Here is a 115,343-nt window from a genome sequence, read left to right on the forward strand (position 1 = left end):
TGATGAAGTGGAAAATATTGATTATGGTCCTTCTGAAGCGTTGCTCGCTTCTGGGGCGACTCGCATGCAGCAGCTGTGGTTTGCTGTACTGCCACAGGTTTTGCCTGGATTCCTTAACTACACGTTGTATCGGTTCGAGATTAATGTGCGTTCCGCAACCATTCTGGGGGTTATCGGGGCAGGAGGGATCGGTACACCGCTAATCTTTGCACTCAGTACTCGGAACTGGCCGCGAGTAGGGATTATCTTGCTGGGTATTATCGTAATGATCACGATCATTGATCTGATCTCTGGCTACATTCGCAAGAAGCTGGTATAGAGAAGTAAAGGTAAAGTTTGCTAAAGACGAATAAAATAAAGAACATGATGGATAAGTTTCAATCCATTATTGATCTATCGGAAGAGCAGCCCATGCAATAGCAGGTGCTGCTTTTTGTATTTTATAGGAAGTTAATATCAGCAAAATGTTGAGCCCTATATGAAATTACTGTTTTAGAAGTAGACTCATACTATGATACTGTATAGTTATAAATTTAGTAATGGAGGTAAATTGTGAGAAAAAACAATAATGTATTATGGGTGTCTATTTCTATACTTATTTTAATAGTCGCCATGTCTCTCACTGGTTGTTCCAAAATGCAAACAAGAATTAATCTCATGGGAGAGAGTGAACATTGGAGAGGCGAGCTAGATACGACAGTAACAAATGAAAGAGCGGAAAATGGAGAATATACTATATTTTATAAAAAAGATAATTTGGAAGATATTAAAGAATATAAAATTAACATTAATGAAGGAAGAATAATTAGAAAGGAGAGCGATTTAACTTCGAAATCTATAGAGTTCCCTATAACGAGTACAAAAGGTTCAATGGTTAGTAGGAATGAAGACCAAACTATTGTCATTGAGTGGACAGATATGAATGGTAACAATTTTGAAGAGAAACTGATCTTATCAGAAAAATAACCGAAAAAAAACCGAAGCGAGTGCCTGGAGTTGGTCATAGCCCCGTCAAGTAGACAATAAAAAAAGAGAAATTCCATTAAGCGGCGACTTTTTCCCTGAATTCAATCGGGGAGAGGTCGCCGAGTTTGTTTTGGAAACGTTCCTTGTTGTAAAACAAAATATACTCTGTAATTCGGTTCCTTGCTTGCTCCAGATTCTGAGGCTTCTCCAAATACAACTTCTCTGTCTTTAAGTGGGAGAAGAACGACTCAATACATGCATTGTCATAGCAGTTCCCACGCCGAGAATGGCTTCCTGTTAGCTTCTTCTCTTCAAGCAACTTGGCATAGCTCTGTGTTGTATACTGGAACCCCTGGTCGGAATGGAGCAAGGTAGGTCCACATTTTAGTTTCTTCACCGTGTCCATAACGAGTTTTAAGTCATTTCGCTCGGATAGTTCCCAAGCTACAATCTCGTTGTTGTATAGATCCATCACAACCGAGAAATAAGCAAAATCATGCCCAATCCGGACATACGTAATATCCGTCACGAGCTTCTGCAGAGGAGCTGCCGCCGAGAATTCTCTATTTAAGACATTACGGAAAAGAACGGACGGTTTCCGGCCAGCAAATGGACGTTTCTTGCGAATCACGGAACGAATCTGAAGTTCTCTCATTAAGCGGCGTACCTTTTTGTGATTCACCACGAGGCCTTCCTTTCCTAACGCGGTTCGCATACGTTTGTAGCCAAAATAAGGACGAAGCCGGTGAATGCCTAAAATATGTGCTTTTAGATCCGCATCCCGATCTGCTCGTTTCTCTCTGAGGACGATATTCTTCTTCCATTTGTAGTAACCTGCGCGAGAAATTTCAGCAATTTTACACAACCAAACCACAGGTGCCCACTTGCTTATTTCTCGAACGGACTGGCACCGGGTTTCGAAATCCAGCTTCCCTCTCCGTGCAAATTCGGATTGAGCTTTTTTAGATATTCTACCTGCGCTTTCAGATAAGCATTTTCTTCTTCTGCAGTGCTAAAATGTTTCTTCGTCCAACGTCCTCGATAATCCTCAAAACTCTCTCCATTATGGCTTTTCCGTACCCAAGTAATAATCTGGCTCTCACTCTTAATACCAAACTTCTCCATGATCCGACTGTATGTCCAACCTTCTTCCAATCGCAGACGAACAGCCTCTTTCTTCGTTTCTTCACTATATTGATTAAAGGTTTGGCCTTTTTTAGCTGGCATAGCAAAAATCCCCTCCGGTTTTCAGTGTTGAGTTCATTTTAACATGACCTCTTTTTTCACTGTCTACCTTGAGGGGATAATACCAGAGTTCCGGCAAACTTGCTTCGGTTTTTCAATGCTTGGTTAAACGTTAGGCATTCCTTAGTGAGGCCTAGCTTGCTGCTGGCAGAGATACAGCGGATTTCGTTACTTGTACCGTAATCGTTTCAGTGCTTGTCACACCCGCTGCATTGATCAGCTCGGCGCGATACGTGTACGTTCCATTCGCGTGACCGGATACATCTGTCACAGCGCTTTGTGCATTAGGTGTTACTGCGTTCAGTGCTTTGGTATCGATCAGTTGACCATTCTCATAGAGACGGTATTCTGATGCGTTTGTTCCCCACCACAGATTCATCGTCACTTTGTAGTTGCCATCCCCATCCCAATTGTCTTGGGAGAGAACTGCTTTGCCAGGGGCAGCATTCGCAACTTGCACCGTGAGTACTTCACTGCGAGTTGTACCCTTGGAATTCGTCAGCTCAGCTACGTAGGTATAAGTACCGTTAGCTTTACCATTGATCGTTGTTTGGGCCGATTGCGCCGCTGGTGTAGCGTCTGTCAGCTTTTGTGTGTCAATCAGCACGCCATCTTCATACAGCTTATAGCTCGTGCCATTGTCACCCCACCAGAGGTTCATAGTAACGGTATAAGACCCTTCAGAGAGACCGTTGCTGTAACCATTGTTGGATGTAAGCGCCGGCTTACCTGGTGCGCCAACAGCTGGCGTCGAAGGTCCTTCTTCGCCGCCTTCTTCAACGGCTACGAAATCGTTCAAGCTTCTAGGCTTCAGTTGAAATACATCTTTGAAAATAGCGGCAACACCTGTCACGCTGATTTTATCGCCTGCTGCATAAGGGAAGGTCGTTTGCGTTACACCTGTGCGTGTATCCACACGTACATGCGTGCTTGTTCCGTCCGCTGCAACCGCATCGAATTCAAACGAACCTACCGGTGTTGCACTGATGATGTTCTGAACAGTTACTTCTTTCAATTGAACGAGTTGACCCTGGTTTGCAGCCGTAACTGCTGGCACATCAATGGCAGCAGGGATGGAGGCTGTACCCGTTTTCTCGATCGCTACGATATCCGTAAGCTCAAATTCACTATTGTACAGCGCCGTTGCTGCGGTTACTTTAACCACATCTCCAGCGTGGAAGCCGGCAGTACTTTGGAAAACATAAAGGCCACCGGTGGTGTCTTGAAGATAGAAGGATTGTCCACCAAAAGCACCTGGCTCTGTAGTAACTACACCCTCAACTGTAACCGTTGAACCAGCTGCTTTGGTGCGTGCATCAGCAATGCTGATCGTTGCCGGGATTGGTCCTTCTTCTTCCGGAAGCTGCTCAGCCGGAACATTGCCGACGGTAACTGCAGTCGTGATCAGGTTGCTGCCGTTCAGACGCAGACGCAGGCTGGCAGCGCCCGTTGTACCTGATTTAATGCGGACATTCAGGTCTTTGATTGCGCGACCTTTGCTGTCGGAAGTTACGCTAAAGTTGGAGCTATAACCGTACGAAGTCGGCCATGTACCACCTTCATTCTGAATCATGGCGACCTGTGTTCCGCCAGTCAGGTAAATTCCTGCACTGTAACCGGAAACGGTTGTGTTAGCAGGCATGTTCTCTACAACCACACGGATCTGGAAATCCTCCGCATTAGGCAGGGTTTCCTGCTTCACGATGCTGTAGGAAGCGTTCGCGCTTGAAGCTGGTCCACCATAAGAACCTGCTTTGAACGTGGAACGATCATACCACTTGTATCCTGCAGCTGGTGCAGCCCAAGGTTCAGCCTGTGGTTCTGTGGAAGCAGCAGGTTGTTCGAACGGAAGCAATGCTGTTGCATTATCCAGTTGAAGTCCGTTCACTTGAGTCAAGCTAGTGTAATTTTCTTGATTAGCAAGCCAGTTAACGGTATTGACCAGCAATTTGCCGTCATCAACTTCTTTGAAGCCGTCATACGTTGTTTTGCGAGCGCCAGTCTCTTCGCGAAGATACTTCGGTGAAGCATCTTCAACCAGAGAGGAATCTCCGATAAACGCTGCTTTACCTGCACCCAGCTTGGACACGGCTACGTAAGGACCTTCCTCAACTCCACCGCCATTGTATACGCCCTGGTCAACAGCGTTCGGCCAAGCGTCATTCGTTTTCGGCAGGTACACAATACCTTTAGCCTTTGTTGGATCGGTGATCGCAAGAGTGGACCCTGCGTGCATGGCTACCGCAGATACACCTTCTGTAATGCCAAATGCCTGTCCAGCAGGCACAATGTTAGTAGCATTAATATCGCCTAATGCGTTGTAACGGAAGCGTACTCCGAAATTATCGGACAGCCAGTCCGTGCTGGTTACATTTTGCATAGCCTCAGAGTTACGCTCCTCTGTGCTCATGCCTTTGGCTGGATCTTCGAATGCGCCACGACGATAGCCGTTAATCGCTTCAGAACCGTCCCAGCGGTTTTTGTTACGGTCAGCATTGTAGTGATCTCCAATGAAGAATATGCTGCCGCCTTTTTCTACATACTCTTTCAAGGCTGCCTGTTCTGTCGTTTTGAAGGGAACATTGGGTTCAGCAATGACAAACACGTTATATTCTTTCAGATCGTCATAGGTAAAAGGAGACGTCTTGCGCAGTTCCTTTACATAATATCCATCATTCGCGAGTGCATTGCCGAAGTCTGAGAAGCCTCCGTCAATGACCCAGTCAGCTGCTCCAGCTGTCTGTGCATGAGTATTGTCGAACAATACTTTCTTGCCTGCATTTCCGTTAACAACCTTTGCCTGAATGAACGGTGCAGGGTCTGTTGCCCATTCGGCCTGAACCGATGCATCTCCATTCCACAATCCAATCTGAAGCGGCAATGCCATGGACAATGCCAGGAGTGATTTTACCCATACTCCTCGCATACGTGTCAATTTACCCAACCAAATCCCTCCCAAATATTAGTTGAAACATGAGTTCGTCCATATTCTAACACACCAAAATCTCACATAGTCATAACAATTTGTAAAAACGAACTCGACTTTTGTAAAAATGAGTCCTTTGTCATGCTCCATCTAACAAATTTTGATACTTTCTAACATCAGATGTTGATTTCACGTCATTTCTGCTCATGAAAAAAAGCCATCTCTTATGAGATGACTTTGGCCCGAATGCGATTGACGGCATGGAATACCGAGGATTTGATCATGCCTTCACTACGGTTAACGAGCTGGGCGGTTTCTTTGATGCTGTACCCGTGAATCACGCGTAATTCAAGAATTTTGCGATGCTCTGTATTGTTAATGATCGACACAAGGTCGTTAACACCTTCAGAGATCTCCAATTCGGATGTATCACAGTGATACGTTTGCATCTCCAACTTACTGTCCCGCTTCAGTGTACGGGTCCGCTTGCGGAATGTATCCATGGCGAGGTTACGGGCAATTCTTTTGAGGTAGTAGAGAAGTCGTTCTTCCGGAATGTCTGCCGATACATTCATCATTCGAATGAAACACTCCTGCGTGAGATCCTCTGCATCCTGTTGATTTTTGACGATCTGAGATAGATACCGTGTCACTTCTGATTTATAGTTTACATAAGCATCATGAATGGTTGTTTTGTTCACGTGATGTTTTCCCCTTTGGATACCGATCTGGCTTTGTCCGGTCTGGTTTGTTCTCTGTGTTCCAAGTATATCGGGATGATGTTTCCAAAGACGCCAGACTTGTATCCGAGTTGTAACATTTCCGGTGAACCTCTGTTCAATCCTAGAGCAGAGATACAGAATATAAGGCAGATGAAATTCATAGAGCAGGGAGATTAAGATTCATCATGAGACCGAAACAGATTTTGATTATTGAAGACGAAGAGTCCATTCGCGACATCCTATCCTATTCTTTGCGTAAGGAAGGATTTGAGATGACCGAAGCAGCAACAGGCAGAGAGGGCTTGGATCTGCTCAGGGAGTCCAGACCAGACTTGATCCTGCTCGACCTGATGCTGCCGGACATGAGCGGGTTCGATGTATGCAGACAACTTTCCGTGAATTCGAAGATTCCTGTAATTATGATTACGGCGAAGTCCGATATGCTGGACAAGGTGCTCGGCATGGAGCTGGGGGCGGACGATTATATTACCAAGCCATTCGACATTCGTGAGGTAGTTGTGCGCATTCGGGCCATTTTCCGCCGGATTGATCTAATCAGCGAGACGCTGGAGAATCAGTCTTATGAAGTGGTACGGCTTGGCAGACATATTGAGATCCGCAAGGATGAGCGTGAAGTCTGGAAAGATGGGGAACGCGCCGGACTGACCAATAAGGAGTATGATCTGCTCTTATATTTGGTCAACCATCACCGCAAAGTACATACAAGGTCCGAGTTGCTGGATAAAGTGTGGGGATTTGATTTTCCCGGAGATACCCGGACGGTAGACATTCATATTCAGCGTATCCGCAAGAAGCTGGATAGCGGGGAGCAGGGGATTTCACTTATTGAGACGGTCTTCGGCGTGGGTTACAAACTGAATATTCAGGTGCATACATGAAGTGGACGATCCAGTTCAAAATGGTCGTTCTTTTCTCGGTCATCGTATTTATTGGTTTTTCGGCCTTGCTCATTATTTCGAATAAAGTGGGTGAGGAGAACATGTACAGGGAAGTGCAGGAGGACATGGTGCAATCCAAAAAAAATCTGGATATCGCGCTCAATCAATACTTCCTGATTCATAATAAACGGATTAGTGAGGACTCCCTGGGAACAGGGAATCGGGACCTCGCAGAACAGATCGGCTCCGCAGTAGGCGGCAAGGTCATAGTCTATCGGTCTGATGGCACTCCGTTTAGCAACGTGGGTGCGGAGGCGAAGCTGGCTGCTGCTCAAACCTCTGATCTACAGGCTGCCATGAAATCAAAGATCGCCTATACAACCGTGGTGGACAAAGGCAGAGTAACAGGGAATCTGTCCTTTCCTGTGCTGTTGGAGGGGAGCATCCTTGGCATTATCCAGCTGGAAAGGGATTATACGGATCTGTTCAAACGGCATCTGCGATTTCAGAACACCATCAAGGGCTTTGCAGCCGTCATTTTTGTGTTTGTTTTCATTGGATCTGTCTTTATTTCACGCCAGATTACGAAGCCGATTCGTGTGCTGACAAAACGTTCAGCCGAAGTTGCACAAGGCAGCCTGAATGCAGACATCCAGATCTCCACGAAGGATGAGATTGGAGAGCTGGCTTCCAGCTTTACGGTCATGATTGCTCGGGTAAAGGAGCAGATTGACGTGATTGAGAGAGAACGGGATGAGGTCAAGCATTTACAGGCACGCAACAAGGTTTTTTTTGACAATGTGACGCATGAATTAAAGACACCACTGACCACGATACTGGGGTATGCCCAGATTTTGCGGGATAATGGATTTACGGATCAAGTGTTCTTCGACAAAGGGTTGAAATATATTATCAACGAGAGCCAACGCCTCAACGTCATGGTTGCGGATATCCTGGAAGTGACCGTATCGTCCACACCGATTCAGACCTTCCGTTTTGAGCGGGTGAATGTATCGAATATTATTCGGGAAGCCTGCGAAGACATGTCCATCAAGGCGGGCAAGTACAATATTGGCATTCGCTATGAGCTGGAAGAATTGCTGTATGTCCAGGGGGACTGGAATAAGCTCAAGGAAGTTTTTTTGAATGTGCTGGATAACTCGGTCAAATACGGGAATGTGAATTCCATCATTCAGGTCCAATCGTTTCGGCTGGGGGATTCGGTAGCCATACTGATTCGTGATGAAGGAGAAGGCATTCCGGAGGAAGCGCTTAAGCATGTATTTGAACCCTTTTACCGGGATAACGGGATGAACAGGACAGAGAAGGGAAGCGCCGGGCTGGGCTTGTCAATTGTGAAAAACACGGTGGAGCAGCATGGGGGAACGGTGGAAATGAAGAGTATATTGAACAAGGGAACACAGGTGAATATCAGTCTGCCTGGAGAATCGGACGTATGAAGAAACGAGGATTTTGGAGCAGATATCGTGATATGCTTATGTTATCCGGTTTGCTGATTGTATTTGTCGGAGGTATCTTTGGCATTGGTAGTCTGTTCAGCATTGGACATGGGAAGCCCAGAACCGTCATTCTGCCGGATAAACAGTTCAACAGCCGCCTCGCCCCGCCGCCAAGCAGCACCATTCAGATTGAGTCGGCTACCAAGCTGCCCAATGACTTTGCCATTTATGATTTTGAGGTAGCTGATCCCAACACGGTCATATTGAATCGGCCGGACCGTTCCTATACCGGGATCAAGCTGTCACAGCTGCATATGGATGATAATCTCTTGAAGGACATCGCCACGAATACAGAGTATGGGATTACTTTGAGTCCGGATCAGAGCAAGCTGATTTATTCCCAATACCGATCGACTCAGGCGCAGAAGACAACCTATGAATATGATTTGAAAACAGGAGAACATCTCAAGCTGAAGAATGACAACTCCTATTCACGCGTCTTTGTAGGTAATGAATCCTACATCGGATATGATGACCTGGTGTTCAACATGGTGGAGCTAAAGTCAGGAAAGAAACATGAATTGTACAGTTATGATGAGTTAGTTGCCAAGGTCGCACAGACGAGCAACATTTCCAGTCCGGATGATACCCTGATTATGCTGGATTCATATGAGATTAGCCGGGATTTATCACGGGTGTATGTGCTGGTTAAACTGAAAGAAAATTACGCGGTCTATAGCTTCTCTCTGAACGACAAAAATGATATCACTGCATACACCCCTGCCCAGGATATACAGCAGTTTAAGGTTTTGAAGAATGGGGACATGCTGATTCAGGGCATGATCAACAACGAACAGGGATTGTACAGATATCGAGCGGATACCAAGAAGTTTGAGCTGCTGGTCAAAGGGCCCATCTGGAGCTTCGATCTGGATGAGGAGGAGTCCCGCATTGCCTATTTTTTGACACTCGAAGGACAGAAGAATGAGGTGCACATTGCCTATCTGAATGACCGGAAGCTGGGGTCCGATACGGTTATCTACCGGAATATTGATTACTTTATCAAGTTGAAATGGAATGACAGCAATCTCTTTGTTGTCGGGAGCTCTATGGAAAAAAGCGAGTTATATCGGTTTAGCTTCCGAGCTTGGTAAAGATGTGAATATGGAATGCTCAGAAATTAGGCCCTATGGAATGAAGTCGCTATGTTAAGGACTGAACCCATAGGGTCTTTTTGTGATTTGAACATGTTGCATAAATCCAAAGAAGGCCTTTCAATCCAATGCAGCTAAAGGCTGATTTTACAAATTGGATACAAGTCCAGATTGGACCGATACATCTGATGGCTATAATTACCTCTATTACATCGATGAGAGGAAGCCGGATTCATGCTGCGAGTTGAACAGGTATCACACACGTTCCGCAATGCACAAGGGATTGTTCCCGTATTGCAGGACATTAACATATCCGTGGGTAAGGGTGAGATGGTTGCACTGCTGGGAAGCTCCGGTTCAGGCAAATCGACGTTATTGCATCTGATGGCAGGTCTGATGAAGCCGGACACAGGCAAGATCCTTATTGCAGATCAGGATATTGTGCGTATGAGTGAGAACCGACTGGCGGAATTCCGCCGGACACATATTGGCTTTATTTTTCAGGCGTATGAGCTGCTGGCGAACCTGACAATTCGGGAAAATGTGGAGCTGCCGCTCGTATTTCAGGGCATTCGCCCATCACGGCGTAAGCAAAAGGCGATGCACCTGCTGGAACAGGTTGGCCTTGTCGGCAAGTCCGAATTATTCCCTTCCCAGCTATCAGGAGGGCAGCAGCAGCGCGTCAGCATTGCGCGTTCACTGATTACGGAGCCGTCCGTCATATTCGCGGACGAGCCTACCGGGAACCTGGATACCCGAACGGAGGAAGAGATTATTTCCATTTTGCAACAGCTGAATCGGGAGATGCATACAACATTCGTTATTGTCACGCATGAGGCTGAAGTGGCGGAGCAGATGCAGGTTGTCATTACATTGCAGGACGGATGCTTGGTGGAGAGCGGCCAGTCCAAGGCAGTAGAGCAAGGAGAGCGGTTGTGAGAGTTCTGGATGTGTTGCGAATGTCATGGGGACAGATTGTGCGCAGAAAGGTGGTTACTCTTCTGTGCATGATTGGCCTGTCCATCGGCTGTGCGGCCATGATTATCGCGTTAAGCGTGGGGCAGTCGGTACAGGTCTATGGTGAGAAAACGTTAAACGAGAATTACAAAATGGATGAGATTACAGTATCCCCCAATGAGGGAATCGGTTCGGGCGGAAGCAATGGGCAGACGTCCACCTTCGAACGAGGAGCGCTGACGGCTCGGAAAATCGATATTATTTCCAGCCTTCCGCATGTCGTCGCCGTTGCTCCGATGCTGAAGCTGGATATGCTGGAGATGGCTACATTGGATGGCAAAAGCTCCAATGTGGAAGTTATCGGTACAGAGCTTGGATCATTGAGCCGTTTCGGCTACCGTTTTGACAAAGGCGGGGCATCGGGGATCAGCGGAGCCGCTATTGTGAATTACGGTGCAACCTTCGGACTTGTGGACGCCGAGGTGATCCGCGAACTGAACAACAAGCTCATGGAGGATTCGTTTAATGACGAGTTTCTACAGCAATACATGGCGTTGATGTCTACCCAAACCGAGCTGTTTCAGGCACAGTTTAACCTGAAATATCAGGACATGAATGATTTGTCCAAAGCCAAAACAAGCTCCCCTTTGCGAGTGACGGGTGTACTGAAGGTGCCTGGCGGCATGAGTGAGAACAATGCCATGTATGACAAAAAGGTCTATGTTTCCCTCGAAACCGCCCGAATGCTCGCTGAACAGTTCCAGAGCAGTCAAGCACAGGCCGCGGCAGCAGGACGGTTGAACTCGGCGCTCGTGAAGGTAGAGGACAAGAAGTATGTGGCACAGGTGCAGGAGCAGATTCAGAAGCTGACGCTGATGACAGACAGCAATCTGTATCAGGAGCAGGCGATGAAGGAACAGCTTGGCATGTACCAGAAGGCCGCTATGGGCATAGGGATATTCGTTATGCTGCTAGCTTCTCTATCCATTATCGTTGCGATGATCATGTCCACACATCAGCGCCGCAAACAGATTGGCGTCATGAAGGTGCTGGGAGCCAATCTGTGGCAGATCAGGCAGATGTTCATTACTGAAGCTGCTGTACTTGGAGTGTTGGGCGGCATTGTTGGTGTCTTCATCGCTTACGGAGCCATTCAGGGGGTAAATGGACTACTCCAAGGACAAATCTCGATGGAGGCAAGCACACCTCTCCAAGTAGTTATTGAGACGTCGGCCCTGCCTGCTGGTATAGCGTTTGCGGTGTTGACCGGAGTACTCTCGGGAATCTATCCGGCGATTAGCGCCTCGCGTACAAATGCGTTGCAGGTAATTAAATCGGCATAAATATAAAGCAGAGATACAGGAAAGCACAGTTTAGGGATTTAAGGATTTAACAGACGGAAATCACCAGACAGATTCAATGAAGGGACATACGGCAATGAAGAATTCGGCAATAGGCAAATGGATAAAGAGAATCATCATGATCGGACTGCTCGCAGGCGCTGGATATTTTCTGTACCAGCAATATAAACCGGTACCCGAAGCGCCCATCGAGGCTCCGCAGCCCATTACATTTGGAGTCACACAGGAGACGATCACGCAGGAAATTCAGGTCAAAGGCAAGTCGGCTTATGCCAAACAGACGGATGTGTACGCTCCTTTTGCCTCGAAGATAAAGCAGTGGAATGTGGAGAATGGGGAGCCCATTCACAAGGGAGCCGTCATGTTCTCGCTTGATTCGAAAGCATTGCAGACGGAAGTGCAGCAGTTGGAGACCGATATTGAGAAATCGAGGCTGGAAGCTCAATTGAATGAGATTGGTCTTACTCAGGGAGAGGGTCCCGAGCAATTGGGGGTTACTGAAGAAGAACGGAAGAAAGCCTTCGCCGAGCGGGAAACAAAACGACTGACCAACGAAATGAACAAGGAATCCATCGCTGTGAAGGAGCAGGAGGTTCAGGCCAAGAAAGCGGTCATGGGTTTATCCACCGTGTACGCGCCGGTATCCGGTGTGTTTCTGATGAACGATACGGAGACCAAGACACGTATGGTGAGCGAAGGTCAGTATGTGGGTACCATTGTGGACACAGGCAAATTACAATTTGTGGCGGCCATTAGCGAGCAGGAGCTATTCAAAATCCAAACAGGCATGCCTGTAAGTGTACATATGACGGGAAATAAGGAGGTTCCGTTAACCGGAAAGGTCAGCAAAATCTCCAAGTTTGCCAAAAAGGGAACGGAAACAGATCTGAAGCAGCCTTCCCAATTCGATATTGTCATTGATCTGAAGCCAAACGCCAAGCTGATCGGTGGATTAAGTCTAGAGGGCAAGATTGAAACGCTGCGCAAGGAGAAAGCGACGGTCGTTCCCACGCTGGCGGTCATGCGAGATCAGGATACGGCATATGTGATGCTGGATCAGGGCAACGGGCAATATGTACAGCAGACGATTCAAACAGGCATCGAGACAGATGACAAGACTGAAGTATTGAACGGCTTGAAACCAGGAGATATTGTTGTGCTTCCATAAAAAAATAGCATGAGAATATGCTATGTCAATTAGCTCATTACGGGGGGGTTAAGCCCGTGATGAGCCTTGTTTATGGCTTGGGGAGGCACATCTCAGAATTCCTGCCCGCTTTATGGAATTAAATATAATAAAATTTAATAAATTCAATTTACAGTAATATTTACATGGAGTATAATCGATTCATAAGGAGGTGGACACGCGATGTGAGGTTTGTATCGAGGGTAAGCCTTTTTTTAAAACCTCTAAAAGTAAGCGCTTACTTTAATTAAGTCAGAGCAATGCCTTGAAATCCGTTCACCAAAGATTACCCGCACACACCTACAGATGTTATCCCCCTTGCTTTGTCCCTTAACCTCAGTGTAAGACACCATTTCTGTTTCTTGTTTCACACCTTATTGTTGTTGACCTGGCTTGTCCCAATTGAACTACATTCATGGAGGTGAAGTCCCTACAGCTCATCCATACGTTCTCTACCGTGCATAGCATCTTGCCGACACAGAGGATCAGACATGAGTATATACCCAATCCAAGTACAGGAAAGGTGGAACCCTAATGACTAAATCGAAAACCTTATCGAAAGGCGGAAAGGTGCTTCGCAGAAGTGTAAAACAAATGCTGGCAGCAACGCTGCTCGCGGCGGGCATTTTCCCGGGCATGGCTCCAGGAGTGAGTCAGGCGGCTGAAGCGCATGTGGATAATCCGTTTGTCGGAGCTACGTCGTATTTAAACCAGGATTATTCCGCTCTCGTGGATACGTCCATTGCTCTCACCAGTGATGCAGCGTTAAAAGCCAAGATGGAAACGGTGAAATCCTATCCAACGGCAGTCTGGATCGACCGTATTGCTGCCATTAATGGTGGAACAGACAATGCCGGACGCAAAAGTGTGGAGCAGCATCTGGATGCCGCCTTGGCACAAAAGAAGTCAGGTACTCCAATTACCGCTTCATTCGTTATTTACAACTTACCTGGGCGGGATTGTCATGCCCTTGCATCCAATGGTGAACTTCCACTAACACAGGCGGCACTGCAGACTTATAAAAATGATTATATCAATGTAATTGCCGATATTTTTGCAAAGCCCAAGTATCAGGACATTCGCATCATCGCTATCATCGAGCCGGACAGTCTGCCCAATCTGGTAACCAATCTCAGTACACCAGCTTGTGCCCAGGCGAGTTCAACAGGCATCTATGAAGCTGGCGTGAAATACGCATTGGAAAAGCTGCATGCCATTCCGAATGTGTATAACTACCTGGATATTGGTCACTCCGGCTGGCTTGGTTGGGATAACAACCGTACAGGCGCAATCTCGCTGTATACCAGCGTTGTCCAAGGAACAGCAGCAGGTCTGAATAGCGCCGATGGCTTCATTACGAACACAGCGAACAGCACACCGCTGAATGAACCGAATCTGCCTATTCCGGATCTGAATATTGGCGGACAACCGATCAAGTCTTCCAAGTTTTATGAGTGGAACCCTTACTTTGACGAAACCGATTTCACTGCGGCACTGTATAGCGGATTTGTACAAGCTGGCTGGCCGGCCAGCACGGGCTTCCTCATTGATACCAGCCGTAATGGATGGGGCGGGGTGAATCGTCCAACGTCTGCCACAGGCAGTGATATTAACACGTACGTGAACTCCGGGCGTGTGGATAAGCGCGATCACCGGGGGAACTGGTGTAATAACAGTGGAGCAGGCATAGGTGAAGCACCTAAAGCTGCACCAGGACCAGCCCATCTGGATGCCTATGTATGGGTCAAACCTCCAGGGGAGTCTGATGGCTCCAGCTCGGAAATTCCGAACAACGAAGGAAAAGGCTTCGACCGGATGTGTGATCCAACCTTTACAACTCGTGATGGTGTATTGACGGGTGCACTGCCTAACGCACCAGTGTCGGGTCACTGGTTCCATGACCAATTCGTCATGCTGGTGCAAAACTCATTCCCTGTTCTTCCAGCCAGCACTGGTGGAGGGGGTGGAACGACAGCTCCAGCAGCTCCGGCAACACTGTCTGCGACAGCAGGCAACGCACAGGTTTCCCTGAGCTGGACAGCCTCCACAGGTGCGACCAGTTATAACGTGAAACGGGCGTTGAGTGCGTCGGGTCCATTCACTACGGTTGCTGCGGGCGTGACAGGCACATCGTATGCCAACACAGGTCTGATCAATGGTACAACCTACTATTATGTGGTTAGTGCCGTGAATGCTGCGGGTGAGAGTGTGAATTCGGCTGTAAAAAGTGCGGTACCAGTAGCAGGTGTGACTGCCCCTGCTGCACCAACAGCGCTGACAGCTACGGCAGGCAATGCTCAAATCAGCTTGACCTGGGCGGCTTCGGCAGGAGCGACAGGTTATAACGTGAAACGGGCGTTGAGTGCATCGGGTCCATTCACTACGGTTGCTGCCAATGTGAGCGGCACATCCTACACCAATACGGGTCTGACCAATGGAACGACCTATCATTATGTGGTTAGTGCCGTGAACGCTGCCGGGGAAAGTGTCAATTCTGCCGCAGCTTCTGCAACACCGCAAAGTGTAGTTGTTCCAACCAGTGATCTGGTTCTGCAATATCGTGCGGGAGATACGAACGCGGCAGATAACCAAATCAAACCGTACTTCAACATCAAAAACGTAGGTAACACGGCTGTAAATCTGAGTGATCTGAAAATCCGTTATTACTTCTCCAAAGAAGGTACCGCAGCCATGGACTCTGCTGTCGATTACGCTCAAGTTGGCGGAGCCAACATCCAGCGCACGTTCACCGATTCCTATGTGGAGCTGAGCTTCACTTCTGGAGCAGGTGCGATCCAGGCAGGTGGACAGTCGGGGGATATCCAGCTCCGCATGTACAAAACGGACTGGAGCAACTTAGATGAAACCAATGATTATTCCTACGATCCAACCAAAACATCCTATCAGGACTGGAACAAGGTGACCCTCTACAAAGGCGGTACCCTGGTCTGGGGCATTGAGCCTTAAAAGGAGCGAATACAAAACAGGGGCGTTTCCCAGTCATGAACATGACTGGGGAACGTCCCTTTTTTCAATTTTAACGAATGGAGTGCGTCTTATTTCGTGTAATGGAGCTGGTGCAGTGTTTTAACGAATCGTATACACGTTATTACCAGGTTTTCACCCTGTGTTCACTCTGTTTCGATGGTTTTTACCAGATAACGTTACTGGAGTTCGTTAGACTTTCTATAGCCCGTTAATCTTCTGAATAAGGTGTGCTCGTATCGTTAGAGACCTGAACAACACTGAATATTGATCGTTTTGGACGGATATTTGCCTATGTCACAGCAGGTGGGATGTCTATAATAATACCCGATGGGCAGGATGAAGCTGCTCTAATGGAGAGGGAATGGAAGGGGGACGGAGTCAAAGAAGTCTGTTCAGGAGAGCTATTCATTTATATTTTTGTAAGCGCATTCAGTAAAATTTGAAGGATATGAACGTCTGTATGGATTGACGGATGTCGCAACGATCCAAGCACAGCCATAAGCATCACCCATTCTGTCTCAAGGAGAGTGAAGGTCGATGAAATCCAAAATAACAGCGCCGATACATAAGGGATCGGTTTCAGGTATGCACTCCAATCGCAGGAAGGTGCGTATGCCATTTGCAGCCAAAATGCTGTCTTCGGCACTAAGCGTTGCTTTGCTCGTTGCGGGAACAGCGGGTGCGAGCGGAGCAGCAGCTTCCAGTGAGAACAGCGCGGCAGAGGCCAGCGTGCAGTCACACAAGGGAGGGAGTTCTTTGAAAGAAATTCAGCTTGAGTATCTTGATCGCGGTCTGGTTGCGGCGTCTACTTCCGAGGGTGTTTTTCTCAGTTGGAGGTTGCTTGGTGACGAGGCCACAGGTTATAGCGATAAAGGTCTGACAGGCACGGATTTCAATGTATATCGGGATGGCAAGAAGATTGCTACGGTCACCGACAGCACCAACTATCTTGATGCCGCAGGCAAATCGTCGTCCCGTTATGAAGTGGCAGCGGTAAGCAAGAAGGGCAAGGAGAGTAAACACAGTGCATCCGTCAAACCTTGGGCGAACGGCTACGTCGATATTCCTTTGCAAAAACCGGCCGATGGTGTGACGCCAGTGGGAGAAGCCTACTCGTATTCTGCGAATGACATGAGTGTGGGCGATGTGGACGGGGACGGTCAGTATGAGTTTTTTGTAAAATGGGACCCTTCTAACTCCAAGGATGTCTCGCAAAAAGGCTACACCGGTAAAACGTACGTGGATTGTTACACGCTGGACGGACAATTGTTGTACCGGATCGATCTCGGGGTTAACATCCGTTCGGGTGCTCATTATACACAGATGCTCGTTTATGATTTTGACGGGGATGGCAAGGCCGAGATGATGTTCAAGACTGCACCAGGAACCAAGATCATCCAATATAACAAAAAAGGAAAGGTCACTTCCGAAAAATACATCACCCTTCCGAAGCAGGATCGTAAGGCAGGATACTCCAACGAAGATGATTACCGTTTAAGTGCAGATGGCTACTATGATCATGTCGTGGATATGTTCAAAAACTGGCATAAACATGAAGAGGTTGTGAAGGGCAACTGGCCTGCTACGTTGGAGGAAGCTTTTGGGATTGAGAAAAAGTATAGTTATCCATTGTCTCAGAAGGATGCTGAGAGCTTGGCCGATTACTTCATTGATGTGTATGCACCAAGCCGCAGTGACAAGAATGAGCTGCGCAAGTTCGAAGGTTTTATCGTCGATGGACCTGAGTATGTAACGGTGTTCGAAGGAGAGTCGGGCAAAGAGCTGGAGACCATTCCTTATGAGCCTGGACGGCAGGACGATGGGTTGATGTGGGGCGATTACGCAATGGCGCGTATTGAACCGGCGAACCGGGTAGATCGTTTCTTGGCAGGCGTGGCATATCTTGATGGGAAGAAACCGTCTGCGGTCTTTGCACGCGGGTACTACACACGTTCGACCATGGTCGCCTACAACTGGGATGGTAAAAAGCTCAAGCGTGAATGGAAAGTGGACAGTGGCTGGACGCCAATGAAGAACCCGTTCAATGACGGTCCGCATGGAGTGGACGGTACAGATCCGGTGTATGGCTCAATTACAACACAAGGCGCGCACTATTTCAGTGTCGCTGATGTGGATGGAGACGGTAAACAGGAGATTGTGTACGGCTCAGCCACGATTGATCATGATGGCAGTGTGTTGTACAGCTCCAAGGACCTGATGCCAGCGGAGAGTGCTGCTCCGGGAACGATTGCACGTCTGGGGCATGGGGATGCGCTTCATGTAGCGGATATTGATCCGGATCGTCCGGGGCTGGAGATCTTCATGGTGCATGAGGGTGGCCCTTGGGCACCATACGGATATTCCCTGCGGGATGCGAAGACTGGGGAAGTGATCTATGGCGGGTACACGGGCAAAGATACCGGACGTGGCATGATCGGTGATGTGGACCCGACCCGCCGCGGATTGGAGACATGGGCTGTGGGACTGTGGACGGCCAGCGGTGAGAAAATAAGCGATAAGGCTCCCGGCACGAATATGAATATTCGCTGGGCCGCTGATATGACAACTCAAATCGTGGATGGTGCCATTAATGTCACGCCTACGATTAAGGATTGGAATCGGGGCACGCTGCTGACCGCGAACGGCACGTTGACCAACAATTATACCAAGGGTACGCCATCTCTCGTAGCCGATATCTTCGGTGACTGGCGGGAAGAGATGCTGGTGAGAACCGAGGACAGCTCGGCGATCCGCATCTACCTGAGCACCGAGAAGACCGATCGCAGACTATACACGCTGATGCATGACGCCATGTATCGTGTCGGCATTGCTGGACAGAACAGTGGATACAATCAGCCGTCCTACCCATCCTTCTACATGGCATCGGATATCGATTGGTCGAAAGTTACGCTGCCCAAGTTCCACACGCCCAAGTCGGGTAAGGGTGAAAAGTGAGAAGTAATAGGCGATAGGTTTTCAAAAGTATTATTTCTTTATAGGAAGTGTTTACTATTGTATTAAAGTGAAGCTCTGGAGTAGCCTCAGTGCGTTTAGGCGTACGGGAGGTTACCCGGAGTTTTTTGATATGGCTAAACGAAGCAACAGACGGCATCATCATTTCAAATGTGCTACGGATGCAAAATCTTGAATGGTGTACTTTCCGTTTTCATGAATCAATGTGGTGATGGAGCATTCGGGAATCAGTTGACTTTGCATGGCGATAAAATTAGGATGCCAGACGTTAAGTTCAAGCTCTGGGAATGTGTTTACTAGAAAATCCGTAATTAACCCGCCATGAGTAACGATAACGATATGGCTATCTGGTGGCTCTACAGTCGTCAATTCCGCTAGGAAAGAGGCCAGACGTTCGCCAGCCTGCTTAGAGGAATCACCCACGGGTGGGAGGTAGTCTGGTTCAATTGTACATCTGTCCCACATCGCGATGAATTCTTCAAAGGTTTGTTCAGGCAGGTCACCCCAGTTGGCGCGTTCCCGCAGACGCGGGTCTTCCATCACTGTAACGTTTGTTTGGTGAGCAATATGCGCCGCAGTGTCGATCGCTCTTTGAAGTGGGCTTGCAATGATCTTGGTGACAGATACGTTAGCTAAACGAAGTGCTGTCGACTTAGCTTGTACAACTCCCTCGGATGTGATGGGAACATCACCGATGCGCTTTTCTTTTAATGCATGCCTCACCAGAAAAAATGTAGTTTTCATAGTCTCACTACCTCCTCGTTATAGATTAGATTAGATAAAATAAAATTGATTAGATTTATAACTAATTATATGTTTATCTAATTTATAATCGCAATGATTTTTCAATTACATGGTGAAATACATCGCCGAGACTTGCTACAATGGAGAAAAGTGAGGATCGTTGCAGCAACGGAGGTGCAGGCATTGGAAGCAAAACATTGGACAGGCAGTCTGTTTCAGGAGAAACTGCGCATGGAGGATTATGGACCACGTTTCTACGCGTATTATTACAAGCAATGGGACAACTACCAGATGTCCTATCACGATCATGATTCCACGGAGATCATGTATATTATTTCGGGAATGTGCCGGGTCGATGTACAGATGGCGGATGGCAGCTCGGAACAGGCAGTATTAAAAAAAGGGCAGTTCATTCTGCTGGACGCGGGGGTTCCACACCGTTTGCTGGTGGAGGATGGCGTCCCGTGCCGCATGCTCAATGTGGAATTTGGAGTTTCCAGATCGCAGCCAGGCCAGCCTTCCATTCGCCAGCTCGCACTGGAAGAGGAGGAAGTCCATGCTTTTCTAGCACAAGCCACGCCTTATCTGGTTTTGCCTGACCCGGAAGAGGTGTACCACATTATGAAAAGCCTGGTGCTGGAGCTGGATCAGCGTGGACTGATGGAGCAGGGACGGTCTTCTGCACCTATGCCGATCATCCCGTCGGAAGAACGCTCGCATCATCGCGAAGCCCGTGATCTGAAGTCGCCTGAGCAAGGTACGCTGGTACGCACGTTGTTTATCCAACTGCTGGTGCGGGTCGCACGACTTCGCGGGGAAATCAACCGAAGTACGCTGGATCAGACGGAGCTGTACGTGAAACGTACGATTGAATTCATGCATCACAATATGGATCGCAATATTCAAATGAAGGATATCGCGGCAGCGGTGAATCTACATCCAGGCTATTTGCACCGTATTTTTCGCCAGCACACGGATCGCACGCCTACCGATTATCTCACGATGGTGCGAATGGAAAAGGCGAAGATGCTGCTGCAACAGACCGATATTCCAATCTCCGAAATTTCCGATTACGTGGGCGTGGGGAGCAGACAATATTTTCATATGTTATTCAAGAAATATACAGGTCGAACTCCGGTTGAATTCCGTTCCTCGATGGAGCGACATGTCAGTCATTATCCACTGGAATAATAGGGGGGATAGATACTCTGTTTTTATCTGAGCAGGATAGGGTTGATGATCTTCGGACACAAAAGTGAGGATTTTTGACAGCTACTTCGTGAACTGGTCATGATTTTGATAACGCTTCCTTATGTACCGTTGTTACAATGATTTCATCAGGCAACTTCAATTCAATTGCAAGTGTTACTGAATGAAGTCATTAACCGAAGCCAATCGTTTCGGATTACGGGAGGAACTGTGCATGTCGTTTAAAGTGGCATTTATCGGGGCGGGCAGTATCGGATTTACGCGGGGGTTGCTGCGGGATTTGCTCGCGGTACCGGAATTCAACAATATAGAGATTGCGTTCTGTGATATCAATCAGCACAATCTGGACATGGTTACCGAGCTGTGTCAGCGCGATATTCGCGAGAATGGACTGAATATTCAGATTCAGCCGACAACAGACCGGAGAGAAGCGCTCAAGGATGCGAAGTATGTGCTGTGTACAATCCGTGTGGGAGGGTTGGAAGCTTTTGCAACCGATGTAGATATTCCGCTCAAATATGGGGTAGATCAATGTGTCGGCGATACATTGTGTGCAGGTGGGATTATGTACGGACAGCGTGGAATTGCCGAAATGCTCGACATCTGTAAAGATATTCGTGAACAAAGCACACCGGATGTGCTGCTCCTCAATTATTCCAACCCGATGGCTATGCTGACATGGGCCTGCAACAAGTATGGCGGTGTTCGCACGATTGGACTATGTCACGGGGTACAGCATGGGCATCACCAGATTGCAGAAGCATTTGGATTGAAAATGAATGAAGTGGATATCGTATGCGCCGGAATTAATCATCAGACCTGGTACATCAAGGCATCCCATGAAGGTAAAGACCTTACGGGTGATTTGCTCGAAGCCTTCGAGAAACATCCAGAGTATAGCCGTACCGAGAAAGTGCGGATTGATATGTTGCGCCGATTTGGTTATTACAGCACGGAATCGAATGGTCACCTTAGCGAATATGTGCCTTGGTACCGCAAACGTCCGGAAGAGATCAAGGAATGGATTGATCTGGGCAACTGGATTAACGGCGAGACAGGTGGGTATTTGCGTGTGTGTACAGAGGGCAGAAATTGGTTTGAGACTGATTTCCCGAACTGGATGAAGGATGAGCCGATGCAATTTGCCCCGGAAAAACGAGGCGGAGAACATGGTTCCTACATTATAGAAGGATTGGAGACGGGACGCGTATACCGCGGACACTTCAATACCGTCAATAACGGTGTGATCTCCAATCTACCTGATGATGCGATCATTGAAGCACCGGGATATGTGGATCGCAACGGCATTTCGATGCCGTATGTAGGCGACCTGCCACTCGGCCCGGCTGCCGTGTGTAACGTAAGCATTTCCGTACAACGGCTTGCGGTTGAAGCTGCGGTACATGGTGACGACAAACTATTGCGTCAAGCGTTCATGATGGACCCACTCGTAGGTGCGGTATGTAATCCAAAAGAAATCTGGCAAATGGTTGACGAGATGCTGGTCGCTCAAGCCGAATGGTTGCCTCAATATGGTGACGCCATTGCTGCGGCAGAAGCAAGACTTGCTGCAGGCAACCTGATTCCTACGAAGGAATATGAAGGTGCTGCACGTCTCAAAGTGAAAACCGTTGAGGAGATGCAGCAGGATCGCGACGCCGCCAACAAAAATGCGGGTGAATCGGATAAAGGGAAAGATCGGGAGAAAGTGCAGCAATAGATAAAAATGAGTAGGGCCTCTCCAAAATTGGAGGGGCCTTGTTTGGTTCTATTTTTTTTCGACACCACGGATTACAAAGGCAAAAGAGGTATCACCCAAGGAAACCTGCGAATTTTTTGGGGAAGACCAGCCGATAAAGGCTCCATAATAATGAGTACCTTTTTCCTGTGCAAACTGGAATGATCCTTCTCGGAAAGAGATGGGACGTGCCTCCCCGTTCACATATTCAACCAGAGTGAACTCGTTAGGTGGTACATCCGTACTCAAGTTAATAGATATGTTCTCGCCTACCAAAACCGAGACAGGTGCTTTACCTTCCAGCAATTCCACATCACCTGCATAGTCAGCACACATACCCCCCCAGCAATAACTGCCCTGTACAGCTGGAATAGAGATGCCGCTTTCGCTCTGGATAGTTGGCGTAGGCAGTTCCTGGGGTAAGTTGGGTCCAGATTCCTTAGCGTTCTCCTCTAGTGAACCCAATTCAGCTTCCTTTGTATCTGGCGATGGGAGAGAGGGAGGTTCGTTTGTGCCGTTACTTGGAGTAGGATTACAGCCGGATAATATCAGCAAAGTTGTAAGGAACACGAGTGAAGCCAATGTTCTTATAGTAATGAAAAAATTTATTTTAGCCACCTCCCTAATATCTTCCAGACGAAGAAAAAGAGAAGAATGTTGCTCATTGCGACGCATATGTACCATGCGATACATATTACCTTTACAGACATAGTAATATGTCTTATAGTATACCCAGGATTGAAGAAAGTCGGTGAATCTGGCAGATGGATGAACAAGCGATTAACAGTGACCTCATTCGAGGCAACATTGACCCCATTATTCTGAGTGTACTTATACCGAAGGATAACTACGGCTATAGCATTATTAAGGAAATTTATCGCAAGAGTGGAGACCGGTTTGAATTAAAGGAACCGACACTCTATTCCAGTCTGAAAAGGCTGGAGAAGAGCGGATATGTGGAATCCTACTGGGGGGAAGAGAGCCAGGGAGGACGACGCAAATATTACCGAATTACAACGCAGGGGCAGGAAGCTTATACCCAGCAAGTTCACGCTTGGCACGCAGCCAAAACATTGATTGACTGCATGATTATTTCCGGGGAAAAGGGAGATGAAGGGATATGACATTGGAAGCTCGCATTACCCGCTATGTGAATCGTCTGTTCAATGATGCGCAGGATACATTGGCCAATCAGGAGTTAAAAGAAGAGATTCACAGTAATCTCGCTGCACGAATTGAAGATTATATGGAGCAGGGTATGGACGAGGAGCAGGCTTTTCAGACTGCCATACAACATGTGGCTGGCATGGAGCAGATCATGAGTGATCATCGCAGGGTGCATCGCGTTCCTTATTGGACTGCGGTGTTGCAGTCTGCCTTGATCTATAGTCTTATCGCCTGGATCATTACCATTCCAATGAGAGTCATGGTCCAGGGCGCAACCATTAACAATTTGCTTATGATCATGAGTGTGATCGTTGGTGGAGCGTATGTATTTTACATGATGAAAAATAAAAATACTTCGACTGATCCAGAGGACACTGCCGTTATTCGTACACCTGTGTTCTTACAATGGACGCGCAGAGTGTGGTGGTTATGGGCAGGGCTCATCGTTGTGTTATGGGGTACACAGGCGGCGCTGCGATTTGGAAGCAACATCTGGTATAGTCGACCGATTCAGGTAGAGGGACCCTATCAATTTACGGTAATCGCAATTGCTTTTGCCATACCTTTATTAAGTATTATTATTCCTTTGATCGTGCAGAGGGCGTATCGGATCGTGAGCAAGTATGAGGCAGGCGATGTCATATGACGGGAAAGAATAAATGGATTATTGCATTGGTCATGCTCGGTATCTTTGGTGTTATTGTGGTTGAGGGCGTCGTTAATCCGAGAATAGAGGCGAAGCAGTCGCAGTATGAAGCAGAGCAGCAAGATCCATTGACCCATGATTTTGCGGCATTGGCGAAATATCGCAGTCCTTATATGGGCGACTTCTCTAATCTCAGCCATTTGAATCAAGCCTTGCCTCTAAACGGCCAATTGAATGGGTATCAGTTGGTTCCAGAGACATTTACGGCTCAGATCAATTACAGGATAAATACCAGCGAGATGAAGTCCGAAGAGTTGGAACGAATACTTGTATATAACGCTGCTGCCAATTTTGTATGGATTGAGAATTTGGAGCATGTGCTTTATTCATTTGAGGATGTTCAATATACTTTGAGCCGTGAGGCTGCTCAGCAATGGGCTGGAACGGAATTGAAGACCCTTCATGAACCGAAGGAGTGGGATGCAGCGGTGCGTAAGAAGCTGGTGGAACCCGCGAAAGTGAAAGAAGCTTTTTCACAAATTGTTGACAATTAAGTTGGTTCAAAGATAAGGAAAAGGTAAGAGGCTCGACTCTTCTCCTATGCTATGTTATTATAAGACTCTGATAACGTGGTAACGAACTAAAGCGTTTGGGTTTGGTTATAGACATGGAGGGGTTAGAGAGATGAGAAAACAAGCGATATTTCTATTATTGATCAGCATATGCATGATTGTTGTTGCGGGGTGTTCCAGCTCGGGAAGCAAAGATGAACATGCCATTATTGTGGGGATAGATGATAAATTTGCTCCAATGGGCTTCCGGGATGACAAGAATGAAATTGTTGGTTTTGATATTGATTATGCCAGAGCGGCAGGGGAGAAAATGGGGAAAGGAATTACGTTCCAACCCATTGATTGGTCTTCCAAAGAATCGGAGCTGAACAGCGGCCGAATCGACCTGATCTGGAACGGGTACACGATTACGGATGAACGGAAAGATAAAGTGCTGTTCACGAAGCCGTATCTAGAGAACAGCCAGGTTGCAGTTACACTCGCGGACTCACCGATTACGAAGTTGGATGAACTGGATGGCAAAAATGTAGGATTGCAGGCGCTGTCCTCTGCGGCAGATGCACTCGCGGCAAGTCCTCTCAAGGATAAAGTGAATGCTTCCGAATTCCCGGACAACGTACTGGCGCTAACCGATCTCAAGACGAAACGTTTGGATGCTGTCATCATCGACGAAGTGGTCGCGAGATATTACATGTCCAAGGAAGAGGGAACGTTCAAACTGCTGGATGAATCCCTTGCTCCGGAACAATACGGCATTGGTGTGAAAAAAGGCAATGAAGAACTACTGAATCAGCTGCAAAAAGCATTGGATGAGCTGAATGCCGATGGCACAGCAGCCGAGATTTCCACCAAATGGTTTGGTGAAGATGAAGTTTTGAAATAGGATCAGGCCACTTGCCTGACATATGTAGTAAACAACATGACCCCGGATTCCAAAAAGGAGCAAGTCTCCTGCGGAATGCGGGGTTAACAGATTAGAGGAGCCGATTGCGATGAGCTGGGAGTATTTATTGGGCGTCATGAAGCCCATGCTTGAAGGTGCACAGACCACGATCTTTTTATTTTTGCTGGCCATTATAGTGTCTGTACCACTTGGATTTGGAGTAACCTTATTGATGAAAAGCCGATTCAAGCCGTTGGCATGGATCGCTCATACGTACGTATATGTGATGCGGGGAACGCCGCTGATGCTTCAGCTGTTGTTCTTTTGCTTCGGTCTGCCGTTGCTTCCAGGCGTAGGAGAGTATCTTGTATTTGACCGCTTTACGGCGGCAACGTTGGCTTTTATTTTGAATTATGGTGCGTACTTTGCCGAGATTTTCAGAGGTGGATTGCTCTCGATTGATAAAGGACAACATGAAGCTGCACAGGTACTGGGCCTAAGCAAATGGCAAACGATGACGAAAGTCATCATCCCGCAGATGTTTCGGGTAGCATTACCTGCCACTGCAAATGAATCCATAAGCCTTATTAAAGATACGGCATTGTTGTACGCTGTTGCTGTACCTGAGCTGCTTCATTACGCACAGGCCGCAGTAAACCGGGATTTCCGTCTGACACCATTCCTGATTGCAGCTATTATGTATTTGCTGATGACCATGGTACTTACCTTGTTCTTCAAGGCACTGGAGAAACGTTATACATTTGAGTAAACGCGCACGGAACAGAAGTATATAAAGTTATCTAATCTCATCAATTAAAGGACTGTCTGCATATGACACATATTATAGAAGTAAATCAATTAAGAAAATCATTCGGTACACTTGATGTGCTGAAGCAGGTATCGTTCAACGTGGAGCCAGGTGAGGTTATTGCCGTAATCGGGCCTTCGGGTTCGGGTAAAAGTACGATGCTGCGCAGCCTGATTCATCTTGAGGATATTTCGGGTGGCACCATTCGTATCCAAGGCCAGGCGCTGGCTGAGAACGGATCGTATGCAGGTGCCGCGGATATTCGGAAGATTACGGATCGCATGGGCATGGTCTTTCAGCATTTCAACCTGTTTCCGCATTTGACGGTACAGGCGAATCTGGAACTGGCACCGAAGACGTTGAAAAAAGAAAGCTCAGCGATCATCCGGCAGCGCAGTTTGGAATTGCTCGGTAAAGTAGGGCTGTCTGACAAGGCGGATGCTTATCCCGCTAACCTGTCCGGTGGACAGAAACAGCGCGTAGCGATTGCACGCGCACTGATGATGCAACCCGACATTCTGCTGTTCGACGAGCCGACCTCGGCACTCGATCCCGAGCTGACCGGAGAAGTGCTGCGTGTCATCAAGCAGCTGGCACAGGAGAATATGACGATGATGATCGTCACCCATGAGATGAGCTTTGCCCGCGATGTCGCTGACCGCGTCTTCTTCATGGATAACGGCGAAATCGCCGAAGCGGGACCGCCGGAGCAGATCTTCGGTAATGCCAAGCTGGAGCGCACACGCACGTTTTTGCAGCGCGTGGAAGTGGAAGGGTAGAGGTTCAGACGAGTTAAGATATGAATGTAAACGGGATCCGAATTCATTGGTTCGACGAAAGTCGACGATGGATCCGGATTTTTTTAATAAAATCGGAATATTTACAAATAATGGAGCATATTTTTCCAGTTAATCAAGTATAATAAGACTACTTATTAAACAGGGAGGATTTACCTTTGGATCAACGTCACAATGATGTGGACCGTTATTATAGCGATCCGCTTCCGCCACCACCTTATGTAGTACCAAAAACCAATAGCAAGTCTATTGCAGCTCTTGTTTTGGGGATTTTGTCGCTCACCATACCATACTTGGGATTTTTTATTGGTATCGTAGCTATCATATTTTCGTCGCTGGCACTGAAAGAACTCAGAATTCGTATGGAACAAGGGAAAGGGTTGGCCATTGCGGGTCTCGTCTGTGGGATAATTGGGACGGCCCTCTATGCTATTCTCATTATACTTGTCCTGCTATTTACTGTTGTGGTAAGTACCAATGTTACTTCTACATACTAAGTGTTTGAGCAGTTTCCTACCTCTTTTTCTTCATGATCAAAAAAAGCAAGGCCGTGTATAAGCAAACACCCGCCGTTATTGAGGTGAGGCCGTTGCTTATAACACGCCTTGCTTTTTATTTTCCATCCTACACGTGAAGCACTGCCTCACTATTTACTTCTTCAACCTCATTCGTGCGATGCATCATGAAATAGGCAAAGGTAGCTGCCAGACCAATCACCGCAAAGATGCACAGAATTCCGATCTGATCCCATGCCACACCGAACTGTCCACTCGAAATAACAGCTTTATACCCGGTTACCGAATAAGTCATCGGCAGCCATGGGTTGAAACCTTTCAGCCAATTCGGAATGAGCTCCAACGGGAACGTACCTGCACTAGTAGTCAGTTGGAAGATTAACATGAGAATCGCCAGGAAGCGGCCGGGATTCTCTAACCAAGTAACCAGAGCCTGAATGATGTACATGAAGGTCAGGCTGGTAACGAAACTGAATAAAAGGAACAAAGGCACGCTTTGAACTTCCAGGCCCAAGCCGGACAAGACAAGCCAGGAAGCGAGCAGGGATTGCACGGCACTCATGATCGTGAAAGCCAGCGTTCTGCTCACAAAACGATTCCAGCCACTCGCATCGGTAACCGAGCTGCTACGTGTTGGTACAACCAGCGTTGCAATCAACGCTCCGACAAATAGTCCCAATGACAGGAAGTATGGTGAGAATCCTGTACCATAGTTGGGCACTTCATTATGTTTATGTTCATCCACCTGAACGGGCTCTGCGTACATCGATACGAGTTCATCCGTCTTTTTCACACTACCCGTTTGATCGGCGGCATCATTCAGTTTGGTGGCAAGCTCACCAGAGCCGTCGGTCAATTTGGAGGTACCTTCTTTTAAATCTCCAGCGCCATCATCCAGCTTGCGGGAACCATCGGCAATGGTGGTGATTCCGTCTGAAAGTTGGTCCAATCCATCAACCAGTTTTCCTGCACCTGCGTTTAATTGACTCGAACCCTCTGAAAGTTTGGCTCCGCCAGCGGTAGCCTCAGACAACTTGGCGTTGAACTGCTGGAGGCCAGTCGCAAGCTGTACCTGTCCAGCGGACAATTGCGTTGCTCCTTCTAGAAGCTGCTGCTCACCCTGCACTAACTGGCTGCTGCCTTGGTGCAGTTGCTGTTGAGCAGCTTGCAGGTTTTGGCTGCCTTCGAGCAATTGCTGTCCACCTTGATATACCTGTTCGCTACCAGCGGCAACAGCCTGGCTTGCTGCCAGGAGTTGCTGTACAGCCGGGTTAGCAGCTAACTCTGGACTAGCTTCAGCTAATTGGGCAAGACCTTGCGCAACGGCCTTGGCACCTTCACTTACTTTGCCACTGCCTCCGACTGAAGTCTGCAATCCAGCGGTCAGCTTGGCACTGCCATCCTCGGTTGCTACCAGTCCAGCATCCAATTTTGCGACTCCTTCCTGAGCAGATTGAATCCCAGCCTGTAACTTTTTGCCGCCAGCTTCAGCCTGTGCTGCTCCGTCACCAAGCTTCGTACCTGCTTCCGCCAATTGTGACAAACCATTGGAAAGGGAGCTGGCTCCTGTATGAAGCTCATCAATACCCTGAGCTAAGGTGTTCGTGCCTTCTTTTAACGGGGTAATGCCTGTTTCGAGTTTGTTGGTTCCATCGGCCAGTTTGGATAGGTTCTCTTTCAGCTTGGAGGCACCTTCATCCAGCTTAACCGCACCCTCGTTGATCTGACCTGCGCCGTTTCCGGCATCTGCCAAACCGCTAGAGATTTTCTCTACCTGATCCAGCAAGGTTTCCGTATATGATTCCGTCACTTTCGCAGAGACTTTGGATTTGATCTGTTTGACCGCTGTCCCGCCAATCTGACCCGCAAGGAAGTTGTATCCTTCATTGGGTTCATAGATCAGCTCTGCCGGTTGTGGATGGTCATCCATCAGAGTGGTTGCTTTCTTGGAAAAATCCTCTGGAATAACAATCGTCATGTAAAATGTGTTGTCTTCCATGCCTTGCTCGGCTGCTTCTCGGGTCACAAATTGCCAGTTGAAGTCGTCACTTTTTTTCAATTCATCGACCAGATTCTGTCCGACTTCCAGCGATTTGTCATTGTAGGTTGCCCCCTGATCCGTGTTGACCACGGCAACAGGCAGTTCATTCATTTTGCCGTAAGGGTCCCAGAACGCATTGAGGAACAGACCGCTATACAGTACCGGAATGAACAGCACCACGAGAATCGGAATAAATACTTTTGGTTTCTTGAAGGCAGATTTCAAATCCTGCCCAAATACAGTGAATGATTTCATCATGTTCTCTCCCCATCATTACGCTACTCTGTTGCTATATCTATCTCTAATTGATAAAGGATTCATATTCACATCTTTCTTTATGTAGGGGATAATCCACTTTTGAGAAAGAGGCCCACGAAATCCTTGATCTGATCCTTGTGCAGCGAAGGATGCGCTTTGTTCCAATCGGAAGTTAAGGTGACATACAGCTTCAGCAGGACAAAAGAGACCAGTCTGGGATCGTCTTCACGAATCTGCTCTAGTTCCATGGCTCGCAGAACTTGGCGTTCCAAATATTCGAGAATCGCGGTCTCTACTTTCTGCAAACCTTCCTTCGCCTGAGGCGTGCCGAATTTGTTTACTTCCTGAAACAGCTTGATCAACAGCTCATGTTCCTCTCTATACTCCAGCAAAGCGTCCATGCTCTGGTGTACGTTCTCAAGAAATGGTTTGTCGTCCTGCACAGTTTGTTCCGTAATCCGCTTCATATCAGCAATGATCGAGTGGAGGATCTCTCCGAACAGTTCTTCCTTATTCTCGAAAAAAGTATAGATCGTACCTTTGCCCACATTGGCCAGTCTCGCAACTTGCTCCATTGTGGTGGCTTTGTATCCAAACAGCGCGAACGATTTCTCAGCAGAGTCAATGACCTGCTGCCTTCGATCGATGGTTTTCATGGCATATCCACCTCCTTGTTTTCTGAATGAGTAAAAGGTGTGTCTATGGTTGACCGGATTACAAATTCGGTCAACTGGTCGTTTATAACTGTAGCATTCGGGCAGGGTTGATGGATGTGATCTTTTTCATAATGTACATGGGGGAGTGAGAAGGTTATTCAGGGAATCAGTATGTGACTCAGGCAGGTGCGAATGTGATGCTCACATGAAAACCCTGAGGGATTCGACCTCAGATTTTGTCGAAAAGGGGTATTGATTGCCTTTTGGCACAGTAATGTGATGGCACCTCCATCGGCAAATAAGCAGGTCTTTTTCGCATTAAAGGCCCTCCAATCGCATTACTGCCATTGGAAGGCCCTTAAAAGCGCGCATTTAGTTACCTACCAATCTTTGAAACTTGGCAGTAAACTTTTATAATTTTTCTATCGGCCGATAGCATCGTTAAAAAAAATTATGCTAACAGTTACAACTCAATCAACAATATTAACTCTCAATCATAAAGGGTCGGTATAAGCGACATTTTCTATGAAAGGGTGCGTTGTCATGGAAGCCACAGCGGAAAGGTTAAAGAAGCTAGAGAAACGGAGGTTTACGATTAAGAGAACGACTTCTTATCGCCGCGCCACCCTGTGGAACGCAGGAACTGCTCCCAACTGAGCGTATCGGGATTCAGGCGACGGCTCCATTCGACATCATGCTCCTTGCCGAAATAGCCGTATTCGACTGCATACTCAACCATCCCCAAAATTTCTTGGACAAGAAGATCGTTGGCGGCGAAGTCTGGAAAATATCGCAGCAGGCCATCCTTGGTGTAAGCATTGCGATATTCGGCCTTGATGCCGGTCACGCGCTGAAAGGTTTCGACCATCTCACGCGGTGAGAGGATGTCGCCGACGATTGGAACCGTTCTTCCATTATAAAGCTCGGGGTTCGAGAAGATTTCGAGGACAACCGGTCCGGTCGCCGTCAGCGGATCAACAAAAGGTGCGTGGAAATCTTCGGGCAGATAGATTGGTAGCAAGAGAGTGTCACCCTCCATACGCGGCACATAATACTCAAGTATGTTTGTGTAGAAGAACGACAGCATTACGAAGGAATGGGAGATCGGCAGGCTGCGGATGTAGTCGGCGACGCGGGCTTTGTCGGTGAAGTGCGGGGCATACTTCCTTCGTCCTGAAATCTTGTCGACATTCTCAAGGGTGCTGAAAACAACATACCCGACGCCGGCCTCAACGGCGGCATCCGCCAGTTCGCAACCTAGAGAGAATTCAATTGTCTCCGGCGGAGCGATGGGCGGTGTCATCAGAAATGCACCATCCGCACCCTTGAATGCGGCAACGAGGTCCATTTGGTGGCCGAGTCCGGGTGGGACCGTTACGAGTTCAGCGCCAAGCTTCTCTAGGCTTCGAGCCTCCGGCGAGTGCTGATTTCGGGTCAGCGCGCGCACGCGGAAACGCTGGCTCTGGAGAAGCGTCGTGGCAACGCTCCGACCTTGTTTGCTGGTTGCACCGACAATTGCGATAAGCGGTTTATCGATTGTAGACATGGTTAACTCTCTCCTTTTCTATCCTTTACTTTTTATACATTTATTTCACACCTTTATTGTTGTACACACCTTAATATTTGTAAATACACACAATAAAGTAACTTAAATACTTACTTCTAGGTATGTATTAGACTTAGCAGAAAATAAATGTGATAATAAAATCATCCGACGAAAACCGTAGGTTTTTAACATATGTGAGGTAGGATTATGAAACAATATAATTTAGGTATCGAGGCAACACTTGAAATACTCGGCGGGAAGTGGAAAGCCTTAATCGTATGTTTACTTATGTCTGGAACTAAGAGGACAGGAGAATTGCAGCGTCTTATTCCAGATGTTTCTCAAAAGGTTCTCATACAGCAGCTTCGTGAGCTTGAAAGAGATGGTATTGTAGGAAGGCATGTATATAATGAAATGCCTCCGAAAGTTGAATATTATGTAACGGAATATGGAATCACGGCTAACAAAATTATTGATGTAATGTGTTCCTGGGGCAGCGATAATATTAAAATGCGACAACAGCAAGGAGAAGATGTGGGCTTGCTGGAAAACGAATTATAATAGCCAACCGAAACGGCACCTGCACTAAACTGTTATCACGAAAGAGGCTTGGGGGGCGTGAAACAGCGTGAGCCGAGAAGTGAAAATTCGTGATAACCGTTTTTATCACCCGTTGCCGGTGCGCATGCCCTGCTGTTTGATGGCTTCCAACTGCATTTGCAAGGCTTTGGCCCGTTCACTGGGCAGGATATTTTCACGCTGGTTGGTGTTGTCCTCTACCATCTGCGTGATGGCCTGCTGGTCCGTCATGTTGCGGATAATACAGTGCATCTCCGCAAATTCGGCTAATTCGCTGGCTTTCTGGCGGCGGTGGCCGGATTCGATTTCATACCCGCCATCTTCGCGGGGGCGCACAATGGCAGGCTTGGTTACACCCTTGTCCTTGACGCTTTCGTAGATCCCGGTTGCACTCCGTATGGAGTGCGTGGATTGAAATAATGATTTTTTATGAACGATCAAATGTTTCAGTTTACATATTGAAGTGTACACTAGATGTTTATGTAAACGTGTACTTTTCACATAGAGATACTAAACCTGGTTCAAGAAAAAGCCAACTTGTCATTAGTAAGATGTTTGCGTAAATCAATTAATGTAGAAGCTCTTGCAGATCTGCTGCAACAACTTTTCTAGTGAAATCCATTTCTACGACAACAGGAGTTATTGTTCAACTATCTCCACATTAAAGGAAGGTGGAACGTAACTCATCATCCAAAGTAACCTGATACAAATAAGCCGGAGGCGCATGTTGGGCCGCACTCCGGCTTGTTTGTATTTGTAGAGATTCATCCTGCTCTAAAGTAAGCTAAATTAGCTCTTGCAATCATCCATAATTAAAGATATATTATTAATTAATTAATTGATCATTTAATTAATTAAAGTTTAGTTTGAAGAGAGGGGAATACATTTGGCAAGACCTATCAATGAAGAAAAAAGGTTGGAGCGTCGTAAACGGATCCTAAAAGAAGCAGTTGTTCTGTTCGCAGAAAGCGGATATTCAAATACCACAACGGCTATCATTGCGAAGAATGTGGGAGTGACTCCTGGAACCATTTTTCAATATTTTCCTAGCAAAGAAGCTTTATTCTACGCAGCTGTCCTTGAACCGCTTGCTGAAATTCAGGTCAAATCGCTTGCTTGTCTACAACAAGAGGGGACGCCGGGCGGATTGATTAAGAACATGGTGGAAGAACAATTCAACCATATCTATTTCTATACCAATGAGTTACGGCTAGCTCAATCTGTCTTAGGACAACGAATAAGGTTCCCTGAACTTACACAGAAGGTCCTTGAAAGTATAAAGGTAATGACGGATGCAATCGAAGATGTCTATGCCAAAGGACAGTTAAGGGGAGAATTCAACAAAAGCTTTTCGCCAGCCATGATCTCTCGTGCCTATATCTCTTTCTTAAATGGAGTGGCCTTAACGCTTGGAGAAAGTATTACTCATCATCCCGAGTGGGAGAATCTGAAGCGGCATGCCTTTTATTTGTTCGCCCCCGTACCACCTATAGAAAAACTGGAGGAGCCTGAATGAATCAACCATCCTTACAACCCAATCCTAACGTTCGTATGAAAAAACGGAACAAAATTTTATGGAGCGTAGGAATTGTGCTTTTGCTTGTGATAGTTCTTGTGTTTTTTATATCGTATAAAGTAGTAGACACCTTGTTGCACCATCCGAGAGACACGAATGTCAGCTACGAATTGAATATCGATAAAACGCCCTACGAAGAGGTCGAGTTCAAGAGTTTGAAAAATGATAATACGATTAGAGGTACCTTCTTTTCTGCAAATGTTAGTGGTAACTCAAGCGATAAGACAATTATTGTCGTCCATGGGTATACGAGCAATCGTTTAGTCAAAGGGCGGACCCAAAAGATAGCAGAGCATTTCGTTCCAAAAGGTTACAATGTATTGGCATTTGACCTCAGCTCGCAAGGGAAATCCGATGGTGATTTGATTACACTGGGCCTCAATGAAAAATACGATTTGCTGGCAGCAGTAGACTATTTAAAATCCAGAAACCATACGGGTGATAATATTGGAGTGATCGGCTTTTCAATGGGTGCCGCTACTTCTTTGCTAGCTACAAGTGAAAGTGACGACATCAAAGCTGTAATTGCGGATAGTCCATTTCGTAATGCGGGTCTATTTCTGAGAGAGGGTTTACCTTTCTTTTCAGGTTTACCTGCATTTCCATTCAGTTATACATCCACTTGGATGGCCAATTGGGTCTATAAAGTTGATCTTGATTCCATATCTCCTATGGACGCGGTGAAAAAAATGCAAGACAAGCCCGTTATGCTGATTCATGGTACTGGAGATCAGCAAATTAGTTATAAAAACACAGAAATCATTTACGAGTCCTTGAAGGATAACCCAAACGCAGAAGTATGGTATCCGAAAAATACGGAGCATATCGATGCAATCAACCACTACCCTACTGAATATTTCGAGAGAGTAGATGGCTTTATGGATGAGTATGTAGGAAAATAAATTCAATCCAAGAGAACTTATCAGTAGAACGGGATTCAGGTGGAGTAAAAAAACATAATATCAATAATTTTCAGCCTGTAGTGTAGAAAAACACTATAGGCTGAATTTACATAGAAAAACAGATGTTTTTTAAGCGAGAAAAACGATGGAAGCAAGGGCTCCCACCTAAAGAAAACACAAGTGAACGAAAAGACAGTCCATTGTTGCTCTCTCACAGGAACGCTAAGATGAAGTTGTTGAAGCGTTTACATTATATGGTGAAGGGAGCTTAACTCGGATGCCAGAAATTACGATCAGGCTGTATGAAGGCAGGACGGATGAGCAAAAGCAGGAGATCGTGGAGGTGTTCACACGCGAGCTATCTCGTATTATCGACCGTGAGCCGGATTATATTTCCGTTGAATTCAATGAAATCCCATGGGACGAGAACGTTCCTGATAATTTGAAAGCCATGCAATCACAGAAGCAAGGAGGGGAGAAGACGTGAAGCCGGCGGACATTGCGCCGCCAAGCCGAGGAACAGCCAGACTTAACTCGTCTGGTCTGGGCACTCGGCTCGGAGATGCGGGACGTTATCTGTGGCGATACCGGATACTATATCTGCTCTCCGTACCGGGCATTCTGTATTTTTTCCTTTTCAAATATGTACCTCTGTTCGGCTCGATCATTGCTTTTCAGAACTACAACATTTTCAAAGGCATCACCGGAAGTGATTGGGTAGGCCTGGAGCATTTCCAGAAGATGTTCAGCCATTATGACTTTTTGCGAATTCTCAATAACACACTTCTGCTCGGAATATATGATCTGGTGATTGCATTCCCGGTACCGATCTTACTGGCAATTCTGCTGAATGAAGTACGGATGATTGTGTTTAAGCGTTTGTTGCAAACGATTGTTTACATGCCACACTTTCTGTCCTGGGTCGTCATTAGTGGTATCTTCATGGGTATTTTCTCGATGGATGCCGGGGTGGTGAACAAGGCACTTGGATTTCTGGGCATGCAGCCGATCTACTTTCTTGGAGAAGACTCGTACATTCGTTCCATTCTGATCGGTTCTGGGATCTGGCGCGACTCCGGTTACGGAACGATTATTTTCCTGGCTGCCATTGCGGGAATTAATCCCGATCTGTATGAGGCGGCAGAGGTGGATGGAGCCGGACGTTTGAAGCAAATATGGTCGATTACCCTGCCATCCTTACTGCCGACGATTATGATCCTGCTACTGCTGCACATCGGAAAGTTCCTTGATCTGGGCTTTGAGCGTGTGTTCGTATTCCTGAATCCGCTCAATCTGGAATCTGGAGAAATTCTCGATACGTATATTTACAAAGCTGGCCTGCTCTCACAGCAATACAGCTATACAACGGCTATCGGATTGTTCAAGTCGGTCGTGGGTTTGATGCTTGTTCTACTCGGTAATTTCTTCAGCAAAAAAACAACCGGCGAAAGCCTGTATTAGGAGGCGAGATAGATGCGTACCCCCAGTGTCCGTTACCGTATATTCCGCATTGGAAATCTCGTTTTTCTTACGCTGCTCTCGTTGACGATGATTCTGCCTTTCATTAATGTGCTGGCTCAATCTCTTAGCAGCTCGGAAGCGATCATGGGCGGAAAGGTTAGCTTCTGGCCTGTCGCTTTTACCTGGATCAATTATGAATATGTATTCGGCGATGCTTCGTTCTGGCGGGCCTTTGCGGTATCCGTTGGTGTGACGCTGTTTGGTACGCTGGTCAATCTCGCTGCAACGGCATCGCTGGCGTATCCCGTTTCCCGTCCAGAGTACAAGGGGCGCTCCCTGGTCGTCATGTTTGTCTTGGTGACCGTTGTATTCTCGGCGCCGCTCATTCCGAACTTTATCCTGATGAAGGAACTGCATCTGGTCAACAATCCGCTGGTTCTGATTGTGCCAGGAGCGATTAATGCCTTTAACTTTTTCGTCATGCGCTCGTTCTTCGCACAGCTTCCGGGCGAACTGATCGACGCTGCCCGTATTGATGGCTGTGGGGAATTCGGTATCATCTGGCGTATCGTCATTCCATTGTCCAAACCGGCTATGGCATCACTCGGCATTTTCTATGCGGTAGGCCACTGGAACGCCTATTCCACCGCGCTTTATTATCTGAATGATCCGGCCTGGTGGCCGATCCAGGTAACACTCAAGAAGCTGTTTGAGAGTGACGATATTTCCGTCGATCCAGGTTCAGCCGTCTATAGCACCCTTGCACATACATCGCCGGAAGGCATCAAAATGGCAACCATCATCATCGCCACCCTGCCGATTATTATCATTTACCCTTTCCTGCAAAAGCATTTTGTAAAAGGAATCATGGTCGGCTCCGTCAAATCTTAAGTACAAGAAGCATACAGATCTGACGGAAACGGGGGAATGGCGATGTTCAGAATCTTGATTACGGACGATGAGCCGATGATTCGGATGGGTCTGGCGAAGATGATCAAACAAGCGGGACTGTTCGACTGTGAGATACGTCAGGCAGCGCATGGGGAAGAGGCCCTCCAGGTGGTAGAGGCCTTTCGGCCACACATCCTGTTTACGGATATCCGCATGCCGACGATGGATGGTATTGAGCTGTGCCGACGTTTATCCGAGCAAGGCAGTACGATGCGCATTATTGTGGTTTCCGGTTATTCGGACTTTGAATATGCAAGAGCCTGTATGGATTATGGAGTAAAGCGATATCTGCTGAAGCCTGTGGGACGACAGGAGCTGCATGAACTGCTGCTCAAATTGCTGGCCACCGAAGAGGATAAACCTACGGCTTCTCTTGTACCCGTGAGGGAGCTGAATGATTGGGCGATGCGTCTGGAAGAGGCCATATGGGAGCTGAGACAATCAGATGTCACGGAGCTGCTCGCAGCATGGTCTGGTCGTTACCCGTCATATTCCTTGATGCCTGAGCAGACAGCGGAGCTTTTTCAGGAATTGCTGGAATTGATTGTGGCCCGCATGAACGCACGTGGCAACGGAACGATGAGTACATCCTGCGAGATAAATGAAAGCGCTTCCTCAAAAGAGTGCTTCGAGGCTTTGGGCAACGAAATCCACACGTTAATGAAGACGATCAAGGAAAAGCGCAGTGGCAAGCGCAAGCATCCAGTGGAAGAAGCAAAAGCCTATCTAGAGAAGCACTTGCGCCGCGAAGTGTCACTGGACGAGATTGCCGCCAAGCTGGGCCTTAACCCGTCCTACTTTAGTCAACTATTTAAGCAGACGACAGGGCAGACCTTTATCCAATACCGGATACGCAGCAAAATGGAACTGGCCAAACGCATGCTGGAACAGCCGGGCAACCGGATTACGGATATATCCTACGAAGTGGGGTATGCGGATCATCCCCATTTTACGAAGACATTTAAGAAAATTACCGGACTGACCCCGTCCGAATATCGCAGCAAGTTGGGCATTGAATGATGAAGCGCAGCCTGTCCATCCGTCTGTTCTTTCATTTTGCCGTCGTGATTACGTTGTCACTGTCCGCCATCGGCCTGTTCACCTATACCTATGCCTCGACTGAAATGAACGACCAGCTTGCGGACAACATCGCCCAAACGATGCGCAATACGGCGTACCAGACCGATCTGTATTTGCAAAATTATGATCGTGCAACCTACTCCATTCTCTCGAACGGAAGTGTGAAGCATTTCCTCGATATGAATTCGGAGGACAGTTATGCCTATTACGAGTACAGCCGTCAGATTAAGACGAACGTGTTCCCGCCTGTTTTTATGTTATACCCACAGATCAAGTTCCTGTATGTTATCGGGGATAACGGGCGTGTTGTGATTGATGACAACCAGAATTCAGCTGGCATACCGGATATCGACGCGGCACAGCAATATAAGGAGTTGCTGGCTGCAACCCCTGCAAATGGAGAATCGACGTTGCTTACCCGCAGTATTCGCAGTGGACAGAGCGCCAATGTGATTACGATCGCTCGCCGGATTAGAGGGGTATCCTCCTATACGCCAAACGGAGTACTGGCGATGGAAGTAAATGTGCTGGAGCTTGACAAAATATGGGGAGAACTCGACCTCGGTCAAGGTGGGTATCAGTATGTGATGGATCAGAACGGAACTGTAATCTACACACCCGGGGACGAAGAGGCGCAGACAGCGATGCCGTCCAACACTGTGAACAGGCTTATGCACATGGAGGCAGGATCACTGGAACAGAACACGGATGGCACCAAACGGCTGCTCATATCGGAGCTTTCTGCATATTCGGGTTGGCGTTTTGTCGCTTCCGTGCCGCTGTCGGAGCTGCAAAGACCGATTGCAACGATCCGTTCAGCCACATTATGGGTTGGTGCAGGGACCTTGCTCGCCGCGCTTGTCGTGGCCTACCGGATCGGAGCATCTCAAGTGGAACCTATTCGTGTGCTGATGAACGGAATGAGACAGACGGAGAAGGGAATCTGGAACAAGGTGGAGATGAAGGAAAGGCGCGATGAAATTGGTGTGCTGATCCGCAGCTATAATCTGATGGTCAGCCGCTTGTCGGACATGATTGAGAGTGTATACGAGTCGGAGCTGCGCCGCCAGAAGTCGGAAATCGAGCTTCAGCAGGAGGCGCTGGAACGGCACCGTGCGGAATTTCAGGCGCTTCAGTTGCAGATCAATCCGCATTTTCTCTACAACACCCTGGAAACGATCAAATGTTATGCCGTCGTACAGGACTCCGAAGAAATTGCACAGATGGTGGAATCCATGGCTCATATGCTCCGTTATTCCATTCAGACCAATCTGGAGGAAATTACGGTTGCTAATGAGTTAAAGCATGTGCTGGCCTACCTTTCCATCATGAAACATCGCATGGATCGAGAGCTTGAAGTTGAGGTTATCATTGCGCCGGATCTGTTGTTGGAAAAAATGGTTCGACTCACCCTTCAGCCACTGGTGGAAAATGTGTTACAACACGCATTTCCGCGAGGCATGGAGCCCGGTCACTTTATCCGTATCGATGCTCGGCGCCTGGAAGATCGCTTTCTTGTCATCGTCCAGGATAACGGCATGGGCATGAGCGAGGAGCGCCTAGAGAAGCTGCGTGATCGTCTGGAATTGAATCGTCTGGCAGGCGAAGATTCCGATGATGTCTACCATCGCGGAGGTATCGGACTCATGAATGTCCATCGGCGGATTCAGCTTGTATTTGGAGAAACGTATGGCTTGATGATTGAGAGTGAGCGAGGTTTGGGAACGACCATTACGATGGCGCTTCCTGCAGATCAGCATAGCAAACGGATTTAATTGAACCTATACAGGGAGGAAGATCAAAATGAATATTAACTTGCAGAACAAAATTGCGCTGGTTACCGGATCCAGCGGAGGAATTGGTGCTGCCATTGCTGGGGCTTTGGCACGTTGTGGAGCAAAGGTGGCTGTGAATGGCCTGCATAATATGGATCGGGCGGAGGAGGTCGTGGCCGCCATCCGGGATGCTGGCGGTGAAGCAGCTGCATTTCAGGCAGATGTGACCGATACGAATGCCATAGAATCGATGGTTGGGGATATTACGCTCCGCTTTGGCGGTCCGATTGATCTGTTAATTAATAATGCAGGGCATCTGGTGGAGCGGAGCCCCATTGAAACGATGAGCGAGGAGCTTTACAGCCAGATTATGGATGTCAATCTGAAGAGCGCCGTATTTGTATCCAAAGCGGTCATTCCAGGCATGAAGGCGGCTGGAGGCGGCCGAATAATTAATCTGACCTCGGTAGCGGCTCATAACGGGGGCGGTCCGGGTGCAGCTATTTACGCAGCCTCCAAGGCAGCTGTCATTGCGTTAACCAAAGGACTAGCCAAAGAACTGGCTCCTGGCGGGATTACAGTCAATGCCCTTTCACCGGGCTTCATCGGGCAAACGGCATTCCATGCTACGTTCACCTCGGCGGAAGGCCGAACTTCTGCGGTAAGCAGCATTCCGCTTGGACGGGAAGGGACACCCGATGATGTCGCAGGAGCGGCGCTGTACCTGTGTTCCGAGCTGGGTTCTTTTATAACCGGAGAAACGATTGAAATCAATGGCGGAATGTACATGCGTTGATGCTACACCATTGCGATAAGGAGGGGACGATACGATGGAAGTGAAGCGGAAGCTTGCAGAAAGACCGTTGTACCAACCAATCAGCGGGCCGTTCCATGTGGACTATGCACCTGACGAACATACTGTTCTGACAGAAAATCCGCCAAGGTTTACCTGGATGGCGGCACAGCAGGAGGATGAGAATGCCTATCTGCTGCAGGTGTCGGTGGGGCCTTCTTTTCAGGAAGAAGGGACGATGACCTTTGTGCCGCTCCCGTATAACTTTTTCACGCCTGACCGGGTGTTTGAACCTGGGGAATATTATTGGAGATATGCGCTGCTTGTAGATCATCCAGTGCAGCAAGATAGCGAAGCCAAAGCGGACGCTGTGCTGGGTAAGCAACAGGAAATGTCGGCATGGAGTGAGGTGAGGCGATTTACGGTACCAGCGGGATTACCCGACACACCGATACCTTCTCGGGCCCAGCGGTATGTTGCCACGGACACGTCTCACCCCCGGTTATGGCTCGGAGAGAGTGGGCTAAGGGCACTTGCGGATGGCATTGCGTCAGATGCTACATATTGCGGCTGGGATGTGTTTATGGCAAAATCCGTGGAGACGTGGGCCAATCGCGAACTGATCTGTGAACCGCTGCCTTACCCGGAGAACAAACGTGTCGCCCCGCTCTGGAGGCAAATGTACATTGACTGTCAGGAAACGTTATATGCGATTCGGCATCTCAGCATCGCGGGGCGGGTGCTACGTGACGAACGGTTGCTTGAAGCAGCCAAAACCTGGCTGTTGCATGTGGCGGCTTGGGATACGGAGGGAACGACATCCCGTGATTATAACGATGAGGCGGCCTTTCGGGTCGCAGCTGCACTCGCTTGGGGCTATGATTGGCTGCATGATGAGTTGAACAGTGAAGAGCAAGAGGTGGTAAGACGCAGTTTGCTGCGGCGGACAGAACAGGTAGCCCAGCATGTGATGGTCCGTTCGAAGATCCATCATGTGCCTTATGACAGCCATGCTGTGCGTTCATTGTCTTCCGTGCTTGTGCCCTGCTGTATGGCCTTGTTGCATGAGGAGCAGCAGGCTGCAGAGTGGCTGGATTATGCGATCGATTATTATGCCTGTCTGTACTCCCCTTGGGGTGGCAGTGATGGGGGATGGGCCGAAGGTCCAATGTACTGGACAACAGGCATGGCCTATGTGACTGAAGCAATGAATTTGTTGCGAAATTATGCGGGCATCGATTTCTTTCGTCGGCCGTTCTTCCAGCGTACCGGAGATTTTCCACTCTACGTGTACCCGCCCGACGCTCGGCGTGCCAGCTTTGGAGATCAGTCTACGCTGGGTGACCCGGTAAACTTGAAAACAGGCTATCTTGTCCGCCAACTGGCGGGTGTTACAGGCAACCGCTGGTACCAGTGGTACTTTGAGCGTGTCCGCCAATCCGATCCGGGGACAGAGGGAGCTTTTTATAATTACGGTTGGTGGGACTTTAACTTTGACGACTTGGTATACCGCCACGATTATCCACAGGTGGAGGAAGAGTCGCCTGTGGACATTGAGCCGCTTAAGTGGTTCCGTGATGTGGGGTGGGTAGCCATGCATCACCGGATGGACGATCCGGATGAGCATGTTATGCTGCTGCTCAAATCGAGCCGTTATGGCTCCATCAGCCACAGTCATGCGGATCAGAACAGCTTTACCCTGCATGCATTTGGTGAGCCGCTTGCGGCGGATACGGGCTATTATATCGCGCACGGCAGCTCCTTTCACCGGGAATGGCGCAGGCAGACACGCTCCAAAAACAACCTGCTGATTGGTGGAACAGGTCAGTATGCTGAGAACAACAAGGTGCTGAATATGGCCGCAACTGGGCAGATCGAGGAGGCCTATTGGCGGGATGGCGATGGCTATGTGCGCGCGGTAGCGACCGATGCCTATGCCAGCACCGTACCCCATGTGAAGCGTGTTGTACGGGAGATTCATTTTCTGCAATCCTCCTATTTCGTCATTGTGGACCACATTGATCTGGAGAAGCCGGACAGCGTTCAATGGCTGTTCCATGCACTGCACCCGCTACAGCTGAAAGGGCAGAGCTTCCGTCTGAACGGTAATAAGGCGGGGCTTGAAGGCACGTTTGTATATGCTTCCTCCGGTGAGTTGTCGCTCAGCCAGACGGATCAATTCGCAGAGGTGGACCCGGCAGAGTACGAAGGGTTGGAAAGACATTATCATCTGAGCGCAGAAACGCGGCCTGCCTCAAGCCATAGAATTGTAACGCTGCTTGTGCCATATAAGATCGAGGAGCCGAAGTATATCCCTTATTTCATTGATGACCAGGATCACGGTATTCATCTCTATTTTACCGACAACGGTGTAACGAAGAAGATCGAGGTATCCAAGACGTACTAGGGAGTGCTGACCTAAAGAAAACGCAATCTCATCTAAAACATCCCCATTGTTGCAGGCGGTGGGGATGTTTTAACATCTATTTGAAAGCGCTTCACCAACGAGTGGTACCTAAATCTAAATTAGGATGAAAAGAGGGGTAGCATGAAAAAGTGGATGGTCTCAGGCATGGCGCTATTGCTGGCGGCAGCTGTTATGACGGGGTGCAACAAAGGGAGCGGAGCGGCATCCGGTGAGGGAGGGGGAGACGGCAAAACAAAATTCTCCATTTCACTACGGACGCTGGCGTATACCTATGTGGAGAAGTCACCGGACATTAACAAGGATCAATGGGTGAAGAAACTGGAGGATCTGACCAATACCGATCTGAAAATTGTCCTGGTGCCCCATAAGGAATATGAACAGAAAATGGTCCAGATGTTTGCCACCAATGATATTCCTGACGTGGTGCAGGGTGACGGCGGCGTCAACGGCAAAGAGATGGCCGGATCGGTCGAAGCCGGGGTATTTCAGCCCCTGGATGAACTGTTGCAGCAGTACGGGCAAGATTTGCTCAAAGCCGTGCCGAAGGAAGCCTGGGACCAGGTAACTCATGACGGTCATATCTATGCCATCCCTGAATATTTATCCAATCCATCCCGCCGGGCAACCTGGATTCGCAAAGATCTGCTGGATCAAACGGGACTACCGGTACCAACTACAGTTGAGGAAACGATGGACGTTTTGCGCGCCTTTAAGAAGCTCGGCGTGGAGAATCCCTATATGGGACGTGAGGATTTCAAATATGCAGATACCTTTTTCGGTGCCTATGACGTACAGCAGTTCCTGTCCATGATGGAGCAGCAGGGCGACCAGGTTGTTCCGAAGTTCATGGATAATGAGAATATGCAGCAAGCCCTAACTGTCTATAAGACGATGTACGAGGAAGGGCTGATCAACAAAGAGTTCGCGACCATCAATTCCACCGTATTCAAAAATACAATTCTCTCAGGCAAGGCGGGCATGTGGTCCATGAATGCCAACGAACTGATCCAATGGGAGAAGCAGATTAAAGCGTCGGTTCCCGATGCCAAAATCGAGATTATCCCTTCCCCTGTCGGCCCGGACGGAAAGGGCGGTTATTATTTGTACGGTCCGGTGACACGTGCCTACTTTATTAATAAGGATGCGGCTGATCCGGCTTCCATTATCCGTTTCTTTAACTGGATGGTGTCTGACGAAGCGGAGAAGTTCTTCACGTACGGTACAGAAGGAGAGACCTATACAGAGGATAATGGAGTGATTTCATATACAGCTCCAACAGACTCTGCTGGCGTGGACGAAGAGCGTTACCGTCAGTCGTTCTTATGGTTCGTACAGGACACGACGTACAATAAAGGCTCGTTATCGCTGACAGAAGAAGGCAGAAAGCTGATGAATATTTACGATACCATCTTAGCCAAAGAAGGTAGGGATGGCATCAACTTTGATCCGCGTTTGGAAGCTTTTGTACAGAATCCCGATATTGCTCCCAATTCGGATACACCTCCTCAGGTATTGCTCACACACATGATCAAGATGGTTTATGGTAAGGAGCCAATTTCCGATTGGCCGAAAGTGGTAGAGGAATGGAAATCCAAGGGCGGCGATCAGGCAATCGAAGAAGCCACGGAGAAATTTAAAAAAGGTGAAGGCGTGTCCGCACCTCGTCGCTAACTAAGAAGGATGGAACCAGTGTAGTGAGTCAGCTGAATACGGAGGGGATACAAGTGAATGACGTGTTCAAAACGTGGAAGAAGCGGGTTGTACTTGTTGCCATGTCTGTCATACTCATTAGCGGTATTACCATTCCCGTGCATGAAGTCCGGGCGATGGAAGACGCTGATCCTCATTCTATTTTAAATACTACGCAGGAAGAAAATATCCCAGATCCGGAGGGTCCGGAGCTGGAGATTTACGCGGAAAACTTTGATGACCCGGACAATTTTGGCTCTACAGGCGGAATTGCACTGAGAGCTCCCTGGCTGCAGGAAGGAGTAGGTGGAAGCAAGGCCAAAACATCATCTTCCACAACTGCACCCTCGCTGCCCAACATGATCAAGATTGACGGAACCGATGCACTCGCGCTGCCACTTGATCTGACTGGATACGGAAATATTCGGCTGAGCTACTACACACGTGCGTCGTCCTATATAAGCGGAAGCATCATTATCGAATGGTCGAAGGATGGAGGCAGTTCCTGGGCAACGCTGGAGACATTTGAACTTCCCCCAGGCACTCCAGATGTGAAGAACAAGGAAGGGAATACGCTAAAAAGCTGGACGCTGGGTTCGGAAGCGAACAATAACAGCACGGTGAAAATTCGTTTTCGGACAGGAGATGCCATGCAGGCCAACATGTATATCGACAATGTTGCCATTTATGGTCAGGCTATTCCCGGTATAACGCCTGCCCCATCGCCAGTTCCGCCTGGAGAGGAGAATACTGAATTTACGCCACCACAAGGAGTGACTTTATACGAGGATGTGGAGATTGGCACGGCTGGTGGGCGAGCAATCTATTCATCCATTGCTGTTCCTGAGACAGCGGCAGCTGAACCGATGCCGGTCATGGTCTATATCCATGGAGGTGGATGGAATCACGGGGACCGAAAGCAGGCATTGAACTCCATTTGCAATTATGTACTCAAACGCGGTTACATCGGTGTATCTCTGGACTACCGGCTGACGCCTGAGGCGCCTTTCCCTGCCCAGATTCAGGATGTAAAGCTTGCTATCCGATATTTGCGGGCAAATGCGGCGCAGTACAACCTGGACCCGAGTCGTATAGGCGTCTGGGGATCATCTGCGGGCGGCCATCTGGCTGCATTGCTCGGTACAACAGGGGACATTGTGGCTGGTGACACTGTAATGCTCGATACAGGAGTGACGGTAGATGCACCTGATCTTGAAGGTTCTGGCGGATGGCCTGAGTATTCCGACAAAGTGCAGGCCGTTGCCGACTGGTACGGACCCGCTGATTTTACAACGACATTTGCCAATAACTATAGCTCGGTCACGGCTCTGCTTGGTGGGCAACGTGCGTTTGATGTTCCGGAGCAGGCCAGACTTGCCATGCCGGGCACGTATGCTTCACCGGATGATCCACCGTTCTGGATTCGACACGGTGATGCTGATGCCACCATTCCTTACACAGACAGTGTTACTTTCGCGGGACAGCTTCAATCTGCGGGTGTCCCGATTGTGGATATGAAAGTCGTACCTGGTCAGGGCCATGGATTTACAGGGACGGCTTCCGAGGTTGCCAATGCGGAGGCATGGGCCTTTCTTGATGAACATGTGAAGAACCGGATCGTTACGGAGCCCATTATGTTCAAAAGCAATCCCGAACACACTTCGCCTGGAGCCGAAGAAGAGGAAGAGGAAAAACCGTTGATTGAAAAGGTCATCGCCAGCAAGCTGCCAAGTGACGATGCGGCGATTGACAGCAGCAAGCCTGATCTGAATTTCAATCAGGCCACGGGCTCCAGCACTGGATTACTAAGCATCTCTTCCACTTCGTCGACCAAGAAATATGTGTATTTCAAGTTTGATATGGCCGGAAATGAGCCCGAAGGAGATCGGTATCGACTACGGATTGCCGCCAAGAAAGGCACATCGAATATCGATACAGAGTTGTCTCTATATGGTTTGAATGAAACAGACTGGAGCGAATCATCGTTAACCTGGTCGAATGCTCCGGTCCAAAGTCTCAGCGAAAGTTCGCTGCTTGGCAAATTCCAGGTCACGGCAGATCGTAGTGGAAGCCCGGCCGTCTATGAAGTGGATGTAACCGATTATGTGAAGAGTCGTCCAGATGCGGGGGAGGTTGCATTTTTGCTCGCAGATGCGGAATCAACAGGTATTTCCGTGAACGTATACACCAAGGAAGCCAACGGAACGAGCAATCCGCGTCCACAGTTATCGGTCATTGCTTTAATCGAAGAAGGCAGTGACGCGCAGTCACCAGAATGGGAACAGGGAGCTATACTTGAGATTCGCAACTGGGGAACGGATTTTGCGGAACTGAGATGGCCAGCGGCCAGCGATGATACGGCTGTATCTGCCTACCGGATATATCGGGATGGAGTTTTGCTGGCTGAACAAGGTAAGCAGTCATTTCGTGACAGCGGACTTGCAGCCGGAACATCGTACACGTTTCAAGTGAGGGCGATTGATGAAGCTGGCAACGTCAGCAGTGCCCTATCATCCGATTTGACCACCCTTACCGTTCCGGTATCGTCCCTGCCTGTTGCCTCCGTCTCGGCAAGCGGTAGCGACGGCAACCTGGCGACTAATACCATCGACAATAACAGTTATACACGCTGGTCTGTTGCCGGAGAGGGGCAATGGATCACATTTGATCTGGGGCAGGCACAGCAAGTGGGCTATGTTGGGATTGGTTTTTACAAAGGGGATGTCAGGAAGACCTTTTTTGAAATAGAAACGTCTGTTGACGGTGATCATTGGACCCAGGTATATGGCGGCGAAAGCAGCGGGGATACAACAGAAATGCAGGCATTTGATATCCCGGATACTTCTGCACGTTATGTACGGATCACCGGACATGGCAATTCTGATTCAAGTATTTATACAAGTCTGACCGATGTGCATTTGTATGCTCCTTTTGTAGGGGGAGGGACGCCTGTTGCCCTGATTCCATACATTGAGCCTCAATCACCGGAGGGAACAGAGCCCTTTATCGCTCCAGGTCTGACGGAGACAGATGGAACACCACATGCAGTCCATCCTCCTCATACTGTAACCGGACGTACGATTGATGTACGGGATTACGGAGCAGATCTGGCTGATCATACGAGTGATGACCGACCTGCAATACAGGCTGCCATTGATGAGGCCAGCGTTGGTGATGAAGTGTTTTTGCCTGATGGAGTGTACAATTTGTTGTCCGGGCCGGATGGAACTACCAACCTGATGCTCAAATCCGGGGTGAACCTGAGAGGAGAGAGCAGTGGAGGAACCGTGCTCAAGACATCGTTGGATCAGGTGACGGGCAGCGCCGTCCTGAAAGCATCGGCTCAGCACAGCATTCTCGTATCCAATATGACCCTAACTTCATCCTGGTCTGGCAGCTACACGACCGATCACAAATCCAACAATCCCTCCGCAGGGGGGCCGGATAGCATGATCCACATCACTAACTATGGTGAGGAACCATCGTATGACATTACGATCGACGGTGTAATTGTGGAGAAATTTAAACGAATGGCTATCCGCATCGAACACAGCCGAGATGTCGTTGTGAAGCATGCAACATTCCGCAATGCAACAGATCTGGGCCCTGGGGGTTCAGGCTACGGAATTTCCATTCAGGGAACGGCCAAGACCGATCGGCTCGGCTTTGACAATGATACGTTATGGAATGTGGTGGAGGATAGTACGTTTGAGGGCCCTCATCTCAGACATGGAGCGTTGATCCAGTTTGTCGCCCATAACAACGTGCTGCGTGGCAATACATTTAACGGAACGAAGTTGGATGCTATTGATCTTCATGGTGAACTGGAGTATTTGAATGAAATCTCGGGCAATGTCATTACGGATGTGCTGACAGGCGCAGGGATTGGACTTGGCAATACAGGGGGTTCAGCACCCAGCAATCACAGCAAGTCGGGCAAAGGAAACTACATTCATGACAACACGATCAGGAACAGCCAAATCGGCATTTCGGTAACCATGGGCACCCCGGATACTCTAATCGAGGATAATCTGATCGAGAATACAACCACGATTACAGATACGGCAGGAATCAAAGTGCTGAATGGACCGGGCACGGTAATTCGAGGCAATGTGATCCGTAACAATACCGCTAGCGGTTACTGGGGCGTGCGTCTTGAGCGCGACAAAGGTGATGCCGGAGCCGGCAATATTGGCGAAGGAAACCCCGAGAATGTGTTAATTGAAAATAACCGAATCGAAGGTAATACAAACGGAATCGGACTCTTTGCCGGAGTCGGTATTCTGCTGAAGGCCAACATTCTAAACAATGTGAATGAGGACTATTACAAAGCAGCAGGTGTTACAGTTACCGAGCTGTAAAGGATCAGAGCAAGTAGCCTAGCAGGCGTCTATATAAGTTGAAGCTCAATTTTACACCATACTGCAATCGGAGTGATCAGGTGTACCATTTATAGTTCAACTTATGTAGCCTGATGGGCTACTTTTTGTTGTGAATCATTGATTTAAGATTCATTAAAGGTTTGTCCTCTACCATGGTTTCATAAGCCTAAGTTGCTTAACAGAAACCAAGAAGGAGGATTCATCATTTGAATAGTTTACTACGTAAAGTTGCAGTAACGGCCTTGTCCGTGACGATGGTAACTTCATCTTTTGCCCTGGTAGGAAGCCCGAACGCTGCGTTTGCCGCAGAGGATACAAGCACTAGCACAGGCGTCACGCAAGCCTATGAATCGTTGTTCCAAACGGACAACGTCATTGATGTGAATGTTACGATTGATGATGCAGACTGGAAGAGCATGCTCGAAAGCCCGCTGGATAAGGATTATAAGAAGGTAAGTGTGGAAGTGGACGGCAACAAGCTAGATAACGTTGGTTTCTCCACCAAGGGTAATCTGACTTTGAAATCCGTAGCCTCCATGCAAGATTCGGACCGTTACAGCTTCAGACTGAAGTTCGATAAATACGACAAAACACAAACCTTGCTCGGTCTGGATAAAATGGTCCTGAACAACAATTATTCCGATCCATCGTACATGCGTGAAGTTCTTCATTATGAAGCGCTGCGCAGCATTGGCATGGATGTACCGATGACGAACTACATTAATCTGTATATCAACGGCGAACTGGTTGGTTTCTATACCGGGGTTGAAGCAGTAGATGACAGCTACCTGGAACGCAATTACGGTGAAGATTATGAGGACGGTGTCCTCTACGATACGGATGAGAAGAGTTACCTGCAATATTCAGAAGGCAGTGACTACAGCACCATCACCGAAGATTTGGGTACGGACGAGAATAAAACCAAACTCAAAAACTTCATCAAAACGCTGAACGACATGCCTGAAGGTGAAAAAGGTGATATCGAGAGTGTGCTGGATGTGGATTCGGCACTGAAATATATCGCGGGCAACATGGTCTTTGGTAACTATGACAGCTATAGCGGCGACAAAGGGCATAACTACATGCTTTACGGAGATGCGGCTGGCAAATTCACCGTTGTACCTTGGGACTTTAACATGTCCTTTAATGGATACTCGGGTGGAGGCGGACGTGGTACAACAACAACTGGTTCAACCACGACCAACACCAATGCAACGAACGTATCCGTGGACGAGCCAGTACTGGGCATTAGCATGGAAAATGTACCGATGATCAACAACCTGTTGGCAGTGCCTGAGTATAAGGAAAAATACTTGAGCTACGTCAATGAGTTGACGGATTATATGGAAGGCATCCAGGACCGCATCACAGGTCTGGCTGACATCATTCGTCCATATGTTGAAGCAGATCCAACGAAGTTCTACACAACAGAGCAGTTTGAATCCAACATTGCATACTCTGCCAACGCTGATGCAACAGGTGGCATGGGTGGTACACCACCAGAAGGATTCGAAGGCATGACACCACCAGAGGGCACGGAAGGTATGACGCCTCCAGAAGGTTTTGAAGGCATGACACCTCCCGATGGTACAACACCGCCGGATGGCACAACGGGAACAGGAACAACAGACAGCACAGGCAATACCCAAACACGTCCGGGCGGTAACTTTGGCGGAGGTGGAGGCATGGGCTCCATGGCAGCGGGGTCGCTGACGACGTTTGCCCTGAACCGACTTGCCAATCTGCAAGAGCAACTTGGACGTGAAGTAACGCCTTTGCCAGAGACTTCAGAAGATACAGGCACGGATAACGGAACAGGAACGACGGACAAAGCGATTACGGTAACTCTCGATGGCAAAGCGATTACGTTCCCGGATCAGGACCCGCTAGAGCAAAGTGGCCGGGTTATGGTACCCGTGAACGCCATCCTAGAAGCTTTGGGTGCAGAAGTAACGTGGGACAAAACAGCGAAAACGGTAACAGCCGTTCTGAATGATCAGACGCTTGTGCTCCAGATCGGAAGTAGCACGGCAACGGTGAATGGTGAAACGCTCGAAATTGATGCACCAGCCATTATCAAAAACAGTCGCACGCTTGTGCCGGTACGCTTCATCTCTGAAGGACTGGGACTGACCGTGGATTGGAATCAAACGGCTGCACAAGTAACACTTACATCCAAATAAGAAAATCTCTCAGGTATAGTTAGTAATGTTGTACTACGGAGAACAAGAAAAGGGATTCGATGATCAGATCGAATCCCTTTCTGGTACAATGAGGGAAAAGGAGGGAACACATATGGCTCCCGATAAAACAAAACTTTTCCCTAACGATAATATTCGTACCGTTTGTTACATTCAAAATTTGCCGCCGCGCTCTAATGTGCTGATCGGTGATTATACGTATTATAGTGACAACAGTCGTCCACCCGAGCAGTTTTATGACCGCATTCAGCATCATTATGATTTCCTAGGCGATCGTCTGGTGATCGGTAAGTTTTGTGCAATTGCCGAAGGTGTGACATTCATTATGAATGGTGCTAATCATCGGATGGAGGGCATGACAACCTATCCGTTCAATATTTTTGGTGGTGGTTGGGAGAGAGTAACTCCTACGCTGGATCAACTGCCTTTTAAGGGAGACACTGTATTGGGCAATGACGTCTGGATTGGGCAAAATGTAACTATCATGCCGGGTGTCGCGATTGGAGACGGTGCCATCGTTGCTTCCAATGCGACAGTCACCAAGGACATCGAGCCTTACACCATTGTGGGTGGCAATCCGGCCAAACCAATCAAAAAGCGTTTCGACGACGAGATCATTGCTTTACTTCTAGAACTGAAATGGTGGGATCAAGATGAGGCGTGGTTGGACACACATTTGGAACGACTGGTCTCTACATACGATCCGCAGACATTGCGTGAGCTTCTGAAGAGTAAGTAGGTTGGTGTACGTGAACTGATTTGCAAAAAAAACGAGACTATCGCTGGTTCCTTATGGAGCCAGTTTTTTTATTTTGCACTCCATATGCTCATCATCATCACACTTCATGGAACCTTGCATATCCACAATAAGCCAGAACCAATCCATCTATAGGTGGACTTAACTCCCGTTGAATTCGGCTACACTAAATGTAGATCAGAGAACACGTGGAGAAGGTGAGGAAAAAAACATGATGAATATTGTTATTGTAGCTGTCATTGTTCTATTGTTATCGCTAAGGGAGAAGGAAGTGAAGACATCCCGTTTATGGGTCTTTCCAGCGATTATTGCGTATTGGGTGCTTTCGAGCGTAGTAAATACACCATTAACGGTGGGCAACATTCTGTTATATATTGTTTTTCTCATCATAGGTTGCGGGATTGGTGCGTGGCGGGTACATCTGGAACAGCTTCGAATCCATCCAACTACAGGTAAAATGATGTCTAAGGGATCGCTGGCCAGTAGCTTGCTTCTGATCGCGGTTATGGTGTTAAGACAGCTCGCCAGCCAATGGGATGTGCATCATACGGTGGTTTCACTGAGCAATGCTCTTTTGTTTCTACCTCTGGGAAGTATTGCTGCCCGGCGTTATTTTCTGTATGCCAAAGTCCAGCGCTTTCAAGGCAGAGGTGTATAATCATTTCAAACTTTAGGATTGGAAAGGATAGCTATGCAGAACGATTCGAAATGGATGCAGATTCGAAAGGTGGTACTGGATCATACAGCAGATCTTATTTTAACGTTGCTGCTGCTCTCCAGTCTGATCGAGCCCTCCAAAGAATTGGCGTGGGTCGATTTGGGTGCAGGACTGGTCGTTAGACTGCCCTACCTTATGTTGGTTTGGGTTCCACAGTCACTTCGAAATGAGCGGATGCGAACGTTAGGGATATTGGTGATTTGGTTGGTGACGCTGCTCTATGCCCAGTTCTTCCAGGCCGAGTATCGTATATTTGAATTAACCTTTTATCTCATCGGATATACTGCGCTAAAATTGCCCATCCATCGTTCTTCGTTGCTTGGCTTCGTTATCATCATTGGGAATGCGGCGCTGCTCTATATGGATGAATACGAACCCAATCAGATTCTGGTGTATTCGATGGCTCACGCTGTAACCTATATTCTATGCTGGGCTGCGAGAATCAGGCGGGAAAGCAGACAGGACAGCAAACGACATTATGAGGAATTGCAGAAGGTGCACGCTGAACTGACACATGCCCATCAGGAGCTTCAGGATACACATCAGGAGTTGGAGCAGGCTACCGTGCGATTGATGCAGTATGCCGTACTTGAAGAACGAAGCCGAATCTCAATGGATTTGCACGACAGTGTTGGTAACCGATTGACATCCATTATTGTTCAGCTTCAGGCATTGCCATATATGATGAAGATGGATGCAGCGGAAGCCGACAAAGCGATGGGTACGGTGCTTGAAGTAGTCCGACAATGTCTCCAGGAGGTTCGGACTGTTGCTCATCAGATGGGCAGCAATGAAGCAGGCCTCGGGCTGGTCGCCTTGACGAGTCTGGTGAATGAGATACGGGAGATGGCAGGTTTCACGATCAAACTGACCCCCCAAGAGCAGACGAGTCATTGGACGCCAGAAACGTCCGAATTATTGTATCGTGTACTTCAGGAAGCGTTAACGAATATCATTCGTCATGCCCAGGCTTCGCAAGTGAAGGTGGACATCTTGGAGAAGGAGCATCAGCTACATATGATTGTGGAGGACAACGGAATGTATCGCAAAGAGAATCCGATCTCTCCCGGTTTCGGACTGTCGAGTATGAGAGCAAGATGTGAAAGGGCAGGCGGTTCCTTATCCATTGATGCAGTCGATCCACATGGAATGAGGTTAACCCTTACCATTCCTCAAGATGTGAAGGAGAGGTGATGAACAATAATGGAGCAAGACATACAGGACATACGTGTACTCCTCGTGGATGACCAGCATCTGGTCCGGCATGGTTTACGTTTTATTATTAATGCACAGCAGGATATGGAAGTGGTAGGCGAAGCGGGCGGGGGACATGAAGCAGTCCTTCTGGCAGCAGAGGTTCGTCCACATGTCGTATTGATGGATGTGCAGATGGAAGCAGGAGACGGACTGGAAGCGACAGCGGAGCTGATGAAGATACTGCCTGACTGCAAAGTGGTCATCCTGACCACATTCGATCATGAGGACTATGTGTACAAAGGAATACGTGCCGGAGCTGTTGGTTATCTGCTCAAGGATGCGGCGCCGGACGAACTCGTTGATGCGGTTCGTGCTGCATACCGGGGGGAGGCGATCTACCGCACGGCGGTGGCAGCCAAGGTGATCGGTCTTGCTATTCGTTCAACTCCGAGTCATTCGGATTCAGTGAAGGAGACGGTAGCAAACAAACCATTGCCGGAACCGTTTACGGGACGGGAATTGGAGGTTTTGCAGCAGATGGCATATGGATTACGGAATGAGGAGATTGCTCGCAAGCTTTTTATCGGTGAGAGTACGGTCAAGACTCATGTACATCGCATTTTGCAAAAGATTCAGGTGGAAGACCGCACACAGGCGGTCGTCTTTGCAATTCGTAATGGATTCGTCAAGTAAACCGTTCTTGATCTTCTGTGGAGTAGTGATCCAAATTCAGCAAATAACCAGCTGCCCCATGCGGAGCTGGTTATTTTGTATGACCTCAAAAACAATGTCTCAAAATTGAGAAAAGAGATGGAATGTTGTGTGAGATAAGTCATAGAATAACTTTAAGTAAGCGCTTCCAATAACATCAATATGAATTCACGGAGGGGTTCAGAATGCGATTTAAGAGAGCTGCCACACCGCTCGTCGCTCTGTTCATGTCGGTCACATTGTTTGCCGGATGCCAAAGTGTTCAGCCGCCATCAGTAAGTGAACCACAAGGGACGGTGGATACACCGACCACGACAACCCAGAACGAACCTGCACCTCAGACCAACAAGGAGACACCACGTAATGAGACCTTGTATATCAATGGACTGCAATGGGGGCCACCAACCAACTTCAATCTGTTGAGCGGAAATCCCGCATTTCCAGTGAATTACGGCAACTCCAGGGAACTGGTGTACGAAACCCTGTTTATGGTAAACCAGCTGGACGGTGGCCTTGAACCTCTCTTGGGCAATTCGTATGAATGGACGGATGAAACGACTCTGCGCATTGAGTTGAATGCGGATGCGAAGTGGAGCGACGGAACGGCTTTTACAGCAGATGATGTTGTATACACCTATGAACTGGGCAAAAAATACGATATTAACTGGAGCAGCTTCTGGGCCTACATCAGTGAAGTGAAAGCAGATGGAGCGCAGGCCGTGGAAATTAAGCTGAACCCTGAAAACCCTAACAAGCTTACCGTACTGGACAGCATTGAACTGATCCCGATGCTGCCGAAGCATATCTGGGAAGAGATCGAGAAGAAGAACAATAATGATCTGACCGCGATTCGTAAAGAGGTTAATGATAATCCAGTGGGAACCGGAGCCTATAAGCTTCATTTTTACAACGACCAGAAAATTACGATTGTCCGTGACGATAACTACTGGGGGCAGAAATTGTTCGGCAAATTGCCCGCACCGAAGTACATCACTCACGTGATCTACAAGGATAATGCCGCAGGTGATCTGGCGTTCAAGAGTGGGCAAGTGGACGTCTCCCAGCAGTTTATCCCTCAAGTGTGGAAGATGTGGGAAGGCGGGGCTGCTGTAAAAACGTATCTGAAGGATGCGCCGTATTATCTGCCCGGTTCCATGCCAAGCATTTTCTTCAATCTGTCCAAAGCCGGACTCGATAATGCTGACGTTCGCCGTGCGATAGCCATGAGCATCAACTATGACAAAATCTCGGAGCTGGCCATGAGCGGATATTCCGCACCGATGCAGCCTTCCCTGACCTTGAACTCGGACGCCGAGTCCAAATATATTGACCAAGATGCCATCAAGTCGTTGCAATGGACGATGGATATTGAAGGAGCCAATGCTCTGCTAGACAAGATTGGAGCAACCAAAGGTAAAGACGGCATCCGTGTTCTTAACGGCAAACGCCTTGGACCTTTCGAGGTTGAATGTCCTTACGGCTGGTCTGACTGGAACGCTGCCCTGGAGATCGTAGCGCAGAGCGCCAAGGCCATAGGGATTGAGATTCGCACCAAATTCCCGGAATCCCCGGTATGGACCAATGATCTGCAAACCGGCAAATTCGATATTATCATGAATACGCCTGCAGGCGGGGTCAGCCCAAGCCAGCCGTGGAACCGTGCGATGACGATCATGTACTCCAAAGGGGTTGCTCCAATGGGTGAGATGGCTTTCTGGAACTGGGGACGGTACCAGAATGACCGTGCAGACGCCATTATTGAAGAGATTCCATCCGTGTCTGACGAGGCGAAGCTGAAGTCACTGTACACTGAACTGAATACCATCTGGCTGAAAGATATCCCTTCTATTCCGCTAATGTACAGACCATGGGTGTTTGACACCGTGAACGAATCGGTTTGGAAAGGTTTCCCGACCGAAGGAGATGGCACCAACATTCCGCCGCAAATCTCGATGGACGGCGCAGGTATTAAGGCATTGTATCAGATCCACAATTAAGGAACTCATATTGAATCAGGACACGATGAAGTGACACGCCACTTCAGACATAAGGCCCTTATCCGCTAAACTCGGGGGTGCTAAATCCTATGAATGCCTATTCCAGATATGTCGCCAAAAAAGTATTCTGGTACGGCCTGACCCTGGTCATTGCCATCGGACTGAATTTTATTTTGCCTAGACTGATTGAAGGTAACCCGGTGAGCATGATCGCTTCCAAAATGACGTCAGGGATGACTGACTCGGATTCCATCAAGCGGGTGTATGAGACGTTTACGGTTGAATTCGGCATTGATCAGCCACTATGGACCCAATTCGGCATCTATTTGAAAAATCTGTTCACAGGCAATCTGGGCACGTCCTTTGGACTGTATCCGAAGCCTGTGACGGACATTCTGGCCTCCGCCGTCCCTTGGACGGTGGGGCTTCAACTTCCGGCCATCCTGGTCGGCTGGATCATTGGTAATTTGCTCGGTGCGATTGCAGCGTACCGGAAAGGTGTTTTTGATAAAGTACTGTTTCCGGTAGCTTTATTTATCAATTCCATTCCTTTTTTTACTCTGGCTATTATTATGCTGTATGTCTTTGCGTTATCACTGAAATGGTTCCCTTTATCGGGCGGATATGACTTCCAGATGGTACCGCAGCTGAGCTTCGACTTTATCATGTCCGTGGTTCGCCACCATACCTTGCCGTTCCTCTCCATCGTGCTTGTGACCATTGGTGGTCAGGCCATTGGCATGCGGGAGATGTCCATCTATGAGCTCAATTCAGACTATGTGTTATACAGTAAACTGCTGGGTATTCGCGACGGCCGAATTGCGCGTTATGTGTTCCGTAACGCTATGCTGCCGCAAATTACGGGACTTGCGCTCTCCATCGGTACGATGGTCGGTGGGTCACTCATCTGTGAGATTGTCTTCAGTTATCCAGGCATCGGCACATGGTTGTTCACGGCCATAAGGCAACTGGATTACCCACTAATCTCGGGGTGTACGCTGCTGATTGCCATTGCTGTATTGCTTGCAAATTTCACTATTGATGTCATCTACGGTTTCATTGACCCGCGCATCAAGGCCGCTCAAATGGAGGAACAGTGATATGAAGCATTCGATCTCTATTTTGCTGAAGTCACCCAAATTCATGATCGGCGCGGTGACTTTTGTCGGCATGCTGCTCTTGGTTACGATCTATCCGCTCATTAATCGCAGTGATCCCCTTGAGATGATTGCGATGGCGTTCCAGCCACCTGGCGATGGCCTGCTATTAGGATCGGACAATTTTGGACGGGATATTTTCCTTGAATTGATGTATGGCATCCAGACATCCGTACGTGTGGGGCTGATTGCAGGTGTGTTTGCAACCGTTATCGGTCTGGTTATGGGCCTGGTGTCGGGATATATCGGGGGAATGCTGGATAACTTTCTGACGGCGATCACCAATATTTTCATTGTTATTCCTTCGTTCATCATCCTGATCTTGATCTCGGTCAGCATTGATTCACGCAGTTCCCTGGTGACGGCGATCATTATCGGTATAACTAGCTGGCCTTGGACGGCCCGGGCTGTGCGAGCCCAGACGACATCTCTGCGTAGCCGGGATCATGTGCATATTGCAAAAATTTCGGGACACAGTACGCCGCGTATCATTATCCATGAGATTTTGCCCTATATCGCGTCTTATGTGGTGATGGCTTTTGTGCTCCAGACGGCATCGGGCATTCTGTCCGAAGCATCCATCTCCATGCTGGGACTGGGGCCGTATAATACGATCTCGCTCGGCATCCTGATGAACTGGGCACTGGTGTTTGAAGCGCCAGTAGCAGGGGCGTGGTGGGCGTTCATTCCTGCGGCGCTGGCGATTGCCGTCATTACCTTCTCGCTTTATCTGATGAATACGGGCATGGACGAAATTTTTAATCCGAAAATAAGGAGCTAAGACCATGAACCAACCTATACTTCAGGTCAGCGGTCTGAAAACCTATTACCGTACCCGGCTCAAGGAGAATGTATTTGCCGTCGACGGGGTCGAGTTCGGACTGAAAGAAGGGCAGACGCTGGGCATTGCAGGTGAATCGGGCTGTGGAAAATCGACGCTGGCGCTCAGCCTGATGGGCTTTTATTTCCCGCCGCTTCATTATGGCAGTGGTTCGATCCGGATTAATGGTACCGATATTATGCAGCTGAACAAAGAGCAGCTTCGTTCGCGCATTCTGGGCAAGGAAATTGCTTATATTCCGCAGGCTGCCATGAATGCACTGAACCCAACGCTGCGTATTATCAGGTTTATTGAAGATATCATGAAGGAGCATCGTCCGGAGATGAAACGGTCGGATGTGCGGAAGATGGCTACGGAGCGCTTCCAATCACTGAACTTGTCGCCGGATGTGCTGGATATGTATCCAAATGAATTATCCGGCGGCATGAAGCAGCGAACGGTTATCGCCATCTCAACAATTCTGAATCCCAACGTGCTCATTGCGGATGAACCTACTTCGGCACTGGATGTAACCTCCCAGAAGGCGGTCATTCGTCTATTGAAGGATTTGTTGAAGCGCAAAGTAATCAAATCACTGGTGTTCATCACGCATGAGCTGCCGCTACTGTACCATGTCACGGATGAAATTATGGTGATGTATGCCGGTGAGATTGTGGAACGAGGCACGGCAGAGCAGATGATTTTCAATCCGCTGCATCCGTACACTCGCAAACTGATGGGCTCCATCATTGTGCCGGAAGAGGGCATGAAGGAGCACAAACTGGCTGCCATTCCTGGTGCACCACCAAATCTGAAGAATGTGCCGGAAGGCTGCCGCTTTGCAGAGCGCTGTACACTGGTGACCGACGAGTGCCGCCAGGGCAAAATCGAGAACATTCATGTCGATGGGCGCCTATATCGCTGTCTCCTGACACCAGAAATGCTGGAGCAGATCAGGGAGCAGGAGCAGGACAGTCACTTACAGCAGGAGAGCATGAACGAAGAGCCCCAGGAGAGGGAAGAAACTCAGGAGGAGAATGACTCAAATAAAGAAGATGTCCGAGATGTTCAATCTGACACAGACGATATCGCAGACCAATGAAATGATTCTTTCTGCGTAATGGGCTCGGATCAAGGCTCCCCGAAAGGAGTGAGGTAGTATGGCGATGGGCAAGGTGCTGATCAGCGGCCGCCATCTGACCAAGGTGTACGGTACAGGCAATCGCAAAAAGGCAGCCGTGGACGATGTGAGCTTTGATTTTCATGAAGGGGAGATTATCTCCATTGTCGGAGAGAGTGGCAGTGGCAAGACGACACTCGCGAAAATGATCATGGGCTTGCTCAAGGAAACGGGTGGAGCGATTGAATACGATGGCAAGCCCAGACAAATGAAGCGGTACCGTGAGCGTAAAGCCTATTGGAAGGATATACAGGCCATTTTCCAGGACCCGTTCTCTTCGTTCAACGTATTTCACCGGGTGGAAAAGCTGCTGGTGGACTGTATCAAACTTCAGGGGCTGAAGCTGAACAAGGACGAGGAATATGCCAAAATGAAGGAAGCCTGTTCTTTCGTCAACTTGAAGTTCGAAGAGTTATACAACAAATATCCGTTTGAGCTGTCCGGTGGACAGATGCAACGGCTCATGATTGCCCGCATTTTCATGCTGCATCCTAAGGTGTTGATCGCCGATGAACCAACGTCCATGGTGGACGCATGCTCGCGTTCAACGATTCTGGATATGCTGCTCAAGCTGCGCGATGAGAACCGCATGACGATTGTGTTTATTACGCACGACGTGGGTCTGGCTTATTATGTGAGCGACACGATCTGTATTATGGAGCATGGACGAATGGTGGAGGCGGGGAGAGCGGAGGAAGTTATTCACCATGCGGAGCATCCCTATACCAAACAATTAATCAATGACGTACCCAAAATTCATTCTCCCTGGGTGCTCGATTAACACAAATCAAGCCCTGGACCGTTTTGAGCGGAACAGGGCTTCTTATTGTCCAAGATGAAAGGTTCGTTTTAGCGAGTGGGTAGTTGTGGTGTCTGTGCAGACTCTGTTGATGGGGGTGTTGAATGGGTGTGATCTTCCGCGTTATTCTGGTCTGTCTGCTTGCCCGAATAAAAGTTAATGATATCATCAACCGTAGAAAACACGACATTTACATCAAAATGTTCGTTGTGTGTTTGAATAAAAACCTCTTTTCCGATCTTGTTGTTGCTGTTTAGTTTAGAGCTTCTTTCATTGTTAATCCTGCTGTGAATACAGGAACTTTACCTGCTGGAAGTTGAATTTCCTTACCAGTTCGACGGCTTTTACCCATACGTGCTTCACGATTACGCACTTCGAATTTGCCGAATCCAACCAGTTGAACCTCTTTACCTTCTTTTAAAGCTTCCAAAATCGAATCCAGTACAACCGTTACGGCCTTTTCAGCGTTCTTTTTGGAGAATCCGCCGTTTTTGGCTACTTCTGTGATCAATTGTTCTTTATCCATTTGTCATACCTCACTTTTCGTTTTTGGATGATAAGTTTATGAAGTCAGCATTTTGAAAGACGCTCTTTGAATCTATGCAAAATGCTCATGTAATAAAACAAAAAGCTGCCTTGTACAAGGCAGCTTTAATATAATTAAACTTTAGTAACGTTCTCAGCCTGTGGACCACGGTTACCTTGAGTTACTTCGAATTGGACGCGTTGTCCTTCATCCAATGTTTTGAAACCGTCGCCTTGAATTGCACTGAAATGAACGAATACGTCTGTTCCTTCTTCAGTTTCGATAAAGCCAAATCCTTTGTCCGCGTTAAACCATTTCACTGTACCTGTTTGCATGTAGTTCCTCCAAAAAATAAGTTTTTAAACGACCATTTTGAAAAGGTTAATTTTAAAAATCAACGCTAATCAGGTATATTCAACCCACAGACTTGATGTCCGCTAATGTATCGATTAATATGATAATACCATGTCCGCTAATATAAGTCAAGATTTGGAGGTTTTTTCTAATGGATAAGGGTTCTGGTACTTCGGTACAAGGGGAAATGGTTGTTCAGGAATTCATACATATGCTTACGAACCAGGGAGAATTGACTCCCAAAACCTTGAAGGAATATGCGAGTGATTTGAAGCATTTTACCGAATGGTATATAGGGAACGATTCTTGGAGTGAAGAGATTTCATTTCGAATCGAAGACGTGCATACATCGACTTTGGTCCGTTATCGGGAAGATTCACAAAAGGTAATGCAATTGAAGCCATCTACCATTAATCGTAGACTAATTACATTGAAGCGTTTTTTTAAGTGGGCTTCATCGGAAGCCAGGATCAAGAGTAATCCTTCCAAACCTTTGAAATTCATTCCGGAAGACAAGGTTAGCCCCCGCCGAATGACCACCAAGGAAGAACAATCATTCATATCTGCCGTCGAAGACGGTAACTCGCTTCGGGATCAGACTATCCTTACCCTCATGTTTCATACCGGTATACGAACAATGGAGATATGCAACCTCGCTCCCGGTGATATTGAATTGGGCAAACGAAGCGGGCAACTCACCGTGCGGGCTGATAAACGAAACGGTCAACGGAAAATTCCGCTGAACATGACATGTATTGCTTTGTTGAAGATGTACATGGTTGGCCTCGCACGGGATAGTCCTTACCTGTTTCCTTCCGAGAAAACCAGTGATCGCTTAACGGAGAGGGCGCTGCGCCATTTGATCAAAAAGGTGATGACTACAGCCGGTCTGGAAGGGCTAAGTTCCCATGATCTGCGTCATCGGTTCGGATACGCTATGGCCGAGCATACACCACTGCATCGCTTGGCAGAAATGATGGGGCATATCAATCCGGATACCACGATGATTTATGTGAAGGGGTTAAATGCCAATTTATCTTTGTCAGCAGAAGAAGATGGAGAAACGGAACCGCATTAAAGTACATGCAGTACTCTTTATGAGGCATTACGAATGGATATAGGATCAATGATGCCCTGACCCACTTCAAGTGGATGAGGGTTGTTTGGTTATCCAAGAATGACTTACATCCCATTCAGGCTTGTTGTTTGCATTAATTTGCGATTCTAATGTAATCATGGCATAGGTTCCATCAAGCTTTTCCCAAAAAAGTATCGCCTTTGTATGATCGGGATGTAAAAGCAAGGCAGGCATGACATCTCCGTTTTCCAGCATGGTTCTTCGTTCGTTACTATAATAGGCAGCGATGAAGGAAGAGTGCTCTTCACGGGGAAGGGTGTTTAATGAATCCTCCAAGATGTAAAACAGTTTCCATTCAGTTATATTCTCCTTCTCACTATTCTCATTCAGCGTGGTACGTATCGCCTTTATTCCTCCCCTCCATGATTTTGTTAATTTCTCTTGAAGTTCTTGAGGTTGGTTCTATTTTTTAATTAACTCCTTTCAATAATTTACCATATATTTCGTTTGTGAGCGCACATTATATCAATCTTATCATCTTAAAAGTAAGCGATTACATTAATTAAATTTATATTGTATATTATGATGGCAACCTTGGATCATATCGACATATACATTATTGCTTGGGCTTATGGCCCCTTAAATAAAGGAGGAATCTGACGTGTACCGGGTATTGCTGGTGGATGATGAAGAGGATGTACGCGAAGGGTTGGTTGTAGAGGTAGATTGGGAAGCGCTCGATCTGCGCATAGTTGGTCTGGCGGAGAATGGACGTGAAGCACTGGAGATGGCAGAACGAGTGGAGCCGGATATTGTGGTAACGGATATCAGCATGCCATTTATGGATGGACTTGAACTTGCTCGAAGGTTGCGGGAGCGCAATCCGCTTGTGAAAGTGGTGATTTTGACTGGATATGATGAATTCGACTACGCCCGACAAGCGGTCTCGCTGAGTGTGGATGAATACTTACTGAAGCCATTCTCGGCGGGGCATCTGACAGAACTGCTTACAAGGTTGCGTGCGCAGATGGCGGCTGAAGTGGCCGAACGAGAGGATGTACAGCAGCTGCGCGACCATTATTATACAAGCCTGCCCCTGTTACAGGCGGACCTGATGGCCACTTTGCTGCATCGGCAAAAATCACCGGAATATATCCATGGCAAAGCAAAGCAATGCGGACTGGATCTGCACGGTGAACGCTATGGTGTATCCGTATTGACCCTGCATATGGACGGAGACCAATCTGCGGATGCGGAGTTGAAACAGTTCGCTGCGCTAAACATTGCCGCAGAGGTATGGACGGAACACGGGGCCGGACATGCTTTTATGCATCAGGAGACGATTGTGCTGCTCTATGTAGATCGGTGGGGTGGAGAAGATGGAGAGAAACGACAGCAGCAGGCGCTGGAAAATGTAATGCGCAGCATCAATCATTATTTGCGTATTCCTGCCACTGTTGGATCGGGCTCAATCGTGAACACACTGGCAGGTGTGAAGCATGCCTATGAGGATGCACTACTGGCACTGGATTATCGACTTGTACCGGGGACCGATCCCCTTATCTATATTGCAGATGTGGAGCGGCAGACGGCGGGCAAATTGCGTTTTGACGAGTTGAAGCAGCAAACGCTGACACGTTGTCTGAAAGCGGGTACGCAGGCGGAGCTGGAGGACGCGCTAGAGATCATTTTCCGGGAAATTACGGTGGAGCATGGGCGAAGTGACATTCAACTGTATCTGATTGAAGTTTTAACAAACGTTTGGAAGGCAGCTCAGGCATCGGGCGAGGCCATGGAGGATATTTTTGGGGCAGGGTTCCAGTTGTATGCCGATTTGTTCCGTTTGCCTGGGTTGTCTGAGGCACAAGGTAAGGTGAGCGAGGTTTGTCTGCTCGTTCAACATCGCATTGCCAGCGGAAGGCAGCATGTATACAAGGATATTGTGGAACAGGCATTGTCGTTTACCAAAGAACACTACGCCGATCCGGATCTGTCCATTCAGAAAGTATGTGGGCATCTGCATATCAGTTCGGGTTATTTTTGTGGCATTTTCAAAAAAGAAGTACAGCTTACCTTCCTGCAATATCTGATGCAAATCCGTATGGAGGCGGCCAAGGAGTTGCTTCGATCCACGGAGATGAAGTCGTTTGAGATTGCTGGTCAGGTAGGTTTCGCGGAACCGAATTATTTCAGTTTTTGCTTCAAAAAACATATCGGCGTCTCGCCCAAAGAATATCGCAAACAGACTGCACTAACAGCTAGTGAAGGCACAAGTCGATGAGAACGTTTGCCGGATGGATAAGATCCCTTTGGCTCAAGCTTCGGTCCAGGTTGCGTTCATCCAGAGTCAGTAGTATCCGCTTTATTATTACGTGGTCCTTCTCTGTCTTCATTGTATTGGTGCTGACCATCATGGCGATGCTGCTGCATGACAAATTCACGCAGGCCGCGGAGCGAAGTGCGGAGCTGACGACGAGGCAGATCGTGGATCAGGTCAGTTACAATCTGGAGGATTATGTTCGCAGCATGTCGCATCTGTATCGAGCCATCGAAGAACATATGCTGCGGGATGGCACGTGGGAAGGGGATCAGGTAGATAAACAGCTGGATACGCTGCTTAGCAGCCGCGAAGATATCATCTCCATTACTTTGTTGGATTCAACAGGGCATTTGTTCAAGAATAGACCTTCAGCTGAATTAAAACCGAGTGCGCATGTAACACAGCAAGGGTGGTTTCAATCTGCACTCCGAGTGCCGGATCACCTTAGTTTCTCACTGCCTCATATCCAGAACATGTACACAGGCCCATACAAATGGGTCGTTTCCATGAGCAAAGGCATTACTGTACGCCAAAATGGTCAGGATCGTCAGGTCATTCTGCTGGTGGATATCAACTTCAAACAAATGGACGAACTGAGCCGCCGGGTCAGTCTGGGGCAGCGGGGATACGTCTACATTATCGACGAAAGTGCGGGCAATATCGTCTACCATCCGCAGCAGCAATTAATGTACATGGGGCTCAAAAGTGAAAATATCGAACAGGCACTGGTTGCAACCGGCAGTTATGAAGATGAGGCGGATGGTCAGAAAAGGTTGAATGCAGTCAAGTCTGTCGCCAATATCGGATGGAAAATCGTAGGTGTGGCCTATCTGGATGAGATCATGACATCCCGCCAGGAGGTCAATGGATATCTGATTCGAGTACTGCTGGTTGTGCTGGTACTGGTCATCCTCGTCTCGCTATTCCTCTCTTCCAGCCTGACACGTCCGATCCGGCGGATGGAACGAAAGATGAAAGCCGTGGAGCGAGGGGATTTTAACGTGGAGCTTCCTATCGAAGGGCCGCTGGAAGTGGAACGTTTATCCCGCCGTTTTAACCTGATGGTCTATAAAATCCGGACCTTGATGAATGAAATCATTCATGAACAGGAACAGAAGCGTCGGCTCGAACTGGAAGCTTTGCAGGCTCAGATCAATCCACATTTCCTATACAACACGTTGAATTCAGTAGTACGTATGGTGGGCATGAGCCGGAATGAGGAAGTCATTACGATGATCACTTCGTTATCCCGATTGTTTCGCATCAGTCTCAGTCAAGGCAAAACGATTATTACGGTCAGGGAAGAACTGGAGCACGCCCACCATTACCTGACGATTCAGCAGATGCGGTTCAAGCGCAAATTTAATTTTAGCATGAAGGCAGATGAGGATACGCTGGACTGCCTGACACTTAAGCTGGTGCTTCAGCCACTCATTGAAAATGCGATCGTGCATGGCATTGAATATCATATGGACGAGGGATGTATTGAGATTCGTGTATACCGGGAGGACGACAAGCTGGTATTTCGCATTACGGATAATGGGGTCGGCATGACGGAAGAGCAGATGTCGAAACTTCTAATGGGCAGTCCTATTGTGAAAAGTGGTGCAGGATCAGGTGTAGCTGTACGCAATGTACATGATCGGATTCAGCTTTATTATGGCGAAGCTTACGGTCTTGAATTCGAAAGTGAGCTGGAAGAAGGCACAACCGTCTGGATTCGGATTCCGATCCAATCGGAACGAGAGGAGGACGATGCGCATGATGAACAATAAAGGGAATAGCACGTGCGCCAAGGGAACCAGCAAGGTGAATAACATCGATAGAACGGATGGGATCTCGAATTGGGTTTTGAAAATAAAAATCTGCAATCGCGTGGAAGTCATACGGATGAGAGTCTCCATCCTTCGTTATATGGGCATGTCAGCAGCAATCTTCTGCCTGTTGTTATGTATGGCGTGCGGTATGTCCAATGCTGATCCGGCGGGATCACAGCCGCGTATTGCACTGATTACGCCAGCGGGAACCGGAGAACTTGCAGAAGCGATACGTCTTGGGGCCGAAGCGGCTGCCAAAGAAGCGGGAGCGGAGCTCATTACGGTGGAGGCTTTTCCCTCAGAGGGGTTAACTTACGCGCCATCTAACCCCGACTTCACAGCAGGACAGGGAAAGGTAAAGCAAGAGCATTTGCAAAATGGGACTTATTCACTGAGCGAGCGTGAACAAGCCCAGGTGGATGCAGTATCACTGGCACTGGAGCAGGGAGCATCGGCCCTGTTGATCGATCCCTTGAGTGAGAAGACACTCAGCGACATCATCCAGAAGGTACAGACTAAGGATGCCAACGGAGTGATTATCCCCGTCATTTTGTTGAATGACGAGTTTCCTGTAAAAGGTATAACAAGTGTTATCTCGATAGATAACGTTGAGGCTGGACGGCAGGCGGGTCAGGCCATGGCTGTGCTTCTCGGTGGACGAGGACGTATAGCCTTGCTTGGTCCTGATCCTGTAAATCCTGTTCTGATTAACCGGGAGCTAGGGATAGAGGAATCACTGGCTCAATACCCGGACATTCATGTGGAGACCCAATCCGTATGCAGCACGCGGGATGCTTGCTGGCAGGCGGCGAAGCAACTGCTTGACCAGCAGCAGGTGGACGGATTGATTGCTCTTCAGGAACCTGCTTCTTTGGGGGCAGCGGATGAATCGAATCGACGTACGTCCGAGAACAAGGGGAACAAGGTGAGGATTGTGGGATTTGGCAGCGAACAGCAGCAGTTAGAGCAGTTACAGGAAGGGAGAATTCAACACTTGATCGTGCAAAATGGATTCAGTGCAGGTTATCTTGGTGTGAATCAGGCCGTTGCACGGTTGAACAATCAACAGGTGCAAGCCAGGGTAACGCTAGAAACGAAGCTGGTCAGTACGGACAATATGTTCTGGATGGATAATCAGAAGTTGTTGTTTCCTTTTGTACAGTAAAGGCTCAATTGAGGAAGATTTCGATAAAACAGAGGAAGATATTGTATTCGAATTTATTGTAAACCCTTTCATAATAAAGACATCGGTAAAGCCGAATGAACTTGGGGGAGGTCATTAGGATATGAAGAAAACGTGGATGACATTGTTGCTTACAGCGTGTATGGTTGCGGCGGCGGGGTGCAGCAGTGGCGGAGACAGCGCAGGCGGAAGTACAGGAACAGATACAGGAGGCAAGACGGCGGCAGGGACGGAAACGCCTAAGATTGGCGTGGCGATCTATAAGTTCGATGACACGTTCATGACGGGTGTGCGGAATGCAATGACCGCAGCAGCGGAAGGCAAAGCCACACTCGATATCGTGGATAGCCAGAACGCACAGCCGACCCAGAATGAGAAAGTCGATCTGTTTGTATCCAAGAAATACAACGCAATGGCTGTGAATCCGGTTGACCGGACCGCAGCAGGTGTCATTATTGACAAAGCCAAAGCGGCCAGCATTCCAGTTGTCTTTCTGAACCGTGAGCCGGTTGCTGAAGACATGAACAAGTGGGATAAAGTGTATTACGTTGGAGCCAAGGCGGAAGAGTCCGGCACGATCTCCGGTCAGCTCATTGTGGACTACTGGAAGGCCCACCCGGAAGCAGATAAAAACGGTGATGGTAAACTGCAGTACGTCATGCTGAAAGGCGAGCCAGGCCACCAGGATGCTGAGCTGCGTACCAAATATTCAGTTCAGGCCATCCAGGATGCCGGAATTGAAGTGGAAGCATTGGCGGAAGACACCGCGATGTGGGATCGGGTCAAAGGACAGGAGAAAATGCAGGCGTTCCTTGCCTCCCACGGAGACAAAATTGAAGCGGTATTGGCTAACAATGATGACATGGCACTTGGAGCCATTGAAGCGTTGAAAGCAGCGGGATACTTCAAAGACGGCAAAACGATGCCGGTTGTCGGCGTCGATGCAACGGCTCCGGCCATTCAGGCCCTTCAGGACGGAACGATGCTGGGCACGGTGTTGAACGATGCCAAGAACCAGGGCGCAGCTACGGTTGCACTGGCTTCCGTACTTGCGAAGGGTGAGACGCCAACGAAGGAAAACACGGGTTATGACATTACGGATGGCAAATACGTCTGGATTGCCTACAAAAAAATTACGAAAGACAACATTGCCGACGCCCAATAACAGCAGCAAACAGGGACGTCCGTCATGAGATGGCGTCCTTTTTTTGCCGGGTTTACGGAAGGGGAGGATGAAAGATGGAATCACCTTACCTGCTTGAGATGGACGGAATATCCAAAGCATTTCCGGGTGTGCAGGCACTAAGCCAGGTCACATTGAAGGTAAAGCCGGGTACGGTTCATGCGCTGATGGGAGAGAATGGTGCGGGCAAATCCACGCTGATGAAATGTCTATTCGGTATGTATCGCCCGGATGAAGGAACGATTCGGATGGACGGCAATCAGGTGGAAATTCCGAGTTCGAAAGCGGCGCTTCAACATGGCATATCGATGATTCATCAGGAACTGAACCCGGTGCCATACCGTCCGGTGATGGAGAACATCTGGCTGGGGCGGTTTCCGATGAGGGGGTTGTTGGTGGATGAGAAACGAATGTACGCTGATACACTAGCCTTGTTCAAGGACCTGAATCTGGACATTGATCCCAAGGCTCAGGCGGTAACTTTATCCGTTTCCAAAATACAGTCGATGGAAATTGCCAAAGCGGTCTCTTTCCAATCTAAAGTTATCGTGATGGATGAGCCAACTTCCTCGCTCACGGGCAAGGAAGTAGACCAGCTCTTCGCCATTATTAATCAGCTGCGCAGTCGCGGGGTGTCTATTATCTACATTTCGCACAAGATGGAGGAAATTCTGACGATCTCGGATGAGGTCACGATTATGCGGGATGGTTTTGTAGTGGGTACCTGGGATGCTGCTGATTTAACGACCGATCTGATCATTACCCGCATGGTTGGACGTGATCTGGATGAACGGTTCCCGGAACGGACGAACGTACCTGGAGAAGTGATTTTGAAGGCAGAAGGCTTAACCTCCAGCCAGCCGAATTCGTTCCGTGATGTGACGTTTGAATTGAGGAAAGGCGAAGTTCTTGGAATTGGCGGCCTTGTTGGGGCACAGCGGACGGAATTGATTGAGTCACTTTTTGGCTTACGCGGGCTTGCTTCAGGGACGATCTCCATTCATGGGCGCAAGGTGAAGATCAAGTCACCTGCCGCAGCAAAGCGTCATAACATTGCCCTGCTGACCGAGGAGCGAAGAGTCACAGGAATTTTTCCAGTGTTGTCTGTGTATGAAAATACGATTATCGCGAGTCTCGGACGTTACCGGAATCGGATTGGTCTGCTGGATGAGAAGAAAGGCCGAGATGAGGCACGTGAGCAGACTCTGAAGTTTAGAACTAAAACGCCTTCAGTTAACACGCTAATTCGCAACCTGTCTGGTGGTAATCAACAGAAGGTACTTCTGGCTAGATGGCTGTTGACTGACCCTGAAATTCTACTGCTCGATGAACCGACACGTGGGATTGATGTGGGCGCGAAATTTGAAATCTACACCATTATTACGGAACTGGCCCGCCAGGGCAAAAGCATTATTATGATCAGCTCGGAGATGCCCGAACTGCTGGGCATGTCGGATCGAATCATGGTCATGAGCGAAGGGCGGCTTACCGGAATCGTCGACGGTGCTGAGGCAACAGAGCAGGATATCATGAGGCTGGCCGCACAGCAGCGGATGGCTTAGTCAGGAGGGAAATACATGAATACACAAGTTATCAATCAGGTGAAGCAGTATGTGGCGCAGCGCGCGATCTTTATTGTGCTGATCCTGCTCGTCATTGGCATTGCCATTGCCGATCCGCACTTTCTTGCTTTCTCTACACTGCGGGATATATTACAACAGTCCTCCACACGGGCCATCATTGCGCTGGGGGCGGCGTTTATCCTGGTAACGGGCGGGGTCGATTTGTCGGCAGGACGGGTCGTTGGTCTAACGGCTGTTGTATCCGCATCGATGCTGCAAATCGACGAATATGCCAATCGGTTCTTTCCCGATCTGCCACATTTATGGGTGTGGGCGCCCATGGTCTTCGGGATTATTGCCGGACTGGCAGTAGGACTGGTGAATGGTATCATAGTAGCCAAATTACATGTTCCACCCTTTATCGCGACACTGGGTACGATGGTTGCGGTATATGGTCTGAACTCGATTTACTTTGATACAGAGCCCAATCAGTCACAACCGATTGGTGGATTGAGATCTGATTTTACCGTTATTGGATCTGGTTACATTGATCTTGGTGGTGGTTATTCCATTCCGTATATCGTATTGATTGCTGTAGCGGTTGCGCTGATCTGTTGGGTCGTCTTCAACAAGACCCGCCTTGGGAAGAATATGTATGCCATCGGTGGCAATATTCAGGCTGCGCATGTGTCCGGCATTCATGTGGCACGCAACCTGATTGCGTTGTATGCCATTGCAGGTGCACTGTATGGACTGGGCGGTGTACTGGAAGCCGCCCGTACGGGCGGGGCAACGAACAATTACGGCAATATGTATGAGTTGGATGCTATTGCGGCCTGTGTAGTGGGGGGCGTCTCCACAGCGGGTGGTATTGGTACGGTGCCCGGTGTAATGGCAGGGGTGCTGATCTTTGGAGTCATCAACTATGGTCTGACCTTTATCGGTGTAAGTCCTTACTGGCAGCTGATTATTAAAGGGTTGATTATTGTGGCTGCTGTGGCATTTGATATCCGCAAATATATGGCGAAAAAATAGAAGTGTAGTATTGAATCAAAGAAGCCAGCACTCTGGAATGACAAGAGTGCTGGCTTCTTTATTTTATGAATTTACAAACCTGTCCACCATATTAACCACAGGACCAACGATGCATAGAAGCAGCATAAACGCGGCTACGTTAAAGGCTACCTTTGTACCATAGTGCGAACGATACTTGCTAGCGATAATTACAGCAGGTATCCAGAAGATTGCCGCCGCCACGAAGGGAAGGTGAAGTCCCTGGTCTCCATTACTATAGATAGGCAAGTTCAGTAGATTAAACAAATAGTGGCTAATCTGTACCTTTTCTGTGCCCCATGAAAAATTAAAGGCCAACCCCATTGCGAGCACCAGCAAAGAAAGTGTCCCGATGCCCAAAGGTTTTCTTTGTTGTATCATGCTTATCCCTCCATAACCAAGGTTTTATCCTAAATAAATCCATTAATGTATTGTAACACAGTATTGATCAATGTGATGTATGATAGTTTCGCAATCTCCGTTTTCCTATAAACCGTTTGTCCTATTTTAATTATAAATTTATACATTCATGTGAATTTGACAAGCTTCCACTAATCGACAACATTAGCTAAACATAATCGATATAATACATGTAATTGAGGTATTGATGTGAGTAAAATGTCAAAGGGGGCGAGGCCTTTTGCTAAGTTACACGATGAAAATGCTTATTTTCCCGCTGGGATGTCTGCTTGTTATCCTGTCCTCTTATTTTCTAGGGCTTACTCCCCATCTCGCGTTAATGATATGTGCTGGTGTGTTATTTGTAGCAAGTATATATGGGGAGAAACGTTATCCTGCACTGCGTAATATCCATTGGCTCTTTCTTGGTATATTCCACTATTTCAGTGAACTGAACTGGTGCAATATACTGTATTACCTGCTCATCATGTCGATGATTCAAGATAAACAACGTGTTACCCAGACGTTACCCATTTCGATGCTAATTGTGCTCGAATATACAGTGATTCGGCTTTCCTATGTACCGATTGATACATATGCTTTGCTGGTATCCCTGTTTGACATGTTAACTGTGATTGTCATTATATTTTTATATCATACCTTGATTAACAGCGAGGCAGAGAAGCGCAGGCTACGGGAGAAAATTCAATTCCTCACCCTCCATGACCCACTCACGGGGTTGCTGAATTATGAAGGGTACATGGATGCTCTTAATAAAACGGTGGAGGAGCACCGCTCCTTTCTACTGATTATCCTGAATATTCAGAATTTCAACGGGTTTGACAAAGAGGTCGAAGACAACTGGTGCAGCGTAATAGGAAATACAGGCGAAATTATTACGACACAGTTTTCGGATGCATACGGTATATCCCGCTATGCAGGAGATCGCTATGCCGTCATTTTGCCTGAAATACAAAATATTGAAGAACGCATGTCGTCACTGCTGTCAGGGGAGTTACGGGGGTTGCAGGTGAACTACAGCATTTCCCTGTATCCGGGAATGTCTGAGACGTTGCAGCACTTTATTACGGTGGCGGAGGACAGGTTATTCCAGCAGCAGCGCAATAAATGGTTGAAAAACGAAGAGGAGGTCTTTCGTTCCGAAAGACTTCGGGCTGTTGGTGAACTGGCCGCGGGCATGGCTCATGAAATTCGCAACCCCCTGACTGCGATTCGAGGTTTCCTGCAGCTTTCACGGGGGCAGGCCTTCAATATCGCACCATGGTATGAAGTCATCATGGGGGAGATCACGCGTGTAACAGAGCTAACGGCTGAGTTTTTACAATTTTCCAAACCACACACCAATCACATGAAACCTGAACGAGTAGGGCATTGTCTCGAACGTGTCATGTCGTTAACCGAGTCGGATGCAGCATCACGGGGCCACCGAATTACACTTGAAATGACTGGGGAGCCAGTCGTGGTTATTATGGATCGGGACAAGATCGTACAGGTTCTAATCAACCTGATCCGTAATGCTTTTGAAGCTATGGAAGACCCTGGTGAGGTGCATATTGATCTGTTACATGATGGAGATAAAGCACTTATCTCGATTACCGACACGGGCAGCGGCATTCCAGAGAACTCTCTGGCGACGATCTTTAATCCGTTTTATACGACCAAGGAAGAAGGTACCGGACTTGGACTGGCTCTTTGTCAGAAAATCGCTCAGGATCATCATGGCAAAATTACCGTTCATAGTGAAATGGGGATTGGCTCTACATTCACCCTTCATTTACCTATGGGGGCATAATTCCAATAAACAAAAACGCTGAACTACTCCCCGTCAAGTAGACAGTTAAAAAAATGGTTCGGTTAGAAACCTTAGCTCGGATAACGTGCTAAGGTTTCTTTTATGCTACTCTGCGCGGTGACGCTTTTTTCAGCGTACTTGCGGATCATTTTATTCTCAGCTACATATCCGTGTGAATTTGACGAGCCTCCAAATATCGACAACATCAGATAATCATAATCGATATAATACATGTAAATAGGATCCGAATGTGAGAATTATGTCAAAGGGGGCGATGCTATGTACCAAAAAACGATTCGTAATAGTTTTACATTAGACGGTATTGCTATACATAATGGGAATTTGTCAGAGATTACTCTGCATTCTGCACAACCAAACACGGGTATTATTTTTAGAAGAGTGGATATAGATCCATATGAAATTATTGAAGCTAAAATCGGTAATGTATCCAATACGGAACGTTGCACACAGCTTAAAAACAACCATGGATACGCTGTATCTATGGTTGAACATACGCTGTCTGCTGTTCGAGGGATGGGTATCGATAACGTGATTATTGATGTTAATGGTGAAGAATTACCCATTTTTGATGGCAGCTCTACCGGTATTGCAGCAAAGATTTCAGAAGTTGGCCATCTGCAGCAAAAAATTAAAAAAACATATCTTCATTTACAAAAAAAAAATTAGAGTTGAGCACGGTAATTCTTTTCTTGAAGCTCATCCCTCTTCAATGATCTCCTATTGCGTGTGTTTTAAAAATGAACACAAAATTGCCTACCTCTCAGATCAAACTTCCAATTTTAATATTATAGAAAACAATTACTTAACGGATATTGCACCAGCTAGAACATTTTGTTTTGAAGAAGAAATAATGTACTTAAAAAGCAAAGGTTTAATTCAAGGAGCTTCTTTAGAGCATGGAATAGTTATTGGTGAAAAGAAAATTTATCCCAATTTACGTTTTCATGATGAATTATCTCGTCATAAGCTGCTGGATCTTATTGGCGATTTAGCTTTGAATCCTCCTTTTCATGCAAAAATCATAGGATCGGGAACCTCTCATTATTTGAACACTCTTTTTGCTAGAGAATTATTAAATAATCTAATCTAAATACAAAAGGAGACGATATCATGCCATGTAATTTAAATGAAATTTCTGAACAGTTAAATGGGATTCTAATAGGTGATGGCAATGTCGTTATAACAGGCGTAGGTTCAATTCATGCTGCTAAAGAGGGAGAAATTGCTTTTGTAACGGATAAAAATCTAAATAAATTAGATAAATGTAATGCTTCAGCGTTCATTGTGCCAGAAACGACAATAATAGAATTTAAAGTACCTGTTATTAAGGTGAAAAATCCCAGACTCGATTTTATTTGTTTAATTGAAATGTTTAGTGAGAAAATCAAAAGTAATGGTGTAGTATCATCAGAAGCAATTCAGCCTTCGGTAACGTTAGGCTACAATGTGCAGATCGACGAATTCGCGGTAATCAAAGAAGATGTGTCTATTGGGGATCATTCTGTCATTTCTGCGCATTCATTTATTGGAAAAAACGTGACCATTGGAACGAATTGCTTGATCCACCCTAATGTCACTGTTCTACAGGATACTTTCATCGGAGATAATGTCATTATTCACTCAGGCGCAGTGATTGGCGCTGACGGCTTTGGTTTTGAATGGGATGGTCAAAAACAAGTTAAAATACCGCATATCGGAAATGTCATTATTTTTGATGATGTTGAAATTGGCGCAAACACCACTATTGATCGCGGAACGATTGATTCAACAACCATTGGTAAAGGGACCAAAATGGACAACCTTATTCAAATTGGCCATAATGTTCAAATTGGTGAGCACTGCATTATCGCAGGTACAAGTGCAATTGGGGGCTCATCAAAAATAGGTAATCGTGTCATAATGGCTGGCGGGAGTGCGGTAATTAATAATATTACTATTGGAGATAGCTGCGTTGTTTTAGCTAAAACCATGGTTACTAAAAACATGCCCGCGAACTCAATGGTGTCGGGGTATACGGCTCGTTCACATAAGAGACAACTACGAGAATCCGCTGCACTTTCCAGACTCCCCCAAACGATAAAAAAACTAAATGAAAAACTTGATCAACTTTCCAAAACAAAGGAAGGTGCTAAATGATACATCAGTCAGCCATTATTCATCCTACAGCAGTAATTGGAGAAAATGTCGAAGTCGGACCCTTCAGTATTATTGAAGAAAATTCAAAAATAGGTAGCGGGTGTAGGATTGGAAGTCACGTTATCATAGGGGCTAACACGATATTGGGGGGGGATAACTATATTTCACATGGTGCCATTATCGGTTCAGATCCACAAGATAAAAGTTATCAAGGCGAAGAATCGTATCTCATTATTGGAGATAATAATACCGTGAGAGAGTATGTCACCATATGTAAAGGCACATCAAAAGGAGATTGTTTCACGAGAGTAGGAAGTAACAACTTTATTATGAATTATGCTCATATCGCACATGATGTATTGATGGGAGATCACAACGTCATCGTCAATAATGTGCAGATTGGCGGACATGTTAATATTGAAGACTATATCACTTTTGGTTGTGGTTCAGGTGTACACCAATCATGTAACATAGGAAGGTTTGCAATGATTGGAGCGGGAAGTAAAGTTTCACAAGATATCGTTCCATATTCTTTAGCAGATGGTCCGCGTTCGTACATACATGGAATCAATACCGTTGGTCTAAGAAGAAATGGATTTTCAAATGAAGAAATAAGCACGATAAAAAAGATTAATACCATTTTATTTCGCCAAAAGCGAACTCTTGATCAATCTATTGAAGAAATAAACAACTTACCTCCTTCTGAATTTAAAGAACACACATTGAATTTTCTATATAAATCTACACGCGGAATTGTACGAATGAAGCGATAAAATGGAAAACGCCGCAAAGGTCCGGAATGAAGCGGAACCTAAAGCGGCGTTTTTGTTTGTGTTTCTTTGTTTTAATTATCAATAAACACGAACCCAATCAGGTAAGCTGTCCCTGATGTAACTGATAATAGAAACCTTGCTGTTGCATCAACTCATCATGGCTGCCTCGTTCGGCAATTTTGCCGTCATCAATGACGAGAATCTGATCGGCCTCACGAATCGTGCTTAACCTGTGGGCAATGACAAAGCTGGTGCGATCCTTCATCAAGGTGCGCATCGCTTCCTGAATCTGCATTTCGGTGCGTGTATCGATGCTGCTGGTCGCTTCATCCAGAATAAGAATCGCAGGATCAGCGAGAATGGCACGAGCGATGGTTAACAGTTGTCGCTGTCCCTGACTCAGATTGCTGCCACCGGAAATGATCGGGGTATCGTAACCCTGCGATAATTTGCGGATGAAGGAGTGGGCATTTGCCAACTTCGCCGCTTGCTGGATCTGTTCGTCCGTTGCATCCGGTTTGCCGTAGGCAATATTGTCACGAATGGTGCCGGAGAATAGATAGGCGTCTTGTAACACAATGCCAAGTTCGCGCCTTAGCTGGTCTTTCTCCAGTTCGGAGATGTCACAGCCATCAATGGTAATCCGGCCGCCCGTAATCTCGTAAAAACGGGGCAGCAGGTTGATAATGGTCGTTTTACCCGCTCCAGTCGGTCCGACAAGTGCAATCATCTCGCCTGGCTTGGCGGTGAAGCTGACCTTTTTCAGGATTTCCCTCTCGGAGTTATACCCAAAGGATACATCTTCAAATACAACTTTCCCCTGAATCTGCTGCAGTTGTTTCTTCTGTTCTTCCACGTATTCACTTGGTGTATCAATAATGTGGAATACGCGCTCGGCACCTGCAATAGCTGCCTGAATCAGGTTGTACTGGTTCGCCAAATCATTGATGGGCCGCTCAATCTGGCGGGAGTAAGCAAGGAAACTTACAATCAGCCCGATGGACGTCAGATCATGATAAGACATCCATCCACCTACGGCTGCCAGTATGGCAAAGCCGATATTGTTCATGACATTCATCGTTGGCCCGACCAGACCCGATACGCTCTGAGCTTGGGTACTGGAAGTGCGAAGCTTTTCGTTCAAATTCTGAAAATGTTTTTGTGCCTGCTCCTGACGATTATAGGCTGCAACCACCTTTTGTCCAGCAATGGTTTCCTGAGCGTAGCCATTAAGCTCACCAAGCAACTTTTGCTGGGCGGTAAAATGTTTGCGTGTTCTTGAAGCGATCAGCCGAGTGGCGATCGTAATCAGTGGAACCGTCACCAGACTGAGCAGTGTCAGTCGGACATCCAGGGCTAGCATAATCGACAGGGAGCCAACCAGCAAGATGGCGCTGGACATCAGTTGGGTTACACTTTGATTCAGCGTCGTGGACACGTTATCGATATCATTGGTAGCCCGGCTCATCAGATCACCGCTCTGATTTTTGTCAAAAAAGCTGATCGGCAGCTGTTGCAGCCGTGAAAACAGAGCATGGCGCAGATCTTTTACGGTCAGTTGGGAAACACCGATCATGACATAGGATTGAGCCCACATCATGAACGAGCCGAGGACGTATACGGTCAGCAATAACATGCAGTCTTTCAGCAGACCGTCCGTAATTTTGGGAACGATATGTTCATTGACCGCACGGCCGAGCAGATAAGGTCCTGCCAGATTAAGTAACGTTCCAAGAGCCGTCAGTACCAGAGCAGTGATAACCCCTTTTCGATGACGTCCCATGTATGACCATACTCGGATGATCGCGTGCCGTGCGTTCTTGGCTCTTACTTTGGGAACCGGACCTCGGCCGGGTGGCCCAGGTCTTCCGATCATCGGTGGGACAACGGTCTGATGGATGGAGGAAGAAGCGTTTTTAGCCAAATTGAACATCCTCCTTCCGTTGCTGCGAATAATAGATGGATTGGTAATGTGATGAATGGGCCATGAGATGTGTATGTGTACCACTTGCCACGATTTCTCCTTCATCAAGCACGTAAATACAGTCTGCATCCTTTACAGAAGAGATCCGTTGTGCAATCAAGAAGGTGGTACTATTTCTCATTAGTGAATGCAGCGCCTTCTGAATACTTGCTTCGGTACGCAGATCGACGGCACTGGTGCTGTCGTCCAGAATTAGAACCTCCGGTTGCATAAGTAGGGCACGGGCGATAGAAATACGCTGTTTCTGCCCACCTGAGAGATTGACCCCGCGCTGGCCCAACTCCGTGTCATATCCATCTTTCAGATTCATAATAAAATCATCAGCCGCCGCCGCTTGAGATGCGGCACGTAGTTCAGCTTCCGTTGCATCAGGTCTGCCGAAGCAGATGTTATCCCGGATGCTGCCACTGAACAGGATGGATTCCTGTAATACAATGGACACACGGCTGCGAAGATCCTGGAGATCCCAGTTACGCACGTTCACTCCATTCACGAGCACTTCACCCTGTGAGGCATCATACAAGCGGGGGATCAGCTGTACAAGTGAGGTTTTGCCTGATCCTGTAGATCCGAGCAGGGCCACTTTTTCTCCCGGCCGAGCCGTCAGTGTAATTCCGGAGAGGGTATGTTCTCCATCATAGCGGAAATATACGTCCTTGAATTCCACCTGACCTGCTCCTTTACGAGACATATCATCTCCCGATTGAATATCAGGCTGGGTGTGAAGCACCTCGTTGATGCGTGTTGCAGATACCTTGGCGCGGGAGAAGCTCATCATCATCATGCCGATTGAAGTGAGCGACGAGAGTACAACCGTTACGTAGTTGATAAAAGCAATCAAATCCCCGGCGGCAATATCGCCTCCTACCACCTGAAAGCCCCCAAACCACAGCACCGCTACAATGGTCGCATTCAGCATCAGGCTTAATACCGGTGCATTCAGCGATACGATGCGCCAAGCTTTCACTGCCGTATGGGTATAGTCTTCATTGGCTTGCTGGAAACGCTTCTTCTCCTGACGTGCGCGTGCAAAAGCTTTGACGACACGAATGCCGGCCAGATTCTCTTGAAGAACCGCGTTCACCTTGTCGAGTTTGTTCTGAACGCTGGCGAACAGCGGATAGGAAGCGGATATCAGGATATATAAGATGATAAACAGAATCGGCACGGACAAAATGAGAATGAGCGCCAATTTGACACTGATCGTAAACGCCATAATAATACTGCCGATGATCAGCATCGGCGAACGGATAAACATACGCAGAAGCATCTGTACAAAGGTCTGCATCTGGGTGATATCACTCGTCAGGCGAGTAATAAGCGAGCCTTCCTGGAAGGTATCCAGATTACGGAACGAGAACTTCTGGATATGATCAAACAATTCTTGGCGCAGATCGGTTCCGTATCCAACGGCAGCTTTGCTTGAAAACAGCGTACATCCTGCACCGCCAACCCATCCGATTAACGCAAAAAGAAGCATAAACAAACCTGTAGTCATAATGTGGGACAGGTTCCCTGCAAGAACACCATCATCCACAATGCTGGACATCAGCTTGGGTTGAAGCAGGTCCATAGCAACCTCAAGGACCATGAGCAGCGGAGCAAGAATGGCCGCTGACTTATACGGGGTAAGAAATCGTTTTAACGTCCACAATGGGAAAAATCACCTCATTCGATATGAATAATCATGTTGCAAAAATTTATGCAGACAGATGAATCTCACTTAATATTCTCGCAGATTCTGAACCATACGCTGGGCGAGCGCTGACATCAGCTGCGATTCTTCAGGTGTAAAATCTTTCTGGGCTTGGCGATCAAGCTCTTGGAATACTTCTCTCAGTTCCTTAAGCGCAGCACGGCCTTGATCGGTCAGATAGACACGCAGACTGCGCAGATCCTTCGGGTCAGCTTCACGCCGTATAAAACCCGAGCTTTCCATACGTTTCAGCATTACCGTTACCGTTGCAGGGGCGCGGCGAAGCTGTTCGGCCAGTTGTTTCTGGGTCTGACCATCTTCCCGTTCGAGCTGGAATAGCAACGGCGGTTGTCCAGGATATAGCTCAGGGTGGTTGACAAGCTTCTCATGAATCTTGTAACGCTGTAGCTTGACGAGTTCTGATAACTGTCCCATTAACCGTTCATTTCGATCTGATTTCATAAGCACTTCCATCCTTTTAATTAGTCGACTAACTAAATGATAAGTTTCATTTGATATATCGTCAAGTGATTTTGATTTTTTAAAATGGATACAAAAAAACCTCTGCTTTGAGTGTATGGAGCCAGAGAGCATATTAGCTGACTCTGTTCCTATCTACAAAGAGAGGTTTTTTGGTGTTTTTTATATGTTGTGCGTAAGGATTATTTTATTTCTTAGAGAACATTTCTTTGGCTTCATCCATGGCCATTTTATTGCCGATTGAAGAATAGTCCAGCCAAGGTTGAGCACCGATCGGGTAGACATGACCTGCTTTGACAGCCTTCAGTCCTTGCCAGATCGGATTATTTTGCAGTTCTTTGAACATGTTCTGAGCTTCATCATCCGAGTTCACGACAACGAAGATTGCATCTGCATCAAAGTCCGGCAGTATTTCACGTGAAACAACTTGATACGGTTTGGACGAATCGAATTCCTCAATGCCTTTAGCTGGAGTTAACCCCAGATCTTCATACAAAATCGGGCCCATTGGACGGCGTGTACTGAATACACGCAATTCTTTGGCGGTAACACGGATAGCCATTACGGTGCCGTCACCGATAGTATCGTGAATCAGGGATTTCACTTCTTCCGTTTCAGTTGCATAATCCTGAATGTATTGCTCTGCTTCTTTCTCGCGGTTGACTAGTTTACCAATGTCTTTCAGGTGGTCGCGCCAAGTGCCATCATCCAGATTGAAGACGTGTACAGGGGCGATTTTCTCGAATTTGGCAATATCATCACCGGAGAATTCTTCGTCCAGATAGATGACATCTGGTTTCAGGGCAAGCAAGGCTTCCATGTCCGGGTCCTTAACGGGACCGAGCGGCGTTGTATTTTGAAGACGATCAGCAACATGGGACAGGAAGGCTTTGGCTTCCCCGCCGATCACCGAACCAACCGGTGTAATACCGAGAGACAGCAGGTCATTGGTCAGATGGATCGACATGGATGCGATGCGTTGATCCCCGGAAGCGGAATTGGTATCCTGCGTAGCGTTCGAAGTGTCCGTAGTAGAACCTTCCGACGCAGAGGATGAATTATTGGCGTTCCCGCAGGCTGCGAGTACAAGCACCAGACAGATGCTCATGAAGAGCATAAGGTTTTTCTTTAACATGGGTAATCTCAATCTCCTTGAACATCTCATGGATGTTGTTTTTATGTTGGGTGTACCGGTGAAATTATTCGGATTGTTCCGATAAAGTTATTACTTGGTTCGTACCAGCAGATATAAAAAGTAAGGTGCGCCTATCGCCGCGACCACAACACCTGCCGGAATGGAATTGGGCTGAAATATTGTTCGCCCGACCGTATCGGCAGCAACCAGGATCACCATGCCGATGATTCCGGCGGCTGGGATCAGATGGCGATGCATCGGGCCAACCAGTCTGCGGGCCAAATGCGGCGCCGCCAGACCAATGAATCCGATCCCGCCAGCCATGGACACACTGACGGCAGACAATGCTACTGTGCACAATAGCAAAATAACACGTTGGGATCTGACGGGTGTACCAATACTGGTCGCGGCAGCATCTCCCAGATTGAAGGCATCCAGCGTTTTGGAGCGGCTCCATATGTACGAGATGCACAGCACAATCCATGGAAGCAGCGCCTGGACATGTACCCAGTCTCTGCCCCAGACGCTACCTGCCAGCCAGCGGGCGGCGAAGGAATAGGTGTCTTCATCCAAACGCAGGGACAGATAGAGCGTCAGGGCATGGAACCCGGCTGCTACGGCAATGCCCACCAGAATAAGCTTAATGGGGGATACTCCGTTATGTCGGTCATAGGATAGCAACATGATAATCAACGCCGCGGCAACACTGCCTGCAAAAGCAAACAACGGAATCAGCAAGGCCACCGAACCATTCATGGAATGGGAGAAGCTTACGAATACCATCAATCCAAAAGCCGCTCCTGCATGCAAGCCGAGGATGCCCGGATCGGCCAATGGATTGCGTGTAATGCCTTGCAGCGCAGCACCGGCAACACCGAGTCCCGCTCCAGCGAGTACAGTAACCAGAATGCGTGGCAGTCGATAGTCGAACAATACAATCTGATCATCCGGCGTGCCATAGCCAAGCAGGGTGTGAAGCACGGCTATTGGAGACAGGCGAATTGTTCCCGAGTTGAGGCTGATAACGATAACGGCACAGGCGATACAGAGCAGCGCAACACTGACCGCTATGGAACGTTTGCCTCGTGAAGGTGTATTGATGTTCATCGCTATAGGGCCCTCCTTTCTTTACGGGCCAGATAGAGGAAGAAAGGTACACCGACAAAGGCAACCATAATGCCTACAGCCAGTTCTTGAGGCGGGTTCACAATGCGTGATCCCAGATCGGCGAGCACCAGCAAGACGGCTCCGAGCAGGGAGGACATCGGAATGATGAGTCGATAATCCACGCCAACCAATTTGCGAGAAATATGTGGTATGACCAGTCCAACAAAGCCGATCGAGCCTACAGCAGAAACGGATACGCCAGCCAGCACAACAACCGCCGTCAAGGCAAACAGTCTGGTCCAGCGGAGGTTGATTCCGAGATTAATCGCAACTTCTTCTCCAAGCGACATGAGAGATATCCGACGGGCCATAGGCAAAGTGAGCACCAGAGTAACGAGCAGAACAGGCAGAATCAGCTTCAGATGCCGCCATTCAATTCCCCCGAAACCACCCGCATACCAGAAGGCCAAATCCTGGCTCAAGTCAAAATATATGGCGACACCGGTGCTAAGCGAACTCAGCATGGCTGCAATAACGGCACCCGCAACGGTAAGCCTGATGGACGTCAGTCCTCCGGGTGCCGCCATGCCCAGCAGGAAAATGAGCAGCGTGCCAAGCACAGCCCCTACAAATGACAGGAACATAATCCAGCCATAAGGCAATCCTGGCCAGAAGGCGAAGCTGAGCGCCACGACAAAAGTAGCGCCTGCATTGATCCCCAGAATGCCGGTGTCTGCCAGCGGATTACGTGTGATTCCCTGCATGAGCGCTCCGGCCACAGCAAAGGCTGCGCCAATGACAGCAGCAGCAATGACACGTGGCAGCCGTAGCTCGTGAATAATCTGATGCGGCGTCAAAGCCGGGTTGTACTGAAATATGGCAGTCCATACGGTTTCCAGTGTCAGCCCCTTGGCACCAAGAGAAATGGCGACAAACATACTAAGCAGCAGTGCGGCAATGGCCGCCAAAAACATCAGCCCAACCGTCACTGCGGATTTTCGTGATTTGGACGGACGTTGTGACAGTCCCGGATGTTGAATGCGGGTCACTCCTTTGGTACCAACAACGCATTGCTGTTGTTATTGATTATCATTATCAATTAGTGAACATTATAAAATCTTAATTCAGGCCCGTACATGGCATAAATTAAGATTATAGAGATGGACATTTTTTAGATTACAGAAATGCTGGTTTGTTCGTCAACATAGAGAGCGCTTCATCGAGCTGGATGTTGATGGAATAAGGAGCGTATACCACCCATGAATTCCAGTCTATGACATGAACACGTCCAGCTTTTACCGCAGGATAGTTTTTCCACAACGGATCAGCCGTAATCTGCTGCAACAGAGTGGTACGTTCGTGCATGGACGTAACCGCAATCAGCAGCACATCCGCTTCGAGACCATCCCATTCTCCAGGCGTGAAAGACATCCAGTTGAATCCCACACCGGCAGGTTTGCCTGTTAGTTCTTTCTGAATTCGATCAGGAGCGGACAGTTGCAGGCTTCGGTAAAATACATGACCGAAGTTGCGATTACTGTACATGCGCGGTCCTTTTGCAGTTAAGGTACAGATCGCGACGGTGATTTGACCTGTCGTCTCCCTGATCTTTTTGCGAGCCCGCTCCGCCTTACGCTCATGCCGATCCAGCCACTCCCTTGCCGCTTGAGTACGATCCACGATAGAGGCGATTTTCTGCAAATGACCAAACATGTCTGTCTGATTCCAAGGGATGGTGATGATTGGAGCGACATCTCCGATATGTTCCATCGCTTTAGCAGCTGCGTTATCCTTAGTCAGAATTAAGTCGGGATTCACATCAAGGAATGCCTGGCGTCCTTGTTCCCACGGTTCATAGGCATGGAATGGCAACGTCAACGATTTGGGAACATGAGGCAGGTGGCCCTGAATCTGCGCTGCGCATGGTGTGATGCCAAGCGTCATCAGGTGATCGGTATATGGATAGGAGAGTGAGACGATATTTCGATGTACCTGCTTGGCATAGGAAGTTGGCGCATAACCGGCATGGTTCCTGAAGCGGCGGCTGAAATAGAATTCGTCCCGATAGCCTACCTGGCGGGCTACATCACGAATACGCAGATCTGAAGTCATGAGCAATTCCTTGGCCCGATTCATTCGTAAATGAGTGATATATTCGATAGGATTTTTCTGCATCCGGCTCTTAAACAGCTGTGAATAATACGACGGATGCATACCTGCCAGTTCGGCCAGCTTCTCCAGCTTGATTTCGTTCATATAGTTTTCCCGCATATACTGCAAGGTGGATCTTAGCCAGTGTTCAGGCTCGTCCTGTGCTTCCGCATGCTCCTGACCTTCTTGCGGCCAGAGCGTATGAAGCAGATCGGTCAGAAGCAGCTGCACTTTCAGGCTGGTCTGTGAAGCTTCTGTTGTTAATTGTGCGGCAATTCGCTGTATCCCATAGTAAGGGCCCTGAATCCACCCAGTTACAGGTGACCCAAGCTCTCGCTCATATATTCGCCGTTCTTTCGTTTTCTCAGCAACCCGAAACAGATCGAAATGAATGATATACAATTCAATCTCATGGTCCGCATCCGAGAAAAGCTCCAAAGAAGTTCCTGGTGTAGACAAGAAGGCGGACTTACGTGTGACAAGGGATTCGATACCGTTCACTACCAGCTTGCCTGTGAATTTATGCATGTAGACAAAGGTATGGTGAGGGAGCTCAGTCTGACTCCATTGCCAATGCGTATTCACGGTAACCAGCTCTGCCAGACGCAATTCGAGCAGCGCATCGTTAAGAAAAGCATCCATTTCCGTTCGTGTCATGGATTCATCAGTGCGTTTCGGGTGATCCGGTTGGGTCAACGTGTTGGAGGTATTGCCGTTATTATTGGTGCTTGGATGGGTTAACATGGTGTGACCTCCTTTCCTCGCGAGGTTGATATATCATAGCGAGCGCAGCCGCATATCCGATGTGAACCACTGTCGGTACGTCATCATGCTGAGCAGAATGCTGGTAATGGCGGCTGAGCTGGTAAAAGCAAACACGATCAGAATCTGGTAACGCACGGCCTCAACCGGATCAGCACCCGCAATAATCATGCCTGTCATCATGCCAGGAAGCTGTACGAGTCCTACCGTTTTCATGCCATCGATCGTGGGGATCATGCTGGATTTTACAGAACGTTTCAATACGTCCTGAAAAGCACGTCTTGGCGTTGCGCCAAGTGCAAGCAGGGACTCAATCTCTCCTTTGGAGGATTCGACCTCGCGTTTCATCTGATTCAGGAACAGCCCGGACACCACCATGGCATTACCGATGGTCATCCCGCTCAATGGAATAATGTATTGCGGAGTAGGCTCTACAATACCCAGACCTAACAACAGCCCCATCATGAGCAGCTCCGTGACCGTAATTGCAGCCGCAATATATAAGGAAATCCAGCGAAGTCCTTTGCCGCGTTTGCCAGCATTAATAGAGGCTACGATAATCATGAATCCGACAATGGCAATGATAAGAACGGGGTGATCCGAGTTAAAAATAAATTGAAGTACATATCCGACAAGCAACAGCTGTACAGCGGAACGAACGGTGCCTATAGCAATATCCTTTTCCAGATCAAGCTTCTGCCAGACAGAGATGAGCATGGTGACCATCACAAATATAATGGTAAAACTCAAAGCGATGAGTGACATGATTTCTCCTTATTCTGCCGCAGGGGCAGGGTGCATAATGAATTGTCTGGCCAGGTCCGTGGCCGGATTGTCAAAAAAATGAGCTGTCGGCTGGCGCTCCAACAATGTCTGATTGCCCATAAACCAGGTGGTTGTACTGAATGATTGTGCCTGTTCCTGATCATGGGTAACCCAGACGAGCGAAGTACCTTCCTGCTGGCTCCAGCGGGTCAATTGCTCCTCCACTAGGCGTGCGTTGGTCCGATCCAGGGAAGCAGTCACTTCATCCAGAAGCAGGACCTCAGGACGCAGCATCATGGAACGAATAAGAGCTATGCGCTGTTTCTCCCCACCGGAGAGGTCAATGGCCCGCTTATGAATATCAAGATTCTCCAGTCCCATCCCTGCAAGCAGGCGTCGGGCGAGATCCTGATCGTATGGCTGCCTGTGAAGTAGATGCACTGTTTTCAGGTTATCTTCCACACTGCCTGCCAGCATGACAGCTTGCTGTGCGACATAAGTCATTCGTGTGCGCCAGATACGAGGGTCCGAATCCCGATAAGAAATTCCTTTCCAGATCAGGTCTCCTTCATCAGGAATATCCAGCAGGGCGAGAATGCGGAGCAATGTGCTCTTCCCTTGGCCGGATGCACCGAGTATGGCAATACGTTCTCCCTGATCCACTTCTGCGTTCACATGTTCAAATAAAATACGCTGCTCGGTTAAACCGATACGTTTTACTAGTTTATCAATGGTTAAAAGTGTGGACAAAGTCGGGTCGTCCTTTCATCCGTGATCTGCAATCATCTTAGCAAAAATACGAAAAAATTGAAATGAGAGTGAATCTCAATTAGATCATTGAACTTAGAGCATGGAATGTAAGAGATGAAACGGGTCTGACGCAAGCGGTTCTTTTTGGTAAAATAAAGAAGACTCCGTGTTGGCCTAATCGAGATCGTGATCTTTTTAAAATATGTTGATATCAGGGGAGGCTTTACGATGACGAAAGTTGTTGGACGGGACAAGGTGAATTGGGGCATTATGGGTACGGGATGGATTGCATCCCAGTTCGCACGAGATCTGGAGCATGCCGGAAACGCCGTAAAAGCGGCGGTGGGTTCACGAACATCTGGAAGCGCAGAGAAATTTGCAGCTGAATATGGTTTTGCACGCGCTTACGGTTCATATGATGAGATGCTGCAGGACCCTGAAGTGGATATTATTTATGTGGCAACACCTCATCCGTTACATAAGGAAAATGTGCTTGCTTGTCTGGAAGCGGGCAAAGCAGTACTCTGTGAGAAACCGTTTACGATGAATGCCCGTCAGCTGGAGCAATTGGTGGAGAAGGCGCGTGAGCGCAATCTTTTTCTCATGGAAGGCATGTGGACACGCTTTCTGCCACCGATTACCCAAGCCAGAGCCTGGATTGCGGAAGGTAGAATCGGCGAGGTACGTTTGGTCAAAGCAGACTTTGGTTTCCGCGTAGGCTGGGAGCCGGAAGGCAGGTTGCTTAACCCGGATCTGGGTGGAGGTGCTTTGCTTGATGCAGGCGTATATCCGATCTCCTTCGCGTCCATGATTTTTGGCGAGCAGCCTCAGCATGTGTGGAGTACGGCGAACATTGGACAGACGGGTGTGGATGAACAGTTCTCCGTACTGTTGTCTTATTCGGAAGGTCGTTCTGCATCGCTGAACGGGGCCATTCGTCTTAACCTGAGTAACGAAGCAATCATATATGGTACGGAAGGGTACATTCGTTTACCACTTTTCCTGGCAGGCAAAGAAGCTTATCTGCATGTGAACGGTCAGGACGAGCCAGAGAAATTTACGGATGACCGGACGTGTATTGGATATGCGTTTGAAGCGGAGGAAGCAGGTCGCTGCATCCTGGAAGGACGTACGGAGAGCAGAACGATCCAACTGGACGAATCCCTGGAAATCATGAAGCTGATGGACACGATTCGTGGGCAGTGGGGCCTGCGGTACAAATCCGAGTAAATAGACAGGAGTGGAAAAGCGATGGTGAAAATTCTAATCTCCGGATTTGAACCTTTTGGCGGGGATGCTGTGAATCCGACGGGAGAACTGATGGAGGCACTTGCACATGAAGTGATAGATGGAGCGGAGCTGAAAACAGTGCTGCTGCCTGTGCATTTCGATGAATGTGCGGATCTGCTAATCGCAGAGATGGAATCCTATCAACCGGATGTTGTCATCGCCTGTGGTTTAGCCAAAGGCAGGACGGCCATTACACCTGAACGGATTGCTGTTAATGTCAAAGATATTCCTCCTGGCTCCTATGCGGACAACCAAGGGCAGAATCCCGTGGACGAGCTCATAGTGGAAGGAAGCCCAGATGGTCTGTTCTCTACATTGCCGATTCGTGTGATGGTGAATAACATGGGGGCGGCAGGCATCCCGGCTGCGGTGTCCAATACGGCAGGCACGTATATTTGCAACAATACGATGTACCGGGTGCTGGATCATATCCGATTGAAACAGCTTTCGATTCGTGCCGGATTTGTACATTTTCCGGCTTCAACGGAGATGGCTGTGCTTCAGCCTTCCGTGTCGTCGCTGCCCATTCCCATGATGACGGATGCTCTGCGGGTTATGATTCGCACGGTAGTGGCGGAGTAATTGAGTTTGGATCAACATTTTGTATAGGTTCGGTTTGTTGTTGGAATAGATTAAGAAGGGCTGTCCTATTGTCATGAATATGACTTTATAGGACAGCCCTTTGTATTATCTAACGAATTAGAGTCACTTTTAATAAGGTGTTAACGATTCGTTAGCACCTTGGACACGCAGGTCAATAGCATAGCACTGAGATCGTGCCCAACAGAAAATAGGAAAACGAAATTGGGTACAGCCTCCTATTTTGTATTGATACCGTGCGAATTAGATCCGCAACAAATCTAGATCGAACTCGGGAACAAGTCCTTCTTTCATCGCTCGTCCAAGCAATGCTGTAATTGCACCGTAACCGTCATCGCCCAGGTTGGCGCTGAACTCATTAACGTACAGGCCGATATGCTGCGCAGTTACATCAGGGTCCATCTCTTGTGCATGTTCCATAACGTATGCTTTGGACTCATCTGGATGCGCCCAAGCGTATTCCACCGAGGCACGTGCCCAACCTGCAAGAGCATGAGCATCCAGGTTACGACGGGCGATGATTGCACCCAGCGGGATTGGCAGGCCAGTGTCGCTTTCCCACCAGTTACCGAGATCTGTCATAAGTTTGAGATCATAATTCTGGTACGTGAAACGTGCTTCATGGATAACCAAACCTGCATCGATCTTGCCGTCCCGTACAGCAGGCATAATCTGGTCGAATGGCATAACGACAATCTCGCCTACACCGCTGGGAACATTTTGTGCTGCCCAGAGACGGAATAACAGGTAGGCTGTTGAACGTTCGCTCGGCACGGCAACTCGGCGTCCTGAGAGATAGGCTGGATCGGTTGTACCGTTAGCGGTCAGAACCAGTGGACCACATCCTCTGCCAAGTGCGCCGCCCGCAGGCAAGAGCGCATAATCATTCAGCACATAAGGCAGTGCTGCATAGGATATTTTCATAACTTCAGGTGTATCTGGTCCATCCGGATTTGCCGCAAGGCCGTTGGTAATATCAATGTCCGCATAACGGACATCAAGCTCAGGTGCACCTGGAATCAGTCCATGCACCCATGCGTGAAAGATAAATGTATCGTTAGGACAAGGGGAAAATGCAATTTTCATGATGTAAGTACCTCCCGTAAAATGGAACTTGCAGCCTGGAGCGCATCCAGGGCGTCCTTGATGCGCCAAGCGTCGCGGTCGCGTGGACCGACCGCGTTGGATATAGCCCGCAGTTCGAGTGCTGGCACGCCGAACTGCTGGGCTGCAGTTGCTACGCCGAAGCCTTCCATGCCTTCGGCGGCGGCATCCGGCACGCGACGCAGCAGCTCCGCGGCCGTCTCGGCAGTTCCGGTCGCCGTGGATACGGTGACCGCCGTGCCTCCGCTGACAGCGAGCCCTGCCCGCTGCAGCTCATGGCGCAGGCGCGCGGCAAGCACCGCGTCCGCCGCCACACGGGACGAGCCGAAACCGAGCTCGTCCACGCTGAGGAAGCCGTCTGGCGTCTGCGAGCCCAGATCGGCGGCAACCATGGCGTCGGCTACCACGAGGGAGCCGACGTCCGCTCGGCCGGGGAACCCGCCGCCGATGCCGGCACTGACCACCAGCGTGTACGCTGGGGTCAGTCCGGTCCCGGCAAGGGGCCCCGGCCTTGAGGATGCGGCAGATGCTTGTGCCGCATCGGGTTCGCTTGGCGCGGCGGAGCCTTGCGCCAGCGCATTTGCGCCAGCCGCTGCTGAGGCAAAGGCCAGCGCGGCAGCAGTTCCTGCTGCGGCCGAGGCAGGGCCAACACCAGCAGCAATCACATCAAAGTACGCAGCTTGGTCACCCAGGCCGCGTAGTACAGCCCCTTTTTCCGCATCAACGGCGGTTACGATTAATACACGCTTTGTCGATGCTGTGGATGTCGAATTTGTTTCAAAGCTACTTGACAAGCTTGCAGTTTCTGGGCGATTACGTTCTATAGAATCATTCTGTTTCTGTTCATTCATCCCGAATTCTCCCTCATGAGGTTTTTATAAAGCCATCTATAAAATATGTACGCATAGGCCAGACGGAGTGAAAACTGTACTGACAACGAGCGAAGCGAGCACGTGAACCAGTGAATGAGCACAACGTTCTTCTCCATCATAACGGAAGGGGAAAGATCAGAACAAGCTTTGAACGTATTTAGCGAGATAAGCGATTTAACGAACAGTAGCAACCCGCCCGAACCAACCAAACTGAACCCAAAATCACGCCTTTTAAATACGGGAGTGATCTATTTTATTTGCCTATATGTCACTTTAATCATATATATAAACCTAACGCGAATCATACGAGAAGTCAAAGTAAATGGTTGACAATCTGTATTAACTGTACTAATAATAGTAATACAGTTAATACACCTTAGGATTGGATATATACACTTCAAAATACAGTCATCGTTCATCAATAGGGTATTACAACTTTTATAGAGAGGAGGTGCGGGATGTTCGAATTGGATGTACGCAGCCGTAAGGCGATCTATGAGCAACTAGTAGACAAAATCAAAGAAATGATCGTGTACGGTGTTCTCCAACCCGATGAGCAGCTGCCTTCCGTTCGCACACTGTCCGGGCAACTCACGGTTAATCCGAATACGATTCAGAAGGCGTACCGGGAACTTGAACGTGAAGGTTATATCTATTCATTGCAGGGAAAAGGGAGCTTCGTATCATCGTCCGTGGAACATCCGAATGCAGCCATGAGAGATGAAATCAGAGCCGCTCTGGTGAAGCTGATTGCGGAAGCTTCATATTCCGGTCTAAGCAAAGCCGATATGACGCTTTTATTTGAGGAAGCGATGGCCCGTATAGAGAAGGGGGAGCCTCATGATTGAGCTGAATCAGGTCATTAAGGCATTTGAACAGGAAAAAGCCGTTGATGGCGTCACGATGCAAGTACATAAGGGGTCGATCTACGGTTTGCTCGGTTCCAACGGGGCAGGCAAAACATCGCTGCTCAAAATACTGGCAGGCATCTATCGTCAGGATAGCGGCACGGTTCACATTGATGGACAAGAAATATATGAAAATATGGACCTCAAGGGACGTACCATTTTTATGGCAGACGCGCCATACTTTTTCCCGCAATCGTCCATCCATCAGATGGCTGCCTTCTATCGTTCGGTATATCCGCGCTGGAATGAAGAGCGTTTTGTACAGCTCGGCAGTGTATTTAAACTGGATGTGAAACGTAAACTGCATCGCATGTCCAAAGGCATGCGCCGTCAGGCAGCCGTATGGCTTGGACTTAGCTGCATGCCTGAAGTGCTGCTCATGGATGAGCCAATTGATGGGCTTGATCCGGTCATGCGGCAGCAGATCAAGAACCTGCTGTTCCAGGAAGCAGCGGAGCGTCAGGTGACGATTCTGATCTCGTCTCACAATTTGCGCGAGATTGAAGACCTATGCGACCATGTTGCCATCATGCACAAAGGGCGGATTATCGTAGAGAAAGATCTGGATGATCTGAAGGCTGATACACATAAAATCCAGGTCGCTTTCCGCCATCCTGATCATGCCAAGGCTATGGACGAACAGGTGAATATTTTGCATGAAGAGCAGCGTGGAAGTGTATCCCTGTTTATTGTGAAAGGCAATCGCGAGGCTGTGACGGAACGGTTCCGTGCATTTGATCCCTATCTGCTGGATGTGCTGCCGCTGACGCTGGAAGAAATATTTATCTATGAAATGGAGGATGCAGGATATGATATTCAACCGATTGTTCTGTAACCGGGGCATCCTGTTCCAAAATTTCAGGCAGCATGGATGGATCGGCATCTTGTACCTGATCACGTTGTTGTTTTCGCTACCGCTCCATATCGGTACAGAGTATCGGGATTTACCACAGCAGATTACAAGTTTGTTTCAGGCGAATGGAGAAGTGCAAATTCTGTTTGCCATCACGTTCCCGGTAGCTGCGGGCATTTTTCTGTTCCGGTATGTGCAATCCGGTGCACCTTCAGATCTGTTCCACAGTTTGCCGCTGCGCCGAAAGCATCTGTTAACCGTTAATTTGTTGACAGGATTTATAATGATCCTGCTTCCGATCTGGATAACGACTGCCATTACAGGCTGGGTATGGGCAGCACTGGATCAGCCCGCATTTATATTCGAAGGTAGTTCAATCTGGATGTGGGGCCTCAGTATGAGCATCTACTCGTTGTTTATGTTCATGCTGACCGTGGTGGTTGGTATGTGCATTGGACAGTCCGTGTTGCAGGGACTCACCGTGTATGCGCTTCTATTGTTGCCTGTTGTTGTATGGTTCATTTTTTCCTTGCATCTCCAGCATTACCTGCTTGGATATCCGTACGATGAGGTTGGGCGAAATGCAGAAAAAATATCTTTAGTTCTTCGCATGGCTTCGATTAGTGGAACTCCTGTGATCGGTTGGGAACTCATTATTTATTCGATATTGACACTGTTATTCATCCCGTTGTCTTACGTATTCTATGCGAAGAGACAGGTGGAATCTGCTACCCAAGCGGTGACGTTTACGCTTGTTAAACCCATATTCCGATTTGGTTTAATGTTTACGCTGGTTTTAATTAGTGGAGCCTACTTCACCATTATTGCTCCAAGAGGATCATCGGGGTGGGGAATCTTCGGATATATCCTCGGTGGAGTTGTCGGTTATATTGTTGCCGAGATGATTATTCGCAAGACGTGGTTGATCTGGAGCAGCAAGCTGCTGCCCAAGATGGTTTTATATGGTATTGTTGCCGGATTGATTCTGTACGTGCCTGTTGCCAGTTGGAATGGATATGCTGCACGAGTGCCTGAGTTGAACAAGGTCAACAATATCAAGCTTGGTGGAGAGAGATACACTTATACTAACGGTGTTTCATCGAAGTTGGATGATGGCCCTTTCTATTCAAGTGATTCTGAATATATGAAAGCCGTTATTGCTCTTCATCAGAAGATCGTGGATTCTGATCTGTCTTTGCTGGATGATCCCATCAATCCTGGTATGCGTAATGACGAGTATGTGTTTATTAATTACAAGCTGGATAACGGCAAGGTGATGAAACGCAAATATTACATTCCCGAACCTGAATTTCGTCAGGAATTGATGGCGCTGAAGCAGTCTCAGGCTTACAAAAAATTTGCATTTGATACGTATAAGCTGGATGAGGACGCGCTAAGTATTGGCATTCGCTCAACGGTTAGTTCATACCGAAAAGTATATATTAGCAATCCGAATCAAGTTCGTGAATTCAAGGAATTGCTTAAACAGGACATTATGGACCAGACTTACGAGGAACAACGTTCTCCGTGGCAGTCTTTTGCATACGCTGAAATGAATCAGGATTCCTCATCGAATGACCCTTCTCAACCCAAGGAGATGTGGAACTTTGAGATCAAACCAAGCTATGACAGGGTACTGCACTGGCTCAAAGAGAACAAATTATACGAGCAACTGGAATTTCCAGTAGATGAGGTGGCTTCCGCACAATTTGTAAAGCAGGAGATTAACAGTCCCGGAAATCCTCAGATGGTGTACCCTCAGTCAGAATATGTGGACGGGAATTTAAGTGGCAACAAACAGATCGCTACCAAAAATAAAAAAATTATCAGCGAATTGCTTCAACGTCAAAGGTCCGGTTATCAAACAGAGAGAGATACGCTCTATCAGATCAAATTGAATGTCACCCGCGGGGAGAACATCTATATGATACTGACGGAAGAGGACCTGACGGAAGAAATGAAAGCCATCCTGGCCGGACAGTAAGTTAATCTGCAAGCGGGAAGGGTTCTCCCGGTAAATATGCTGATTTCTCGATCTGACTTGACCAGAATACAAGTATGGAATATATTAGAAAAAGGTAATGATTCGATTCGAGATGATGACCATTTCGGCGAATCCCATATGGAACGGCTTATGAGGGAAGCACCCGTAAGAGCAGGCAATACGCCTGACTTGCGGGTGCTTTTTTTGTTTTTTTGCCAGTTTGTATATCAGGGATCGTAATCGAGTCACCGCACAGATACTCCAGCAGGTTCTAACTATCAATTCATATTGAGGGGAGAAGAAGAGAATGCAAACTGGAATTTTGGAGGAAAATGCAAGTCATCAGGTGGGTCTTTGTTCATGTTCAGTGCAAGCCAGGGAAAGCCGCATAATTGAGGGAAATGGTGACAAGCAAAAGACTATGAGTCAATCCTCTATGAGGAGCATGAAGAATCCCAGTTTCATGAGCAACATGAGCAACCGATACGGGGCACGCCCTAACCTTTGTGCTAACGTATGGACGCGTATGAGTCTGGGACTCATCATCATCTTCAGTATCAGTGTGATTTACTATTCCTCCGCTGCTGAAGCGGCGGGTCCTGAGCTTGGCGTAACAGCCCAGAAGGCGTGGGAGACCGTGCTGAGCAAGGCAGATTCGCAGACCAAGTTGTCCCTGCAACGAGCGTACGAGAACGTTGGCAACTGGACGACGCAGGAACAAGCTTGGGAACAAAAGACAAAAACCATTCATGCCGCCAATACCAAGGAGCTGGAACAATTACGTGTGAGTATAAGGCAAATCGATGATGCAAAGATCGCTGGTTTAATCGAAAAGGTAAAACAAACCGAGGCACGGTATGAGTCTTTGTTTGCCTTGTACAGTTCAGTGAATAGGCAGCTCGATGCTGCAAAAGCGATCAAAAACAAGGAATGGAGTGCGGCTATTCGCACTCAAGCCGATACGTTGAAACCAGTTGTTCAGCTTGCCCGACAAGACATTCGTTTCAAGAAAAAGGAGCTTGCCGAAGCCCGCAAACGAAAGAGCACAGAAGTGAAACGGTTGCGTACTTTACTGGCTGGAGCTGATCCCGTGAAGAAGCAGATTCAAACGGGCAAAAAACAGGCGAGCCTATCGAAAGAGCGATATTCAAACGCGTTGCAGCAATTCAAACAGAGTGCAAAACTAGGCCAGTCATCACGCGTATTAAGCTCGTTGAACTCCTTATCCGCAGCAGTGGAGAAATGGGCAGGCTCCAAACAACATATCTATACACTGGAACAGAAGGTAAGTGCTACCTATGCCAAAGTCAGACAGGAACTGACCAAGAGACCTAAATAAAAGCGAGCTACATTATCCTTTTTGCCACTACCGAGAAACAACAGTATAGTCGATGAGAAGACAGGACTGTGGTACACTCGAAGCAAACGAGGCGGCAGGAGGATATGAATGGCAGACAAAGAAGATTTGACCCGGTTCGGTGTGGCATTTCCCACGCCTCTGATCGAACAGTTTGACAGCTATATTGAAGAGCAGGGATACAAGAACCGTTCGGAAGCTTTTCGTGATTTGGTCCGTAAAACATTGCTGGAGCCCTCTGCATTGCATTCCGAGCAGGATGTAGCTGGAACTATTGTGATGGTGTATGACCACCATATCAGTGATCTTCCTATTCGGTTAATGGAGCTGCAGCACGAGGCACACCATGACATCATCTCCAATATGCATGTGCACCTGAACCATAATCAGTGTCTGGAGGTCATTGCGGTACGGGGCAACCTAGGACGATTGCGTCATCTGCATCAGCAGATCCAGGTTCAAAAAGGAGTACTGTATGCAGAGCTGTCCGTAACGTATGTGGATGAACTCAACAAAATGGCAAGCCACCACAGTCCTCACAATCATGATCACAGCCAAAATTAATAATCATCACCATCATCCTGATTCCTCAACGGATTAACTTTTAAAAATTCAATAACCGATTCATTGGCTTTAGCCGACTTTGTCCATAGCACGTATATAGAACAACAGAGTATTGGTCCATTACCGATAATCTGTTGTTCTTTTTGTTTTGTTATAATACCTAACTCGAAACACTGTACCATCTACGGAACCCTCTGTTAATCTCGTTTAAATTCCCTGTAAATGAAAATAAATGGATTTTGAAGTTAAGTTTGTTGACACAATAAATCTATTTTGTGCTACAATTTTCAAAAAAAGTAACACGGAATTGGATTGAATCGTAAAAATTAGAGGGGGGAACAACGTAAATGCGTGGATTTTCATGGGGGAAACGATCAGTTAGAGCGGGAGTAGGCATTTTACTGATATGCACAGTTGGGCTGTCGGGATGTACACAGGGGACATCCTCAACAGAGAGCGTCCATCAGGCGGCGACTTCTCTTCCCAAAGAAGAATTAGTGCTGGCCGTTGGCACGGAACCGGAAGGTGGATTTGATCCCACTACAGGTTGGGGACAGTACGGTTCGCCGCTCTTTCAGAGCACCTTGCTGAAAAGGGATGCCAAGCTCCAACTGGTCAATGATCTGGCGACAGATCATTCCGTCAGTAAAGATGGGCTGACTTGGACCGTCACACTGCGGGATCATGTAAAGTTCTCCGATGGTGAGCCACTGACGGCCGAAGATGTCAGGTTTACATTTGAAACGGCTGCCAAGAGTGGTTCGGTCATCGATCTGACCAATATGGCTAATGTGGAAGCACCGGATGCGACAACTGTCGTCTTTACATTAAAGTCGCCGCAGTCCACGTTTATCAGTCTTCTGACTACACTCGGTATTGTGCCTGAGCACGCCTATGGTCCTGATTATGCCGAGCATCCGGTTGGGTCTGGTCCATACAAGCTGGTGCAGTGGGATAAGGGTCAGCAGGCGATCGTCGAGGCTAACGAACAATATTACGGGAAAAAGTCTACATTCCATAAACTGACGTTCCTCTATCTGGATGAAGATGCGGCATTTGCGGCGGCGCAAGCCGGAACAGTCGATATCGCAGCTATCCCTGCGGCATTCAGCAAGCAGCAGGTGAACGGAATGAAGCTGGAATCAGTGAAAACAGTCGATAACCGAGGCATCATGTTCCCGATGCAACCCGCAGGCGCGAAGTCTGGTGACGGCCTGCCCGCAGGCAATGATGTTACATCCGACATCTCCATTCGTAAAGCGGTAAATCTCGCAATTGATCGCACTGCATTGGTGGAGGGTGTACTGGAGGGGCAAGGTCGTCCAGCTTACTCGGTCAGCGACGACCTGCCGTGGAGCAATCCGGATTCTGTATTTGCAGATGCGAATCCCGATGAAGCGAAGCAGATTCTGGCTGATGGCGGCTGGGCGGATACAGATGGTGATGGAATTGTGGAAAAGAACGGCACAAAGGCCGAGTTTAATCTGATTTATTTTGCAGGGGATCTAACGAGACAATCTTTAGCGCTGGCTGCTGCGGATATGGTGGCCCAGGCAGGGATCAAGGTCAATGTAGAGGGAAAGAGCAGGGAAGAGACGAAAAAGCTGGCTTATACTAATGCCGTATTATTTGGGTGGGGCAGTCATGATCCGCTTGAGACATACAACCTCTACAGTAGTACCCATAAAGGCGAAGGTTACTACAACACTGGATTGTACAGTAACCCAATTGTGGACAACTGGATGCAACAAGCTCTCCAAGCGACAACGGAAGAAGAAGCACTGCCCTTCTGGCAGAAAGCGGAGTGGGATGGATCGACAGGATTTAGTTACCAAGGGGATGCGCCATGGGCATGGCTGGTGAACATTGATCATCTGTATCTGGTGAAGAATGGTCTAAATATTGGTGAACAGCAGATCCATCCACATGGTCATGGGTGGCCGGTGACATTCAACCTGGAAGAATGGTCCTGGGATGAAGATTCGAAATAGAAACGCTGTGTTAGCTTTAGCCTGATTTGGGGAGAGATTGGATGGAGGACAGGATGGGATGGGCCAAATTTGTCGGATTTAAAATGCTGCGGCTGTTATCTTTGCTGGCAGGAGTCAGCGTGGTGTCTTTTATATTAATGCAGTTCTCTCCAGTGGACCCGGTGGAGGCTTACATTGGTGGAGATATGATCAGGGTGAGCGCAGAGCAGCGCAGTCTTATTGAAGAACGTTGGGGGCTCAATGATTCACCCGTAGAACGCCTGTTTACTTGGGGACAGGCACTAGTTCAGGGTGATCTGGGAACATCGATGATCTATAGGCAGCCGGTTGCGGACATCATCCAGGAACGATTCATGAATTCTGTCGCTCTTATGGCGGTGGCATGGGTGTTATCCGGTCTGATTGGATTCGGTCTGGGCGTCGTTGCTGCCATGAAAAGGGATTCACGGCTGGATCGTCTGATCTGTTGGTACTGTTACACACTGGCTTCCACGCCGGTATTCTGGATCGCGCTGTTATTACTCATGGTATTCGGTGTATGGCTTGGCTGGCTGCCAATCGGACTTGGTGTACCTGCGGGCATGGCAGCAGATCAAGTGACATGGGGAGATCGGGCCATGCACATGATTCTGCCTGCGCTGACGTTGAGTCTGACGGGCGTAGCTGCTATTGCCTTACACACCCGGCAGAAGCTCGTGGATGTGCTGGACTCGGATTATATTCTTTTTGCGAGGGCACGAGGTGAGCGAGGTGTTCAACTGTTTCGTCGTCATGGGTTCAGACATGTGGTACTGCCAGCTTTGACGCTGCAATTTGCTTCATTTAGTGAATTGTTCGGTGGAGCTGTGCTCGCAGAGCAAGTATTTTCCTATCCCGGATTGGGTCAAGCAACGGTCCAGGCGGGATTGCGCGGTGATGTGCCGCTGCTGCTTGGACTTGTGTTGTGCAGTGCGATCTTTGTGTTTACAGGCAATATGATTGCCGACATTCTATACCGTATTATTGATCCGCGCATGAAGGAGGAGGCTATAGGATGAAACAGACATTGGAACGTCCCTCCCGGCCTGCGGCTCAGACTGCACAGCATCCGAAAGTTAACTCTCCCGAAAGTGAGGCGGGGAACAAGAGAAATTGGAGGTCAGTACATCCACGTACTCATGGTGGGAAAGGTTATTCAGGTGGCAGTAATCCTCGTTTCCGTAATCCGCGCAAATGGGCGATGATCTGGGGTGGCCTAGGTGTGATTTGGATTGCCATCGTGTGGCTGACAGGCAGACTGCTGCCTGCAGAATCGACGCTGACCTCCTTGATGGATCGGAATCTGGCTCCGGCCTGGGCACATCCTTTCGGTACAGATTGGCTGGGACGAGATATGTTCTTGCGCACATTGAAAGGATTGGCAACGAGCATTCAGGTGGGGTTACTCGCGGCTTGTGGCGGCGGACTTATCGCACTTTTGCTGGGTCTTGCTGCTGCTTCAGGGAAAGCTGCGGACCGGGTCATTTCATGGGTCATTGACCTCTTTCTGAGTGTTCCCCACCTGGTATCGCTGGTGATGCTAGCATTTGTGTTCGGTGGAGGGTTGCCTGGGGTGACGTTAGCCATTGCCCTGACTCATTGGCCGAATCTGGCCCGGATTGTAAGGGCAGAGATGATTCAGCTGAGATCAGCAGAGTATATTCATATCTCACGCAGATTGGGTCATTCGCGAATTCGTATTGCGGTGCAACACATGCTGCCTCATCTGATCCCGCAGCTATTCGTGGGAGTGCTGCTGATCTTCCCTCATGCCATTCTGCATGAGGCAGCGATTACGTTTCTGGGGCTGGGGCTGTCACCGCAGCAGCCAGCGATCGGTATTATTTTATCAGAGTCGATGAGATATTTGTCCGCAGGGATGTGGTGGTTGGCCTTTTTCCCAGGTCTCGCATTGTTGTTGGTTGTTCGTGCGTTTGATGTGTTGGGCGGTAGTCTGAAGACATTAACGGGAACCGGCAGTTCAAGGGAGGTGGTGTAGACATGGCGCTTCTTGAAGTGGAGGACGTATCGGTTTCGTTCCGGCGTGCTCGGGGATGGTTTGGGCACGAGGAGACCCAAGTTATTCAGGATCTGAATCTGTCTGTCAATGAAGGGGAGATTGTCGCTGTCGTAGGGGCAAGTGGATCAGGCAAAAGTGTGTTGGCGCAGGCAATCATGGGCATTCTTCCTGCCAATGCGACGATAGAAGGCCGGATTAGCTATGCAGGCGAACCCTTGACCATGGACCGGAAGCTTCATCTGCGTGGAGATAAAATGGTGTACATTCCGCAATCGGTCAGTTATTTGGATCCGTTGTTGAAGGTGGGCAGGCAGGTTCAACCTGTAAGCCAAAAGACAGGGCGTAAGCACCGATCGACGCTCCGATCCACGATGCAAAAGGCAGAGCAGGAACTGACGGGACGTTATGGATTGCCTCAGGGCACGTCGGGCAAATATCCGTTTGAGCTGTCAGGTGGTATGGCTCGGCGGGTGTTGATGGCAACGGCCACCTCCGGTGCTCCAAAACTCATTATTGCAGATGAGCCAACACCTGGCATCCATCCCGAAGTGCTGGCTGAAACGATGAAGCATTTTCGTCAACTGGCCAATGAAGGCGTCGGCATCCTTTGGATTACCCATGATATTACGACTGCTTTGACGGCAGCAGACCGCATATCCGTATTTTACGCAGGCTCCAATGTGGAGACGGCACAGGTTTGTGACTTTACGGGAAAGGGCGAAAGATTAAGACATCCATACACGAAGGCGCTCTGGAATGCGTTGCCGCAAAATGAATTTCAACCTCTGTCTGGTACCCAGCCTGCAGCAGGTCGGCAGCAGATAGAAGGATGCTCATTTGCACCACGCTGCATTGGAGCGACCATGGCTTGCACGAACGAACGTCCTGAGCTGCGCAAGGTCCGAGGCGGGGAAGTGAGGTGCATCCATGCCACTTGAGGTTAGTGATGCAGGGTATCGTTATGGCAAAGGCGCTTGGTTATTTCAGAATATAAGTATGGAAGTACAGCAGGGGGAAGTCGTTGGCTTGTGGGGTCCCAGTGGCTGTGGCAAAACAAGTCTTGGGCGTATCCTTGCAGGGTATGTGGAAGCGTTGGCAGGTCAAGTGCTGCTGGATGGGAAGCCGCTTCCCAAAGCCGGAGCCTGTCCGGTACAGCTTGTATTCCAGCATCCGGAGAAAGCGGTGAATCCACGCTGGCGGATGCGCCGTGTCTTGAAGGAAGCTATGATCGAGGATCAGGAGCTTCTCAGTGACTTGGGTATCCAGATGAATTGGCTGGATCGCAGGCCCGGTGAGTTGTCAGGCGGAGAATTGCAACGATTCTGCGTTGCACGTGCACTCGGCACAGCAACTCGTTACGTGATCGCTGATGAGATGACCACCATGCTGGATGCGATCACACAGGCGCAGATCTGGCATACCGTGATGAATATCGCGCGTCAGCGTAACCTGGGACTGTTGATCATCAGCCATGATCGGGAGTTACTGGACAGGTTATGTGATCGGATTGTGCAGATGCCAACTTCATAACTTACGGGGTATAAACCGTTTTCCAATATAAAAGGGGTGTCCGAGTAGTCCATCATGAACATGAATCATGGATTTGACTACAGGGACAGCCCCTTTTGCAATTTTACCGAACTCAGCGCTTTAATGAAACGAGCGCGAGTTATTAGACGAAATTCTAGTTTCGTTGTTGGAACGAATCGTAGACTCCTTATGCCCGATTCGTTAGCGTCTTTAATTTACTTTAAACGTAATTCAACTTATCGTCCGACAGCCTGCTCACCAGCAAAGACAATCTGCGCATGGCTTCTTCCACTGTTGAACGTGGGCAGGCCACATTCATGCGCATGAATCCTGTACCTTCCGCTCCGAAGATACTTCCATCATTGAAGGCGAGTCCTGCTTCCTTGAGCAGCATCGTACACAGTTGCGCATGCGGAATATTCAACTTTCGGAAATCCATCCACAGCAGGTAAGTCGCTTCTGGAAGCCGGATTCCGATTTGCGGCATATGTTCCGTGACATACTCCTGCACGTATTCCATATTTCCGCGGATATAGGCAAGACAGTCATCCAGCCATTCTTCAGCACCGTTGTAGGCCGCTTCTGCTGCCACTGCTCCCAACGTGCTGATGTTGGCAAGTCCCATCGTTTTCACACCTTGCATGAATGATTCCCGTAGCTTGGCATTTGGAATGATGATATTGGAGGTGCAGAGACCTGGAATGTTGAACGTTTTGCTTGGTGCTGTACAGATGATGCTGAGATCAGCGACAGCATCAGAAATAAGGGCCATTGGTGTATGCGCACCGCGTTGGTGGACCAGATCGGCATGAATCTCATCCGAGACGATGAGTACATTATATTGCACGCATAGTGCAGCAAGGCTTTGAAGTTCTTCACGAGTCCATACCCGTCCAACCGGGTTGTGAGGACTGCACAGAATTAACATTTTGACGCCACCCGTCTTCAGGCAGGATTCCAGATGCTCCAGATCCATGGAGTAATGTCCATCGTTCTCCACCAATGGATTGGTCATCAGTTCTCTGCCTTGACCACGTACCACATCATAGAAGGGTGCATATACCGGAGTCTGAATTACTACTGCATCTCCCGGTTTGGTGAACCGTTGTACAGCAATGCTGAGTGCAGGCACAATACCTGGGGTGAATACGATCCATTCATCATTAATGCTCCAGTTGTGACGTCGCTCCATCCATCCCGATAGCGCTGCATGATACGCATCTGTTCGCACCGTATAGCCAAAAATCCCATGTTCCATTCGAGTCTTCAACGCCTGAATGACCGATGGTGGAGCGGCGAAATCCATATCAGCAACCCACATGGGGAGTGCATCCGCAACGCCAAAGATCTCCTCAAGCGCATCCCATTTCTCTGATCCCGTGGAGAGCCGACTAATCGGCTCGTCAAATGTATGATTATTGTTCTTGCTCATTGCTTAAATCCCCCTTGAAATCCGTTCCTTCGACTACAATCGACAGATTATTATCTAATAAATTTGGTGATTTCGCAACTTGTAACAGCGGATGGATTCCATTTTGTATGGGGCTGTATCCAGGATTTTATTCATGTAATAACAATGATTCGAGGTTGTGCACGGATAGTAACGCAATAACCTTCCCATTTCCATATGTCCAAACAGCAAAAAACCACCAGAGAAGGTCATGATATGACCGCTTCTACTGGTGGTTTTTGCTAATCCTGAATTCTTCCCGCTCAGGCAGACATAGGTAGCAAGAGGAAGAATATTTATCTTTTATTTCATAAATATGATCTTATGATGGCGTTACAGGTGCTCATTGAACCATCCAGCAATATGCTCCAGACGACGTACCCTTAAGTGCGGGTGACCTCCGCGGGACAACTCGTGATTGGCTCCCGGGAAACGAACGAACCGAGTGGTCTGTTTGCGTCGCTTCAAGGCAACATATAGTTGTTCAGCTTGTTCAATCGGACAACGCAGATCCTGCTCACCATGCAAAATCAGCAGCGGCGTGCTGACATTACCCACATATGCAAGCGGAGAATGTTTCCATAACTTCTCGGTGTCATCCCATGCATTACCGCCAATCTGGTCTTCCGTGAAAAAGAATCCAATATCACTGACTCCGTAGAACGAGAGCCAGTTAGAGATGGAACGCTGAGTGACGGCTGCCTTGAAACGGTCAGTATGTCCAACAATCCAGTTAGTCATGAAGCCACCATAGCTGCCGCCAGTGACGCCCAGACGGGACTCGTCGATAAACGGATATCGGGAAACCGCATAATCCATGGCTTCCATCAGATCACGATAATCCCCACCGCCATAGTCACCCCGGCAGGCATTCACGAATTGCTGCCCGTATCCGAGCCCACCTCTTGGATTAATATATACAACAGCATAGCCCTGTGCTGCGAGGATTTGGAACTCATGCATAAACGTAAAGCCATACATCATATGTGGACCGCCGTGAATTTCAAGGATGGTTGGGACTTTGACTCCTTCCACCATACCAGCCGGTTTCAGCATCCAGCCTTGCAGTCGCAGGCCATCAGAGGAATCGAACCAGAAGGTCTCGGGTGTGCTAAGTTGGATTTCTTCATCCAGTTGAGGATTGCTATGGGTCAATTGTATAGGCACGGCCCCAACTTCATCAGGTTGAGTATATAGAAAGAGATCACCAGGACGAAGTACGTCTGCTACGCCTGCCACAATCTGTCCATTTTCCAGCTCAGCAAACTGATAGAACTCTTTCTCGTCCGGCAAGATGTATTCGGCATGACTGCCATCTCGTGCGAATCGGGCAATCCGGACACTGCCTTCGATAGTAGCAAGACAGAGAATGGATGAACCATCACGACTGAATGCCGGGCCCGTATTAGTTAAGTGTGAGCGCATATCACCAACGAGGCTATGATTGATCTGTACATCCCAATCCTTGCTCAGACATACGGGTTGGCCGCCTGAGATCGGAAGGGTATAGAGCTTGACCAACGTAGCATTTCCATAGGAACGGTCGCTGGCAAGCAGTGCAAGGGATTGTCCATCAGGTGCGTACGTCAGCCGGCCGAAAGAGTATCCTTCCGGAGTCAACTGCTGCACGTCAGATCCGTCAGCCTTGGCACGATACACATGGTTTGTCAGGGTGTAATCGTTATGCTGCTCGCCTTCTTCCGGAAACTGAGCGATCCAGGCAATGGACTCCCCATCCGGCGACCACACATAGTCCCCGACGTCATAATGGCCTGTGATTACAGGGATCGCTTCTCCGCCTTCAGTTGGAACACGGAAGAGATGGGTTCGTCGACCGTTAAACAATCCACCGCTGTCAGATTTCATTCGAATTCGATCCACGACAAGTTCTTTCAGCAGTTTTTTATCTATGTCTTCAGTTTCATCTTCGTCTTTTTCGCTCATGTCCACAGATGATTTAACAAGCAAAGTGAGCCCATCCGGTGACCAGAGCAGGGAGCTAACGCCGTGCTTCAAATGGCTGACTTGCTGTGCTTCTCCACCATCTGAAGCGATCAGCCACACTTGTATTTTGCCTTCATGTTCTCGTAAAAAAGCAAGCTGTGAACCATCCGGCGACCAAGCAGGAGCGTGATCCTTATCTCCGGATGTGAAAGCTCTGTCCTTCTGGTTCTCCAGGTTAAGGAGTCTCAGGTGAGAAGAATAACCGTCTCGTGCTTCGTTTGTTTTCCGACTTACATATACCAGTTGTCCGCCCTGAGGAGACGGAGTTGGATCATTAACCCATGTAATCTGAAAAAGATCTTCCGATGTTATGCCGCGCAGACTCTTCATTGTTTGTCCTCCCACCACGATCAGATTGTTTTAATTTCCTAACCTTTCCATTTATATTAACGGAAAGCATGAGGCAGGACAACACGATTCTGAACGAACGTACTCCTATTTCTTAACAATATCGCCTGTGCTCGAAAGGAATTATTAGAAGCATGACGAATCCTAATGTTGAATAGTCATGAAATGGACGAAAAGCTGTCTGAAAATGATGTTTAATGTCAGTTGAATCTGTTTAATGAACAATGCTATTTAGGTATATTTGGTAATCCAGCTCATTTAATGAGCTGTACCCCGTTTATATAGATCATTCTTGTCTCAGTCACCATGAAGGAGGAGCATCACTTTGTCCACATCCTATGATCAACAGCACGTGGAATACCCGAGCCGGAAGCGAATGGCATGGCTTACAGTGGGGGCGGCACTTTTTGTAGCAGCCGGATTTTTTTTGATGTTTGATGGTTCTTCAGCCAAGGGATCTGCCATTTCTTCCGTTATAGGCTTGTTCTCCATTATATTTTTTGGGCTTTGTCTCTGCTACAGCCTGGTGAAGATGATTAAGAAGGAACCTTCCTTTGTTGTCGATGAACATGGGTTTGTGGATTCATCTTCTTACACATCAGGAGGGTTAATTGCCTGGAAAGATGTTGAGAATATTTTTATGTATGAATTTATGGGACAGAAGATGATTGGGGTTAAATTGTGGGACGAGAAAGCGTTTCTGGATCGTCAGAATGGGATGAAGCGCAAATTAATGACGGTAAACAGCAGCATGGTCGATGCTACGGTAAGCATTGCCCAGAACAGCCTCTCATTACCACTGGACCAGTTGTATATCATGATGGTGGAGCGTTGGAAGCAATCGATTGAAAGGGCGAGTGAAGGAAGTAGCTTTGATCTATTTAATAATGAATAGATAATGAGGAATATTGTCAGATTGGAGGAGTACAGATGCAACAAGGAAATCAGACGCGTACGATTCAGCTACCCGATGGGACAACACTGCCTGCAATCGGACAGGGAACATGGTATATGGGTGAGAAGCAATCCAGTCGGAGAGAAGAAGTTCAGGCACTGCGTTATGGTATTGAACGTGGAATGACAGTAATAGATACGGCTGAGATGTATGCTGAAGGCGGGGCGGAAGAGGTCACTGGTGAGGCGATAAAAGACTGTCGTGATGATGTATTCCTGGTATCCAAGGTGTATCCTCATCATTCGGATCGGAAGCAGATGATTACCGCATGTGAGCGCAGCCTTTCGCGTCTGGGTACAGATCGCTTGGATCTGTACCTGCTGCACTGGCGTGGAGGTGTGCCGTTGGAAGAGACGGTTGAAGCTCTGGAACAGCTGAAACAATCAGGCAAGATTCTGCGCTGGGGTGTTTCGAATCTGGATACAGAGGACATGCAGGAGCTATGGAACATTCCAGCTGGTCAGCATTGTGCAGTGAATCAGGTGCTGTATCATGCAGCTTCTCGTGGTATTGAATACGAGCTTCTTCCCTGGTTGAGGGAACGCCGTATTCCTGTTATGGCCTATTGTCCGCTGGCCCAAGGTGGCAGGCTTCGTAAAGAATTGTTGGAGCATTCAGTCATCCGTGAGATTGCCAAGGATCGAGGAGTCAGTCCTTCGCAAATTGCGTTATCCTGGGTTATCAGGGATGGAGACATACTGGCGATCCCGAAAGCTGTACAGCTGAATCATGTTGTAGAAAATGCTGCGGCGATGGACGTTATTTTGACTCAAGATGAAGTTGTTCGGTTGAATGAGGCATTCCCTGCACCTAAGGGTAAAGTGCCTTTGGATATCGTATAGTAACTTCTTGTAAGACCGATTACATCATACAATGACCGTAATTGGAAGAATCAAGAGTAATAAGAGCAGATCTGAGGATCTGTTCTTTTGTTTGCATTTGGAGCCATTTTAAATAAATGGGCTTTACAACAACAAATCACTAGTGTACTATGTAACTAACACACAGATACAGAGAGGAGCGAGGACATTGTGAGCATCGAATTTGACAACAACTTGCCAATCTACCTGCAGATTATGCAGTACATCAAAAGACAGATTGTGACCGGGACACTTAAGGCAGGCGATAAAATTCCTTCGGTTCGTGAGCTCGCGGCCGAATTACAGATCAATCCTAATACAGTACAGCGAACATTTCAGGAGTTGGAGCGGGAAGAAGTGGTTGAAACCAAGCGAGGTCTGGGTCGATACGTGACAAGTGAGGAGTCGAAAATTATGACGATCAAAAAAGAGATGGCTGGTGAATTGCTGGAGCGTTTTCTGACAGGAATGCAGGAGCTGGGCATCGAAGAACAGGATATCGTAAATATCGTCGCTGATGCCGTTGCGGAAGGAAAGCAATCACTGCATCGCGATGGAATAGGAGGAACAGTGAATGAGTAATATTCTTGAGATGAACCATGTAAGCAAAACGTATGGCGGCAAGAAAGCTCTTCATGACATCACGCTTGATATCGCACCAGGCCGAATTGTAGGTCTGCTGGGCAGTAACGGTAGCGGTAAAAGCACTTTGATGAAGCTAGTTGCAGGGCTTCTGCACCCCAGCAGTGGAGATGTTCGTGTTACGGGAAAAGCGGTAGGTTTGGAAACGAAGTCGCTGGTATCCTTTATGCCGGACCGCCCATTAACCGAGAGTTGGATGAAGGTACGGGACGCGATTGCGTATTACCGCGATTTCTACGCTGATTTTGATGAAGCCAAAGCGAGAGAGATGCTTGATTTCATGAAGCTTGAAGAGGGAGAGAAGGTAAGACATTTGTCGAAAGGTATGAATGAACGACTGCAACTAACACTGTCTCTTTCCCGTAAGGCTCGTCTCTATCTGCTCGATGAACCGATTGGCGGGGTAGATCCGGTTGCTCGGGGCAAAATTCTGGATGCGATTGTGAAGTTCTATGACGAAGACAGCAGTCTGATCATCTCTACACATCTCGTAACGGATATCGAACGAATTTTTGATGAAGTGATCTTCATCCGTGAAGGTGAGCTGGTGATGCGGGAAGAAGTGGAGACACTGCGTCTCAAGTACGGTAAAAGTGTGGATGAGATGTTCAAGGAGGTCTATGCGGAATGATGACACTGCTGAAGTATGACTTTAGAAGGAATTGGGATACATTATTGGCTTGGCTAGCCGTATTAATTATCGTTCAAATTGGGCTAGCAATTTTCGTGTCAGATATAACAGGAAGTGTTATAGGTTTTATTGCATATGTGGGAGTAGGCGTGTCCATTTATGTGAAAATGATCAAAACGTATTGGTCCAACATCCGTTCGTATAATCGCCGTCTTGTGCCGGTAACGGGATTGTCTCACGTCTTGTCTCCTATCATATTCGGAACACTCTGTGGGCTGGGTTTACTGGCTGTTGCCACCATTCACTATTTTATTTACAATGCAACACACACAGGGATTAACTTTACCAGCTACATGAACGATTCGGGCATTCATCTTTCGGAGATTGTTTCGTTGCTATTGTTTTTCTGGTGGGTAGCTTTGTTCTGTATCATAATCATCTTCCTCTCCATTTCGATTGGAGGCAGCTTCCGCTTTAAAACAGGACCGTGGATTAGTATCGTCGCATTTTTCGTACTAATCAATGTCATTAGCTGGCTGGAGAATACCATCTTCTCGGGGCGCTTTAACCCGGATGAATTATTTCAGGTAACGGAAAAAAGTACAGGGCTCTCCATTATGTCCAATCGAATCATGTGGTCAGATGGAACGTGGGCAAGTATCATTTTTGAAATTATTGTGGCAGTAATTTTGGTTGGCGTTGCCGTGTATCTGAATAATAAAAAAGTAGAAGTATAAGTTAAAATTCTGTCAGCTGCAGTTTAGCTGGCAGATTTTTCATTTGAAGCAATTCCCATTTCTTATACGTAAATAGGGATATATGTCGTTTTACAATAAAGGAGAAGGTTTATTTCTTGTAAGGGAGGGGTTTCATGGAACTCTATTTCAGAGATAATTTCTTTAATGCAGGGTACACCGAGATTATGAACCATGAACAGGAACAGGCAGGTCATCTCGATTTGAAAAGTGCCTTTGGTTCATCGCTTGATGTATTCGATAACTCGGGACTCATTTGCAGTGGTAAATTCCGCATGTTAAGTAACCGTTGGGATGTAACCTCAGCCGATGGAAGGGAATGGGGTGTCTTACGGGCGAGGATCAGTTTCTTCAGTAAGAAGTATGAGTACGATGCAGGACCGCGTGGTGTGTATGATGTCTCCGCTCCGGCGTTTTCAAATGAATATGATATCACCGGGATGGGCGGTAAAGTTGTGGCAAGCTTCAGGCGTACAAGTGGCTGGTTCGGTTCAGGCACATTTGTGTTAGACAACCAATCAGAACATCTGGATACGTATGAATTGATAGCGGTTGTGATGGGTGTGCATGCGATTAATAAAAGAAGGAACTCGGCTGCCGGTAGTGGCGCGTAGAGAAAACATATGAACAAAGAGGCTGTCCCTTAGGTCGTTAGCATAACGGGGGACAGCCCTTTTTGTATTATATTATTCTAATGAAACGAACACGCTCTATTCGTTCCCATTTGCATAAGTCGGACGTTTAACGAATCACAACTAACATGAGCTATGCAGAATCACTGTCGTCTGCATTGGCGAATGGCTTTTCAATGGGGTGGCTCCGTACTCCTCCAGAAGTCCGTTCAGGCATTGCTTCAAGCTCGGTTTCCGCATAGCGTGCTAATACTTTGGCGGCTGTCTCGGACATTCGCTCTCGAAGCGCAGCATTGTTTGCAATCCGTACCCGTTTGCCCAGAAAACGCATTTTGGACAGTACGTAATCCATCTCATTACGCGGAATGGTCAGTTCAATGCGGTACGTCTGTTGGGCTTCCACAAATTCGACCTGCTTCTCGAAGCAGGAAAAGGCATACAGAATTCGCGACAACTCCTGATTGAACTCCGGCAGCACTTCGATCGTTACGGTCGTCTTCCGGTTTTCCGTTAAAATCGCGATTTTGGCAGCATATTGAGAAGCAGTTTCCGGTTGAAGCGGGTGAGCTTCCGCGGTAATGATGCTGTGCAGCTTGGTGGACATCAGTTTGTTGTAGAGTGGAGCATACCAGAGTACGTACCATTCTTTTTTGACCATGGAATATTCGAGCTTGTAGGGGTATCCAAACTGATCCTGGCCGATTCGTCCATTGCGTACACGCCCTGTCAAGCGAAACCCTTGATGATGCAAAATCATCTGCCGTAATGGTTTGAGTAACGGATGAAAGACACTGTTTTCTTCACTTTTGGCTTTTTCGGTCAGGTAATCCTGAAGGTCCAGATCTTGCTCTGCATCCAGCATATCATGCATTTTGTGCAACGTATCAGGATGCAGTGCTTCTGGTGCGGCAGGGTGATTCAGCATCATGCGCAGCCAGGCCCGTTCCTGGGATGTCCAGGTGAACAGTCCGGTTTCATTCAATCTCGTCATCATCTGGTAGTTGAACATCTTCTCGAACAGATTCATAATATTGCGCAATCTCCTTCCATTCCTTAATCATCTCCTGACGCAGCCTCAGTGGAGCGATCACCTCACAGCTTGAGCCAAAACTCCGAAGCCACGGCTTAATCTCGGTGATACCGTTGACCTGGATTTCATACAGGAAGGTATGTTCCGTTTCGGGCGTAATCGTTCCCCATTGGCCTTGCAAACGAACCCGATCCAAAATGAAGTTACGCTGGCCGTCCTGAGGATGGAAAAATCGGGCTTGAACCGTTACGGTGTTCCCCGTATCCACCAGCCAGCTGTAGCGGCTGATTTCGGCCCACTGTTGCTTCAATTCGAGCATATATTCTTCTTCAATCGAATCCTGTTCCTCCAGCTGTGTAATGCCTTCCATCCGGAATTTCACAAAGCCACGGCGTCCCTGATATCCAATGACATACCAGCGGCCATACTGATGGTCATAGACAACTTCAAGTGGTACGATCCGGTTGGATCTTCCGCCTGCTTCCCGTTCAAAGCGTGGATTCGTATTCTGCGAGCTGTAGCTGGACGGTTTTTTGGGTGAATAATATAGAAACTGGATATGTTTTCGTTGGCGAATCGCACTAAGCAGAGTGTACAGATGTGCTTCGTCCAGAATGCGTGAATAATAGTGGTACTTGTATATGAATGGCTCGGTGGCTTCTTCCTGGGGATAACTTGCGCCAATGGCTTTTTTGAGACTATCCCGCAATATATACCCTTGTACGGACGGAACCTGGGTGTTTGCCATAATATCCACAAAATCATACAGCTCCAGCTGTTCTTCCACGGTTAGACCCGTAAGTACGTCCTGTTGCAAAAGGTAACGATAAGGCCTGCCGCCAGGTTCCTTGCGGATCACCCCCACTTCTTCCAGATACTTCAGATCTGACCGAATGGTCTTCTCGTCAGGCAGCGCTAGTTCCTCCGGAAGTTCAGCGCAGCAGGCATCCAGTAATTCCATTGCGGTTAAAGCTTGATCATGCAGGGTATGCAAAAGAACGGAAAGTCGTTGAACTTCAGTCTCTTTCATCGACTTGGCGCGAAAGAGGAAGAGCAGCATTGGTTCTGCAGATTCCCCATATTGGAAGCGAACGAGATCCGCCATTTCTTTGTTTTGTTCCGAGCCTGATCGTTGGTCAGTGACGGTCTGCATGATTTCTTTTAATCTGCGTTGGGTTTTATCAAATGTATGTACGGAGATGCCGAGTCGTTCGGCATACTGTTTACGGTTGTACGCACCACTTGTCAGGGACAACATGCGCAGAAATTGAATTTCTTTGTCAAAGCTTTCTTTAGCCATGAATATTCACTCCTTGGTGGCCTGGAGTCAGGCGGATATAGTGGATGACTATGTTGGCAGAACAATTCTGCGATATATAGAAACATTCGTGATCTTCCCATTTACTATATCCCTACATTGTATCAGGATGAGTGGCTGGTTTCATTTTAAACTTATGGAGGTCGCCATACTTTCGCCATGTTCGCGTGCAGACGTGTGAGGCATAATAAGGTTGTGAAGCGGGACAGCAACAAACTCTGCGGATCAAGGTTCCGAGGCGCCAGGGAGGGTTACTTCGACTGTTAATCGACCAGGTCGTTGGTTCGAATCCAATCGCCGCCGTTCATGGCGGTGTAGCTCAGCGGTAGAGCGGGTATTATACCTTCCCACCTTTTTCCTCGGAACATTTTATTATGGAATATCAGTAAATAGACTCACACCGGGAGGTCATGAGTGATGAGCAGAGCAAAACAATTGTTTAATCAACCTCAGCCAACGACACGTAATCATGGGGGCTACGGAGCCTATGAGCGATTGGTGGAGGAACAATATATACAGATGTTAATGACCAATACATTGAACAATACGTTTTATGCAGATACACAGCAACTGATGGATGATGCGATGGTCAGTCATCAGGAGATGGCTGAGGTCGATGCAGGGTTTATGGCGCGGGCGCTGGTCTATGCTCGTAATGAAGGTTTGATGCGGTTACAGCCTCTATACGGATTGGCACTGCTGTCTAAGGTGGACCCGGATCAGTTTGCGAAGGTATTCTCCAAGGTTGTACAGACACCGGCTGACTTGGCCGATTTTCTGACGATTCTAAGAGGAACGGGTCGGGGACAGGGCGGTCGAGCGGTGAAGCGCCAGGTGAGTCAATTTTTGAACGGTATCACTGAGTATTGGGCGATCAAATACAACGGGCGCGGTCGTGGATACAGTCTGGGCGATATGATCGCTACAGCACACCCCAAGCCGACAGATATGAAGCAACAATCCCTGTTCCGTTATTTGCGAGGACATGAAGTGGATCTTACAGACCTGC

100 protein-coding genes (2 of these 100 running past the window's edge) are annotated in these 115,343 nt (G+C 48.0%); 72 read left to right on the forward strand and 28 right to left on the reverse strand.

Translation table 11 applies throughout. The features are described from left to right. Together phnE and CRO25_RS11425 are read left to right on the forward strand one after the other, a co-directional pair. A protein-coding gene (phnE, locus tag CRO25_RS11420) for a phosphonate ABC transporter, permease protein PhnE (protein ID WP_063565946.1) crosses the window boundary here: on the forward strand, positions 1-319 show its 3' portion. It extends 488 nt beyond the left edge of the window; 319 of the gene's 807 nt are visible here — the last part of the coding sequence; the start codon falls outside the window, past its left edge; it ends in the stop codon at positions 317-319. A gap of 233 nt (positions 320-552) precedes the next feature. Next, positions 553-966, forward strand: coding sequence for a hypothetical protein (locus CRO25_RS11425; protein WP_063565945.1), 414 nt, complete (start codon positions 553-555; stop codon positions 964-966). A gap of 76 nt (positions 967-1,042) precedes the next feature. Here the strand turns inward: CRO25_RS11425 and CRO25_RS11430 are convergent. The 3 genes from CRO25_RS11430 to CRO25_RS11440 form a co-directional block, all read right to left on the reverse strand. Further along, positions 1,043-2,193 (reverse strand): IS3 family transposase gene (locus tag CRO25_RS11430; RefSeq protein WP_097115765.1). Its coding sequence is split into 2 segments (ribosomal slippage): positions 1,043-1,932 and positions 1,932-2,193, totalling 1,152 coding nucleotides; the frame shifts between segments, so codons are not numbered across the junction. Positions 2,194-2,344: 151 nt separating this feature from the next. Then, the gene (locus CRO25_RS11435; RefSeq protein WP_372828768.1) at positions 2,345-5,155 is read right to left on the reverse strand and encodes a chitinase N-terminal domain-containing protein; all 2,811 of its coding nucleotides are present in this window, start codon (positions 5,153-5,155) and stop codon (positions 2,345-2,347) included. A gap of 206 nt (positions 5,156-5,361) precedes the next feature. Beyond that, positions 5,362-5,838 (reverse strand): RNA polymerase sigma factor, encoded by a 477-nt coding sequence (locus CRO25_RS11440; protein ID WP_063565944.1) that lies wholly within the window; start codon positions 5,836-5,838, stop codon positions 5,362-5,364. 206 nt (positions 5,839-6,044) lie between these two features. Here CRO25_RS11440 and CRO25_RS11445 point away from each other — a divergent pair, with 206 nt between their 5' ends. The 8 genes from CRO25_RS11445 to CRO25_RS11480 all read left to right on the forward strand — a co-directional run bounded on the left by CRO25_RS11445 (position 6,045) and on the right by CRO25_RS11480 (position 18,819). Further along, positions 6,045-6,758, forward strand: coding sequence for a response regulator transcription factor (locus tag CRO25_RS11445; RefSeq protein ID WP_024628875.1), 714 nt, complete (start codon positions 6,045-6,047; stop codon positions 6,756-6,758). After that, a complete protein-coding gene (locus CRO25_RS11450) occupies positions 6,755-8,218 on the forward strand; it encodes a HAMP domain-containing sensor histidine kinase (protein ID WP_079695056.1) in 1,464 nt (487 codons plus the stop codon). The genes CRO25_RS11445 and CRO25_RS11450 overlap by 4 nt, the downstream gene beginning before the upstream one ends. Next, complete coding sequence (locus CRO25_RS11455) at positions 8,215-9,372, forward strand: hypothetical protein (protein ID WP_079695057.1); 1,158 nt, start codon at positions 8,215-8,217, stop codon at positions 9,370-9,372. The genes CRO25_RS11450 and CRO25_RS11455 overlap by 4 nt, the downstream gene beginning before the upstream one ends. Positions 9,373-9,606: 234 nt before the next feature. After that, positions 9,607-10,311, forward strand: coding sequence for an ABC transporter ATP-binding protein (locus CRO25_RS11460; protein WP_063565941.1), 705 nt, complete (start codon positions 9,607-9,609; stop codon positions 10,309-10,311). After that, entirely contained in the window at positions 10,308-11,672 is a 1,365-nt protein-coding gene (locus CRO25_RS11465; protein ID WP_063565940.1) for an FtsX-like permease family protein, read from the forward strand. The genes CRO25_RS11460 and CRO25_RS11465 overlap by 4 nt, the downstream gene beginning before the upstream one ends. Before the next feature lie 94 nt (positions 11,673-11,766). Continuing rightward, positions 11,767-12,858, forward strand: coding sequence for an efflux RND transporter periplasmic adaptor subunit (locus tag CRO25_RS11470; RefSeq protein ID WP_179132143.1), 1,092 nt, complete (start codon positions 11,767-11,769; stop codon positions 12,856-12,858). 552 nt (positions 12,859-13,410) lie between these two features. Then, on the forward strand, positions 13,411-15,843 hold the full coding sequence (locus CRO25_RS11475; RefSeq protein WP_079695059.1) for a glycoside hydrolase family 6 protein: 2,433 nt from the start codon (positions 13,411-13,413) through the stop codon (positions 15,841-15,843). 633 nt (positions 15,844-16,476) lie between these two features. Continuing rightward, positions 16,477-18,819 (forward strand): rhamnogalacturonan lyase, encoded by a 2,343-nt coding sequence (locus CRO25_RS11480; RefSeq protein WP_079695377.1) that lies wholly within the window; start codon positions 16,477-16,479, stop codon positions 18,817-18,819. A 159-nt stretch (positions 18,820-18,978) separates the two neighbouring features. On the opposite strand, the gene CRO25_RS11485 is transcribed toward CRO25_RS11480, so the two are convergent. Then, positions 18,979-19,560, reverse strand: coding sequence for a histidine phosphatase family protein (locus CRO25_RS11485; protein ID WP_256863623.1), 582 nt, complete (start codon positions 19,558-19,560; stop codon positions 18,979-18,981). A gap of 252 nt (positions 19,561-19,812) precedes the next feature. Between CRO25_RS11485 and CRO25_RS11490 the strand changes: the two genes are divergently transcribed. Together CRO25_RS11490 and CRO25_RS11495 are read left to right on the forward strand one after the other, a co-directional pair. Then, the gene (locus tag CRO25_RS11490; RefSeq protein WP_079695378.1) at positions 19,813-20,772 is read left to right on the forward strand and encodes an AraC family transcriptional regulator; all 960 of its coding nucleotides are present in this window, start codon (positions 19,813-19,815) and stop codon (positions 20,770-20,772) included. 232 nt (positions 20,773-21,004) lie between these two features. After that, complete coding sequence (locus CRO25_RS11495) at positions 21,005-22,510, forward strand: alpha-glucosidase/alpha-galactosidase (protein ID WP_079695061.1); 1,506 nt, start codon at positions 21,005-21,007, stop codon at positions 22,508-22,510. A 48-nt stretch (positions 22,511-22,558) separates the two neighbouring features. On the opposite strand, the gene CRO25_RS11500 is transcribed toward CRO25_RS11495, so the two are convergent. After that, positions 22,559-22,993, reverse strand: coding sequence for a hypothetical protein (locus CRO25_RS11500; RefSeq protein ID WP_079695062.1), 435 nt, complete (start codon positions 22,991-22,993; stop codon positions 22,559-22,561). A gap of 299 nt (positions 22,994-23,292) precedes the next feature. On the opposite strand from CRO25_RS11500, the gene CRO25_RS11505 reads away from it, so the two are divergent. The 7 genes from CRO25_RS11505 to CRO25_RS11535 all read left to right on the forward strand — a co-directional run bounded on the left by CRO25_RS11505 (position 23,293) and on the right by CRO25_RS11535 (position 27,898). Continuing rightward, positions 23,293-23,652: a PadR family transcriptional regulator gene (locus CRO25_RS11505; RefSeq protein WP_072735136.1), complete on the forward strand. Its 360-nt coding sequence runs from the start codon at positions 23,293-23,295 to the stop codon at positions 23,650-23,652. Then, the gene (locus tag CRO25_RS11510; protein ID WP_079695063.1) at positions 23,649-24,341 is read left to right on the forward strand and encodes a permease prefix domain 1-containing protein; all 693 of its coding nucleotides are present in this window, start codon (positions 23,649-23,651) and stop codon (positions 24,339-24,341) included. The genes CRO25_RS11505 and CRO25_RS11510 overlap by 4 nt, the downstream gene beginning before the upstream one ends. Further along, complete coding sequence (locus tag CRO25_RS11515; protein ID WP_079695064.1) at positions 24,338-24,895, forward strand: DUF4825 domain-containing protein; 558 nt, start codon at positions 24,338-24,340, stop codon at positions 24,893-24,895. Before CRO25_RS11510 ends, CRO25_RS11515 begins: the two co-directional genes overlap by 4 nt. A gap of 130 nt (positions 24,896-25,025) precedes the next feature. Continuing rightward, positions 25,026-25,796: an amino acid ABC transporter substrate-binding protein gene (locus CRO25_RS11520; protein WP_079695065.1), complete on the forward strand. Its 771-nt coding sequence runs from the start codon at positions 25,026-25,028 to the stop codon at positions 25,794-25,796. A gap of 109 nt (positions 25,797-25,905) precedes the next feature. Then, a complete protein-coding gene (locus CRO25_RS11525) occupies positions 25,906-26,565 on the forward strand; it encodes an amino acid ABC transporter permease (RefSeq protein WP_079695066.1) in 660 nt (219 codons plus the stop codon). 62 nt (positions 26,566-26,627) lie between these two features. Beyond that, the gene (locus CRO25_RS11530; RefSeq protein ID WP_079695067.1) at positions 26,628-27,383 is read left to right on the forward strand and encodes an amino acid ABC transporter ATP-binding protein; all 756 of its coding nucleotides are present in this window, start codon (positions 26,628-26,630) and stop codon (positions 27,381-27,383) included. 176 nt (positions 27,384-27,559) lie between these two features. Continuing rightward, positions 27,560-27,898 carry a DUF4190 domain-containing protein gene (locus tag CRO25_RS11535; protein ID WP_079695068.1) on the forward strand — a complete coding sequence of 113 codons (339 nt, stop codon included), beginning with the start codon at positions 27,560-27,562 and terminating at the stop codon, positions 27,896-27,898. A 127-nt stretch (positions 27,899-28,025) separates the two neighbouring features. Here CRO25_RS11535 and CRO25_RS11540 read toward each other — a convergent pair whose 3' ends face one another. The 3 genes from CRO25_RS11540 to CRO25_RS11550 all read right to left on the reverse strand — a co-directional run bounded on the left by CRO25_RS11540 (position 28,026) and on the right by CRO25_RS11550 (position 32,417). Continuing rightward, on the reverse strand, positions 28,026-30,212 hold the full coding sequence (locus tag CRO25_RS11540; RefSeq protein ID WP_079695069.1) for a YhgE/Pip domain-containing protein: 2,187 nt from the start codon (positions 30,210-30,212) through the stop codon (positions 28,026-28,028). Between the two features lie 80 nt (positions 30,213-30,292). Further along, the gene (locus tag CRO25_RS11545) at positions 30,293-30,871 is read right to left on the reverse strand and encodes a TetR/AcrR family transcriptional regulator (protein ID WP_079695070.1); all 579 of its coding nucleotides are present in this window, start codon (positions 30,869-30,871) and stop codon (positions 30,293-30,295) included. Positions 30,872-31,466: 595 nt separating this feature from the next. After that, positions 31,467-32,417: an NmrA/HSCARG family protein gene (locus CRO25_RS11550; RefSeq protein WP_079695071.1), complete on the reverse strand. Its 951-nt coding sequence runs from the start codon at positions 32,415-32,417 to the stop codon at positions 31,467-31,469. A 207-nt stretch (positions 32,418-32,624) separates the two neighbouring features. Between CRO25_RS11550 and CRO25_RS11555 the strand changes: the two genes are divergently transcribed. Beyond that, entirely contained in the window at positions 32,625-32,978 is a 354-nt protein-coding gene (locus CRO25_RS11555) for a helix-turn-helix domain-containing protein (RefSeq protein WP_079695072.1), read from the forward strand. A 105-nt stretch (positions 32,979-33,083) separates the two neighbouring features. On the opposite strand, the gene CRO25_RS11560 is transcribed toward CRO25_RS11555, so the two are convergent. After that, on the reverse strand, positions 33,084-33,437 hold the full coding sequence (locus CRO25_RS11560) for a ParB/RepB/Spo0J family partition protein (RefSeq protein WP_256863624.1): 354 nt from the start codon (positions 33,435-33,437) through the stop codon (positions 33,084-33,086). Between the two features lie 445 nt (positions 33,438-33,882). On the opposite strand from CRO25_RS11560, the gene CRO25_RS11565 reads away from it, so the two are divergent. The 21 genes from CRO25_RS11565 (at position 33,883) to CRO25_RS11665 (ending at position 61,552) form a co-directional block, all read left to right on the forward strand. After that, positions 33,883-34,512, forward strand: coding sequence for a TetR/AcrR family transcriptional regulator (locus CRO25_RS11565; RefSeq protein WP_079695073.1), 630 nt, complete (start codon positions 33,883-33,885; stop codon positions 34,510-34,512). Further along, the gene (locus CRO25_RS11570; protein ID WP_079695074.1) at positions 34,509-35,474 is read left to right on the forward strand and encodes an alpha/beta hydrolase; all 966 of its coding nucleotides are present in this window, start codon (positions 34,509-34,511) and stop codon (positions 35,472-35,474) included. The genes CRO25_RS11565 and CRO25_RS11570 overlap by 4 nt, the downstream gene beginning before the upstream one ends. Positions 35,475-35,751: 277 nt before the next feature. Further along, complete coding sequence (locus CRO25_RS11575) at positions 35,752-35,961, forward strand: tautomerase family protein (RefSeq protein WP_063567830.1); 210 nt, start codon at positions 35,752-35,754, stop codon at positions 35,959-35,961. 56 nt (positions 35,962-36,017) lie between these two features. Then, positions 36,018-36,935 (forward strand): sugar ABC transporter permease, encoded by a 918-nt coding sequence (locus CRO25_RS11580; protein WP_079695379.1) that lies wholly within the window; start codon positions 36,018-36,020, stop codon positions 36,933-36,935. Between the two features lie 12 nt (positions 36,936-36,947). After that, positions 36,948-37,826: a carbohydrate ABC transporter permease gene (locus CRO25_RS11585; protein ID WP_063567831.1), complete on the forward strand. Its 879-nt coding sequence runs from the start codon at positions 36,948-36,950 to the stop codon at positions 37,824-37,826. Between the two features lie 42 nt (positions 37,827-37,868). Beyond that, positions 37,869-38,906 (forward strand): response regulator, encoded by a 1,038-nt coding sequence (locus CRO25_RS11590; RefSeq protein WP_079695075.1) that lies wholly within the window; start codon positions 37,869-37,871, stop codon positions 38,904-38,906. Continuing rightward, complete coding sequence (locus CRO25_RS11595; protein WP_079695076.1) at positions 38,903-40,741, forward strand: sensor histidine kinase; 1,839 nt, start codon at positions 38,903-38,905, stop codon at positions 40,739-40,741. Before CRO25_RS11590 ends, CRO25_RS11595 begins: the two co-directional genes overlap by 4 nt. Before the next feature lie 28 nt (positions 40,742-40,769). Next, positions 40,770-41,537 carry an SDR family NAD(P)-dependent oxidoreductase gene (locus CRO25_RS11600; RefSeq protein WP_079695077.1) on the forward strand — a complete coding sequence of 256 codons (768 nt, stop codon included), beginning with the start codon at positions 40,770-40,772 and terminating at the stop codon, positions 41,535-41,537. Positions 41,538-41,571: 34 nt separating this feature from the next. Further along, a complete protein-coding gene (locus CRO25_RS11605) occupies positions 41,572-43,941 on the forward strand; it encodes a DUF4962 domain-containing protein (RefSeq protein ID WP_079695078.1) in 2,370 nt (789 codons plus the stop codon). 141 nt (positions 43,942-44,082) lie between these two features. Continuing rightward, on the forward strand, positions 44,083-45,633 hold the full coding sequence (locus CRO25_RS11610) for an extracellular solute-binding protein (RefSeq protein WP_179132144.1): 1,551 nt from the start codon (positions 44,083-44,085) through the stop codon (positions 45,631-45,633). 23 nt (positions 45,634-45,656) lie between these two features. After that, on the forward strand, positions 45,657-50,012 hold the full coding sequence (locus tag CRO25_RS11615; protein ID WP_256863625.1) for an alpha/beta hydrolase fold domain-containing protein: 4,356 nt from the start codon (positions 45,657-45,659) through the stop codon (positions 50,010-50,012). A gap of 227 nt (positions 50,013-50,239) precedes the next feature. Further along, positions 50,240-52,216, forward strand: coding sequence for a CotH kinase family protein (locus tag CRO25_RS11620; RefSeq protein WP_079695079.1), 1,977 nt, complete (start codon positions 50,240-50,242; stop codon positions 52,214-52,216). A 112-nt stretch (positions 52,217-52,328) separates the two neighbouring features. Next, a complete protein-coding gene (locus CRO25_RS11625) occupies positions 52,329-52,973 on the forward strand; it encodes a Vat family streptogramin A O-acetyltransferase (protein WP_079695080.1) in 645 nt (214 codons plus the stop codon). 229 nt (positions 52,974-53,202) lie between these two features. Further along, positions 53,203-53,649 (forward strand): hypothetical protein, encoded by a 447-nt coding sequence (locus CRO25_RS11630; RefSeq protein WP_063567839.1) that lies wholly within the window; start codon positions 53,203-53,205, stop codon positions 53,647-53,649. A 54-nt stretch (positions 53,650-53,703) separates the two neighbouring features. Continuing rightward, positions 53,704-54,903, forward strand: a complete 1,200-nt coding sequence (locus CRO25_RS11635; RefSeq protein ID WP_179132145.1) for a sensor histidine kinase — start codon at positions 53,704-53,706, stop codon at positions 54,901-54,903. 9 nt (positions 54,904-54,912) lie between these two features. Then, positions 54,913-55,599, forward strand: coding sequence for a response regulator transcription factor (locus tag CRO25_RS11640; protein ID WP_079695083.1), 687 nt, complete (start codon positions 54,913-54,915; stop codon positions 55,597-55,599). Positions 55,600-55,802: 203 nt separating this feature from the next. Continuing rightward, positions 55,803-57,614, forward strand: a complete 1,812-nt coding sequence (locus CRO25_RS11645) for an ABC transporter substrate-binding protein (RefSeq protein WP_064640374.1) — start codon at positions 55,803-55,805, stop codon at positions 57,612-57,614. Between the two features lie 89 nt (positions 57,615-57,703). After that, entirely contained in the window at positions 57,704-58,714 is a 1,011-nt protein-coding gene (locus CRO25_RS11650; protein ID WP_063567843.1) for an ABC transporter permease, read from the forward strand. 1 nt (position 58,715) lies between these two features. Continuing rightward, entirely contained in the window at positions 58,716-59,552 is an 837-nt protein-coding gene (locus tag CRO25_RS11655) for an ABC transporter permease (RefSeq protein WP_063567844.1), read from the forward strand. 4 nt (positions 59,553-59,556) lie between these two features. Continuing rightward, the gene (locus CRO25_RS11660; protein ID WP_079695084.1) at positions 59,557-60,693 is read left to right on the forward strand and encodes an ABC transporter ATP-binding protein; all 1,137 of its coding nucleotides are present in this window, start codon (positions 59,557-59,559) and stop codon (positions 60,691-60,693) included. 58 nt (positions 60,694-60,751) lie between these two features. Next, positions 60,752-61,552 carry an ABC transporter ATP-binding protein gene (locus CRO25_RS11665; RefSeq protein ID WP_063567845.1) on the forward strand — a complete coding sequence of 267 codons (801 nt, stop codon included), beginning with the start codon at positions 60,752-60,754 and terminating at the stop codon, positions 61,550-61,552. A gap of 271 nt (positions 61,553-61,823) precedes the next feature. On the opposite strand, the gene CRO25_RS11670 is transcribed toward CRO25_RS11665, so the two are convergent. Together CRO25_RS11670 and CRO25_RS11675 are read right to left on the reverse strand one after the other, a co-directional pair. Beyond that, positions 61,824-62,096, reverse strand: coding sequence for an HU family DNA-binding protein (locus CRO25_RS11670; protein ID WP_053783990.1), 273 nt, complete (start codon positions 62,094-62,096; stop codon positions 61,824-61,826). A gap of 134 nt (positions 62,097-62,230) precedes the next feature. Next, positions 62,231-62,431 carry a cold-shock protein gene (locus CRO25_RS11675; RefSeq protein WP_062320808.1) on the reverse strand — a complete coding sequence of 67 codons (201 nt, stop codon included), beginning with the start codon at positions 62,429-62,431 and terminating at the stop codon, positions 62,231-62,233. A gap of 170 nt (positions 62,432-62,601) precedes the next feature. On the opposite strand from CRO25_RS11675, the gene CRO25_RS11680 reads away from it, so the two are divergent. Beyond that, positions 62,602-63,528, forward strand: a complete 927-nt coding sequence (locus CRO25_RS11680; RefSeq protein ID WP_079695085.1) for a tyrosine-type recombinase/integrase — start codon at positions 62,602-62,604, stop codon at positions 63,526-63,528. A 66-nt stretch (positions 63,529-63,594) separates the two neighbouring features. Here the strand turns inward: CRO25_RS11680 and CRO25_RS11685 are convergent, their stop codons facing one another. Next, complete coding sequence (locus tag CRO25_RS11685; protein WP_079695086.1) at positions 63,595-63,864, reverse strand: hypothetical protein; 270 nt, start codon at positions 63,862-63,864, stop codon at positions 63,595-63,597. A gap of 325 nt (positions 63,865-64,189) precedes the next feature. Here CRO25_RS11685 and CRO25_RS11690 point away from each other — a divergent pair, with 325 nt between their 5' ends. The 6 genes from CRO25_RS11690 (at position 64,190) to mglC (ending at position 72,628) form a co-directional block, all read left to right on the forward strand. Next, positions 64,190-65,809: a response regulator gene (locus CRO25_RS11690; RefSeq protein WP_079695087.1), complete on the forward strand. Its 1,620-nt coding sequence runs from the start codon at positions 64,190-64,192 to the stop codon at positions 65,807-65,809. Then, entirely contained in the window at positions 65,806-67,623 is a 1,818-nt protein-coding gene (locus CRO25_RS11695) for a sensor histidine kinase (protein ID WP_079695088.1), read from the forward strand. The genes CRO25_RS11690 and CRO25_RS11695 overlap by 4 nt, the downstream gene beginning before the upstream one ends. Continuing rightward, on the forward strand, positions 67,610-68,830 hold the full coding sequence (locus tag CRO25_RS11700) for a substrate-binding domain-containing protein (protein WP_179132146.1): 1,221 nt from the start codon (positions 67,610-67,612) through the stop codon (positions 68,828-68,830). The genes CRO25_RS11695 and CRO25_RS11700 overlap by 14 nt, the downstream gene beginning before the upstream one ends. Before the next feature lie 121 nt (positions 68,831-68,951). Next, positions 68,952-70,013 (forward strand): galactose ABC transporter substrate-binding protein, encoded by a 1,062-nt coding sequence (locus CRO25_RS11705; RefSeq protein WP_063567849.1) that lies wholly within the window; start codon positions 68,952-68,954, stop codon positions 70,011-70,013. A gap of 74 nt (positions 70,014-70,087) precedes the next feature. Then, positions 70,088-71,593, forward strand: coding sequence for a sugar ABC transporter ATP-binding protein (locus CRO25_RS11710; RefSeq protein ID WP_079695090.1), 1,506 nt, complete (start codon positions 70,088-70,090; stop codon positions 71,591-71,593). 15 nt (positions 71,594-71,608) lie between these two features. Then, positions 71,609-72,628, forward strand: coding sequence for a galactose/methyl galactoside ABC transporter permease MglC (gene mglC, locus CRO25_RS11715; RefSeq protein ID WP_079695091.1), 1,020 nt, complete (start codon positions 71,609-71,611; stop codon positions 72,626-72,628). A gap of 63 nt (positions 72,629-72,691) precedes the next feature. Here mglC and CRO25_RS11720 read toward each other — a convergent pair whose 3' ends face one another. Continuing rightward, positions 72,692-73,027 carry a hypothetical protein gene (locus CRO25_RS11720; protein ID WP_079695092.1) on the reverse strand — a complete coding sequence of 112 codons (336 nt, stop codon included), beginning with the start codon at positions 73,025-73,027 and terminating at the stop codon, positions 72,692-72,694. A 274-nt stretch (positions 73,028-73,301) separates the two neighbouring features. Here CRO25_RS11720 and CRO25_RS11725 point away from each other — a divergent pair, with 274 nt between their 5' ends. The 5 genes from CRO25_RS11725 to lpxA all read left to right on the forward strand — a co-directional run bounded on the left by CRO25_RS11725 (position 73,302) and on the right by lpxA (position 77,788). After that, positions 73,302-74,858, forward strand: a complete 1,557-nt coding sequence (locus CRO25_RS11725; RefSeq protein ID WP_256863626.1) for an ATP-binding protein — start codon at positions 73,302-73,304, stop codon at positions 74,856-74,858. 279 nt (positions 74,859-75,137) lie between these two features. Further along, entirely contained in the window at positions 75,138-75,545 is a 408-nt protein-coding gene (locus CRO25_RS11730; protein WP_079695093.1) for a UDP-3-O-acyl-N-acetylglucosamine deacetylase, read from the forward strand. Next, positions 75,487-75,969 carry a UDP-3-O-acyl-N-acetylglucosamine deacetylase gene (locus CRO25_RS11735; protein ID WP_218843442.1) on the forward strand — a complete coding sequence of 161 codons (483 nt, stop codon included), beginning with the start codon at positions 75,487-75,489 and terminating at the stop codon, positions 75,967-75,969. Before CRO25_RS11730 ends, CRO25_RS11735 begins: the two co-directional genes overlap by 59 nt. 20 nt (positions 75,970-75,989) lie before the next feature. After that, a complete protein-coding gene (gene lpxD, locus CRO25_RS11740; RefSeq protein ID WP_079695095.1) occupies positions 75,990-77,015 on the forward strand; it encodes a UDP-3-O-(3-hydroxymyristoyl)glucosamine N-acyltransferase in 1,026 nt (341 codons plus the stop codon). Continuing rightward, the gene (gene lpxA / locus CRO25_RS11745) at positions 77,012-77,788 is read left to right on the forward strand and encodes an acyl-ACP--UDP-N-acetylglucosamine O-acyltransferase (RefSeq protein ID WP_079695096.1); all 777 of its coding nucleotides are present in this window, start codon (positions 77,012-77,014) and stop codon (positions 77,786-77,788) included. The genes lpxD and lpxA overlap by 4 nt, the downstream gene beginning before the upstream one ends. Positions 77,789-77,885: 97 nt before the next feature. On the opposite strand, the gene CRO25_RS11750 is transcribed toward lpxA, so the two are convergent. The 9 genes from CRO25_RS11750 to CRO25_RS11790 form a co-directional block, all read right to left on the reverse strand. After that, complete coding sequence (locus tag CRO25_RS11750) at positions 77,886-79,721, reverse strand: ABC transporter ATP-binding protein (protein WP_179132148.1); 1,836 nt, start codon at positions 79,719-79,721, stop codon at positions 77,886-77,888. Beyond that, positions 79,705-81,426, reverse strand: coding sequence for an ABC transporter ATP-binding protein (locus CRO25_RS11755; protein ID WP_079695098.1), 1,722 nt, complete (start codon positions 81,424-81,426; stop codon positions 79,705-79,707). Before CRO25_RS11755 ends, CRO25_RS11750 begins: the two co-directional genes overlap by 17 nt. Positions 81,427-81,495: 69 nt before the next feature. Further along, positions 81,496-81,930, reverse strand: coding sequence for a MarR family winged helix-turn-helix transcriptional regulator (locus CRO25_RS11760; RefSeq protein WP_179132150.1), 435 nt, complete (start codon positions 81,928-81,930; stop codon positions 81,496-81,498). A 205-nt stretch (positions 81,931-82,135) separates the two neighbouring features. Beyond that, entirely contained in the window at positions 82,136-83,083 is a 948-nt protein-coding gene (locus tag CRO25_RS11765) for an iron-hydroxamate ABC transporter substrate-binding protein (RefSeq protein WP_063568242.1), read from the reverse strand. A gap of 90 nt (positions 83,084-83,173) precedes the next feature. Beyond that, positions 83,174-84,190, reverse strand: coding sequence for an iron ABC transporter permease (locus CRO25_RS11770; RefSeq protein ID WP_079695100.1), 1,017 nt, complete (start codon positions 84,188-84,190; stop codon positions 83,174-83,176). Positions 84,191-84,192: 2 nt separating this feature from the next. Further along, positions 84,193-85,164, reverse strand: a complete 972-nt coding sequence (locus CRO25_RS11775) for an iron ABC transporter permease (RefSeq protein ID WP_064641087.1) — start codon at positions 85,162-85,164, stop codon at positions 84,193-84,195. Positions 85,165-85,366: 202 nt separating this feature from the next. Then, entirely contained in the window at positions 85,367-87,085 is a 1,719-nt protein-coding gene (locus CRO25_RS11780) for a helix-turn-helix domain-containing protein (RefSeq protein ID WP_079695102.1), read from the reverse strand. 33 nt (positions 87,086-87,118) lie between these two features. Further along, entirely contained in the window at positions 87,119-87,868 is a 750-nt protein-coding gene (gene fetB, locus CRO25_RS11785) for an iron export ABC transporter permease subunit FetB (RefSeq protein WP_064640349.1), read from the reverse strand. Between the two features lie 9 nt (positions 87,869-87,877). Further along, entirely contained in the window at positions 87,878-88,618 is a 741-nt protein-coding gene (locus CRO25_RS11790; protein WP_079695103.1) for an ATP-binding cassette domain-containing protein, read from the reverse strand. A 228-nt stretch (positions 88,619-88,846) separates the two neighbouring features. Between CRO25_RS11790 and CRO25_RS11795 the strand changes: the two genes are divergently transcribed. Together CRO25_RS11795 and CRO25_RS11800 are read left to right on the forward strand one after the other, a co-directional pair. Then, complete coding sequence (locus CRO25_RS11795) at positions 88,847-89,848, forward strand: Gfo/Idh/MocA family protein (protein WP_079695104.1); 1,002 nt, start codon at positions 88,847-88,849, stop codon at positions 89,846-89,848. Between the two features lie 21 nt (positions 89,849-89,869). Further along, positions 89,870-90,490 (forward strand): pyroglutamyl-peptidase I, encoded by a 621-nt coding sequence (locus CRO25_RS11800; protein WP_179132152.1) that lies wholly within the window; start codon positions 89,870-89,872, stop codon positions 90,488-90,490. Positions 90,491-90,751: 261 nt separating this feature from the next. Here the strand turns inward: CRO25_RS11800 and CRO25_RS11805 are convergent, their stop codons facing one another. Both CRO25_RS11805 and CRO25_RS11810 read right to left on the reverse strand, forming a co-directional pair. Beyond that, positions 90,752-91,594 carry a 1,4-dihydroxy-6-naphthoate synthase gene (locus tag CRO25_RS11805; protein WP_079695105.1) on the reverse strand — a complete coding sequence of 281 codons (843 nt, stop codon included), beginning with the start codon at positions 91,592-91,594 and terminating at the stop codon, positions 90,752-90,754. Beyond that, entirely contained in the window at positions 91,591-92,463 is an 873-nt protein-coding gene (locus CRO25_RS11810) for a futalosine hydrolase (protein ID WP_179132153.1), read from the reverse strand. Before CRO25_RS11810 ends, CRO25_RS11805 begins: the two co-directional genes overlap by 4 nt. Before the next feature lie 479 nt (positions 92,464-92,942). On the opposite strand from CRO25_RS11810, the gene CRO25_RS11815 reads away from it, so the two are divergent. The 10 genes from CRO25_RS11815 to CRO25_RS11865 all read left to right on the forward strand — a co-directional run bounded on the left by CRO25_RS11815 (position 92,943) and on the right by CRO25_RS11865 (position 103,709). Continuing rightward, positions 92,943-93,332, forward strand: a complete 390-nt coding sequence (locus CRO25_RS11815; protein ID WP_053783970.1) for a GntR family transcriptional regulator — start codon at positions 92,943-92,945, stop codon at positions 93,330-93,332. Next, positions 93,325-94,227 (forward strand): ABC transporter ATP-binding protein, encoded by a 903-nt coding sequence (locus CRO25_RS11820; RefSeq protein WP_079695106.1) that lies wholly within the window; start codon positions 93,325-93,327, stop codon positions 94,225-94,227. Before CRO25_RS11815 ends, CRO25_RS11820 begins: the two co-directional genes overlap by 8 nt. Further along, complete coding sequence (locus CRO25_RS11825) at positions 94,202-96,229, forward strand: hypothetical protein (RefSeq protein ID WP_079695107.1); 2,028 nt, start codon at positions 94,202-94,204, stop codon at positions 96,227-96,229. The genes CRO25_RS11820 and CRO25_RS11825 overlap by 26 nt, the downstream gene beginning before the upstream one ends. 472 nt (positions 96,230-96,701) lie before the next feature. Beyond that, complete coding sequence (locus tag CRO25_RS11830) at positions 96,702-97,568, forward strand: hypothetical protein (RefSeq protein ID WP_143813186.1); 867 nt, start codon at positions 96,702-96,704, stop codon at positions 97,566-97,568. 108 nt (positions 97,569-97,676) lie between these two features. Then, entirely contained in the window at positions 97,677-98,150 is a 474-nt protein-coding gene (nikR, locus tag CRO25_RS11835) for a nickel-responsive transcriptional regulator NikR (RefSeq protein ID WP_079695109.1), read from the forward strand. A gap of 347 nt (positions 98,151-98,497) precedes the next feature. Next, positions 98,498-100,141: an ABC transporter substrate-binding protein gene (locus tag CRO25_RS11845; protein ID WP_079695111.1), complete on the forward strand. Its 1,644-nt coding sequence runs from the start codon at positions 98,498-98,500 to the stop codon at positions 100,139-100,141. A 41-nt stretch (positions 100,142-100,182) separates the two neighbouring features. After that, positions 100,183-101,178: an ABC transporter permease gene (locus tag CRO25_RS11850; protein WP_079695112.1), complete on the forward strand. Its 996-nt coding sequence runs from the start codon at positions 100,183-100,185 to the stop codon at positions 101,176-101,178. Next, entirely contained in the window at positions 101,175-102,158 is a 984-nt protein-coding gene (locus tag CRO25_RS11855) for an ABC transporter permease (protein ID WP_079695113.1), read from the forward strand. The genes CRO25_RS11850 and CRO25_RS11855 overlap by 4 nt, the downstream gene beginning before the upstream one ends. Before the next feature lie 2 nt (positions 102,159-102,160). Next, positions 102,161-103,117, forward strand: a complete 957-nt coding sequence (locus CRO25_RS11860; protein ID WP_079695114.1) for an ABC transporter ATP-binding protein — start codon at positions 102,161-102,163, stop codon at positions 103,115-103,117. Then, the gene (locus tag CRO25_RS11865; protein WP_079695115.1) at positions 103,107-103,709 is read left to right on the forward strand and encodes an ABC transporter ATP-binding protein; all 603 of its coding nucleotides are present in this window, start codon (positions 103,107-103,109) and stop codon (positions 103,707-103,709) included. Before CRO25_RS11860 ends, CRO25_RS11865 begins: the two co-directional genes overlap by 11 nt. 220 nt (positions 103,710-103,929) lie before the next feature. Here CRO25_RS11865 and CRO25_RS11870 read toward each other — a convergent pair whose 3' ends face one another. Further along, positions 103,930-105,141 carry a MalY/PatB family protein gene (locus tag CRO25_RS11870; protein ID WP_079695116.1) on the reverse strand — a complete coding sequence of 404 codons (1,212 nt, stop codon included), beginning with the start codon at positions 105,139-105,141 and terminating at the stop codon, positions 103,930-103,932. A gap of 351 nt (positions 105,142-105,492) precedes the next feature. After that, positions 105,493-107,493, reverse strand: a complete 2,001-nt coding sequence (locus CRO25_RS11875; RefSeq protein WP_079695117.1) for a S9 family peptidase — start codon at positions 107,491-107,493, stop codon at positions 105,493-105,495. 343 nt (positions 107,494-107,836) lie between these two features. On the opposite strand from CRO25_RS11875, the gene CRO25_RS11880 reads away from it, so the two are divergent. From CRO25_RS11880 to CRO25_RS11905, 6 genes are all read left to right on the forward strand, one after another. Further along, positions 107,837-108,406 carry an STM3941 family protein gene (locus CRO25_RS11880; protein ID WP_079695118.1) on the forward strand — a complete coding sequence of 190 codons (570 nt, stop codon included), beginning with the start codon at positions 107,837-107,839 and terminating at the stop codon, positions 108,404-108,406. A gap of 35 nt (positions 108,407-108,441) precedes the next feature. Beyond that, positions 108,442-109,308: an aldo/keto reductase gene (locus CRO25_RS11885; RefSeq protein ID WP_079695119.1), complete on the forward strand. Its 867-nt coding sequence runs from the start codon at positions 108,442-108,444 to the stop codon at positions 109,306-109,308. A 189-nt stretch (positions 109,309-109,497) separates the two neighbouring features. Then, a complete protein-coding gene (locus tag CRO25_RS11890) occupies positions 109,498-109,908 on the forward strand; it encodes a GntR family transcriptional regulator (RefSeq protein ID WP_064640316.1) in 411 nt (136 codons plus the stop codon). Next, positions 109,901-110,599: an ABC transporter ATP-binding protein gene (locus CRO25_RS11895; protein ID WP_079695120.1), complete on the forward strand. Its 699-nt coding sequence runs from the start codon at positions 109,901-109,903 to the stop codon at positions 110,597-110,599. Before CRO25_RS11890 ends, CRO25_RS11895 begins: the two co-directional genes overlap by 8 nt. Beyond that, positions 110,596-111,336, forward strand: a complete 741-nt coding sequence (locus CRO25_RS11900; protein ID WP_079695121.1) for a hypothetical protein — start codon at positions 110,596-110,598, stop codon at positions 111,334-111,336. Before CRO25_RS11895 ends, CRO25_RS11900 begins: the two co-directional genes overlap by 4 nt. Before the next feature lie 134 nt (positions 111,337-111,470). After that, the gene (locus CRO25_RS11905; RefSeq protein WP_079695122.1) at positions 111,471-111,968 is read left to right on the forward strand and encodes a hypothetical protein; all 498 of its coding nucleotides are present in this window, start codon (positions 111,471-111,473) and stop codon (positions 111,966-111,968) included. Between the two features lie 151 nt (positions 111,969-112,119). Here the strand turns inward: CRO25_RS11905 and CRO25_RS11910 are convergent, their stop codons facing one another. Together CRO25_RS11910 and CRO25_RS11915 are read right to left on the reverse strand one after the other, a co-directional pair. Beyond that, entirely contained in the window at positions 112,120-112,995 is an 876-nt protein-coding gene (locus CRO25_RS11910; protein WP_257018572.1) for a WYL domain-containing protein, read from the reverse strand. Continuing rightward, positions 112,961-114,316, reverse strand: coding sequence for a YafY family protein (locus CRO25_RS11915; RefSeq protein ID WP_079695124.1), 1,356 nt, complete (start codon positions 114,314-114,316; stop codon positions 112,961-112,963). The genes CRO25_RS11910 and CRO25_RS11915 overlap by 35 nt, the downstream gene beginning before the upstream one ends. Positions 114,317-114,751: 435 nt before the next feature. On the opposite strand from CRO25_RS11915, the gene CRO25_RS11920 reads away from it, so the two are divergent. Continuing rightward, positions 114,752-115,343: the start of a TROVE domain-containing protein gene (locus CRO25_RS11920; RefSeq protein ID WP_079695125.1), read on the forward strand. The gene runs 902 nt beyond the window's last position; only the first 592 of its 1,494 coding nucleotides appear in the window; the start codon lies at positions 114,752-114,754; its stop codon lies off the right edge, out of view.

This window comes from Paenibacillus sp. RU5M, from assembly GCF_900221055.1.
GTDB lineage: Bacteria > Bacillota > Bacilli > Paenibacillales > Paenibacillaceae > Paenibacillus > Paenibacillus marchantiae.

What these genes read in the sequence shown, in the direction of transcription:
- CRO25_RS11765 (WP_063568242.1), bottom strand. Translation starts at nt 83,083, where the DNA reads ATGTTAAAGAAAAACCTTATGCTCTTCATGAGCATCTGTCTGGTGCTT.
- CRO25_RS11590 (WP_079695075.1), top strand. Translation starts at nt 37,869, where the DNA reads ATGTTCAGAATCTTGATTACGGACGATGAGCCGATGATTCGGATGGGT.
- CRO25_RS11710 (WP_079695090.1), top strand. Translation starts at nt 70,088, where the DNA reads ATGGAATCACCTTACCTGCTTGAGATGGACGGAATATCCAAAGCATTT.
- CRO25_RS11630 (WP_063567839.1), top strand. Translation starts at nt 53,203, where the DNA reads ATGATGAATATTGTTATTGTAGCTGTCATTGTTCTATTGTTATCGCTA.
- CRO25_RS11555 (WP_079695072.1), top strand. Translation starts at nt 32,625, where the DNA reads ATGAAACAATATAATTTAGGTATCGAGGCAACACTTGAAATACTCGGC.
- CRO25_RS11470 (WP_179132143.1), top strand. Translation starts at nt 11,767, where the DNA reads ATGAAGAATTCGGCAATAGGCAAATGGATAAAGAGAATCATCATGATC.
- CRO25_RS11655 (WP_063567844.1), top strand. Translation starts at nt 58,716, where the DNA reads ATGAAGCATTCGATCTCTATTTTGCTGAAGTCACCCAAATTCATGATC.
- CRO25_RS11770 (WP_079695100.1), bottom strand. Translation starts at nt 84,190, where the DNA reads ATGAACATCAATACACCTTCACGAGGCAAACGTTCCATAGCGGTCAGT.
- CRO25_RS11820 (WP_079695106.1), top strand. Translation starts at nt 93,325, where the DNA reads ATGATTGAGCTGAATCAGGTCATTAAGGCATTTGAACAGGAAAAAGCC.
- CRO25_RS11885 (WP_079695119.1), top strand. Translation starts at nt 108,442, where the DNA reads ATGCAACAAGGAAATCAGACGCGTACGATTCAGCTACCCGATGGGACA.
- CRO25_RS11705 (WP_063567849.1), top strand. Translation starts at nt 68,952, where the DNA reads ATGAAGAAAACGTGGATGACATTGTTGCTTACAGCGTGTATGGTTGCG.
- CRO25_RS11645 (WP_064640374.1), top strand. Translation starts at nt 55,803, where the DNA reads ATGCGATTTAAGAGAGCTGCCACACCGCTCGTCGCTCTGTTCATGTCG.
- CRO25_RS11505 (WP_072735136.1), top strand. Translation starts at nt 23,293, where the DNA reads ATGGATGAACAAGCGATTAACAGTGACCTCATTCGAGGCAACATTGAC.
- CRO25_RS11635 (WP_179132145.1), top strand. Translation starts at nt 53,704, where the DNA reads ATGCAGATTCGAAAGGTGGTACTGGATCATACAGCAGATCTTATTTTA.
- CRO25_RS11445 (WP_024628875.1), top strand. Translation starts at nt 6,045, where the DNA reads ATGAGACCGAAACAGATTTTGATTATTGAAGACGAAGAGTCCATTCGC.
- CRO25_RS11870 (WP_079695116.1), bottom strand. Translation starts at nt 105,141, where the DNA reads ATGAGCAAGAACAATAATCATACATTTGACGAGCCGATTAGTCGGCTC.
- CRO25_RS11575 (WP_063567830.1), top strand. Translation starts at nt 35,752, where the DNA reads ATGCCAGAAATTACGATCAGGCTGTATGAAGGCAGGACGGATGAGCAA.
- CRO25_RS11480 (WP_079695377.1), top strand. Translation starts at nt 16,477, where the DNA reads ATGCCATTTGCAGCCAAAATGCTGTCTTCGGCACTAAGCGTTGCTTTG.
- CRO25_RS11570 (WP_079695074.1), top strand. Translation starts at nt 34,509, where the DNA reads ATGAATCAACCATCCTTACAACCCAATCCTAACGTTCGTATGAAAAAA.
- CRO25_RS11585 (WP_063567831.1), top strand. Translation starts at nt 36,948, where the DNA reads ATGCGTACCCCCAGTGTCCGTTACCGTATATTCCGCATTGGAAATCTC.
- CRO25_RS11725 (WP_256863626.1), top strand. Translation starts at nt 73,302, where the DNA reads ATGAAAATGCTTATTTTCCCGCTGGGATGTCTGCTTGTTATCCTGTCC.
- CRO25_RS11805 (WP_079695105.1), bottom strand. Translation starts at nt 91,594, where the DNA reads ATGAAAATTGCATTTTCCCCTTGTCCTAACGATACATTTATCTTTCAC.
- CRO25_RS11680 (WP_079695085.1), top strand. Translation starts at nt 62,602, where the DNA reads ATGGATAAGGGTTCTGGTACTTCGGTACAAGGGGAAATGGTTGTTCAG.
- lpxA (WP_079695096.1), top strand. Translation starts at nt 77,012, where the DNA reads ATGATACATCAGTCAGCCATTATTCATCCTACAGCAGTAATTGGAGAA.
- CRO25_RS11750 (WP_179132148.1), bottom strand. Translation starts at nt 79,721, where the DNA reads ATGTTCAATTTGGCTAAAAACGCTTCTTCCTCCATCCATCAGACCGTT.
- CRO25_RS11845 (WP_079695111.1), top strand. Translation starts at nt 98,498, where the DNA reads ATGCGTGGATTTTCATGGGGGAAACGATCAGTTAGAGCGGGAGTAGGC.
- CRO25_RS11640 (WP_079695083.1), top strand. Translation starts at nt 54,913, where the DNA reads ATGGAGCAAGACATACAGGACATACGTGTACTCCTCGTGGATGACCAG.
- CRO25_RS11695 (WP_079695088.1), top strand. Translation starts at nt 65,806, where the DNA reads ATGAGAACGTTTGCCGGATGGATAAGATCCCTTTGGCTCAAGCTTCGG.
- CRO25_RS11875 (WP_079695117.1), bottom strand. Translation starts at nt 107,493, where the DNA reads ATGAAGAGTCTGCGCGGCATAACATCGGAAGATCTTTTTCAGATTACA.
- CRO25_RS11605 (WP_079695078.1), top strand. Translation starts at nt 41,572, where the DNA reads ATGGAAGTGAAGCGGAAGCTTGCAGAAAGACCGTTGTACCAACCAATC.
- CRO25_RS11550 (WP_079695071.1), bottom strand. Translation starts at nt 32,417, where the DNA reads ATGTCTACAATCGATAAACCGCTTATCGCAATTGTCGGTGCAACCAGC.
- CRO25_RS11490 (WP_079695378.1), top strand. Translation starts at nt 19,813, where the DNA reads ATGGAGGATTATGGACCACGTTTCTACGCGTATTATTACAAGCAATGG.
- CRO25_RS11455 (WP_079695057.1), top strand. Translation starts at nt 8,215, where the DNA reads ATGAAGAAACGAGGATTTTGGAGCAGATATCGTGATATGCTTATGTTA.
- CRO25_RS11910 (WP_257018572.1), bottom strand. Translation starts at nt 112,995, where the DNA reads ATGTTCAACTACCAGATGATGACGAGATTGAATGAAACCGGACTGTTC.
- CRO25_RS11775 (WP_064641087.1), bottom strand. Translation starts at nt 85,164, where the DNA reads ATGTTTTTGGCGGCCATTGCCGCACTGCTGCTTAGTATGTTTGTCGCC.
- CRO25_RS11815 (WP_053783970.1), top strand. Translation starts at nt 92,943, where the DNA reads ATGTTCGAATTGGATGTACGCAGCCGTAAGGCGATCTATGAGCAACTA.
- CRO25_RS11660 (WP_079695084.1), top strand. Translation starts at nt 59,557, where the DNA reads ATGAACCAACCTATACTTCAGGTCAGCGGTCTGAAAACCTATTACCGT.
- mglC (WP_079695091.1), top strand. Translation starts at nt 71,609, where the DNA reads ATGAATACACAAGTTATCAATCAGGTGAAGCAGTATGTGGCGCAGCGC.
- CRO25_RS11860 (WP_079695114.1), top strand. Translation starts at nt 102,161, where the DNA reads ATGGCGCTTCTTGAAGTGGAGGACGTATCGGTTTCGTTCCGGCGTGCT.
- CRO25_RS11795 (WP_079695104.1), top strand. Translation starts at nt 88,847, where the DNA reads ATGACGAAAGTTGTTGGACGGGACAAGGTGAATTGGGGCATTATGGGT.
- CRO25_RS11900 (WP_079695121.1), top strand. Translation starts at nt 110,596, where the DNA reads ATGATGACACTGCTGAAGTATGACTTTAGAAGGAATTGGGATACATTA.
- CRO25_RS11510 (WP_079695063.1), top strand. Translation starts at nt 23,649, where the DNA reads ATGACATTGGAAGCTCGCATTACCCGCTATGTGAATCGTCTGTTCAAT.
- lpxD (WP_079695095.1), top strand. Translation starts at nt 75,990, where the DNA reads ATGCCATGTAATTTAAATGAAATTTCTGAACAGTTAAATGGGATTCTA.
- CRO25_RS11545 (WP_079695070.1), bottom strand. Translation starts at nt 30,871, where the DNA reads ATGAAAACCATCGATCGAAGGCAGCAGGTCATTGACTCTGCTGAGAAA.
- CRO25_RS11780 (WP_079695102.1), bottom strand. Translation starts at nt 87,085, where the DNA reads ATGTTAACCCATCCAAGCACCAATAATAACGGCAATACCTCCAACACG.
- CRO25_RS11855 (WP_079695113.1), top strand. Translation starts at nt 101,175, where the DNA reads ATGAAACAGACATTGGAACGTCCCTCCCGGCCTGCGGCTCAGACTGCA.
- CRO25_RS11720 (WP_079695092.1), bottom strand. Translation starts at nt 73,027, where the DNA reads ATGATACAACAAAGAAAACCTTTGGGCATCGGGACACTTTCTTTGCTG.
- CRO25_RS11625 (WP_079695080.1), top strand. Translation starts at nt 52,329, where the DNA reads ATGGCTCCCGATAAAACAAAACTTTTCCCTAACGATAATATTCGTACC.
- nikR (WP_079695109.1), top strand. Translation starts at nt 97,677, where the DNA reads ATGGCAGACAAAGAAGATTTGACCCGGTTCGGTGTGGCATTTCCCACG.
- CRO25_RS11825 (WP_079695107.1), top strand. Translation starts at nt 94,202, where the DNA reads ATGATATTCAACCGATTGTTCTGTAACCGGGGCATCCTGTTCCAAAAT.
- CRO25_RS11810 (WP_179132153.1), bottom strand. Translation starts at nt 92,463, where the DNA reads ATGAATGAACAGAAACAGAATGATTCTATAGAACGTAATCGCCCAGAA.
- CRO25_RS11730 (WP_079695093.1), top strand. Translation starts at nt 75,138, where the DNA reads ATGTACCAAAAAACGATTCGTAATAGTTTTACATTAGACGGTATTGCT.
- CRO25_RS11800 (WP_179132152.1), top strand. Translation starts at nt 89,870, where the DNA reads ATGGTGAAAATTCTAATCTCCGGATTTGAACCTTTTGGCGGGGATGCT.
- CRO25_RS11905 (WP_079695122.1), top strand. Translation starts at nt 111,471, where the DNA reads ATGGAACTCTATTTCAGAGATAATTTCTTTAATGCAGGGTACACCGAG.
- CRO25_RS11675 (WP_062320808.1), bottom strand. Translation starts at nt 62,431, where the DNA reads ATGCAAACAGGTACAGTGAAATGGTTTAACGCGGACAAAGGATTTGGC.
- CRO25_RS11525 (WP_079695066.1), top strand. Translation starts at nt 25,906, where the DNA reads ATGAGCTGGGAGTATTTATTGGGCGTCATGAAGCCCATGCTTGAAGGT.
- CRO25_RS11600 (WP_079695077.1), top strand. Translation starts at nt 40,770, where the DNA reads ATGAATATTAACTTGCAGAACAAAATTGCGCTGGTTACCGGATCCAGC.
- CRO25_RS11595 (WP_079695076.1), top strand. Translation starts at nt 38,903, where the DNA reads ATGATGAAGCGCAGCCTGTCCATCCGTCTGTTCTTTCATTTTGCCGTC.
- CRO25_RS11850 (WP_079695112.1), top strand. Translation starts at nt 100,183, where the DNA reads ATGGAGGACAGGATGGGATGGGCCAAATTTGTCGGATTTAAAATGCTG.
- CRO25_RS11915 (WP_079695124.1), bottom strand. Translation starts at nt 114,316, where the DNA reads ATGGCTAAAGAAAGCTTTGACAAAGAAATTCAATTTCTGCGCATGTTG.
- CRO25_RS11700 (WP_179132146.1), top strand. Translation starts at nt 67,610, where the DNA reads ATGATGAACAATAAAGGGAATAGCACGTGCGCCAAGGGAACCAGCAAG.
- CRO25_RS11865 (WP_079695115.1), top strand. Translation starts at nt 103,107, where the DNA reads ATGCCACTTGAGGTTAGTGATGCAGGGTATCGTTATGGCAAAGGCGCT.
- CRO25_RS11475 (WP_079695059.1), top strand. Translation starts at nt 13,411, where the DNA reads ATGACTAAATCGAAAACCTTATCGAAAGGCGGAAAGGTGCTTCGCAGA.
- CRO25_RS11895 (WP_079695120.1), top strand. Translation starts at nt 109,901, where the DNA reads ATGAGTAATATTCTTGAGATGAACCATGTAAGCAAAACGTATGGCGGC.
- CRO25_RS11460 (WP_063565941.1), top strand. Translation starts at nt 9,607, where the DNA reads ATGCTGCGAGTTGAACAGGTATCACACACGTTCCGCAATGCACAAGGG.
- CRO25_RS11450 (WP_079695056.1), top strand. Translation starts at nt 6,755, where the DNA reads ATGAAGTGGACGATCCAGTTCAAAATGGTCGTTCTTTTCTCGGTCATC.
- CRO25_RS11665 (WP_063567845.1), top strand. Translation starts at nt 60,752, where the DNA reads ATGGCGATGGGCAAGGTGCTGATCAGCGGCCGCCATCTGACCAAGGTG.
- CRO25_RS11670 (WP_053783990.1), bottom strand. Translation starts at nt 62,096, where the DNA reads ATGGATAAAGAACAATTGATCACAGAAGTAGCCAAAAACGGCGGATTC.
- CRO25_RS11610 (WP_179132144.1), top strand. Translation starts at nt 44,083, where the DNA reads ATGAAAAAGTGGATGGTCTCAGGCATGGCGCTATTGCTGGCGGCAGCT.
- CRO25_RS11520 (WP_079695065.1), top strand. Translation starts at nt 25,026, where the DNA reads ATGAGAAAACAAGCGATATTTCTATTATTGATCAGCATATGCATGATT.
- CRO25_RS11515 (WP_079695064.1), top strand. Translation starts at nt 24,338, where the DNA reads ATGACGGGAAAGAATAAATGGATTATTGCATTGGTCATGCTCGGTATC.
- CRO25_RS11830 (WP_143813186.1), top strand. Translation starts at nt 96,702, where the DNA reads ATGAGCAACCGATACGGGGCACGCCCTAACCTTTGTGCTAACGTATGG.
- CRO25_RS11540 (WP_079695069.1), bottom strand. Translation starts at nt 30,212, where the DNA reads ATGAAATCATTCACTGTATTTGGGCAGGATTTGAAATCTGCCTTCAAG.
- CRO25_RS11530 (WP_079695067.1), top strand. Translation starts at nt 26,628, where the DNA reads ATGACACATATTATAGAAGTAAATCAATTAAGAAAATCATTCGGTACA.
- CRO25_RS11760 (WP_179132150.1), bottom strand. Translation starts at nt 81,930, where the DNA reads ATGAAATCAGATCGAAATGAACGGTTAATGGGACAGTTATCAGAACTC.
- fetB (WP_064640349.1), bottom strand. Translation starts at nt 87,868, where the DNA reads ATGTCACTCATCGCTTTGAGTTTTACCATTATATTTGTGATGGTCACC.
- CRO25_RS11650 (WP_063567843.1), top strand. Translation starts at nt 57,704, where the DNA reads ATGAATGCCTATTCCAGATATGTCGCCAAAAAAGTATTCTGGTACGGC.
- CRO25_RS11495 (WP_079695061.1), top strand. Translation starts at nt 21,005, where the DNA reads ATGTCGTTTAAAGTGGCATTTATCGGGGCGGGCAGTATCGGATTTACG.